The sequence below is a fragment of the Streptomyces sp. NPDC091387 genome (assembly GCF_044756945.1).
GTDB lineage: Bacteria > Actinomycetota > Actinomycetes > Streptomycetales > Streptomycetaceae > Streptomyces.
The window spans coordinates 95,476-210,818 of sequence record NZ_JBIVTZ010000007.1 but is presented as its reverse complement, the minus strand read 5'-3'; the positions used below and the strand labels follow the sequence as shown (position 1 = coordinate 210,818).

Genomic DNA, 115,343 nt, shown 5'->3' with positions numbered 1-115,343 from the left:
CGGTCGATCTCCATGCGTATCACCCGATCGAGGGAGAGTTGCGGATATCGGTGGTTCGCGCCCCCGGAACGGCCCGTTCCCGGGTACTGGTACGGGCGCCGCGTTAATTCGGTTGACGCTCCCCGGCGGCTCCGGGATATCGTTTGCGACGTTACGGACGGCGGACGAGACCGCTGCTCCAGGACCGTGCGTGAATCAGGAGGTGAGGACATTGATGACTGTCGTTGCGGTGGGCGCTGCCCACAAGCCGAAGTGCATCGTTCCCACCCCCGTGGCCGCCGGCTGACCTTCTTCGAGACTTCTGCGCCGCCGTGCGCAGTGCCGGGGCCACCCTGTGAAGGGTCTCCCTTGTCTTTCCCGTCCTCATCCTCTCTTTCCTCCCTCTCCTCCTCCGCTCCGCAGGACTCCTCGCCGTCGCACCCGCTGGCCGCGTACGGCTGGGACGACGGCTGGGCGGCCGAGTTCGCCCCGTACGCCGCACAGGGGCTGCTGCCCGGCCGCGTGGTGCGGGTGGACCGCGGGCAGTGCGACATCGTCACCCCGCGGGGCACCCTCCGCGCCGACACCGCGTTCGTCGTGCCCCGCGACCCGATGCGCATCGTCTGCACGGGCGACTGGGCCGCCGTCGACCCCGAGGGCGATCCGCAGTTCGTCCGTACGCTGCTGCCCCGGCGCACGGCATTCGTCCGCTCCACCTCGTCCAAGCGCTCCGAGGGCCAGGTGCTCGCCACCAACGTCGACCACATCGCCATCTGCGTCTCGCTGGCGGTGGAACTCGACCTGGGGCGGGTCGAACGGTTCCTGGCCCTCGCCATGTCCAGCACCGGCGGTGACGCACTGCTCCGTGACGGGGCGTCCGCCGGGGACGGGGCCGCCGAGACGATCGTCGTCCTGACCAAGGCCGACCTGGTCCCGGACGCCGCCACGCTGTCCCACCTCGCCCAGGACGTCGAGCGCCTCGCGCCCGGGGTGCAGGTGCTGCCCGTCAGCTCCGCGACCGGTGAGGGCGTCGACGTGTTCGCCGCGATCGTCTCCGGCGGTACGAGTGTGCTGCTCGGGGCCTCCGGCGCGGGCAAGTCCACCCTCGCCAACACCCTCCTCGGGCATGACGCGATGGAGGTGCAGGCCACCCGTGACATGGACGGCAAGGGCCGGCACACCACCACCACCCGCAACCTGCTGGTGCTGCCCTCCGGCGGGGTCCTGATCGACACCCCGGGGCTGCGCGGGGTCGGCCTGTGGGACGCGGAGACCGGCGTCGGCCAGGTCTTCTCCGAGATCGAGGCGCTGGCAGAGCGATGCCGGTTCCAGGACTGCGCCCACGAGTCCGAGCCGGGCTGCGCGGTGCTGGCGGCGCTCAAGGACGGATCGCTGCCCGAACGGCGCATGGACAGCTACCGCAAGCTGCTCCGCGAGAACCAGCGCATCGTCGCCAAGACCGATGCCCGGGTCCGCAACGAGCTCCGGCGCGACTGGAAGCGCAAGGGCGCCGAGGGCCGGGCCGCCATGGAGGCGAAGCGCGGCCGGGTCCGGTAGCCGGGGTGTCCTGGTCGGCGTCCGAAAACCGCGAGTGCGGTGGTGCGCGATGTCGCACACTGGACGGTGTGATGGACGAAGAGACCAGGTACGAGGCGGTGAGCAGCCGCGACGCGCGTTTCGACGGGGAGTTCTTCTTCGCCGTCGAGACGACCGGTATCTACTGCCGGCCGAGCTGCCCCGCCGTCACCCCCAAGCGGAAGAACGTCCGCTTCTACCCGACCGCGGCCGCCGCTCAGGGCAACGGCTTCCGGGCGTGCAGGCGCTGCCGCCCGGACGCCGTCCCCGGCTCCGCGGAGTGGAACGTCCGGGCCGATGTGGTCGGCCGTGCCATGCGGATGATCGGCGACGGTGTGGTGGACCGGGAGGGCGTTCCCGGTCTCGCCGGGCGGCTCGGCTACAGCTCACGGCAGGTGCGGCGGCAGCTCAACGCGGAGCTGGGCGCCGGTCCCGTCGCCCTGGCGCGCGCCCAGCGCGCGCACACCGCACGGGTGCTGCTCCAGACCACGGCGCTGCCCGTCACCGAGATCGCCTTCGCCGCCGGCTTCGCGAGCGTGCGCCAGTTCAACGACACCATCCGGCAGATCTACGCCCGCACCCCGAGCGAGCTGCGGACCGAGGCGGGCACCGGCCTCGGCGCGGCGGTCAAGGAGGCGCGCACCACCGGAATCCCGCTCCGGCTCGCGCACCGGGGACCGTACGCGGCCCGTGAGGTCTTCGACCTGCTCGCCGCCGGGACGGTCGCCCGCGTCGAGGAGGTCAGCGGCGAGCCCGGCAGCCGCACCTACCGGCGCACCCTGCGCCTTCCGTACGGCACCGCCCTCGCCGCCGTGGACGAGCGGTCCGCCGGGAACTGGCTGGAGGCCCGGATCCACCTCACCGACCTGCGCGACCTGACCACGGCGGTGCAGCGGCTGCGCCGGCTCTTCGACCTGGACGCCGATCCGTACGCCGTGGCTGAACTGCTCGCCGCCGATCCGCAGCTCGCTCCACGGGTGGCCGCCCGCCCCGGGCTGCGCTCGCCGGGCGCGGCGGACCCCGAGGAGTTCGCCGTGCGGGCCCTGGTCGGTCCGGCGGCGGCCGAGGAGCTCGTGGAGGCGTACGGGAAGCGCCTGGACGTGCCCTGCGGCGGGCTCACCCATGTGTTCCCCGAACCGGGCGTGCTGGCAGGCTCGGCGGCCGACCCGCGGCTGCGCGCGCTGGCGGCGGCGCTCTCCGACGGGGGCGTACGGCTCGACGCGGGCGCCGACCGGGACGAGGCGGAGCAGGCGCTGCTGCGGCTGCCGGGGATCGGCCCGGCGACGGCGGCGCTGATCCGGATGCGCGCGCTGGGTGACCCGGATGTCGATCCGTACGGGACGCCCGGCTCGCACCGGTGGCGGCCGTGGCGTTCCTACGGCGTACGCCACGCGGAGGTCGCGGGCCGGGCGTCCGGTTAGCGGCGGTCAGGCCGGCAGGCCCCAGCTGGGTGCCGGCTCGTTCGCGGTGACCGGGCGGACGGTCAGGTCCGGGCGGTCACCCGCCGCCGTGATCAGGGCCGAGTCGCCCTTGCGGAGCAGGACGCGGACCGAACCGTCGGCCAGTTCCTCGTGGCCCAGGGGGCGGCCGTGCCGGTCGCGGACCTCGATCGCGCCCTCGATGCCGTGCCGCACGACGCAGGGCGCGCCCGCCTCGCTCGTCAGGCGCACCCAGCGGGTCCGGCCCCCTTCCCGTACCGCGCTGAGCAGGAAGGCGCCCTGCGTGCGGAAGTCATGGACGGTCAGCTCCCGCCAGGCTGCGGGCAGCGCGGGGAAGACCCTGATGGTGCCGCCCCAGGACTGGCAGACCATGTCGTGCAGCGACTGGGCCGCCGACAGCGGGGTCTCGATGACCGGGCCGGACTCCTTGTACATGGTGTTGGCCTGGATGAACCGGCTCATCAGCTGGCCGAGGTACTTCAGCGCGTCCTCGCCCTTGCCGAGCAGCGCCGACATGGAGGCCGCGCCGGTGAAGGTGTAGCCCTGGAGCGCGCCCTCGAAGCCGACCCAGTGGGCGAGGGACTTCTCGATCAGGGCGCGCTCCGCTTCGGTGGAGCCGTTGATCTCGTACAGCGGGTAGACCGCGAGCATGTGCGAGTAGTGGCGGTGGGACATCGCGAACGGCACCCCGGCGCCGATCATGAACCCGTTCTCGTTCACCGGGTACGGGGCGAGCCGGGCCAGGACCTCTTCCCACCGGGCGGTCAGCGGGTCGCGGACGCCCAGTTCCCGGGCCGAGTCGAGCAGGGTGCGGCAGCCCCAGCGCAGCAGCATCAGGTCGTAATTGCAGTCGGGGGCGTTGACGCCGTACTCCGGGGAGAAGGTCGCCGGGAGGTGCAGCTTGCCGTCCGCGCCCGGGGCGAGGAAGTGCAGGTAGTAGTTGACGGCCTTGCGCAGCAGCGGGAACAGCGTGTCGCGCAGGATCGACCGGTCCATGGTGTGCCGGTAGGAGAGCCAGACGTTGTGCAGGGCCCAGGTCAGGTTGCCGACCTCGGGCGTGGGCGGGTCCTGGCCGGGGATGCCGACCCCGTATCCGCCGTCGGCGACGGCCGCGCCGTTGACCAGCTGCGGGTCGGTGGTCCGGGGGATGCCCGCCGAGTCCGCCCGGTAGGGGGCGGCGACCTCGCGGGAGAGCTGGTCGCGGAACTCGCTCAGGGCCCGGGTGACGGCGTCCAGCTCCAGGTGGTTGGAGCCGTGGATCAGCCAGTACTCCAGCTGGACGTTGAGGTTCCACCAGGTGTTGGGCCAGGGCGTGGGCTCCAGCCAGGGGCCCGAGGTGGCCATCACGGGTGCGTCCTTGCGCGCGGCCGACGCCGTTTTGTAGAGCTGGATCCAGTAGAACCGCTGGAGCCGGGCATCGGGCAGGGACAGGAAGCTCTTCCGGTAGAAGCGGTCCCACCAGAGGCGGTGCGGGGCGGCCAGCAGCGTGTACGGGAGTGCCGAGGCGACCGTGACGGTCCGCAGGGCGCGGTCGCGGGCGGTGTTCCTCGGGTGGGAGTGCGCGACGGTCGCGTACAGGGTGCGGCCGGCGCCGCGCGCCCGCTCGCGCCAGGCGGTGACGTGCTGTCCGCCGCCGAGCAGCGACTGCACGGCCGCGGAGGTGCCGCCGTGCCGCTCCACGACGGCCGGGGGATTTCCGGTGTAGCCGTCGGGCAGCGGCTTGAAGGCGGCCCGGGGGCTGATCGCCTCGGCCGGGTGGAAGACCCAGCGGAAGTCCTTCTCGCCCGCGCTCGGGGTCACCTCGACGGCCAGGACGTCGCCGGTGGACTGGATGAAGGCGCGGAGCGTGAGGGTGCCGGCGGAGGTGGTGACCGTGCCCTGGAGTTCGGCCGTGCGCAGCCGCATCCGCCAGTCGACGCCCGTGATGGTGCCGGCCGGCTCCAGGGTGAAGTGGCCGATCGGGAGCCGGGCCAGGCCGAAGAGCGAGCCGTACTCGGGGCGGTGGTCCTGGACCTCGGAGTGCTGGACGTTGAACCGGATCGCCGTGGTCTCGGCGCCGGGCTCCGCGTAGATGCCGGAGCCGAGCCGGCCGTTGCCCAGGTACGGGCCCTCGTACCAGGTCTTCGGCAGCTTCTGCCAGTGCAGATCGGCGTCGTCCAGGACGGTGTTCCAGCTGTCGGCGGGGGAGTGCACCGCGACCGGGGCCGTCGCGGCCGCTGCCGGGGCGGCCGCCTGGGCGGGGACGGCCGCCCCGCCCACCACGAGGGCGCCGCCGAGCGCGGTCCCGGTGGCGAGAACGGTTCTGCGGGAGGGCACGGGCGAGGGGGGATCGGTCCGGTGGGAGGAGGCGGGGTCCGGTGCTGTGGGCAAGGCATCTCCTGGCGACTCGTACGCAGTCGGGCGCAGCAATTCATCCGAGCTATGTCCTCACGGAAGGTAGGCTTGCACTATCCGAGCGTCAATAGGAGGCGAGAGATCCGATGTGTTTCTCTCCATGTGATCGGACTCCGTCTACGTGAAGTCATGTGCCGGAGGAGTGCCGGAACGGCGCGCCCCCGCGTCAGCGCAGGAGCAGTACGCCCAGCCATGCCCCTGCCACCAGCAGGCAGGCGAACAGTTCGACCAGCACGGAGTAGCCGGTGGCCCGCATCACCGAGCGGACCGAGGCCCACCCCGCCCCCCGGCTGCCCAGCCGCAGCCGCTCCGCCCCGTAGATCACGCCCATGTACCCGGCGATCGCGCCGACCACCGGGACGACGAAGAAGCCGGCGATCGCACCGATCCCGCCGAGCATCAGCGTTTTGCGCGGTACACCCGACTCACGCGGACGGCGCGGTGCGAGGAGCGGCTTCAGCGCCTGGTTCAGCAGCAGGAGGGCCGTGGCGCCGATCAGCACGGCCCAGGCGGCCGGGGTGTTGTCCGCCAGCGCCCACCACAGCACGGCGGCCCACACGATCGCCTGACCCGGCACACCGGGCACCAGCACGCCGATCAGGCCGAGCAGGATGACCAGGCCGACGGCGACGAGCTGCCACACACTCATCTGACCAGCGTGCCGGAACCCCGCTGGTCCCGCCCGTCGTCGATACCCGGAGGCCGATACCGGAACGGGCTCCGTCGGCGCAGCTCAGAGGGCGTACCGCCGGGGATTCCTCAGGCGCGCGGCTCGCGGGACACCCAGCCCCGTTCGTAGGCGTGCCAGCCCAGCTGCAGCCGGGTCGACACCCCGGTCAGCTCCATCAGGCCCTTGACCCGGCGCTGCACGGTCCGCAGCCCCAGTTCCAGCTGTTTCGCCACACTGGCGTCGGTCAGCCCGGCCAGCAGCAGCGAAAGAACCTCCAGATCCGTCGGATCGGGCCCGGTCGCGTCCTCCCGCAGCAGCCCGCTCTCGCCGAGCCGCAGCGGCATCGCCTCGCGCCACACCGCCTCGAAGAGCCCCATCAGCGACTCCAGCAGCCCGGACGCGTGCACGACCAGGGCCGCGGGCTCCGCGCCGCGGCCCGTCAGCGGAACCATCGCCAGCGACGCATCGGCGACGACCAGCTTCGTCGGCACCCGGTCCACGACCCGGCACCGCTCGTCACGGCTCAGCGCCGCCGACAGCTCCAGGATCCCCGACGGCAGCGCGAGCACCTCGCGCTCGACCACCACCCGGAACGTCACCCCACGCGTGGCGGCCTGCTCCTCGGACTCGTTGTCCAGACCGCTGACCGCGATCGGCTTCCCGGTGACCAGGGCGCACACCTCGCTCGTCGCACCCAGCTGGAGCTGATGGAACCGGTGCGCCACCGCGCTCGCACCGGTGACCACCTCGACCAGGTCGTGGACGGCGGGTTCGGCGGCGTCCACCCGGTACTCCTCGGCCAGCAGTACCGCCGCCAGCTCCGCCTGCTCCAGCTCGTGGCGCTGCTGCGTCAGCAGCGCACCCAGCGCGACCCCCGGCGGCGCCGCCACCCACCGCCCCGTGCGGGCCGACGACTGGGCGGCCAGACCGTGCTGCTCCAGCCGCCGCAGCGCCCGCTCGGTCTCCGGTTCCGGAAGCGCCAGCCGGTGCGCGAGATCGGAGAGTTCCGCGGCTCCCAGTGCCACGAGCGCGCGATAGGCCGATTCCTGTCTCTCGTCGAGACCTATGGCTCCCAGCATCCCCTGACCCCTCCCGGACGCAGTGCTTCCGTGTCATGTGGTGCTTCTCGGCCGAGCGGCCGTGGCGGAAAGCGGCCACGGCGTAAACCCGCCTCGGCACATCATCGCCGTACCGCCCGCCCCTCTGCCAATGTGGCGCCACCGCAGCACCAACAACCTCCGGAACATGGTGCTTTGTGCTGCCCGTGCCGGTTCCGCCTGAGGAGAGTGATGCGTCCGATATCGCGTACGGCACTGGGGGCGGCCGGCAGGCCGGCCCCCCTACGGGCCGAACTGGCGGACGCCGGGGGCGACTCCGTCGTCCGGACCGTGACCGACGCCTGCGCCGTGCGCTGACGCCGGATCACCCGACCGGTCCGCCGGGCGTCCTTCCCGTGGGGGGTGGGGCCGCCCGGCGGACCTCTTTCGCGGAGGGGCGCCCACCACATTTTGGGGATGATCCGTTTTGCGACGGCCCCCGCGGTGGACAATATGGGCATGAGTCAGCAGGGGGAGAGGCCCGCCGCCCACGAGGACGACTGGTGGCGCAGGCTGTACGACGAATCCGCCCCGGACACCGGGGCGAGCCAGGCGGCCGACAGTCTCGACGACCGCTTCGACTCGGCGTCGGACGCCGTGGGGCCCGACGGCCGTGACGCGTACGAGGCCGCCGCGCCCGTGCCCGAGCCGCGGGCCGCGCCGCCGGAGGCCGACGGGACAGCCCAGGCCCCGCCCCTTCCGCCGCCGACGCCACCGCCCTCGACGCCACCGCCGCCGCGCGAGGAGCCCGTACGCGCTCCCTGGGAGCCTCCGGCCGGCCCACCCGGGCCCCGCACCTTCACGGCGCCGGCACCCATACCCGTCCCGGCGCCCGAAGCCGTGGCGCCAGAGCTCCCCGCCGCGCCCGGACCCGCACGCGCCGATCCCCGCATCGCCCCGCCGCTGCCCAGGCGGCCGGTCGCCGAGCGGAACGAGAACGAGCGGCCGGACGGGACCGAGCGACCGGACGCGGAGGTCCCGGCGCCCACCGCCCCGGCGGCCACCGCCCCGGCGCCCACCGCCCCGGCGCCCACCGCTCCGGACCCCACCGCTCCGGACCCCACCGTCCCCACGACCGGGACGCAAGCACCGCGCCCCGCGTCCTACGTGGGTGCCAGGCCGCCCACGTACGACGCCGAGCCCACCGCGCTGCCCGCGACCGACCCGCGCGAGATCCACGCCCTCGTCGCCGACACCGTGCTCGACGGCGCCACCTACGGGACGTACACCCTGCGGGCCGCCTCCGTGCGCGGCGACTCCGCACGGTTCCGGGGCGAGCCCCGGCGCGACGCGCTGCTCACCGCCCGCTTCGGCGCCGCCGAGAGCGCCCTCGTCCTGGTCGCCGTCGCGGGCGGCGCCCGCACCGCCGAAGGTGTGCACCCGGCCGCCGCCGATGCGTGCCGCTGGATCGGCGAGGCCGTCGGACGCAGCCATGTCCGGCTCTCCGAGGACATACGGGCGGGCCGCCGCGGCGCACTCAAGTCGGGTCTGCACCGGCTCGCCGACCGCAGCTACGGCAGGCTCCGCGCCCGCGCCGCCGAACTCGGGCTCGAACCCCACGAATACACGTCGGGTCTGCGCTGCCTCCTGCTCTCCGCCGACCCCGACTGCCGCACCCGGGTCTTCTTCGGCGTCGGCGGCGGAGGGCTCTTCCGGCTGCGCGACGGCAGCTGGCAGGACCTCGAACCGGAGGTTCCGCACCCCGGCGGACTCACCGGGGAGGGCGTGGTCGGCTTCGGCTCCGCGTCCCCCGAGAGCGGGCCCGACGGCGAGCGGCTGACCATGGACCTGGGGATCACCACCGCCCCGCCCCCGTACATCGAGAGCCCGGTCCCGCCGCCCGCGGAACCGTTCCGGTTCCGGGCCTCTGTCGCCCGGCCGGGCGACACCCTGCTGCTGTGCAGCAACGGTCTGGCGGATCCGCTGCGCGACGAACCGGCGCTGGCCGACGAACTCGCCCGCCGCTGGTCACCCGGCCCGGCACCCGGCCTCACGGAGTTCCTCGCGGACACCCGGCTCAGGGTCAAGGGGTACGCCGACGACCGGACGGCGGTCGGCGTCTGGGAGGCGTAACCGCGCGCGCCGTGGGTTGATGGACTCCGGAGAACCGGTCCGGCCGAGGTTTCGCGCCGCGGAGTCCGGACAGCCGAACGTGCACGGAGCACAGGCAGAGGGAGTACGCACCCATGGCCAAGCAGAACGTGTCGGAGCAGTTCGTCGACATCCTCGCCCGCGCGGGCGTCAAGCGCCTGTACGGGGTCGTCGGCGACAGCCTCAACCCGGTCGTCGACGCCATCCGCCGGCACCAGGGCATGGACTGGATCCAGGTCAGACACGAGGAGACGGCCGCGTTCGCCGCCGGTGCGGAGGCACAGATCACCGGCACGCTGGCGGCCTGCGCCGGATCGTGCGGACCCGGCAACCTCCACCTCATCAACGGCCTCTACGACGCACACCGCTCCATGGCACCCGTGCTCGCGCTCGCCTCGCACATCCCGTCGAGCGAGATCGGCCTCGGGTACTTCCAGGAGACCCATCCGGAGCTGCTCTTCCAGGAGTGCAGCCACTACAACGAGATGATCTCCAACCCGCAGCAGATGCCGAGGCTGCTCCAGACGGCCATCCAGCACGCGATCGGCCGGGGCGGCGTCAGCGTCGTCTCGATGCCGGGCGACATCGCCTCGCAGGCCGCACCCGAGAAGTCGATCGAGCACGCCATGGTCACCTCACGGCCCTCCGTGCGGCCGGGCGACGCGGAGATCGAGAAGCTCTGCCGGATGGTCGACGAGGCCAAACGGGTGACGCTGTTCTGCGGCAGCGGGACGGCGGGCGCGCACGCCGAGGTGATGGAGTTCGCCGAGCGGGTGAAGTCCCCCGTCGGGCACGCGCTGCGCGGCAAGGAGTGGATCCAGTACGACAACCCGTACGACGTTGGCATGAGCGGCCTGCTCGGCTACGGCGCCGCCTACGAGGCCACCAACGAGTGCGATCTGCTGATCCTGCTCGGTACGGACTTCCCGTACAACGCCTTCCTCCCCAACGATGTGAAGATCGTCCAGGTCGATGTGCGGCCCGAGCACCTGGGCCGCCGCTCCAAGCTCGATCTGGCGGTCTGGGGCGATGTCCGCGAGACGCTGCGCTGCCTGACCCCGCGGGTGAAGGCGAAGACCGACCGCAAGTTCCTCGACCGGATGCTGAAGAAGCACGCCGACGCCCTGGAGGGCGTGATCAAGGCGTACACCCGCAAGGTCGACAAGCACGTGCCGATCCACCCGGAGTACGTGGCCTCGGTGCTGGACGAACTCGCCGACGAGGACGCGGTGTTCACGGTCGACACGGGCATGTGCAATGTCTGGGCGGCCCGCTACCTGTCACCCAACGGCAAGCGCCGGGTCATTGGATCCTTCACCCACGGCTCGATGGCCAACGCGCTGCCGCAGGCCATCGGCGCGCAGTTCACGGACCGGAACCGGCAGGTCGTCTCGATGTCCGGGGACGGCGGATTCACGATGCTGATGGGGGACTTCCTGACCCTCGTCCAGTACGACCTGCCGGTGAAGGTCGTACTGTTCAACAACTCCGCGCTGGGCATGGTCGAACTGGAGATGCTGGTGGCGGGACTCCCGTCGTTCGGGACGACCAACAAGAACCCGGACTTCGCGGCCATCGCCCGAGCCTCGGGCGCGTACGGCGTACGTGTCGAGAAGCCCAAGCAGCTCGAAGGCGCCCTCAAGGACGCCTTCAGGCACAAGGGCCCCGCCCTCGTCGATGTCGTCACCGACCCCAACGCGCTCTCCATCCCGCCGAAGATCAGCGCGGACATGGTGACCGGTTTCGCGCTCTCCGCCAGCAAGATCGTGCTGGACGGCGGAGTGGGCCGGATGGTCCAGATGGCCCGCTCCAACCTCCGTAACGTGCCCCGCCCCTGAGGCACCACGTCCGCGGCGGCCGGGGCCCGCGAGGCCCCGGCCGCTCCGGGGCCGCCACTCACGCCGGGGTCAGCCGCACCGTCAGGATCTGGAACGGCCGCAGCGCCAGGGAGAGGCCGTGCGCGTCGGTCGTCGCCGCGTGCAGCGGCCGTTCCAGCAGGTCGGTGATCTGCGCCGCGAGGACGGGGAACGAGACCCGCAGCGTCGCGTCCGCCCGGCCCCCGGCCGACTCGTAGAGCCGGACGACGACATCGCCGCTGCGGTCCTCGGCGAGCTTCACCGACTCCACGGTCACCGCCGGATGGCCGGTCGAGACGACCGACGGCACCGCCGGGGCGACCGCGGCGCGCAGCGGCAGATTGAGGGCCAGCCCCTCCCGTACGGCGTCGGTGATCTCCACGCCGGGCGCCAGCGCGTACCGGAACCGGTGCGTGCCGAGGTCGGTCTCCGGGTCGGGGCTGTGCGGGGCGCGCAGCAGCGTCAGCCGTACGGTCGTACCGAGGCCCGCCGCGTGCGGGGTACGGGTCACCTCGTGCCCGTACGTCGAGTCGTTGAGCAGCGCGATGCCGTACCCCGGCTCCGCGACCCGCAGCCAGCGATGGGCGCAGATCTCGAAACGGGCCGCGTCCCAGCCGGTGTTGGCGTGCGTGGGCCGGTGGACGTGACCGAACTGGATCTCGGCCGTGGACCGTTCGGCGTGCACATCGAGCGGGAACGCCGCCTTGAGGACCTTCTCCGACTCCTGCCAGTCCACCTCGGTCTCGATGTCGACCTGCCGGCTCCCCGCGGCGAGCCGGATCTCCTGCACGATCCGGGACGCGCCGAACGCGCGCACCACCCGCACGGCCGCCCGCAGCGGCCCCTCCTCCACCAGCTCGACCAGCTCGGCGTCGGTGAGATCGGTGCGTGAGCGGCGGTAGTGGGCGTCGATGTCCCAGGCGTCCCAGTTGTTCGGGTGGTCCGGGTGCAGCTGGAGGAGGTTGGCCCAGTGGCCGGGGGCCAGGACCTCGCGGCCCGCCGCCAGGTCGAGGACGGAGGTGATCAGCCCGTCCCGGTCGACGGTGACGCGCAGCAGCCCGTTGTCGAGGACGGTCCCGTCGTCCGCGTGGACAGCGGCCGAGACCGCCTGCTCCGGGACCGCCGCACCGTCCAGCAGCGCCGAGCCGAGGCCCGGCACCTCGGCGAGCACCGCGGTGCGCCCGTCGCCCAGCGACTGCACATGAGCCCCGGACGGCAGCACCGCACTCGCCGCGGCGTCCAGCTCGACGACCTGACCGCGCGGGTACGGGGAGGAGTTGAGCGCCACCAGTCCCTGCGCCGTACCGAGTGCCGTCACCGCCTCCGCCACCAGGTCCGCCAGCTCCACGCGCACCTGCTCATAGGTGTCACGGGCCTCGCGGTGGACCCAGGCGATCGACGAGCCCGGCAGGATGTCGTGGAACTGGTGGAGCAGGACCGTCTTCCAGATCCGGTCCAGCGCCTCGTACGGGTAGGCGTACGCGGGTGCCCGCAGGGCCGCCGCGGTCGCCCACAACTCGGCCTCGCGCAAGAGGTGTTCGCTGCGGCGGTTGCCCTGCTTGGTCTTGGCCTGAGTGGTGTACGTCGCCCGGTGCAGCTCCAGGTACAGCTCACCCGACCAGACCGGCGCCTGCGCCCCGTACTCCTCCTCGGCCGCGGCGAAGAACGCCGAGGGCTTCTCGATCTCGACCCGGGGGGAGCCCTCCAGATCGCTGAGCCTGCGGGCCTTCTCCATCATCTCCCGGGTCGGGCCGCCGCCGCCGTCGCCCCAGCCGAACGGCATGAGGGAGCGGGTGGCCCGGCCCTTGTCCGTGAAGTTCTTCTCGGCGTGGGCGAGTTCGAGGCCGTGGAAGTGGGCGTTGTAGGTGTCGACGGGCGGGAAGTGCGTGAAGACCCTGGTGCCGTCGATGCCCTCCCACCAGAAGGTGTGGTGCGGCATCTTGTTGGTCTGGTTCCACGACAGCTTCTGTGTCAGGAACCAGCGGATTCGCGCGAGTTGCGCCAGCTGGGGGAACGCGCCGGTGCAGCCGAAGGAGTCCGGCAGCCAGATCTCCTCGGTCTCCACCCCCAGCTCCTGCTCGAAGAACCGCTTCCCGTGCACGATCTGCCGGGCCAGCGCCTCGCCGCCGGGCAGATTGGCGTCGGACTCCACCCACATCGAACCGACGGGCTCCCACTGCCCGTCCGCCACCGCCCGTACGATCCGCTCCCAGATGTGCGGCTGGTGCTCCTTGACCCAGGCGTACTGCTGGGCCTGCGAGCAGGAGAAGACCAGCTCCGGGTAGTCCTTGGCGAGCGCGGTGACGTTGGCGAAGGTGCGGGAGGCCTTCCGTACCGTCTCGCGCAGCGGCCACAGCCATGCCGAGTCGATGTGCGCGTGCCCGGTGGCCGAGATCCGGTGCGCGCTCGCCGACGCGGGCCGGGACAGGACCTCGGCGAGCTCGGCCCGTCCGGCCGCCGCGGTGGCGGACACGTCGTGCAGATCGAGCGCGTCGAGCATCCGCTCCAGCGCCCGCAGGATCTCGTGCCGCCGCGACCGGTCGGCGGGCAGCTCCCGCATCAGCTCGGACAGCACCTCGATGTCCAGTACGAGGTGCCAGACGTCCTCGTCCAGCACGGCGAGGTCCGCCGACGCGAACCGGTAGAGCGGGTCGTCGCCCGCCGTGAGCACGTCCCCGAGCGGCGTCGGCTCGAAGCCGTGTTCCAGCACCGCCGGGTTGGCCGCCGCCTCCAGCAGCAGGGAGACCCGCTCGCCACCGTCGGCGGGTGCGCCGACGGTCAGATGCCGGTTGCGCGGGTGGACACCCTTCAGCGGGACGCCCTCGGTGTCGTAGAGCATCCCCTCGGCCTGGAAGCCGGGGGCCTGGCCGGAGAAGCCCGGATCGACCACCACCTCGACCCGGCGGCCGGCCCACTCCTGCGGCACCGCCCCGTCCAGCCGGAACCAGCTGGTGGTCCACGGGCTGCCCCACACCGTGCCGGCCGCGAACGGCTCGTAGCGCGCCTCGAGAGCCTCCGCCACCGGAACCGGCTCGCCCGGCGTATGCCACACCGCCAGCGTGAGCGGGGTCCGCGCCGCGTACTCGGCGGGGCGGATGAACTGGTGGAGGGCCCGCTCCAGCCGGCCCTCCACCAGTGTGCTGTCGTCGTGCATGCTGCTCCTCGTTGTCGGCACCCGCGCGCGGTCGAGGCTTGCATTCCCCAGTGGCGGAGATCCACCCCTCACCGGCGGCCGACCGCCCGCGCCGATGGCCGCGAGGTGGGTGCGAGCCATATGACGACACGTCAGGCAGAGGGCGACGAGGCCCTCTTGGCACCCCCTGAGCAATGTGACATATTACTGGCGTGTTCACGAGACAGCCTTTGGACGTCGTCGTTGTCGGGGCCGGAGTGGTCGGCGCCGCCTGCGCCTACTACGCGGCCCGGTCCGGACTCGCGGTCGCGGTGGTGGACCGTGGACCGGTCGCCGGTGGCACCACCGGGGCCGGCGAGGGGAATCTCCTGGTCTCGGACAAGCCGCCGGGTCCGGAGCTGGACCTCGCGCTGCTCTCCGCTTCCCTCTGGCTCGAACTCTCCCAAGTGCTGCCACCGGCCATCGAGTTCGAGCGCAAGGGGGGCCTGGTGGTCGCGGCCGGCGCGTCGTCGCTGGCCACCCTGACCGCGACGGCGGCCGGACAGGCCGGGGCGGGAGTGCGGACCTCCGTGATCGCCCCGCACGAGCTGCCGGAACTCGAACCGCACCTCGCGCCCGGCCTCGCGGGCGGAGTCCTCTATCCGCAGGACGCACAGGTGCAACCCGCCCTGGCCGCAGCGCACTTGATACGGGCCGCACGGGATGCCGGGGCCGACGTGCACCTGGGAGAAGCGGTCACAGCCGTGCTGACCGGGCCGACCGGAGCGGTACGCGGTGTACGGACCGGCCGCGGTGACCTGCTCGCTCCCGCGGTCGTCAACGCCACGGGCGTCCGGGGCGGCGAGCTGGCCGCACTGGCGGGGGTGGAACTGCCCGTACTGCCCCGGCGCGGCTTCGTCCTGGTCACCGAGCCGCTGCCGCGCCTGATCAGGCACAAGGTGTACGCGGCGGAGTACGTGGCCGACGTGTCCAGCGGGTCGGCCGCACTACAGACGTCCCCCGTCGTGGAGGGCACGCCGTCGGGGCCGGTCCTGATCGGCGCCAGCCGCGAACGGGTCGGCTTCGACCGCACGTTGTCCGTGCCGGTCATCAGCCGGCTGGCCGCGGCGGCGGCCGCGCTCTTCCCCGTACTCGGGACGGCCCGCGTGCTCCGCGCCTACCACGGGTTCCGCCCGTACCTGCCCGACCACCTCCCGGCCATCGGAGCCGACCGCCGGGTCCCGGGCCTCTTCCACGCCTGCGGCCACGAGGGCGCGGGGATCGGCCTGGCGCCCGCGACGGCGGCGCTCGTCATCGCGGCGATCCGCGGCGAGGAACCCGCCCTCGACCCCGAGCCGTTCCGGCCCGACCGGTTCGACGTGACGCCCGGATCCGGGCGGTGAACCGCCGTCCCCCGACCCCGTACACCCCCCCGACAGGCCCGCCGCCGGCCCGACCGCGGCCACCCGGGTCCCGTGACCTCCCGCTGCCGACCGACCGCCCGATCACCGAGACAGGAGCCCTGGTGATACGTATCCGCAAGCGCACCGCAGCCCGCACCCCGGCCGGCGTGGCCGGTGCCGAGTCCGGGCCGGGGTTCGAGATCACCTTCGACGGCCGCCCGGTCCGTGCCCAGCCCGGTCAGAGTGTCGCGGCAGCCCTCTGGGCGGCCTCCGTCCTCACCTGGCGCACCACCAGGGTGAACGGACGGCCACGGGGTGCCTTCTGCGGTATCGGCTCCTGCTTCGACTGCCTGGTCACCGTCAACGGCATTCCCGGCCGACGGGCCTGCCTGCTGCCCGCACGCCCCGGCGACGCGGTCACGACCCAGGAAGGGGACGGACATGCCGGTCTCCTCCACTGAACCCCCCGGCTCCGCGGCCACGCCGCCCCACACCGAACTCGCGGTGGTGGGCGCCGGACCGGCCGGACTGGCAGCGGCGGTCACCGCGGCCGACGGCGGACTCGACGTGGTCCTGCTCGACGCGGCGGACGCACCCGGCGGCCAGTACTACCGCGCCCCGGCCCCCGGCCTCGGCGCCACCCGGCCCGAGACGCTGCACCACGGCTGGGCACGGTTCGCCGCACTGAGGTCCCGCCTCGACCGGCACCGCGAGGCGGGGCGGATCCGCCACCTCGCCGGGCATCAGGTGTGGGCCGTCGAGAGGACCGGGGCGGACTGGACCCTGCACGCCGTCACCGGCCCCGACGCCGAAGGCTCCGCCACGCTGCGCGCCCGCCGGCTGCTCGTCGCGACCGGCTCCCACGAGCGCCAACTCCCCTTCCCCGGCTGGACGCTGCCTGGAGTAGTGGGCGCGGCCGGGGCGCAGGCCATGCTCAAGTCGGGGCTGGTGCTGCCGGGGCGGCGCATCGTCGTCGCGGGCAGCGGGCCGCTGCTGCAGGCCGTCGCGGTGTCCCTGACGCGGGCGGGCGCCCGGGTGCCCGCACTGGTGGAGGCCGCCGGATACGTGGCGTACGGACGTGCTCCCCGTGTGCTGGCCGCCGATCCCGGCCGGCTCCGGGAGGGGGTACGGCACGGCGCGGCACTGGCCCGCCACCGGGTACGGGTGCTGACGCACCGTGCGGTCACCGCCGTGCACGGCACCGACCGGGTCGAAGGGGTCACCGTCAGCCGCCTGGACCGCGACTGGCGTCCGCTGCCCGGGACCGGGCGCCGTATCGACTGCGACACCCTGGCCGTGGGCCACGGCCTCGTACCGCAGCTGGACCTCGCCGTCGGACTGGGGTGCGCTACCCGGTGCGGTGCGGACGGGGCGGCCGCCCTGGCGCTCGACGACGACCTCCGCACCACCGTGCCCGGTGTCTGGGCCGCGGGGGAGGCCGGTGGCATCGGCGGGGTTCACCTCGCTCTGGTCGAGGGGGAGTTGGCCGCTCTCTCCTTGATCGGGGACGCACGGGAGGGGATGCGGGGCCGGGACGCGCACCGGATGACGGTGCTGAGGCGGGCCCGGCGGCGGATGCGCGCGTTCGCCGAGCTCATGGGCGCCGTGCACCGCCCCGGACCCGGCTGGACCGAGTGGCTCGCCGCGGACACGGAGGTCTGCCGCTGCGAGGAGGTCACCGCCGGCGCGATCCGCACAGCGGTCGACGACCTCGGTGCCGGGGACAGCCGTACGGTCAAACTCCTCACCCGGGCCGGGATGGGCTGGTGCCAGGGCCGGATGTGCGGATTCGCGGTCCGGGGGCTGGCAGGCTGCGCCGCGGAGGCCGGAGCCCCCGACCGCCGACCGCTCGCCTGCCCCGTCCCGCTCTCCGTGCTCGCCCGCGCGGCCCGCCCCGAGGACGAGTGAGGCCCCGCGGCGGGCCCGTCTCACGGGCCCCGCCCGGGGCCAGGGCCTCTCCCTCTTCCCTCTCGTCGTTCATGTCATGTCACCCTTTGAAGGAGCCCAGATGTCGACGAACTCCGCTGCACGGAACAGTCCCTGGCGAGGCGTCATGGTCGCCACCCCGCTCACCCTGCGCGAGGACCGGTCCATCGACTTCGACGCGTACGCGGCCCATGTCCGCGACCTCGTGGACGCCGGCTGCGACGGGGTGGTGCCCAACGGCTCGCTGGGGGAGTACCAGACCCTCACGGACCAGGAGCGCGACCAGGTGGTGCGCGTCGCGGTCGAGGCGGCCGGGGACGGTGCCAGGGTCATGCCCGGGGTCTCCGCCTACGACAGCGCCCAGTCGCGCCGCAGGGCCGACCGGGCCGCGGAGGCGGGCGCCGGATCCGTCCTGCTGCTGCCGCCCAACGGCTACCCGTGCGAGGACGCCGCGGTCCGCGCGCACTACGCCGAGGTCGCGGCGGCGGGCGTGCCGGTCGTCGCGTACAACAATCCGTACGACACCAAGGTCGATCTGACCCCGAGGCTGCTCGCACAGCTCCACGCGGACGGGTCCATCGTGGCCGTCAAGGAGTTCAGCGGGGACGTCCGCAGGGCCTACGAGATCGCCGAGGAGGCCCCCGGGCTCGATCTGCTGGTCGGCGCCGACGACGTCCTGCTGGAACTCGCCCTGGCCGGTGCCGTCGGCTGGATCGCGGGCTGCCCCAACATGCTGCCCGCCGGCTGCGTCGCGCTGTACCGCGCAGCCGTCTCCGGGGACCTGGAGACGGCCCTGCCGCTCTACCGGCGGCTCCATCCGCTGCTGCGGTGGGACTCGAAGCCGGAGTTCGTCCAGGCGATCAAGGCGTCGATGGACATCGTCGGACGGCACGGCGGCCCCACCCGGCCGCCGAGGCTGCCGCTGGACGCCGAGTCCGTGGCCGCCGTGCGCGCCGCCACCGAGAAGGCGCTCGCCGAGGGGCTGGACTGACCGCGCCCCGGCACGCGGAACGAGCGAAGAACGCGTACCGCGCACCACGGACGACACACCGCACACCGCAACGGACCGGCAGGACGACCGAGGGGGAGACTTGCGCACGCGTCACATATTCCACGCCGTCGACTCGCACACCGAGGGCATGCCCACCCGCGTCATCACCGGCGGGATCGGCACCATCCCCGGCGCCACCATGGCCGAACGACGCAATCACTTCATGGCGCACCGCGACGCGGTGCGCACCCTGCTGATGTACGAGCCGCGCGGCCACGCCGCCATGAGCGGTGCCGTACTCCAGCCGCCGACCCGCCCCGACGCCGACTTCGGGGTCCTGTTCATGGAGGTCTCCGGCTGTCTGCCGATGTGCGGACACGGCACCATCGGGGTGGCCACCGTGCTGGTGGAGACCGGCATGGTGGAGGTCACCGAACCGGTCACCACGGTCCGGCTGGACACCCCTGCCGGGCTGGTCTCCGTCGACGTGCACGTCGAGGACGGAGCCGCCACCTCCGTGACGCTCACCAACGTCCCCGCCTTCTCCGCCGGACTGGGTCTCACGGCGAAGGTGCCCGGCCTCGGCACCGTCCCCTACGACCTCGCCTACGGCGGCAACTTCTACGCGATGGTGCAACTGGCCGACATCGGGCTCCCCTTCGACCGCTCGCGCAAGGACGAACTGCTGGAGGCCGGGCTCGCCCTGATGGACGCGGTCAACGACACCGACCGCCCGGTCCACCCGCTCGACCCCGACATCCACGGCCTCAAGCACGTCCAGTTGATCGCACCGGGCTCCGACGCCGCCCACTCCCGGCACGCCATGGCCATCCACCCCGGATGGTTCGACCGGTCACCGTGCGGCACCGGAACCTCCGCACGGATGGCCCAGCTCCACGCGCGGGGCGAACTCCCCCTGGACACCGACTTCGTCAACGAGTCCTTCATCGGTACGTCGTTCACCGGCCGGCTGGTGGCGGAGACCACCGTCGGAACGCTGCCCGCCGTGGTTCCCACCGTCACGGGCCGCGCCTGGATCACCGGAACCGCGCAGTACTTCCTCGATCCGGCCGACCCCTTCCCCGAAGGGTTCCTGCTGTGAATCCGTGACCCCGCGGACGCCCGCTGCCCCGGCCCCGTACTCCCCGCACCACGGGGCCGGGTGGCAAGACAACGTGACATTGTATTCTGGTGCTCCGCACGGTGCTGGAGGACAGACATGGCCCGCCTCACGTCGCTCAACGTGATCTCGGCGCAGGAACATCTGCGCGACCAGGTGGCGCACGCGCTGCGGGCGGCGCTGATCTCCGGGGAGCTGAGGCCGGGGACGATCTACTCCGCGCCCGCGCTCGCCTCGGAGTTCGGCGTCTCCGCGACGCCCGTCCGTGAGGCGATGCTCGATCTGGCCCGGGAGGGACTCGTCGAGGCCGTCCGTAACAAGGGCTTCCGGATCACCGAGCTGACCGACCAGGACCTCGACGACTTCACCGAACTCCGCGCCATGATCGAGGTTCCCACCGTCGGCCGGATCGCGCGCATGGGCCTGACGCGCGAGCTGGAGGAACTGCGCCCCGTCGCGCAGGAGATCGTCGAGGCCGCACGCCGTCACGACATCTTGGGCTACCTGGAGGCGGACCGCCGCTTCCACCTCGCCCTGCTCGGGCTGGCCGGGAACCGCCGACTCGTCGAGGAGGTCGGTGAACTGCGCAAGCGCTCCCGCCTCTACGGGCTGAACCGGCTCGCCGAATCAGGGCAGTTGACCGCCTCGGCCGAGGAGCACGTACAGCTGCTGGATCTGGTGGTCGCCGGTGACGCCGCGGGCGCCGAGGCCTGCATGCTCGCCCACATGTCCCATGTCAGGTCCCTGTGGGCCGACGGCAGGCGCGCGGACAAGGAGCGGGCGGACGGGGAGCAGGCCGGCGGGGAGCCCGAGGGCGTACCGGCCGCCAAGGCCTGAGGCCGCCGCACACCGGCCATCACCCCGGAGCCAACGGGGTGATGCGGGCCGTTCAGCCCCGGACCGGCCTCTCGTGGTTCTCCCCTGCCTCCCCTGCCTCCCCGGCCGAGCAGCTCCGGAGTGGCGGCGTGCTCAGCTCTCCAGCAGCCCCGCCATCCAGGCCTCGATACCGTCCGGCGTCCGGGGCAGCGCGGACGACATCAGCCGGGCGCCGTCCGCGGTGATCACGAGGTCGTCCTCGATCCGGATGCCGATCCCCCGGAGCTCCCGGGGGAGGGTCTCGTCGTCCGGCTGGAGGTACAGGCCCGGCTCCACGGTGAGTACCTGCCCCGGCTCCAGGACCCCGTCCAGGTACGCCCCGGCGCGTGCCTGCGCGCAGTCGTGCAGGTCCATGCCGAGCATGTGGCCGCTGCTGCACAGGGTGTAGCGGCGGTGGAATCCGTTCTCGGGGGCCAGCGCCTCGTCGGCCGGCATCGGCAGCACGCCCCAGTCGTGCAGGCCGTCGGCGATGACCCGCATCGCGGCCCGGTGGAAGTCGCGGAACCGGGCGCCGGGACGCAGCGCCGCGATGCCCGCGTCCTGGGCGGCCAGCACCAAGTCGTACACGGTGCGCTGGAGCGGGGTGAAGGTGCCGGACAGCGGGAGGGTGCGGGTGATGTCGGCGGTGTAGAGCGAATCGGTCTCCACGCCCGCGTCCAGCAGCATCAACTGCCCCCGCTCCAAAGGGCCGTCGTTGCGGGTCCAGCGCAGCACGCAGGCGTGCGCCCCGGCAGCGGCGATGGTCGCGTAGCCGGGACCGTTGCCGTCGAGCCGGGACCTGAGGCCGAACACGCCCTCGACCACGCGTTCGCCGCGCGGATGGGCCAGTGCCTTTGGCAATGACCGTACGACGTCCTCGAAGCCGGCGGTCGTCGCATCGACAGCGCGCTGCAACTCGCCCTGCTCCCAAGGGTCCTTGACCAGCCTCAGCTCGCTCAGGACGGTGTCGAGGCCGGCCGGGGCGGGCCGTGGCGCGGGGAACCGGCGCGCGTCACCCAGCCAGGCGTCGACCGCCGGGTCGATGCCCGCGACGACCCGGGTCGGGGGCTGGGCCCCGGTCATCAGCTTCTCCCACGCGTCCAGGTGCTCGCAGCGGATGCCGGTGAGCCCGGCGGCCTCCGCGAGCCCGGGTCTGCGGCCGACCCAGAACTCCCCGTACCCGCGGTCCCGGTAGAACTCGCCGCCGGTGCGCGACGACCGGGGTCTCAGGTAGAGCACCGCCTCGTGGCGTGCGTCCCCGTCGGGCTCCAGGACCAGCACGTGGCCGGCCTGGTCCTCCCCGGTGAGACCGGTGAGCCAGGCGTAGCCGGTGTGCGGTCTGAAGCGGTGGTCCGTGTCGTTGGACCGGACGGCGAGGGCGCCCGCCGGGACGACCAGCCGCTCGCCCGGAAATCGGGCGGCCACCCGCGCGCGGCGGGCCGGTGTCAGGTCGTGGGCCGGGACGTGGTCACCCGCCGGGAGCGGGGTGTCGGCCCAGGCGGCGCGCATGAAGGCGTCCAGGGCAGGCGACACCGGCAGGTCGTGGCTGCCGGTGTGCAGGGGGAGTCGGGGCTCGGTCACGGGGCGGAACTCCTCGGGCTGTGTCGACACCGGCCGCAAGCAGGTTGCCGCGGACGGGAGTTGGCGCGCCGATGAATGTGCGCGCAACGCCTTCCAAAGAACATGTGACATGTGCCATTGTACAGTCGGTCGCGATTGAGGTCGTGCTCATGTCAGACATTCATCCCCGTCACGCCTCGACCGCGCACCATCCCCCACGGCCGCGCACCGTCGCGCGGCCACCACTCCGCTGGGAGGCGGCACGTGAAGAACCGAACGGTTCGTCAGAGATTCACCGGGCTATCCACCGTGGCCCTGGCGGCCTGCCTGGGCGTCGGCATGCTCGCGGCACCGAGCCGGGCCGCCGAGGTCCGTCCCTCCACACCGGCCGCCGCAAGCGCGACGGCCGCCGCGCACAAGGCCGCCGACCCGGCCGCACCGGACCCGGGCGGCCCCGCCGCACAGTCCCTCACCGCGCCCCTCCAGGACGCCGCTCACATAGGTGACAAGGCGCTGAAGCCCGCGGACCGGGCGCCGCAGACCGCATCCAAGGACGCGCTGCGACGCGACTACGACGACCAGGGCGCCTCCGCACCGAGCCACCCCGCCCCCTCGATGAAGGCGAAGGCCCGCTCCGCCGCCAAGTCGGCCGGAACCGGCGCGGCCGCCGCCTGTTCGGTCGCCGACTTCACCAGCCGCACCGGGAGCGCCCTGGTCCAGCAGGTCAAGTCATCGACGACCGACTGCGTCAACACCCTGTTCAGCGTCAAGGGCAACGACGGCTACCTCGCCTTCCGCGAGGCCCAGATGGTCAGCGTCGCCAACGCGATGCGCGACGCGTCCGCCGCCTACCCGGGTAACAGCAGCACCGGCATGCCGCAGCTGGTGCTCTTCCTCCGGGCCGGCTACTACGTGCAGTACTACGACCCCGGCACCGTCGGCAGCTACGGCGCCCCGCTGCGTACCGCCATCCAGGGCGGCCTGGACGGCTTCTTCGCCTCCTCGCACTCCCGCGACGTCACGGACGCCAACGGCGAGACCCTGGCCGAGGCCGTCACCCTCATCGACAGCGCGGAGCAGAACGCCCGCTACCTGTACGTCGTCAAGCGGCTGCTCGCCGACTACAACTCCTCGTACAACAGCTCCTGGTACATGCTCAACGCGGTCAACAACGTCTACACCGTGACCTTCCGCGGCCACCAGGTGCCTGAGTTCGTCAGCGCCGTCGTGGCCGACCCGAGCCTGCTCGACTCGCTCGCCGGCTTCGCCCGTGACCACCTGAGCCTGCTGGGCACGGACCAGTCGTACCTGACCTCCAACGCGGGACGCGAACTGGCCCGCTTCCTCCAGGAGGCGCCGCTGCTGCCCAAGGTCCGCCCGCTCGTCACCGACCTGCTCGGCCGGAGCTCCCTGACCGGACCCACCGCGCCGCTCTGGGTCGGGCTCGCGGAGATGACCGACTACTACGACGCGGCCAACTGCTCCGCCTACAACACCTGCGACCTGTCGGCACGCCTCAAGAGCGCCGTGCTCCCGGTCAACTACACGTGCAGCACCAGCATTCGCATCCTGGCCCAGCAGATGTCCTCGACCGATCTCGCGACCGCCTGCACCAGCCTGCGCAACCAGGACGCCTACTTCCACGGCGTGGTGCGGGACAACGGCCCCGTCGCCAACGACCGCAACAGCACCATCGAGGTGGTGGTCTTCGATTCGAGCACCGACTACCAGACCTACGCCGGCGCCATCTACGGCATCGACACCAACAACGGCGGCATGTACCTGGAGGGCGACCCGGCCGCGGCCGGCAACCAGCCGCGGTTCATCGCCTACGAGGCCGAGTGGGTCCGGCCCGAGTTCCAGATCTGGAACCTGAACCACGAGTACACGCACTACCTCGACGGCCGGTTCGACATGGCCGGCGACTTCGACGCCGGCATCACGACGCCGACCATCTGGTGGATCGAGGGCTTCGCGGAGTACGTCTCCTACAGCTACCGCGACGTCGTCTACGACGACGCCATCACCCAGGCCGCCGCGCACACCTACACCCTGCGCAGCCTGTTCGACACCACGTACGACAACGCCGACCAGACCCGCATCTACAACTGGGGCTACCTGGCCGTCCGTTACATGCTCCAGTCGCACCGCGCCGATGTGGACAAGCTGCTGGGCCTCTACCGCAGCGGTGACTGGAACGGCGCCCGCACCCTGCTCACCTCCACCATCGGCAGCCGCTACGACGCCGACTGGAACACCTGGCTGACGTCCTGCGCGGCCGGCAGCTGCGGCACCACCACCAACCCGCCCACCGAGCCGGGCAACGAGTGCGCCACCGGCGACAGCCGCGAACTCGGCCAGAACTGCGCCCGCAGCGGGCAGCAGGCCACCAAGGGCAACTACTCCTACCTCTACGTCTACGTCCCCGCCGGCACCGCCCGGCTGAAGATCACCACGAGCGGTGGCACGGGCGACGCCGATCTCTACTACAACGCCAACGGCTGGGCCACCACGGGCGCCTACACCTCCCGGGCGACCGGCAGCGGGAACGCCCACACGCTGACCGTCGACCACCCGGCGGAAGGCGCCCACTACATCAGCCTCTACGCCGTGCAGGACTTCGGCGGAGTGAAGGTCTCCGCGCAGTACTGATCCAACCCGGGGTCACGGGTGCGGCCCACCGCACCCGTGACCCCTCAGAGCAGTCGCAGGGAGCCCGGAGCCGTCTCGTCCCGGATGATCTCCAGCAGTCGGTCGAAGAGTGTCGGTCCCCGGCCCTCCTCGGCCTGCGCCAGCTCCTGCCGCAGCCGCGGCAGGTTGCTCGGATGGGCGCGGCCGAGCAGGCCGCGCAGATGGCGCGCGGTCTCCTCGTGTCCCAGGGCGCGTGCCGAGAGGGCGTGGTCCCGCCACTCGATGACGAAGTCGCCGTCGTCCGGCGTGCCCATCCCGCCCCTCAGGCAGTCCGCGAAGGCGTCGAGACCGGTGCCGAAGTAGCCGCCGGGCCCGTTCACCGCCTCGCCGATCAGCTGCCAGAAGCGCTCCAGGCCGGTGACCTCGGAGCCGTTGATCACATAGGTCACGGTCATGGGGGGAGCGTACAAGTCCGGTTCACCGGTGATCCGCGCCGCAGGTGGGGGACTGCGGCGCGGATCCTTCCGGGGAGGTTTCAGCAAGTGAAGTCGACGAGGTCGAACGTCTCGTAGTGGTCGGAGGTGTAGTAGTCCTCCTGGGTCTCCTCACCGGTGACGATCCGGCGTGCGCCGCGGGTCGGGGCGCCGGGCGTGATCACGGTGTACTCGTGGTAGTAGCCGGTGCTCTGTCCGGGCAGGACGCCTTCGCGGTTCTGGAAGACGACGCCGTCCTGGTCGTACGGGAAGGGACCACCCGCGTCGATGAGATCGAGGGTGTCGTGAGCCTGGGAGGGAAGGGCGGAGGAGCAGATGCTGCCGACCGAGGTGGTGCCGGCTGTCGCGGCGGTCGCGACCGGGCCGCCGACGAAGAGGACGGACAGGAGGGCGGCGACGCCGCCGAGCGTGGTGATCCGTGGGGGGATTCGCATACCCACCATGATGACGCGCGTAGACGCGTTCCCGTCAACGCCAACTCCGGTGAAGGTTTTGGAAGTTAACCCGAACAGCGGCAACTCCGCGTCCGGACTGCCCGATCCGTACCGGATGGCGTGGTTCCGCACGCCGTGACACGTCGGCAAGCGTGACGGCCCGTGGGTGGGGCATGCATTGCGTAGAGCACGTTCGAGACGAGAAGGGGGCGATTCACTGTGCGGGCGGGGGAGACGATGGAGCGTCAGGAAATGGGCCGGCTGCATCGCAGACTGTGCAGCGAGGATCTGGCCGCGATTTCCGAAGTGCGGTGTGCCGTACGCGAATTACTGAGGTACCGGTGGAAGGAGGAGCCCGCGCAGGTGGCTGAGCTGCTGCTCAGCGAGCTGGTGACCAACGCGCTGGTCCACACGGACGACGGCGCGGTCGTCGCCGTCAGCGTGGCGCCGCGGAAGCTGCGGGTGGAGGTGAGGGACTTCGTCCCCGGGATGCCCGTGTCGCACGTACCGAACGCCGACGACGGTACGCACGGCAGAGGGCTGGTGCTGGTGGACAGCCTCGCGGACGCCTGGGGAGTCAGCCCGCAGGCGCTGGGGAAGATGGTCTGGTTCGAGCTGGACGGCGAACGGCCCTGACTGTCCGACGGACTGTCAGGGCCGTTCATCGCCAACTGCGTTGAGCGCCTGCTCGCCGACCGGTACGGGTCAGCCGAACTGCTGCTCCAGGTCCTTCAGCTTCTGCTCCAGCGAGTCGAGCCGGGGCAGGGCCTGGGTGTCGTCCTCGGCAGTGAGGTCGACCGCTCTCGGGTCAGTCGTGCTCAGGTCCGAGGCGTTCTTGGAGCTGGAGCCGTTGACGGCTTGCAGGGATGGCCGGGGTCGCAGAGGCAGCTGACCCGGCTCGGATATGGCGGGCTCCGCGACGGACTGCGCGGAGCCCGTCGCGGCGGTGAGAGCCTGGACATCCACCTGGGCGCCGCCCCGGCCGGCGCGGCCCCAGGCCCGGTTCTGCCGGTTCAGGGCCTTGATCTGCGCCCGGTCCAGCTTCTCCTGGTCCTTCCTGCGGAGACGGTTCTGCTCCTTCTCCCTGCGGTCCTCGCGTACCTCGTCGACCGCCTCGTCCAGCGTGCGTACGCCTTCGAGGAGCATCAGCGACCAGGCGCCGAAGGTCTCCCGGGGCGCGCGCAGCCACCGAACGATCCGGATCTGCGGCAGCGGGCGGGGCACCAGGCCCTGCTCGCGCAGCGCGGCGACACGGGTCTGCTTCAGTGCCCGGTCGAAGAGCACGGCCGCCGAGAGCGACATCCCCGCGAAGAAGTGCGGGGCGCCCGCGTGGGCCAGGCCGCGCGGTGCGTGCACCCAGTTGAACCAGGCGGCGGCACCGGCGAAGGTCCACACCAGCAGCCGGGAGCCGAGGGCCGCGTCGCCGTGGCTGGCCTCCCGGACGGCGAGCACGGAGCAGAACATCGCGGCCCCGTCGAGGCCGAACGGCACCAGGTACTCCCAGCCTCCGGAGAGGCTGAGGTTTTGCCGGCCGAAGCCGACGAGCCCGTGGAAGGAGAGCGCGGCGGCGACCGCCGCGCAGCAGAACAGCAGAACGTACGAAGCCGTGGCGTAGAGCGCTTCCTTGCGCCTGCGCCGGTCCTCGCTGCGTTCCCAGGTGTCGTCGGCCGCGGACGTGTCAGCGGCGCGCTTGCCGCGTGCGACCACCGCCACCGCCGCCATGACCCCCGCGAGCAGCACGGCGCCCGGAAGCAGCCAGTCGAGCGATATGTCGGTCAGTCTCATGCGCGGTCCCTTGCGTCGCGTAGGGCGTGTCGGGCGCAATCGTGGCGGACATTCCCTCAAGTCCAGACGGTTTCGGGGCAAGTGAACGCCAATGGGTTGGCTGAGACGCCGAATTCCCGCGATCTAGTCGAACGCCCCTCAGTGGCGCGCCAGTTGTGTTCGATTCACGTCACCCCTGCGGGTGGTGTGGATCAGGGAGCGGGCGTCAGCTTCCGCAGCCGGTCGGCATCGCAGGTGCGCGGGCAGGTGACACAGGTGTCCTCGGGCCGCAGCGTGTAGAAGAGGCAGCAGCTCGCCCGGTCGCGGGTGGGCAGCGACTCGCCGTTCGGTCCGGTCAGTTCACGGAAGCCCGCCGTGCCGACGTACGGCTTCGTGGTGCCCGGCAGGAGCGCCTCCAGCTCGGCCATCGCGCGCCGCTCCTCGCCCAGGAGGTGGGCGATGTACCAGAGGCCCTCGACGATCTCGTCCGTCGCCATGCCCCACAGGGCCCGCTTTCCGCGCCGCATCCGCGGTCCGAAGCCGTCGAGCACCGGTCCGAGGTGCTCGGCCACGGACGAGAGGACCTCGGCGCGCAGCGCGGCCTCGTCGGCCACCACCCGGGCGCCCGGCAGCGCCGCCGCGGGATCGTCGGGCAGGCAGGCGAACTCCCTTACCCGGAGGGTCAGATGGCCCAGTGCCCGCTGGAACGCGACGCCCTCGACCGGGATCCGCGGCACCCGCCGGTGCAGGAACCACGGCACCGTCACGAGCAGGCAGGCAGGCCAGGCGTAGCGGTGCAGGCCGAAGCTGGCGACGACATCGGGGCGGGCCTGCTGTCCGTAGTCCCGGAGCACCTGCGCGTTGTCCCAGGCGAGGAAGGTGTCCAGGGCGCCGCCGCCGGCCGCGAGCTCGTGCGCGCCGACCCAGCCGACGCCGCCCGGGGCGGTCTCGTCGTCCGCGAGCACTTCGGCGCGCAGGCCGGGGAAGACCTCGGCCAGACGCGCGTACGCCTCGGTCACGGCCGAGGCTGTCGCTGCGGGGAGCAGGGCGGGGAAGGTCATGCGGGGACCACCGTATCGCGATCGTTTAGAGGTAAGCCTTACCTTACCCGACCTGATCGATGTGTGAACTGCGGCCTCCTCCGCCTATCGTGCACACGGGGCACGGCGCACGCGAGCCGTGCCCGCGCCGGCCGAGGAGGTACCCGTGGAGCAGGGCAGAGCGTGCGAGGAGGTGCGGCCGCCGTACGCGTCCGTCGCGTCCGTGACCGCCCACTCGTCCGTCCGGGTGCCCGAACAGGCCCGCGGCGAGCACACCCACAGCGAGCCGTCCCCGCCCCGGGTCGTGGTGCAGCGGCACTCCGTGCGCGGCCAGATCCTGGAGGCCCTGCGCGCCGCCCTCGTCGACGGCGAGCTGGCCCCCGGGCAGGTCTACTCCGCCCCGGCCCTCGGCGCCCGCTTCGGGGTCTCCGCCACCCCGGTACGCGAGGCGATGCAGCAGCTGGCCGTCGAGGGGGCCGTCGAGGTCGTGCCGAACCGCGGCTTCCGGGTCGCCGAGCGCGGCCCGCGCGAGCTGGCCGAGCTGGCCGAGGTACGGGCGCTGATCGAGGTCCCCGTCATGCTGCGGCTCGCCCGCACCGTGCCGCCGGCGGGCTGGTGCGCCCTGCGCCCGCTGGCCGACGCCACCGTGGCGGCGGCAGCCGTCGGCGACCGGGCCAGTTACGCCGAGGCCGACCGGGCCTTCCACGGAGCGGTGCTCGCGCTCTCGGGCAACGCACAGCTCGTGGCGGTGGCCGACGAACTGCACCGCCGCTCCCAGTGGCCCCTGGAGACCAACCCCGTCACCCGCCGCGCCGACCTGCTGGCGGACGCCTCCGAGCACACCGCGCTCCTGGACGCGCTGATGGCCCAGGACGTGGTGGTCGTGCAGTCACTCGTGCGGGAGCACTTCGCCGGCTCCGGGGGCTGACTCCGACAGGTGCGGCAGGGCCCCCGGGCGCGGCGTCAGTTCGCCTCGGCCGTCCCGGGGACCGGCGGGTCGATGTGGGGGGCCAGCCAGGTCGGTACACCGCCGAGCAGCCGGAAGAGCCTGCCCGCCTCCGCGCGCAGCCGGGTCGCCGCCTCGGGCTCCGGTTCGGTGTCCGCCATGGCGATGAGCGCCGGGGCCGTGCCGACCAGGTATCCCAGCTCCTCCCTTATCCGCAGGGACTCCGCGAAACCGTGCCGGGCCTCGGCGAGTTCCCCCTCGCGCAGGGCGATCAGGGCGAGATGGCGCCAGGTGGAGGAGAGGAGCAGCTCATCGCCCTGGGCGGTGGCACCCGCATGGGCCCTGCGGTACGCGGCGCGTGCCGCCTGCGGCGAGTCCGCGATGTTCTGGGCGATCAGGCCCCGCCGGAAGTCGAGCAGCGGGCGGCCCGCGGCGGCCGGGGCGAGCAGCGCGGCGGCCCGGCTCAGCGCCACCCGGGCCTCGTCGGCCCGGTCCCGCACCCCGAGCAGCGTCGAGGCGTACGCGAGATGTCCGCGCTCGCAGGCGGCGGCCCCGCGCTCGGCGTCGTCGTGGGCCAGGGCCTCCGCGGTGCGCAGCGCGTCCTCGGCATCGGTCCAGCCCTGTCCCGTGTACAGGCACCGCTCGGTCAGCAGGGCCGTCCGCTGGAGCGCCGCGGCCGGATCGGTGGCGGCGTCGTGTTCCAGCAGTGCCGCGGCGTCCGTCCAACAGGCGCGTGACCGCAACCGCCATACCGCTGTCTGGAGCGGCGGATCGTCATCTGCTGTCGTTCCGGAACCAGACATGGCGGTATACGCCACATTGCCCTCCCCGAGCGCACCATTGAGCTGTGGAGAGTGTCCGGCCAACGAGGGGCGGCGTCGCGGGGCCGGTCACGCGCGTCTGCGGCGTTGTCGTCACTCACCATGGCTGCGCCATGGCTCACTCCTCCGCCTTGCAGCTGCGCGCATCCAGCCCCGGTCCTTCACCCACCCCCATGGCCGGACGCTCTGAGTCTGGCCGCATCACAGCACGGAATGGCACGCCGGGCCAAGAGGTGGAGACAATGTCAGGTGAAAGTTTTCACAATCGACGGAGGCCGCCGGGGGCCGCGGGGCCCCCGGGAATCAGCTCATACGCAGGGCGAGGAAGAAATCGAGCTTGTCCTCCAGCCGCGAAAGATCACGCCCCGTCAACTGCTCGATTCGCCCGATCCGGTAGCGCAGCGTGTTGACGTGCAGATGCAGCCGGGCCGCGCAGCGGGTCCATGAACCGTCGCAGTCCAGGAACGACTCCAGGGTCGGGATCAGCTCCGCGCGGTGCCGCCGGTCGTAGTCGCGCAACGGGTCGAGCAGACGTGCGGTGAACGCGCGGCGCACATCGTCCGGGACGAACGGCAGCAGCAGCACGTGCGAGGCCAGCTCGTGATGGCCGGCCGCGCAGACCCGCCCCGGACGGGCCGCCGCCACCCGGCGGGCGTGCCGGGCCTCCTCCAGTGCGCCGCGCAGCCCCTCGGGCGAGTGCACCGAGGCGCTGACGCCCAGTGTCAGGCGGCCGTCGTCGGCCAGACCCGCGGAGAGCGGGGCGCGCACGGCGGCCAGCAGGACATCGGCGTGCAGCGCGGGATCCTCCCCGGAGGGTTCCGCGCCGCCCGGGTCCTCGGTGTCGTCCGCGTCCCCGGCCGGTGCGGCGGCGGGCAGCGGCACCAGCGCGACGGCCTCGTCGCCGGAGTGCGCGACCGCGATCCGGTCCGCGGAGTCGGGGCCGGTCACGGCCGGGTCGACCAGGATCTCCTCCAGCAGCGCCTGGGCGGCCGGGCCGCCCGCGACACCGGATGCGGTGGAGCCGGGCGCGCCCTGCTCGTCCCAGTCGACCCGGGCCACCACCACCTGCCACTGCGGCGCGGTCCCGAGGCCGGGCAGCAGCACCGGCGCGGCCACCCGCAGCCTGGCCGCGATCTCGGCGGGCGGGGCGCCCGCCTGGACCAGTTCGAGAACCTCCTGGGCGAGCCTGCGGCGCACCGTACGGGCCGCGTCCCGGCGGTCCCGTTCGACCGCGATCAGCTGGGTGACGCCCTGGAGCAGGTCGAGCCGGGCCGCCGGCCAGTCGCTCGCGTCGGCCTCGACGGCGAGCAGCCAGTCGGAGAGCACCGACTCGCGCACATCACGGGAGGCCGGCCCGGCGACCCGGCCGTTGTTCCGGATCGGGAAGAGCGAATACGCCACCCCGCCGATCGTCGCCCGGTACGGCGCGCGGCGGCCGGAGCGGACCGCGGCCAGATGCAGACCGGCCAGCTCCGGGCCGACCGGTCCGGGCAGCGCCGCACCGGCGCCCGCGATCTGCCGGCCGGTGGGCGAGAGCACCCAGGCATGGAGGTCCAGGTCGGAGCCGAGGAGATCGAGGACCACCTCCGGCCCGCCGCCCGCCGGCCCCGAGGTCATCAGCCGGCGGTGCCGGTCGACGACCGCCGCCAGATCGCCGGCGCGCTCACCGGACACCTGGCGGACCACATGCTCGGTGATCGTTGCGAATGCGACGGTCTCGTTGACGGCGAAGAGCGGCAGCCGGTGCCGTCGGCACGCCTCGACCAGATCGGCCGGGATGTCGCCGAGCTCCGCCTCGCCCGCCGCGAGCCCGGCGACACCGGCTCCCGCGAGGATCCGTACGAAGGGTTCGGAGTCCTTCTCGTCCCGGCGCCAGGCCAGTCCGGTCAGGACCAGCTCGCCGCCCGTCAGATAGCGGCTGGGATCCCGCAGGTCGGTGGTCATCACGCCGCGGACCGACCGGTCCAGCTCGTCGTCGCCGCCGAGCAGCCGCAGGCCCAGCGCGTCGGTGTCCAGCAGTGCGCGCAGCCGCATCTCGTCGCCGCCGATCTCTTTCGTTGGTGCGGGGGAAAACTGGGTGTTGCGGTGAGGTCACAGGGACCCGTCATTCGTTCGAATCTACAAGACGAGGTCGAAGGCCAGCCAACTCCTTCATGGTTTCGGTGACTGCACCAGGTGGAGCAGGGCTTGTGTACTGGGCCACACAACGCGTTAACAACGTATGAACGACCAGTCGAGGGCCGGCCGTCCCCAGCCCCAGCGAACGACCCGATTGAGAAGAAGAGAGCCGCTCATGGACTTCCTTCGCCCCGCCAGCTGGGAAGAGGCGCTCGCCGCCAAGGCCGAGCACCCTACGGCCGTACCCATCGCGGGCGGCACCGATGTGATGGTCGAGATCAACTTCGACCACCGGCGGCCCGAGTACCTCCTGGACCTGAACCGCATCGGTGAGCTGTCCGAGTGGGAGGTGGGCCAGGAGAGCGTACGGCTCGGCGCCTCGGTCCCGTACAGCGCCGTCATGGAGCACCTGCGGGCCGAGCTGCCCGGTCTGGCGCTCGCCTCGCACACCGTCGCCTCGCCGCAGATCCGCAACCGCGGCGGCGTCGGCGGCAACCTGGGCACCGCCTCGCCCGCCGGGGACGCGCACCCGGCGCTGCTCGCCGCGGGCGCGGAGGTGGAGGCCGAGTCCGTCCGCGGAACGCGGCTGATCCCCATCGACGCCTTTTACACCGGCGTCAAGCGCAACGCACTCGCACCGGACGAGCTGATCCGGGCCGTGCACATCAACAAGGCCGACGGGCCGCAGCAGTACTCCAAGGTCGGCACCCGCAACGCGATGGTCATCGCCGTCTGCGCCTTCGGCCTGGCCCTGCACCCCGGGACCCGCACGGTCCGCACCGGCATCGGATCCGCCGCCCCGACACCCGTACGGGCCAAGGAGGCCGAGGCGTTCCTGAACGCGGCCCTCGAAGAGGGCGGGTTCTGGGAGAGCCGCACGGTCATCACACCGTCCGTCGCCAAGCAGTTCGCCACGCTCGCCGCGGCCGCCTGCAACCCGATCGACGACGTGCGCGGCACCGCGAGCTATCGCAGGCACGCGGTCGGGATCATGGCCCGCCGGACCCTCGGCTGGACCTGGGAGTCGTACCGCGGCAACGGCCGCGGCACCGAAGGAGCTGCCTGATCATGCGCGTCAATTTCACGGTCAACGGCCGCAGGCACGAAGCCGACGACGTCTGGGAGGGCGAGTCCCTCCTCTACGTGCTGCGCGAGCGGATGGGCCTGCCCGGTTCCAAGAACGCCTGCGAGCAGGGCGAGTGCGGTTCCTGCACCGTCCGCCTCGACGGCGTTCCGGTCTGCTCCTGCCTGGTCGCCGCCGGCCAGGTCGAGGGCCGCGAGGTCGTCACCGTAGAAGGCCTCGCCGACTTCGCCGCCCACCGCTCCGAGGTCCACCCCGGCACCGGCTGCGCCTCCGGAGCCTGCGGCACCACGGTCGACAAGGCCCGCCGCTGGGAGGCCAAGCCGTCCGGCGAGGAGACCCGCGACACCGGCGAACTCTCGCCGATCCAGCAGGCGTTCATCGACGCCGGAGCCGTCCAGTGCGGCTTCTGCACCCCCGGCCTGCTGGTCGCGGCCGACGAACTCCTGGAGCGCACCCCGGACCCGTCCGACGCGGACATCCGCGAGGCGCTCTCCGGCAACCTCTGCCGCTGCACCGGCTACGAGAAGATCCTCGACGCGGTCCGCCTGGCGGCCGCCCGAGCGGAAGAGACGGTCTAGACGATGGGCGTCACCGGTTCCCCCTCCAACATCAACCAGGCCACCCGCACCAAGGGCGGCATCGGCGAGTCCACGCTGCGCCCCGACGGGATCCTGAAGGTCACCGGCGAGTTCGCGTACTCCTCCGACATGTGGCACGAGGACATGCTCTGGGGCCACACGCTGCGCTCCACCGTCGCGCACGCCGAGATCGTCTCCATCGACACCTCGGAGGCCCTCGCCACCTCGGGCGTCTACGCCGTGCTCACCTACGACGACCTGCCGACCGAGGTGAAGAACTACGGCCTGGAGTTCCAGGACACCCCCGTTCTTGCCCACGGCAGGGTGCGCCACCACGGTGAGCCCGTCGCACTCGTCGCCGCCGACCACCCCGAGACGGCCCGCCGCGCCGCCGCGAAGATCAGGATCGACTACCGCGAGCTCCCGGTCATCACCGACGAGGCCTCCGCGACCGCCCCCGACGCGATCCTCATCCACGAGGGCCGCGACGATCACCACGCCGGGCACGTACCGCACCCCAACATCGTCCACCGGCAGCCCATCGTCCGCGGCGACGCGGAGGCGGCCAGGGCCCGCGCCGACGTGGTGGTCAGCGGCGAGTACGTCTTCGGCATGCAGGACCAGGCCTTCCTGGGCCCCGAGTCCGGCCTGGCCGTGCCGTCGGAGGACGGCGGTGTCGACCTGTACGTCGCCACCCAGTGGCTGCACTCCGACCTCCGCCAGATCGCCCCCGTCCTCGGCCTGCCCGAGGACAAGGTCCGCATGACGCTCTCCGGCGTCGGCGGCGCCTTCGGCGGCCGCGAGGACCTGTCGATGCAGATCCACGCCTGCCTGCTGGCGCTGCGCACCGGCAAGCCGGTGAAGATCGTCTACAACCGCTTCGAGTCCTTCTTCGGGCACGTCCACCGCCACCCCGCCAAGCTCTGGTACGAGCACGGCGCGACCCGTGACGGCAAGCTCACCCACATGAAGTGCCGCATCGTGCTGGACGGCGGCGCCTACGCCTCCGCCTCCCCGGCCGTCGTCGGAAACGCCTCCTCGCTGGCCGTCGGCCCGTACGTCATCGAGGACGTCGACATCGAGGCGCTGGCCCTCTACACCAACAACCCGCCGTGCGGCGCGATGCGCGGCTTCGGCGCCGTCCAGGCCTGCTTCGCCTACGAGGCGCAGATGGACAAGGTTGCCGCCGAACTCGGCATGGACCCGGTCGAGTTCAGGCAGCTGAACGCCATGGAGCAGGGCACCCTGCTGCCCACCGGGCAGCGGGTCGACTCGCCCGCACCCGTCGCCGAGCTGCTGCGCCGGGTCAAGGCCAGGCCGCTGCCGCCTGAGCGGCAGTGGGAGAGTGCCGGCGAGTACCCGGACGTACGGGCGCTGCCCGGCGGACTGTCCAACACCACCCACGGCGAAGGCGTCGTACGCGGTGTCGGCTACGCGGTCGGGCTGAAGAACGTCGGCTTCTCCGAGGGCTTCGACGACTACTCCACCGCGAGGGTGCGCATGGAGGTCGTCGGCGGCGTACCCGTCGCGACGGTGCACACCGCCATGGCGGAGGTCGGCCAGGGCGGCGTCACCGTGCACGCCCAGATCGCCCGGACCGAACTGGGCGTCTCACAGGTCACCATCCACCCGGCCGACACCCGGGTCGGTTCGGCCGGCTCCACCTCCGCGTCCCGCCAGACCTACGTCACCGGCGGGGCCGTGAAGAACTCCTGCGAGGCCGTACGGGAACAGGTCCTGGAGATCGGCCGCCGCAAGTTCGGTACCTACCACCCCGCCTGGGCCACCGCCGAACTCCTCCTGGAAGGCGGCAAGGTCGTCACCGACGGCGGCGAGGTGCTGGCCGATCTGGCCGATGTGCTGGAGGACGAGGCGGTCGACGTCGAGCTGGAGTGGCGCCACCGGCCCACCGAGGCCTTCGACCTGCGCACCGGACAGGGCAACGGCCACGTCCAGTACTCCTTCGCCGCCCACCGCGCGGTCGTCGAGGTCGACACCGAACTCGGCCTGGTCAAGGTCATCGAACTGGCCTGCGCCCAGGACGTCGGCAAGGCGCTCAACCCGCTGTCGGTCCTCGGGCAGATCCAGGGCGGCACCCTCCAGGGCATGGGCATCGCCGTCATGGAGGAGATCATCGTCGACCCGAAGACGGCGAAGGTGCGCAACCCGTCCTTCACGGACTACCTCCTGCCCACCATCCTCGACACGCCGACCATCCCGGTCGACGTGCTCGAACTCGCCGACGAACACGCCCCGTACGGGCTCCGCGGCATCGGCGAGGCCCCCACCCTCTCGTCCACCCCGGCCGTCCTCGCGGCGATCCGGAACGCGACGGGACTGGAGCTCAACCGGACGCCGGTGCGCCCCGAACACCTCACCGGCTGCTGACCCGGGCTCCTCCACAGCTCTCCGGGCGGCGCGCGCCACCAGGGAACGTCACACTTCCTCCGTCCGCACCGCCCGGAGAAACCGAGCTCCGCACCGCTCGCGGCTCTTGACCGGAACCACAGAAGGAACCGGAACCACAGAAGAAGGCAGTACCCGTACATCCACTCTGCATGAACAGTTCGCCTCGGGCCGTCCCCCGGGTCGTGCCGCCCGCGCAGTCATCCCAAATCCCGCATCTCGAATCTCCATCGCGGGTGCCCCTGTGAACCTTGGGAGTCAGGCATCATGACCCAGCAGTCAGTGGAGCCCACGACCACCGCGGAGGAAGCGGGCCCCGGCTCGCGCGTCCCCGCCGGCAGATCGTGGCTCGACCGGTACTTTCACATATCCGAGCGCGGATCGACCGTCGCACGCGAACTGCGCGGCGGTGTCACGACCTTCATGGCCATGGCGTACATCCTGCTGCTCAACCCACTCGTCCTCGGCGGCAAGGACGTGGACGGCAACCTCCTCAGCCAGCCGGGCCTGATCACCGCCACCGCGCTCGCGGCGGCGGCGACCACCCTGCTGATGGGGTTCGTCGGCAAGGTTCCCCTCGCGCTCGCCGCGGGGCTCAGCGTCTCCGGCGTCCTGTCCTCGCAGGTCGCCCCCGAAATGACCTGGCCGCAGGCCATGGGCATGTGCGTGATGTACGGCCTGGTGATCTGCCTCCTGGTGGTCACCGGTCTCCGTGAGCTGATCATGAACGCGATCCCGCTCGCGCTGAAGCACGGCATCACCATGGGCATCGGCCTGTTCATCGCGCTCATCGGCCTCTACAAGGCCGGATTCGTGGGCAAGGGCACCGGAACCCCGGTGACCCTCGGTCCGGCCGGTGAACTCGCCGGCTGGCCCGTCCTCATCTTCGCGGTGACGCTGCTGCTGATCTTCATGCTCCAGGCCCGCAACATCCCCGGCGCGATCCTGATCGGCATCGTCGTCGGCACCGTGGTCGCCATCGTGATCAACAAGCTCGCCGATGTCGACCCGAAGACCTGGAGCAGCGGCCCGCCCGAGCTCAAGGGTTCCGCGGTCTCCTCGCCGGACTTCTCGCTCTTCGGGGACGTCCAGTTCGGCGGCTGGGGCGACGTCGGCGCGATGACCGTCGGCTTCATCGTCTTCACCCTCGTGCTGGCCGGCTTCTTCGACGCGATGGCCACCATCATCGGCGTAGGTACGGAGGCCAAGCTGGCCGACGACAAGGGGCGGATGCCGGGCCTGTCCAAGGCGCTGTTCATCGACGGCGCCGGCGGTGCGATCGGCGGCGTCGCCGGCGGCTCCGGGCAGACGGTCTTCGTCGAGTCGGCGACCGGGGTCGGCGAGGGAGCCCGTACCGGACTCGCCTCCGTCGTCACCGGTCTCTTCTTCGCGGCCTGTCTCTTCTTCACCCCGCTCACGGCGATCGTGCCGGCCGAGGTGGCGTCCGCCGCGCTGGTCGTCATCGGCGCCATGATGATGCAGAACGCCCGCCACGTGGACTGGAGCGACCGCGCCGTCGCCATCCCGGTCTTCCTCACCGTGGTCCTGATGCCGTTCACGTACACCATCACCACCGGTGTGGCGGCGGGTGTCATCTCCTGGGTCGCGATCAAGGTCGCCCAGGGCCGGGCCCGCGAGGTCGGGGCCTTCATGTGGGGGCTGACGGTGATCTTCGTCGTCTACTTCGCGCTCCACCCGCTCGAGAGCTGGCTGGGCGTCAGCTGACGCCCTCCCTTCACACATCCGTCAAGGAGACCGAGATGCTGGACATCGCCGAGGAGCTCGACCGATGGGTCGGGCAGGGACGCGACTTCGCGGTGGCCACGGTCGTGGCCGTCGGGGGCAGCGCCCCCCGGCAGCCGGGCGCCGCACTGGCCGTCGACCGCGACGGCACCGTGATCGGATCGGTCTCCGGCGGGTGTGTGGAGGGCGCGGTGTACGCACTGTGCCAACAGGCCCTCGACGACGGAATCACCGTACGGGAGCGGTTCGGCTACAGCGACGAGGACGCCTTCGCGGTCGGTCTGACCTGCGGCGGCGTCATCGACGTCCTGGTGACACCGGTCCGGGCGCACGACCCCGCCCGCCCGGTGTACGCCGCCGCGCTCGCCACCGCCGCCCGGGGTGAGGCGGCGGCGGTCGCCCGGATCACCGACGGGCCCGCCGAACTCCTCGGCCGGCCCCTGCTGGTGCGGCCGGACGGCGGTCACGAGGGCGGCCTCGGGGGACACCCGGAGCTCGACCGCACCGCCGCCGCCGAGGCCCGCGCGATGCTGGACGCGGGCCGCACCGGCCCCCTCACCATCGGCGCGGAGGGCTCGCTCTGCGGGCAGCCCCTCACCCTGCTCGTCGAGTCCAGCGTCCCGCCGCCCCGGATGATCGTGTTCGGGGCCATCGACTTCGCCGCCGCGCTGGTGCGGGCCGGGAAGTTCCTCGGCTACCACGTCACGGTGTGCGACGCCCGCCCGGTCTTCGCCACGGAGGCCAGGTTCCCTGACGCGGACGAACTGGTCGTCGACTGGCCGCACCGCTATCTGGCCGGGACCTGTGTCGACACCCGCACCGTTCTGTGTGTGCTCACCCATGACGCCAAGTTCGATGTCCCGCTGCTGGAAGCCGCGTTGAGGCTGCCGGTCGCGTACGTCGGCGCGATGGGCTCGCGCCGCACGCATCTCCAGCGCAACGACCGGCTGCGCGAGGCAGGGGTCTCCGAACGCGAACTGGCCCGGCTCCGCTCGCCGATCGGCCTCGACCTGGGCGCCCGTACGCCCGAGGAGACGGCCCTGTCGATAGCCGCCGAGATCGTCGCGGACCGGCGTGGCGGCAGCGGCGTCCCGCTGACCGGCGCGCACACCCCGATCCACCACAGCGCCGCCGTGCCGCCCGCAGGGCGCATGATCTCCGTGGCCTGAACAGGTCCCTCGCCCGCACCCGCGCCGCCCGGCGGGTTGCCGCCACGGCGCATTCACGCCAGGGGTGAACCTCACCGCAGCCGCCGATTTACCGGTAGATCAGCTGCATGACATTCACCGCCTCCACTGTCTCCGGCCGGGCGAGACCCGCTCGTGCGGGGCGCAGGGCCCTCCTCATAGCGACCTCCGTCGCCCTGGTGAGCGGCGCACTGCTCCCCGCCACGGGCACCGCCTCCGCGGCCACCGGTCAACTCCCGCCCACCGGCCGCCAGGCCGCCCCCGTCGAGCAGTACGACATCACCCTGCTCACCGGTGACGTCGTCCACTACGCCGACGGGGCCGGAAAGCAGGACACCGTCACCGTGGACCGCCCCGACGGCGCGGCCGGCGGAGTGCACGTCCAGCAGGCGGGTGACGACATCTACGTCCTGCCCGACGAGGCGGCGGGCCTGATCGCCGCCGGCAAACTGGACCGCCGGCTCTTCAACGTCACCGCGCTCGCGAAGACGGGGTACGACGACAAGAAGTCCGGCGGCATCCCGCTGATCGCCACCTACCCGGCGAGCAAGGCCCGTTCGCTGCCCGCCGCGCCCCGGGGCAGCAAGACGGTCCGCAGGCTGGAGAGCATCCACGGCGCGGCGCTGAAGGCGGCGAAGGCCACCACCCGCGCCTTCTGGGACGACATCGCCGCCACGCCCAAGGCCCGTTCGCTCGACAACGGCATCACGAAGCTCTGGCTCGACGGCCAGGTCGAGGCCGCGCTGAAGGACTCCGTCCCGCAGGTCAACGCCCCGCAGGCCTGGGCCGCCGGCTACGACGGCAAGGGCTCCAAGGTCGCCGTCCTTGACACCGGCATCGACGCCACCCACCCGGACGTCAAGGACCGCGTCCTGGAGTCGAAGAGCTTCGTGCCCGGCGAGGAGGTCGACGACAAGCACGGCCACGGTACGCACGTCGCCTCCACGATCGCGGGCTCCGGTGCCGCGTCGGAGGGCGTCAACAAGGGCGTCGCGCCCGCCGCGGACCTGATCATCGGCAAGGTGCTGGACAACGAGGGCAACGGCGCGGACTCCGGCATCATCGAGGCGATGGAGTGGGCCAAGGCGGAGGGCGCCGACGTCGTCTCCATGAGCCTGGGCTCCAGCATCCCGGACGACGGCTCGGACCCGATGTCGCAGGCCGTCGACTCCCTCTCGGCCGACGGCGGTCCGCTCTTCGTGATCGCGGCGGGCAACGCGTACGGCGCGGGCACCATCGGCTCGCCCGGCTCGGCGGACAAGGCGCTCACCATCGCCGCCGTCGACAAGCAGGACAACCGCGCGGACTTCTCCTCCATGGGCCCGCTGGCCCGCAGCTACGGTCTGAAGCCCGACCTCTCCGCGCCGGGCGTCGACATCAACGCGGCCGCCTCGCAGTCGATCCCGGGCATCAGCGGCATGTACCAGTCGATGTCCGGCACGTCGATGGCGACGCCGCATGTCGCGGGCGCGGCCGCCATCATGAAGCAGCGTCACCCCGACTGGTCCGGCCAGCGCATCAAGGACGCGCTGATGACCTCGTCGAAGGAGCTGCCGGACTACACACCGTACGAGCAGGGCACCGGCCGGCTCGACGTGAAGGCGGCTATCGACACCACGATCGAGGCCACCGGCTCCGTCGCGGTCGCGTCCTACAACTGGCCGCACTCCGACGCCGAACCGGTCTCCGAGCGCACCATCACCTACCGCAACACCGGGAAGGCGGACGTCACGCTGGACCTGGCGACCGACACGGACGCCGACGCCTACACGCTGTCGGCGAAGCAGCTGACCGTGCCCGCCGGTTCGACCGCCGAGGCCGTGCTGTCGCTCGACCCGTCGAAGGTCGAGAACAACACCATCTTCTCCGGACAGGTGATCGCGAAGGACGCCTCGGGCGCCACCGTCGCGCACACGGGCTTCGCGCTCAACAAGGAGCAGGAGCTCTACGACCTGAAGATCGAGCTGCGCGACCGCGCGGGCAAGCCGATGGACGGGCAGGTCGTCTTCGCCGCCCTCGGTGACGAGAACATCGGGGTCGTCGGGGTGGCGGGCGACACCACGCTCCGGCTGCCGCCGGGCAACTACACCGCCTGGACCGCCGCCGACATCAAGGGCGACACCGCCGACTCGCAGGCCGTCGCCTTCCTGGCGGCCCCCGAGATCATTCTCGACAAGTCGAGGACGGTCTCCCTCGACGCCTCGAAGGCCCACAAGATCGCCGTGAGGACGCCGAAGGAGACCGAGACCCGGCAGTTGCGCTACGACATGGCGCGCACCGCACCGGACGGCACCGTCCAGCGCGACGCGTACCAGATCCCGATGACGTACGACCAGCTGTGGGCGAGCCCGACCAAGAAGGTCACCAAGGGCAGCTTCTCCTTCCTGACCCGCTGGCGGCAGGGCGAGAAGCTGATCGACCTGACGGCAGACGGCCGTGATGTGCCGGTGGCCGTGCAGGGCGGATCACCCGTCGCGGAGGACAGCGACAAGAAGCTCGGCAGCGTCTTCGCGGGCGACGGCGCCGCCGCCGACTACCGGGGGATCGACGCCAAGGGCAAGGCCGTCGTGATCCGCAGCAGCACCACGGTGGCCCCCGCCGACCGGCTCGCGGCCGCGGAAGCCGCCGGGGCCAAGGCGCTCTTCGTCGTCAACCAGGGCGACGGCGTGCTGATGGAGACGTACACCGACTACGGCACCACGGCGGCCATCCCCGTCGCCTCCGTGCAGCGCCTGGCCGGTGACCGGCTGATCAAGGCCGCCCAGCGCGGCAAGAAGGTGACCGTCGAACAGCGCAGGTTCGCGCGCTACGTCTACGACCTGGTCGACCGTCACGACGGCACCGTCCCGGACCGGTCGCTGGCCTTCGCCCCGACCACCCGCCAGCTGGCGAAGGTGGAGAACACCTTCTACGGCAACCGCGACGTCGTCGGCGGCGGCTTCCGCTACGACATCCCGGACTACGGCCCCGGCGTCGGCTTCCAGGAGTACGAGAAGTTCCCCGGCACCCGCACGGAGTGGGTCACCCCGCTGCCCGGCGACTCGTTCTGGTACGAGGACCACTCGGTCTTCAACGACGAGGCCACGGACATCGCGCTGGAGGAGCGCGGCGGAAGCATGGACTACCGGGGCGGCCAGAGCTACCGGGACACGTGGTTCGCACCGGTCAGCCGCCCGCGTCTGGGCACCGGCTACTGGGGTCCGTTCCGCTCCGCGTACAACGACATCCAGTTCAACATCTCCCCGTGGGGGGACTCGGGTGCCGGCCACTCCGGTTCCATGGAGAACGAGTACGACAACGGCACCATCGCCTTCTTCCAGGGCGACAAGCAGCTCGCCAAGTCGGCGGGCCGCGCGGGCTACGCCTTCGACCTCTCGCCCGAGAAGCTGCCGTACCGGCTGGCGCTCGACGCCTCGCGCGACGAGGGGGTCTGGAAGACCTCGATCCGTACGCACACCGAGTGGAACTTCCTCTCGGGCGCGCTCGACCCGTCCGGTCCCGAGCAGGCCGACATCCCGCTGCTCCAGCTGGACTACGACGTCGCGACCGACCCGGCCGGTGAGGTGAAGGCCGGGAAGACGACCGAGATCGGTCTCTCGTCCACCACGCAGGAGTGGCTGGACGGTGCCGTGAAGGCGACGAAGGCCTCGCTGTCGGTCAGCTACGACGACGGCGAGACCTGGAGCGCGGTGCAGCTGAAGAAGGACTCGGCCGGTTCCTGGACCGCCCGGTTCAAGACCCCGAAGAAGGGTGCCGCCGCGGTTTCGCTCAAGGCGCACGCCGAGGCGGGCAGCGGTTTCACCGTGGACCAGGAGATCATCCGGGCCTTCGGCCTGAAGTGACCTGCTGAGTGCCCCTCTTGAGGCGGCCGCGCACCCCTGGACCGGGGTGGGCGGCCGCCTCTCGCATGGTCCCGCGATGACCAAAATTTGTCTGCTTTGCCCGTATATAGTGGGTCATGATGCAAGAAAGGGACTTTTTGCGGTGTGGCGCAAGTTGCCACGGCCCCGCCCGGAGGCTTATAAGAGGAAGGTGGCCAAGGCGATTCCGGGAATTCCGGGAACTGCCGCCATGGAGGTTTCCCATGTTTCTCACTCCGTCCGACACGGAGAAATTGCTGCTGAGTGTTGCCGGAATGGTCGCCCGCGACCGGCGTGAGCGGGGCGTACTCCTCAACTACCCCGAGGCCGTTGCCCTGCTCGCCTGCTGGGCGATGGAACGAGCCCGGGAAGGGGCCGGGGTCGCCGACCTCATGACCCTGGGGCGGTCCGTTCTCACCCGTGCTGACGTGCTCGAAGGTGTTCCGGAGATGCTGCACGACGTCCAGGTCGAGGCGACCTTCCCCGACGGGCGCAAGCTCGTCACGATTACCTCGCCGATCCCGTGATCCCCGGCGAGATCCGCACCGGGGCCGGCGTGGTCCACGTGAATTCCGACCGCCGTAAATTGCGGCTCACCGTGGTCAACGACGGGGACCGCCCCATTCAGGTCGGATCGCATTTCCATTTCTTCGACGTGAATCCCGCGCTTTCCTTCGACCGGTCGCAGACCGAGGGATTCCGGCTCGATATCCCGTCCGGCACCTCGCTGCGCTTCGAGCCGGGCGTCGGCGCGGAGACCACCCTCGTCGAGCTCGGCGGACGCGGAACGGTACCCGGCATCGTCGTCCGCACCGCGCCCTGGTCCAGGGGCGCGCAGGACACCGCAACGGAGGGCGTGTGACATGGCACAGCTGACCCGCGCCGCCTACGCGGCGTTCTACGGCCCCACCACCGGCGACCGCATCCGGCTCGCCGACACCGACCTCTGGATCGAGGTCGAGGAGGACCGCTGCTTCGGCGGCGACGAGGCGGTCTTCGGCGGCGGCAAGTCCATCCGCGAATCGATGGGCCAGGCCACCACATCACGCGCCGAAGGAGCCCTCGACCTCGTCATCACCAACGTCGTGGTCCTGGACCACTGGGGCATCGTCAAGACCGACATCGGCATCCGGGCCGGCCGGATCGTCGCCCTCGGCCGCTCCGGCAACCCCGACATCGGCGACGGCATCCACCCCGAGCTGGTCATCGGCCCCGGCACCGACGTGGTCTCCGGCGAGGGGCGCATCCTGACCGCCGGAGCCGTCGACACCCACGTCCACTTCCTGATGCCGGAGACCCTCCACGAGGCCCTCGCCACCGGCACCACGACCGTCATCGGCGGCGGCACCGGAGCCACCGAGGGATCCAAGGCCACCACGGTCACCCCCGGCGCCTGGAACCTCGCGATGATGCACCGCTCCCTGGACCGCGTCCCGCTCAACATCATGCTGTTCGGCAAGGGATCCACCGTCGGCGAGGAGGCCCTGCGCGAGGCCGCGCTCGGCGGCGCGGGCGGCTACAAGGTCCACGAGGACTGGGGTGCCACTCCCGCGGCCATCGACGCCGCCCTCAAGGCCGCCGACGCCTACGGCCTCCAGGTCGCCCTGCACGGCGACAGCCTCAACGAGGCCGGCTACGTCGAGGGGACACTCGACGCCATCGCCGGCCGCGGCATCCACGTCTTCCACGCCGAGGGCGCCGGCGGCGGCCACGCGCCCGACATCATCACGGTCGCCTCGCACCCCAACATCCTCCCGGCGTCCACCAACCCGACGCTCCCGCACACCGTCAACACCGTCGACGAACACCTCGACATGCTGATGGTCTGCCACCACCTCAACCCGCGCGTCCCCGAGGACCTCGCCTTCGCCGAGTCCCGCATCCGCGCCTCCACCATCGCGGCCGAGGACATCCTGCACGACATAGGCGCCCTCTCCATCACCTCCTCCGACGCCCAGGCCATGGGCCGCATCGGTGAGGTCATCTGCCGCACCTGGCAGGTCGCCCACGTGATGAAGCAGCGCTTCGGCGACCGCGGCAGCGAGCTGCCCGCCGACAACGAACGGGCCCGCCGCTACGTCGCCAAGTACACGATCTGCCCGGCCGTCGCCCACGGCATCGACCACGTCATCGGCTCCGTCGAACCCGGCAAGCTCGCCGACCTGGTGCTCTGGGACCCCGCGTTCTTCGGCATCCGCCCCGCCGCCGTGATCAAGGGCGGCATGGTGGTGTACGCCCCCCTCGGCGACGCCAACGCGGCGATCCCCACCACCCAGCCCGTCCTGCTGCGCCCCACCGCCGCCGCCGGGGCCGCCCCGCACCTCTCGGTCAGCTTCGTCGCCCCGGCCGCCCTGGCCGACGGCCTCGCCGAACGCCTCGGACTCGAACGCGAACTCGTCGCCGTACGCCCCACCCGCCACCTCACCAAGGCGGACCTGCCGAACAACACCGCGCTCCCGGACATCGACGTGGACCCGGAGACCTTCGCCATCCATATCGACGGGGAGCTCGTCGAACCGTCACCCGCCACCGAACTGCCGCTGGCCCAGCGGTACTCCATGTTCTGATGGGCGCACTCGCACCCCTTCTGCTCGGCGACGGACGGCTCCCCGTCGGCGCGTACACCTACAGCGCCGGGCTCGAACCGGCCGTCGTCGCGGGCCTCACCCGCGACCGGATCCCCGCCCTGCTGAAGGCCCGGCTGCACACCACCGCCCTCACGGAGGCGGCCGCGGCCGTGCTCGCGCTGCGCGCCGCGGGGCGCGACCCGGTCGACTACGGGCCCGTACAGCAGGCCCTCGCGGCACGGACCCCGGCCGCACCCCAGCGCGAGACGTCGGCGGCGCTCGGCCGGGGCGTGCACCGGCTGGCCCGGCGCCTCGCCCCGGACCACCCGGCGGTCACCGCGCTGGCCGCCGTGCGCCCCCGGCCCCTTCGGCCGGTCGCGTTCGGCGCGCTGGGAGCCGTACTGAACGTCTCCGAGGAGGAGCTGGCGCACGCGGTCGTCTACGACGAGCTGCAGACCGTCGCGTCCGCCGCGCTGAAACTCCTGCCCGGCGACCCGCTCGACTCGGTCGCCTGGATCCTCGCCGCCGAACCCGACGCGGCAGCGGCGGTGGCCTCCGCCCTCGCCGTACGGACCCCGGACGGGCTGCCCGCCCGTACCGCCGCGCTCACCGAACAGTGGGCGCTCGAACACGCACGACGCGAACGGAGACTCTTCCTTGCCTGACGACGACACCACCCCCGAGCAGCAGCCCAACCCCCACTTCCACGAGCCGCTGAACCAGCCCCGGGCCCTGCGCCTGGGCGTCGCGGGACCGGTCGGCACCGGAAAGAGCTCGATCCTGGCCACCCTGTGCCGCGAGCTCGCCGGAGAGCTCTCCATGGCGGTGGTCACCAACGACATCTACACCGACGAGGACGCCCGCTTCCTGCGCTCGGCGGGCGTGCTGCCCACCGAACGCATCCGCGCGGTCGAGACCGGCGCCTGCCCGCACACCGCGATCCGCGACGACGTCAGCGCCAACCTCGACGCCGTCGAGGACCTGGAGGAGGCGTACGGCCCGCTGGACCTGGTGCTCATCGAGAGCGGCGGCGACAACCTCACCGCCACCTTCAGCCCGGCCCTCGCCGACGCGCAGCTCTTCTGCATCGACGTGGCGGGCGGCGGCGACGTCGCACGCAAGGGCGGCCCCGGCATCACCGGCGCCGACCTCCTGATCGTCAACAAGACCGATCTGGCCCCCTATGTGGAGGTCGACGTGCCCGCCATGGTCGCGGACGCGGAGGAGGCCCGGGGCGGGCTCCCCGTCCTCGCCCTCTCCAAGAAGGACCCGGACTCCATCGCCGCGCTCGCGGACTGGGTACGGTCCCTGCTGGTGCGCCACCGCTCGGGCACCCACATCCCCACCGACCCCGGCCCGATGGCGCCGCACAGCCACACCCACCCGTGACCGATCCGACCGTCGTCGCCGCGGAGCGCGACGGCTCGGGCCGCCATCTCGTCCGCGAACTGCGCCCCGGCGCCTTTCTCGCCCCCCGCCCGCTGCTGCCGTGCCCCGGCCGGACCCGGGTCGCCCTGGTCGGCGTCCGGGCCGGACTGCTCGCCGGTGACGAGCTGAACCTGAGGATCTCGGTCGGTCCGGGCGCACACCTGGAGCTGGTCGAGCCGGCCGGACTCGTCGCCTACGACCACCGGGGCGGCTCGGCCCGCTGGCGGGCCCGCGTCGATATCGCCGAGGGCGGCGAACTCACTTGGCACGGACTGCCGTTCGTGGTGTCCACCGGGGCGGACGTCGAACGCGTCATGGACGCCCGGCTCGCGTCCGGGGCCCGGATGCTGTGGCGCGACACCCTGGTCCTCGGCCGCTCCGGGGAGCGCGGCGGGCGGGTCCGGGCCATGACCCGGGTGACGTACGAGGGCCGGGACCTCCTGGTCGAGGACCTCGACCTCACCGACCCGGACCTGCGCGAGCTCCCCGGCATCCTGGGCCCGAACCGCGTCATCGGCTCGGTCGCCGCATTCGGCGCGGCGCCCCCGGGACCACCGCACCCCTACCGGATGGACCTGGCCGGGCCGGGGGCGCAGGTACGGCTGCTGGACACGGTGGCACCGGCCGTGGACGCGGAGCTGACCGCGGTCTGGGAGTCCTGGCTCACCCGTTGATATGCACCATACATACAAGATGTATGGTGCATAGACAGGGTGCGGGGCGGGGGCGCCGCGCCGGGCACAGCGAGTCGGAGGAACAGCGCAATGACACTTGAGAACAAGGTCGCCGTCGTCACCGGAGGAGCCTCGGGCATCGGCGAGGCCGTCACCCGGGTCTTCGTCGAGCGAGGCGCGCGGGTCGTGGTCGTCGACCTCCAGCAGGAGGCCGGGGACGCCCTCGTCGCCGACCTCGCGGACGCGGTGGTGTTCATCCGGGGCGACGTCTCCGACCGGGCGGTCGCCGATCTGGCGGTGGCCACGGCCGTCGAGCGCTTCGGCGCCCTGGACATTCTGGTGAACAACGCCAGCGCCTCACGGGTGCGCCCCTTCACCGAACAGACCGAGGACGACTGGAAGCTCGCCCTGGACACCGGCCTCTTCGCCACCCGCAACTTCATGCTCGCCGCGTACCCCGAGCTCCGCAGGAGCCAGGGCGCGGTGATCAACTTCGCCTCGGGCGCGGGCATCGACGGCCAGCCGAACCAGGCGTCGTACGCCGCGGGCAAGGAGGCCATCCGCGGACTGAGCCGGGTCGTCGCCAACGAGTGGGCCGCCGACCAGATCCGGGTCAACGTCGTCGCGCCGATGGCGAGGACCGCGGGCGTCGCCGCCTGGGCCGAGGCCAACCCCGAGCAGTACGCCCTCTCCGCCGCCAAGGTCCCGCTCGGCCGCTTCGGCGACCCGCGCACGGACGTCGCCCCCGTCATCGCGTTCCTGGCGAGCGACGACGCCCGATACATCACCGGTCAGACCCTGATGGCCGACGGCGGCGCGATCAAGCTCCGCTGACCCGGCCCTTCGCCTCCGCCCCCGCTCCCGCGTGCCGGGAGCGGGGGCGCGCCAACGCCGCCGCGCACAGCAGCGCGGGCGCCGCGGCCAGGGCGAAGCACAGGGCGAGCGGCAGCCGCCCGACGAGCAGCCCGACCGCCGCGGTGCCGCCCGAGGCCCCGGCGTTGAACGCGGTGTTGACCCAGGCGCCCGCCTGGGTGCGCCGGGCGGCGTCCACGGACTCGTCCGCGATCAGATACGCGGTCGTGAGGACCGGGGCGACGAACAGCCCGGCGACCGCGACGACGGCGACCAGCACGTACAGACGCGGCGAGAGACCGGCCGCCATCAGGGCCGCACCCATCCCCGCGGCCGCGGCCACCAGCCGCACCCGGCTCGACAGCTTCCACCGGACCGCCCCGTACGCCAGACCGCCGACGGCGCTCCCGGCGGAGAGGGCGGCCAGCACCCAGGACACCGCCGACGCCTGGCCGAGCTGCTCGGTGAACGCCACGACCAGCAGTTCGAGCGCCCCGAGGCAGAGCCCCACGGCGGCCGTCACCAGCACCGTGTGACGCAGCGCGGGGATGCCGTGCAGCCGAAGCCGGGGAGCGGCGGGAGCATCGGGGGAGCCGGTAGCGGGCGGTTCGGGGCTCGCGTGCTCACGGGGCACCGCCGGTGACGACACCAGCGCAAGCGCCCCCACGAACACCAGCAGGGCGCCGGCCAGCACACCGGCCGCGGGCCGCCCGGCCGCCACGATCAGGCCCACCAGCAACGGACCGGAGACGTAGAGCAGTTCCTCGGCGACACCGTCCAGGCTGTACGCGCGCTGCAACAGCTCCCGGTCCGGGACGAGCGCGCTCCACAGCGACCGCATGACCGGACCCAGCGGCGGAGTGCAGACACCCGCCGCCACGGCCAGCGCCCCCAGGGCGAGGGACGGGGTGCCCGGCCGCCAGGTGGCCAGGGCGAGTACGCCGAGCACCGCCGCGTACAGCCCCGCCATCGGCGGCAGGGCGCGGCGCGGCCCGTACCGGTCGATCAGCGCGGCACGGGCGGGGGAGAGGAAGACACTGGCGGCCCCGAACAGGGCCATGGCGCCGCCTGCGACGGAGTACGAACCGGTGGCGTCCTTGATCGCCAGCAGCAGGGCGAGCGGGACCACCCCGTACGAGAGCCGCCCGAGCAGCGCGGCGCCGAAAGTGCGTACGGCATGGGGGGTGCGCAGGACAGTGGCGTACGAAGGCGCGCGCGAGGGCGCGGAAGAAGAAGAGACGAGCACGATGACATTCCTCGTGAGGGCGGCGCGCGGACACAGCGCTGCGGGTATGCGGGGACACCGGAGTGCCGCACCCGGGGTCACGGGTGCGGTCAGTGCGGGGTCCTATACGCGAGGAGGAGTCATGCGGGCAAGCTAGCAGAGCGGGCGGCGCTCCGGCAGGGGGTTTTCGGTCTCGCCGGTCATGTCACGGGCGGCCGCCATGATGTCCTCGGCGGCCGCCCACAGCCGGGGCAGGAACCGGACGACCTCCTCCCGGCGGGCCAGGATGTCCGTGGTGCCGGTGATCCCGGTCAGCTCGGCGACGGCCGCCTCGAACGCGGGCAGCCGTGCGGCGTGCAGCGCGGGGGCGTCCACGGCCAGCACCGTGTGGCAGCGGGCGAGTGTCGCGACGATCCAGAAGACCGCCTCGCGGTGGTCGCCGCGGGCCAGGAGCTCCAGACTGCCGTCGACGGCGATGGGACGTGCCTGTGCGGTGAGGTCGCTGCTGAAGAAGAACGGGGTGCGCGCGACCGGGACCGTGGCGTCGAACGTCCGGGTCAGCTCGGCCACATGGTGCCGCACCCGCCGCTCGGAGACGTCCGCGCAGCCGAGGAGCCCCAGCAGCTCCGGGTAGAGCTCCGGCCGCCCGTACGCGGTCAGGACGTCGCGCGCGGCCGGATAGCGCAGCCGGACGGTGGGGTTGCGCAGCGCGGCGACCAGCAGGACGTGCGTGGTGACCCCGGTGGGGAACATCCAGGCCGTCACCTGCTCGTGGAAGGGTACGGAGGCGTCGAACGCGGCGAGGCGGGTCTCGACGCGGTGCCGGGCGTCCAGACACCGGCGGCGCACCCAGCTCCGCTCGGCGAAGCGGGGCGAGACCTCCGCCTGCAGGGCGCGCAGCCGGCCGGTGGGATCGTCGATGACCGTGTCACTGCGGAAGCTGCCCGCCAGGTGGTAGGAGGAGAGCACCGCCGCGGGGTCGCGGAGCTCGGCCCACGGGACGTACGTGATCTCCAACAAGGCTTCTTCGTAAAGAAGTTTGCCGGGCTTGGCGGGCGGGTCGTCCTCCTCCGTGACGACCACGACGTCGACGTCGGACGAGGGGGCCAACTCGGCGTCGTCCGGCCGGCCCACGGTCGACCCGCTGAAGTACGCCCCGCCGTAGCCGGGGGCGGAGCGGGCGTGTGCGGCCACCCAGCGGACCGCGGCGGCGCGTGCCGCTCCGACTCTCACGTGCGCAACTCCTCGGGGGCGGGGGCGGGGGCGGGGGCGGGGTGCCGTATCTTCCCCCGACTCCTACGGGGTGCGCCCACCGTGCGTCAAGCGGTGCCTACGGGGCCCGGGTCCGCGTGCCGCTGAGTACGGCGGCGGCACGCGGACCCGGCTGCGGTCTGATTCTCGTACGGTGAATACCGCTCTCAGCCGTTCGGGCGGCCGGCGGCGACCGTCAGCAGCCCCGACGTGTCCAGCACCTGGCGGATCGCCCGGCCCGACGCCAGCTCCTCCATCGCGTGGTTGACCTCGTCCAGCGGGAGGGTCCCGGTGTGCATCTCCTCCACCGGCATCAGCCCGGCCCGCCACAGGTCCAGGAAGCGCGGGATGTCGCGGCGGGGGACCGCGTCACCCATGTACGAGCCCAGCAGGGACTTGCCCTCGCCCGCGAAGGCCAGGGCCGGGACCTCCAGCACCCGGTCGGGGGCGGGCAGGCCCACCGAGACGACCTTGCCGCCGCGGGCCACGGCGGCCAGGCACTCGGCCATCACCTTCGGGCTGCCCACGGCCTCCACCGCGACCTCCGCGCCACCGGACGTCAGGTCGCGGACCGCTTCGAGCGCCTCGTCCGGCGCGTACGTGTGGGTCGCGCCCAGGCGCATCGCCAGTGCGCGCTTCTCCGCCACCGGGTCCACGGCGACGATCGGGTACGCGCCGGCCGCCCGCGCACCCAGCACCGCCGACAGGCCCACCCCGCCCAGCCCGTAGACCACCGCCGACTGGCCGGGGCGCAGGGCCGCCGTGTTGATGACCGCGCCGGCGCCCGTCAGGACCGCGCAGCCGAACATCGAGGCCACGGTGAACGGGATGTCCCGGTCGATCGGCACCACGGACTCCTGCGCCACCACCGCGTACGAGGAGAACGCGGAGACGCCCAGCTGGTGGTGGACCGTGGCGCCGGAGGCGTCCGTCAGCAGGGACGGGCCGTGCAGCAGGGCGCCCGAGCCGTTCGCCGCGGCGGCCTGCGCGCACAGGGCCGGGCGGCCCGCCGCGCAGTCGGCGCAGAACCCGCAGCTCGGCACGAAGACCAGGGCGACGTGGTCGCCGGGTGCGATCCGGTGGACGCCGGGGCCGGTCTCCTCGACCACTCCCACCGCCTCGTGCCCGAGGGCCATCGGGAGCGGCCGGACCCGGTCGCCGTTGACGACCGAGAGGTCCGAGTGGCACAGGGACGCGGCGGCGACCCGGACCAGCACCTCGCCCTCGCGCGGGGCGCCGAGGTCCAGTTCCTCCACCTCGGCCGGCCGGGTGTCCGCGTAGGGCCGGGCCGTCGATATCCCACGCAGCACCACGGCCCGGGTCTTCACGCGCCCACCTCGTCACGGGGCGCGCAGCGCAGCACGTCGCGGCTCTCCAGCAGCGGGACGACCTTGCCGAGCACGATCTCCCGGAAGTGCGGGGTCGCGCAGTGCGCGGTGAAGTCGGCCTCGGTCGCGTACTCCTCGTAGAGCACGATCGCCCGCGGGTCCTCGGTGCCCTGGTGGACCCGGTAGCCGAGGTTTCCGGGCTCCCGGCGGGAGGCGGCGGCCATGGTGTCGAGGAGCGGGAGGACGGTGTCCTGCTCGCCGGGCCTGGTGCGGTACCTGGCCACTACTACGTACGTCACGGGGTTACTCCTGAGGTGGTGCGGGCCTCTTGAGGGCGGCGGGCGGGACCGGCGGCAGCTGGTCGCGGCGCAGGTGCCAGAGGCGGGGGTCGGACGTGGCGGCCGCGGCGGACCCGAGGACCAGGGCGAGCGCCACGTCGGCGGCGGATTCCACGAAGCCCGCGGCCACCGACGGGGACATCGCGCGCTGGGCCTGCGCGGTCATCCGGGCGACGATCGGGGCGGGCATGATCTCGACCAGGTCCGGCGCCCCGCGCGAGATCGCGTCGGTGGAGCGGCGCAGGTTGGACCGGTCGGTGACGAACACCTTCATCATCGTCAGCAGGCCGAGCGGGCGGCCCTTCTCTATGAGCGAGAGCCGGGTGCTGACCACGCCGTGCGCGCCCATGTTCTTGATGAACTCCAGCGCGCCCCGGTCCTGTGCCAGACCGGGGCTGCTGTCGACGTTCACGAACACGGTCTTCCCCGCCCGGCCCAGCGCCGGTACGACCTGGGGCAGCTGCCCCACCGCGAACGAGGCGAGGATGCACACCTTGGCCGGCGCGGTGAGGAACTGCCGCAGCGGCTGGGTGCCGACGACCGATGCGACGACCGGCACCTCGGCGAACGCCGCGGTGAGCCGGGGGTCGAGCGGGGCGCCGGACCGGGACGGGGAGGGGGTCATGGCAGGGCCTGACTGGGAAGGGTTCGCGGCTGCTGGGTCAGTTCAGCGGAGACGTACCGAATCGGCTGGGAAGGCCCAGTTTGCCAGGGTTGAGAATGCCGGCCGGGTCCAGGGCCGCCTTCACCGCGACGAACGTCGCGAAGCCCGCACCCAGGGATTTCTCCAGGTAGGGGCCGCGCAGCAGTCCGCAGCCGTGGTGGTGGCTGAGGGCCGCCGCATGGCGGATCAGGACGGCGTTGGCGGCGTCCCACACCGAGCGGTACCAGTCGCGCCGCGACTCCGGAGCCACGTCGCCGCGCAGCGAGAAGTAGACACAGGCGCCGTCGGTGTAGGCGTGCGACTGGTGCGCCGAGGCGGCCAGGGTGCCGGGCACCGACTGGATCGCGGCGACCACCTCGTCGTAGATCACCGGGAGGTCGGTCCAGGACGCGGCCATCTCCAGGGTGTCGGCGACGAAGCCCGGACCCGGCGTGAAGCCGTCCGCGGACTTGCCGACGATCATCCGCTCGTCCAGCCAGCGCTCGAAGACCGCCTGGGAGTCCAGCTCGGGCCCGTACGCGGAGCAGACCTCGGCCGCCACCTTGATCGAGGCGTCCACGATCGCCGGGTCGCCCTCGTCGGCGATCAGCAGGAGGTTGGTCTCCGGGTGGCCGAAGTGCGTTCCCGACTCCAGGGTGTCGTACAGCCGCAGCACGGCCGGGGTCGCACCGCGCTGCATGATCTCGCGGCAGGCGTCCAGGCCCTCCGCGAAGCTCTTGAAGCCGAACGCGACGGCGTTCGCGAACGTAGGCAGCGGGTGGACGCGCAGCCGGGCCGAGACGATGACGCCGAGGGTGCCCTCGGAACCGATGAACAGCTGGCGCAGGTCGGGGCCGACCGCCGCGCGGGCGTAGTCGCCGTACGTGGCGCGGGTGCCGTCCGCGTGGATCACGTCCACACCGACGACCATGTCCTCGATCTTGCCGTAGCGCGTGGAGAGCTGACCGGCGCCGCGGCAGGCGATCCAGCCGCCGACCGTGGAGACGGCGAACGCGGAGGGCCAGTGGCCGGTCGTGACGCCGTACTCCTCCTGGAGCTGCTTCTCGAAGAGGTCGCCGAACATGCCGGCCTCGACGTCCACGACGTTCGACCCGGCGTCGAAGCCGGTGATCCGGTTCAGCCCGCACACGTCCAGGACGACACCGCCGAAGACCGGCAGCGCCGCGCCCGTGACGTTCGAGCGGCCCGCCGACGGGGTGACCGGGATGCCCGCCTCGTGGCAGATCCGCAGCACGGCAGCGATCTGGTCCGCGTCGGCGGCCTCGACGACCACGGCGTCCGGCGTCGCGGGACGGCCCTCGGTCTCGCCGATCATCGAACCGGCCCACCAGTCACGGGTCCGGGTGACGACCTCGTCGCGCTCCACGTGCACGGCGTGCGCGGCCTCGCGCAGCGCCTCGATCACGGTCTCGGGGACCTGCACCGGGTCGACCTGGAGCGCGGCCTCGCCGTCCCCGACGGGGGTGTTCTGCGCCCACTTGGCGAAGCTGGGGGCGCCGATCGTGTAGTTGCCCCGGTTGAACGGGTGGGTGATGGTCTGACGGCTGATCATGCTGCTGCCCCTTCGAGGAGTACGGACTTTTCGTGACGGACGGCTGCGAGGTACTCGGAGACCGAGCGGTCCACCTCTGCCTCCGTGAGGTTCAGTTCCCGGCCGAGGATCGCGCCGACCTCGCCCGCCGCCTCGGCGGAGGCGTCCCGGGCGAAGAGCCGGGCGCGCGTCCGGCGGGAGAGGACGTCGTCGACCGAGCGGGCCAGCTCGGCGCGGGCCGCGTACACGACCTCGGCCCTGGTGTACGGGAGTCCCTCGACGACCGGCCGGGCGAGCGTGGGGTCCTCCTGGATCAGGTCGCCGACGAAGCGGGCCTCGGTGCCGAAGCGCTCGCCCAGGTGGGCGGCGATGCCGCCGGAGGCGGCCACGGCCTCGGCGTCGTACCCGGAGCCGCCGAGCAGCGGGAGGTCGCTGGTACGGCTCCGGCCCTTGCGGCCCAGGACCGTCATCACCTTGTCGATGACGAGCTCGCCCATGTGCCGGCTGGTGGTGAGCTTGCCGCCGGTCACGGTCACCATGCCGGTGCGGCCGACGCTGATGTGGTGGTCGCGGCGCATGTCGAGCGTCGCGCCCTCCTTGCCGCCGACCAGCGGGCGCAGCCCGCCGATGGAGCCGGTCACGTCGTCCGGGGTGAGCTTCCCCTCGAAGGCGGTGTTGGCGCCCTCCAGCAGGAAGTCCATCTCCTGACGGGTGCAGTGCACGTCGTCGGGGGAGCCCTGGTAGTCCTCGTCCGTGGTGCCCAGGACGACGCTGTTGCCCCAGCGGGTGCAGGTCGCGCGGCGGGCGCGGCCCGGGATCGGCACGGTGACCGTGCAGTTGATCCGGACCTTGTCCCACGGCACCACGATGTGGACGCCCTTGGCGGGCCGTACCTGCGGCTTGTGGCCGTCGACGGCCTTCGCGTCCAGCTCGTCGGTCCACACCCCGGTGGCGTTGACGACGGCGTCCGCCCGGATGTCGACGCTGTCGCCGTCCACCTCGACCCTGGCTCCGGCGACCTTGCCGGACCGCATCAGCAGCCCCTCGGCCTTCGCGCCGTTGAGGACCGTGGCCCCCAGCGCGGCCGCGGTCCGCACGATCGTGAGGACGAGGCGGGCGTCGTCGGTGCGGGCGTCGAAGTACATCAGCCCGCCCTGGAGGTTCTCCGACCGCAGCGTCGGCGCCTGCGCGAGGACCTCCGGCACGGTGAGCCGCTGGTGGAGCTTGCCGATCCGCCAGCCGCCGACCAGGTCGTACGTCCACAGCAGTCCCTCGAAGCCCTTGGCGAGGCGGGCGTCGAAGATGCCCTCCTTCTCCAGGATCGGGAAGAGGAACGGCAGCCGGTGCACCAGGTGCGGGGCGTTCTTGCGGAAGCGGTGCCGCTCCAGCAGCGAGTGGCGTACGAGGTTGACGTTGCCCTGCTCGATGTAGCGCAGGCCGCCGTGGACCATCTTCGAGGACTTCGACGACGTGCCGGAGGCGAAGTCGTCCTTCTCCACCAGCGCCGCGCGCAGCCCGCGCGAGGCCGCGTCGAGCACGGCGTACGCGCCGGTGATACCGCCGCCGATGACGAGCACGTCGTACGTGTCGTCGGCCAGCCGGCGCTTGGCCGCCGCGCGGTCCAGCAGCAGGGGCGTCCGGCGGGTGGCCGCGGCACTGCGCCGCGGCTTCCGGGCGGGCATGGTGATCACAACATCAACTCCTGGTGTTTCGGTGCGGCGGCCGCATGGTCGGGTACCGGCCGCCGGCTGACGGTGAGGGGCCGTCAGTGGGGGGTGAGGGGGGTGAGTGCGGGGTCCTTGAGGTGGGCGATCAGCACGTCGCGCCAGGCGGCCCGCTGGGCGGTCCGTTCGTCCGCGCCGAGCGAAGGCTCGAAGATCCGGCCGTGCGGCTGCGCCTCGACGACCTCTTCGAGCGAGCCCCACAGGCCCTGGGCGACCCCGGCCAGATAGGCGGTGCCGCGCAGGCTCGCGGTGGCCGAGTCGGCGACCCGCTCCAGCGGCAGGCCGGTCAGGTCGGCCTGGATGCGCAGCAGCGGGTCGCTGCCCGCGACCCCGCCGCCGACCCGGAGCCGGGTGAACGGGGCGTTCATCGTGGCGGCGACCCCGTCGACGAGGTCGCACACCGAGTGCGCGATGCCGTCCAGGACGGCGCGGGCCAGATCGGCCCGGGTGGTGGCGAGGGTGAGCCCGGTGAGGGCGGCGGTGGCCTCCGGATGCCAGACCGGCGTACGGACCCCGGCGAGTGCCGGGACGAAACGCGGGGTGCGGCCCGGCCGGGTGGGGACCCGGCCGGCCTCCTCACCGAGCTCCTTCGGCGAGGCGAACAGGCCCAGGTCGTCGCAGAGCCAGCGCAGTGCCGAACCCGCCGTGGAGGTGTAGGCCTCCAGGCTGTAGTGGCTGATGTCGCCCTGCCGCCGGCCGGGCTGGGCGAGCACCCCGGAGATGTCCGGCCGGGGCAGGGCGGGTGTGGTGCCGGTCGCCGCGTCGACGAACGCGCCGGTCCCGTACATGCACATGCCCTGCCCGGCGGCCAGGCCGCCGAGCGCGATCAGTGCGGCGTGCTGGTCGCCCATCGAGGCGGCCAGCGGGACGGCGATGCCGAGGGCGGCCGGGTCGGTGGTGCCGAATCCGGCGTCGTCCGAGCGGAGTTCGGGAAGCAGGTCGAGGGGGAAGCCCAGGTGGCTGATCCACTCCTCGTCCCAGGCGTGCCGCTCCAGCAGGTAGCCCCCGCTGGAGGCGGCGTTGGTCGGGGTGGTGGCGTGCACCGCGCCGCCGGTGAGCCGCCAGATCAGCCAGGTGTCGACGGTGCCGAAGAGCAGCCGGCCCTCGCGGTGGGCGGCGGCCGCCTCCGGGTGCGCGGCGATCTGCCGGGCGGCCCAGAGGAACGGTGCGCGGGCGCCGACCGGCCGGCCCTGGCGGGCGGTGAGGGTGGCGTCCCACTCCGCCTCGTGAGCGGTGAGTTCGGCGGCGTACCGCCGGTCCTGCCACACCACGGCGGGCAGCAGCGGCCGCCCGGTGACCCGGTCCCAGAGCATCGCGGTGGCCCGCTGGGTGGAGAGCGCGACCGAGGTGATCGCGATGCCCTCCGCCCGTGCGGCGCCGATGGCCCGGCGCGCCACCTCCAGGGTGGCGGTCCAGATCTCCATCGGGTCCTGCTCGACCGAGAGGTCGTCCGGATGGCTGACCTTGATCGACCGGTAGAACACCTCGTGCGCGGCGCCGGAGTCGAGGACGACTCCGGCCCTGGTGCCGGTGGTGCCCTCGTCGATGGCCAGCACACCGCGCCGTGGGGCGGCGCCGGGGAGCGTCTGCGTCATTGCAGCCCTTTCATTGCGAGCATCGCGAGCTGTGCGGAGGGGGAGAGGGACCATCGTGTGGTGCGGCAGGCGCGGCGGACGGTCAGCGCGCGGTCGCGGACTCCGCGGATTCCGGCTCGTCCGCCGCGGCGGTGCGCGGCGACGCCGCCTCGTCGGGCGACGCGGCCTTCATCGGGTCCCACTTGATGGCCAGGCAGGTGATCATGCCGAGCAGCGGCACGACGGCGAGGACCAGGAAGGTGTCGGCCAGGCCGAGCGACTCCTTGATCTGCGGGAAGAGGTACAGCCCGGCGACACTGCCGAAGCTGCCGACCATCCCGGTGACACCGGTGCCGAGCGCACGCACGTCACTGCTGTACGAGAGCGCCGCGATGGACTTGCCGTTGGCGCCGGGTCCCGCGGAGTGGCACAGGATGAACAGCACCGGCAGCAGGAACGCCACCGCGGTCGGGACCTTCTCGAAGGTCAGCCCCATCGCGATCAGGGCGACGAAGACCCCGCCGAAACCGGCGGCGGAGCTGAGCCGCAGCCCGAGCCGGCGGCCGAAGTACGCGGACAGCAGCCCGCCCGCGATGCCGAAGGCGTTGAACACCATCGAGCCGATCGTGGCCTTCTCGAAGCTCTCGCCGAAGATCGTCAGGCTGATCAGCGGCAGGTACCAGCCGACCGCGAAGTACTGCATCGACTGCCCGAGCGAGATCACAGAGGAGAGGATGGTGCGCGGCAGGTACTCGCCCTTGAAGAGCAGCCCGGCCTGCCGGAAGCCGATGGCGGGACCGGCGGCCGCGGCACGGGTCGCCTCGTCCGGCTTCCCGGCGACGGCCTTGATCCCGTAGATCCGGTCCAGGTTCAGGACGGCCTCGTCCAGCCGGCCCTTGCTGGCGAGCCAGGTCGGACTCTCCCTGAGCATCAGCCACTGGCCCACCAGCAGCGCGAGCGCCACGACCGCGGCGGACCCCACCGACCAGCGCCAGATGTCCGCGCCGACGTCCATGTTGAAGAAGAACAGGGCCAGCGCGAGGTTGCTGGTGGTGGCGACGTACCAGACGGCCTGCCACAGGTTCAGCCGGCCGCCGAGCTTGGCGGGGGTGTACTCGGCGAGCAGCGCCATGGCGACGGCGAAGTCGATGCCGTACGCGACGCCCACCAGGACCCGGCCGAGCCAGACGACGGTGAAGTCACCGGCGAACGCGGCGAGCAGGGCGCCCGCGATGGCGAAGACCTTGGCGATGAGCAGCGGGGGGACCCGGCCGATCCGGGTGGCGAGCCAGCCGCCGATGGGGTTGAAGATGATCGCCAGGGCCGGAGCGGTGGCCGTGAGGATCGAGACCTGCGTACTGGTCAGCTCCATCTGGGACGTCATCGGTCCCAGACCGGCGCTCAGCGCCGCGTTCGAGTAGGCGTCGAGGAACAGCCCGCCGAACACGAGGAACCAGATGACCTGCGCCCGGCCGGTGATCTTTCCCAGCCCATCGATGAGCGCAACGACGTCGGCGACGCCTTTGACGCTCGGACGTTGTGCCATGAATCCGCCTTCGAGGAAGACCCATCGGCGGCACGGGGAGCACAAAAAAACAGGCATGACGAAACCACCGACAGGTGGTCTATGTCTGTGCCTGTCAAAACACTGCGGAAAGCGCCGCAGCACGTGAAGTGCGACTACACGAGGAGATTAGGAAGACGTCAGGAGAAACGTCAAGGGTTTCCGGCGGGTTACCCAAACGTGACGTTCTGACGTTCCCGCACGTCACGGGCGGGGGCGGCCCGCCCCCGCCCGTGACCGGGTCCGTCAGCGGCCCGCCTGCAGCGCCGCCCAGGTGTCCGGCCCGACGACGCCGTCGGCCGTCAGGCCCCGGCTCGTCTGGTAGCCGCGCACCGCCGTCGTCGTCGCCGGGCCGAAGCTCCCGTCGATGCCGACGGCCGAGCCGAGCGTCGCGGTCAGTGCCCGCTGGAGCCGCTTCACACCGTCGCCCGTCGCGCCCTCCCGGAGCGTCGCCGTGCTGCCCGCCGACAGCAGGGCGGTCCAGGTCCTGGCTCCCACGACGCCGTCCCGGTCCAGCCCGTGCGCCGCCTGGTAGGCCGCGACCGCAGCCGTAGTGGCCGGGCCGAAGGTGCCGTCGGCCGCGCCGGCCGCCTGGCCCTGCTCGTTCAGAAGTTGCTGGACGGCCTTGACCTGGGCACCCGTCGAGCCGCTGCGCTGGGTGGCGTACACGGTGAAGCTCAGGCCGTCGGGGGTGGTGCCGCCCCCGGTGCTCCCGCCCACCAGCTGCATGTAGCGCGTCCAGTCCCAGTTCGGGCCGGGGTCGGTGTGGTCGTTGCCCGGCGCCTCGCTGTGGCCGATGATGTGCGCCCGGTCCTTCGGGATCCCGTACCGGTCGCACAGGTACGCGGTCAGGGCCGCCGACGACCGGTACATCGCGTCCGTGAACCAGGACGGGTCGTCGATGAATCCCTCGTGCTCGATGCCGAGCGCGGAGGAGTTGGCGCTGCGCGCGTGGTACGCGGTGTCGCTGTCGCGGACCATCTGGGTGATCTGGCCGTCGGAGGAGCGCACCACGTAGTGCGAGCTCACCTCGGACGCCGGGTTCTGGAACCAGCTGATCGAGCCCGCGTACGAGCCCTGCGTGACGTGGATGATCACCTTGTCGATCGCTGCCGAGCGGCCCGCCGCGAAGTTGTTCGCATCGGCCGGGACCCAGAGCGCGGCCGGGTAGTCGGCGCTGCGGGTGCCCGGCTCCGCGCCGGCGAGCGAGCCCTTGTGCGGGGAGACCGGGCGGCCCGTCACCGAGACCCGCTCGCCGTCCGGGGCGACGGTGTCGAGCCCGTCCGCGAGGAAGGTGTAGACCGTGTCCGCGTAGAGGGCGGCGGCCGGACCCCCGCTGCCGCTGTACCGGGCGACGGCCGGGTACCAGGCGTCGATGTCCGCCCGGTCCCGGGCGTCCAGGCCCAGCTTGTCGGCGTATCCGCGCAGCACCGCCGCGCCGCCCAGGATGTTGGCCCCGGTGTCGGTGCGGAGGTCCGCCAGGGGCTCGCCGGTGAGGGCGGCGGCCCGCTCCAGGGTCCGGTTCCCGGGGTTGCCGGCGAGGTGCATCACGCCGTAGCCGTTGGCCTGGCTGGGTTGTCCGGAGTGGCCGTCGAGACGGGTCTCGCCGTATCCGACGGCGGCGAGCAGATCGCGCGGCACGCCGAACCGGCTCGCCGCCCGCTCGAAGGCCTGGTTCATCGGGTGGCCGGAGTCCGGGGCGGCGAGGGCCGGAGTGCCGGTGAGGGCCAGCACGGTGGCGGTGAGGGCGGCCAGCGCGGATGCGCGGGCCTTGGTGCGGGCTGCGGGGCGGCTGGGCATACCTGCTCCTGCTCTGTGGGGGGAGAAGAACGGCCCCGGGCCCTGGGAGGGGTGGGCCGGGGGGCCGCCAAGCCCACTCAGGCTATCGATCTGGCGAGTGCATGACAATCATCGGCTTGTATGTCGAACTCCCTTTCGCTCCAGCGGAGTTGACGTGCGGTTACAGGTGCTTACGCCGGGTGCCGCCGAGTGGCGGCCCGGACCCGGGGGGTGCCCGGATCCGGGCCGGTGGGCCTGCCTACCAGCGGTCGCGGTGGATGACGTCCGCCACCGGGCGGCGCCGGACCGGACCGAAGTTGCCCTGCGGCCACCCGACCGGAACAGCGGCGAAGGTCTGCATGTCCTCGGGGATGCCGAGGGCCTCCTTCCACTCCTGCTCCAGCATCAGGTGCCAGATGGTGACGTTCGCCGCGAGCCCCAGCGCGCGGGCCGCGAGCAGCAGGTTCTGCACCCCCGGGTAGACGCAGGAGCCCTCGGCGAGCGCCTGGAACCTCGTCTGCGTGCCCGTCATGTGCTCCACGCCCGCCGGGCCGAGCGCCTGCGCGTACGCGACCAGGCCCTCCTCCTCGATCCGGGGCTCCGGGAACTGGTAGCAGGGCACGACCAGCGCGGGCGTATCGGCGAAGTGGTCGCGCTGGTACTCGATCGCGGCGACCATCCGGCCGTAGGCCGCGTCGTCCATGCCCTTCGGCGCGTACTTCCCGGTCGTCGCCAGATACGCGTCCACACACCGCTTCCACAGCGGTGCCAGACGCGCCATCACCTCACGGTCCGTCACCACGACGTACTCGTAACACTGCATGTTGCCGCCGCTGGGACCCCAGACTGCGGCCTGTATGAGCTGCTCCAGCGTCTCGTCCGGCACGGGTTCCGGTCTCAGGCGGCGCATGGCGCGCATCGTGGACATGGTGGAGAACAGGGCGCGGGCGTCGGCGGAGAGCTCGGCGGACGGTGCCGATTCGGCCTGCACCGAGGCGGCCTGTGTGGATTCGGTGTTCATGATCGCGGAGCATACGGGTGAACCCCCTCCAGGGGGAGCCCTGTCGGCCGGTCCCTGACGGCGGGCGGCGCCGTTCCGCCCCCCGCCGATCCGGCCCGGCCCGCGGCCCGAGGATTCGTACACCTGCCCAACCCCCCACCGCACGGGGGAACGCGGGCCTGAGCCACCGCCGACAGGGCGTATAAAGGGTGCCTCCGGACCGGCCGGCGTCCCCCGATGGCAGTGACCTCTCACGCGGCAAGGCGTCACCGCGTACGACAGCGGAGGAGTGCCCATGAGCACGGCAGACGAGATCAGCACCTTGCTGGTGGCGAACTTCGGAACCGATCCCGTGGCGATCCGCCCCGAAGCGTCGCTCCGTCAGCTCAGGCTGGATTCCCTGGCCCTGGAAGAACTGCGGCTCCTCATCGAGGACCGGATGGGCATCGACCTGGACGACGTCCAGCTCACCTCGCGCGACACCGTCGCCCAGTTGGTCGACGCCGTGCAACGCAAGGCCGCGGCATGACCGCCCGGTACCGCCCCGAGCCCTTCGCCGCCGCCGTCACCGGCATCGGCCTCGTCACCGCGGCGGGCGTCGGCACCGAGGCCACCTGGCGCGGGGTGTCCGAGGCCGCCACCGCGCCCTCCGTCCCGCACCTGCCCGAACTCCAGGGCCTGCCCTGCGACTTCATGTACACCATCACCGGCCTCGACACGCGGGCCGTCCTCGGGGTGGCGACCCAGCGCCTCATGGACCGCTTCTCGCAGCTCGCCGTCATCGCCGCCCGTGAGGCCGTCGCGGACGCCGGGCTCGACCCCTCGGTCTGGGACAGCTCCCGCGTCGCCGTCGTCATCGGCTCCGCCCACGGCGGTCTGCCCTTCTACGACGCGCAGCACACCGCCCTCACCGAGCGCGGCGCCCGCCGGGTCTCGCCCAAACTCGCCCCGCTCACTGTCGTCAACGGCGCCGCCAGCAGCGTCGCCACCGATCTCGGCGCCCACGGCCCCAGCCAGGCGGTCTCCACCGCCTGCTCGTCCGGCACCGTCGCCCTCGGCACCGCGCACCAGATGCTGCGCACCGGGGCCTGCGACATCGTCGTGGCCGGCGGCGCCGAATCGGTCCGTTCCCGGCTGCTGATCGCCAGCGCCTGCCAGCTGAAGGCCGTCTCCACCCGCCGGGACGACCCCGAGTCGGCCTGCCGCCCGTTCGACACCCACCGCGACGGCTTCGTCGTCGGCGAGGGCGCCGGACTCCTCGTACTGGAACGCCCCGAACACGCCCGCGCCCGCGGCGCCACCGTCCGCGCACACCTTGCCGGGTACGGCGCGTCCAGCGACGCGTACTCCGCCGTCGCACCGGACCCCGAGGGCCTCGGCATCGAACGGGCCCTGCGCGCCGCCCTCGCGGACGCCGGAGTCGCCGCGGCGGACATCGGACACGTCAACGCCCACGGCACCTCGACCGTGGCGAACGACCTGATCGAGACGACGATGCTGCGCCGGGTGCTCGGCGAGCACCCCCTCGTCACGTCCACGAAGGCGATGACCGGACACACCCTCGGCGCCGCGGGCGGCATCGAGACCGCGCTGACCGTCCTCGCCCTCCAGCACCAACTGGTCCCGCCCACCGTCAACCTGGACGCCCCCGACCCGGAGATCCCGCTCGAAGTGGTGAGCAAGGAGGCCCGGCCCGGAGCGTTCGACGCGGCCGTCAAGACCTCGCTCGGCTTCGGCGGGCACAACGCCGCACTCGTCCTCACCAGGGCCTGACCACGCAGCGCACCCCCAACCGCCGGACCTTCTAAGGACGGTCACCATGCCCGACGAGATCATCCGGAACCTGTCGGTGCACGGGCTGCGCTACAGCTACCGGACCCTGAGACAGCCCTCGCCCCGCACCGAGCCGGTCATCGTCCTCGGCGGCGCGCTCCAGGGGATGTACGGCTGGCCGCAGATGGACGAGCACCTCGGACCGCGCGCCGACGTCGTCACCGCCGACCTGCCCGGCATGGGCGGCGCCGATCCGCTGCCGCCCGGCACCGGCGACGACATCCTGTACGCGGCCGTCACCGGCATCATCGACGACCTGGGCGCGGCCCGGGTCAACCTCTTCGGCTTCTCCTACGGCACGTCGATCGCGTTCGGCTGCGCCCGGCAGAACCCCGGCCGCATCGCCCGGCTGGTGCTCGGCGGCGTACCGGCCCACATCAGCGACGCCCAGCGGGCCCACTGGGGCCGGGCCGTCGACCGGCTGGCCACCGGCGACATGGAGGGGCTCGCCACCCTGACCGCCGAGGCCCTGATGTGCCTGGACCCGGAGCGCACCGTGCACCGCAGGGAGCTCGCCCGGCGCTACGTCCGGCGCTCGTTCCTGCACGCGCTCACCCACTCCCCGCACGCCGCGCAGTCGCTGCGCCGGGCGCTGGGCCACCGGCCGGACTACTCCGGCGGGCTGAGCGGCGTGCCCGCGCTGGTCTTCGCGGGCGAGCACGACACGGTGACCTCGCCCGAACGGCAGCGGGCCTTCGCGGCGACGATCGAGGGCAGCCGGTTCCTGACCATCGGCGACTCCGACCACTGGGTCGTGCTGGAACGCCCCGATGACGTCGCGGACCTGGTCGCCCGCTTCTTCACCGACCGCCCGCTGGAGGCGGCGCCCGCCCTGGGGCCCCTCACGATGCCGCGTCCGCGTACGGGCTCGGCGGGAGCGGCCCTGCCGCGGGCGGGCGGCTGAGCCGCCCGCCCGCGCGGGATCAGTGGTGCCCGTGGTGTCCGTGGCCGGGTCCGTCGGCCCGTACCCGCACGATCTGCGGGTCGTGGTCGCTCGCCTGGTCCGCGAACTCCGCGTTGATGTGCACCACGTCGTAGTCGAAGCGCCGGATGCCCGGGCTCGTCAGGATGTGGTCCAGCGTCTGCGAGTTGCCCTCGTACACATAGCTGTACCGTTCGTTCGCCGGCAGCGTGTTGATCAGCGGCTTGAGCGCCTTCCCCGCGGTCAGCGCGGACATCGTCGGCGAGAACGCGAAGTCGTTCAGGTCGCCGAGCGTGATGACCCGCGCCGACTTGTCCGCCGCCAGCAGTGACTTGACGAAGGTGTTGACCTCCGCCGCCTGCTTGACCCGCTTCGTCTCCGAGCTGCGGGCCGGTGCCTGGTAGCGGCCGTGCAGCGGCTGGTCGCCGCCCTTGGAGGTGAAGTGGTTGCCGATGACGAACACCGGCTCCCCGCGGAAGCGGAACTCACCGACCAGGGGCTTGCGGCTGTCGGACCAGGACTCGTCCAGCGGGCTGATCCGGGCGGGCGAGGCAGAGAGGGTGACGCCCTTCCTCGTCCGTACGGCCTTCACCGCGGTGGTCGCGTCGCCACCGGCACGGTCCACGAAGGAGACCCGGGCGGGGTTGAAGAGGAAGACGTTACGGATGTTGCCGCCGGGCTCGCCGCCGTCCTTGCCGTCCTGCGGAGCGACATAGCGCCAGGAGTACCGGGGGCCGCCCGCCGCGACGATCGCGTCGGTGAACCGCTTCAGGGTGGCCTCGGAGCCGACCGTGCCGTCGTTGACCGCACCGTTGTCGTCCTGGATCTCTTCCAGCGACACGATGTCGGGGGAGGCCAGGTTGACCGCGACGCCCTTGGCGAGGGTGTCGAACTTGCCCTGGTCGTCGAGCGCGTCGAGGTTCTCCACGTTGTACGTGGAGACGGCGAGTTCGTCGCGCTTCTGCTTCCGGGTGACCTCGCGCTTCAGGTGCCGGTCGGTGAGCGTGCCGAGCCGGGTGGCCTGGAGGCTGTAACCGCCGAAGGAGTCGTAGTCCAGCACCCCGGTGGTGGTGCCGGACAGCACGTCACCCACGTTCGCGACCGGGACGGGCCGGGTGCTGTCGAGCGACATCACCTTGATCCGGCCGGTGTTCTGGTCGGTGTACGAGGAGTACAGCGTGCCGCCGCGCCGGGTCGGGTTCTGCTTCGGCTCGACGGTCACCCAGACCTCGCCGTACGAGCTCGTGGCGCCCGTGACCCGGGTGTCGGCGGCCTCGACCCGGGTGCCTTCCAGCGACTCGTAGAGATCGAGGGCGTACTTCGCCGGTTCGAGGGGCAGCGCGTCGATCGAGCCGCCGCCCGCGGAGGGGAGGTAGCCGCCGGGCACCGCGGCCGCGTCGAGCACCACCGGTGCCGGCAGCGCGTTGCCCGAGGAGAGGACCGTGATCCTGGGGGCGGTGATCTCGGTGACGGACTGGGTGGTGGCCGACGGGTAGTACTCGTCCACCGTGCCGCTGACCAGCACCGAGTCGCCCACCGAGACCGTCGGGGCGGCGGAACCGGTGTAGACGAGGACGCCCTCGGAGGTACGGGGGTCCGCGTCCGGCGAGGGGTCCTGGATCCAGAAGCCGCGTGAACCCGTGGTGCGTACCGCCGTGACGATGCCGGGGACCCCGGTCACCGCCTGGCCGTCCAGCGGGGAGACCCGGGTGGTGCCCTGGATGTCGTGCACGCGCACGGTGCCGGGCTCGGTCGGGTTGTCCGGGCCGGGGTCCTCGCCGCCGCCCGACGTCTCACCGGCCGCGTTCACCGGCGTGGGTGCGCCCGCGGACAGGTCGGCGGCGTTGTCGTCGGTGTCCGCCAGCGAGGCGGCACGCGCCACGGAGGCGGTGGCGGAGGCGCCGGCCGCCGGTCCGCTGCCCTCCCGGACGACCGCGGAGCCGTAGCCCACCAGGTCGACGACACGGGTGTCGGAGGCGCAGTCGGCCGCCGTCTTGCAGGTCAGCGGCGCGGTGCCGGAGACCAGTGCGACCGTGCCGCTCGCGGCGGCCATCGCGACGGTGCCGGTGGCATCCGGTGCGGGCAGGCCGACGGTACCGCCGGTGCCCGCGGCCTGGGCCACCAGATAGCGGCCGCCGGGCGCGACGGCGCCGGTGAGCGGGGAGACCTGCCACTGCGAACCGGCGGACGGCGCCCCGGGAAGGTACTGGACGCTGAACCCGGACAGGTCGTACGCGGCGGAGCCGGCGTTGGCCAGCTCGACGAAGTCGCGGGTGAGCGTCGCCCCCGAGTTCCCGCCGCCCCCGTACACCTCGGAGATCACGGCGGTCGAGGACGGGGCCGCGAAGGCGGCGGGCAGCGCGGTCGCCGAGAGGGTCACGGCGACCGCGCCGGCCAGCAGGACGGAACGTGGTCTGGATATGCGCACGGAAACTGCCCCTCAGAGTGTGATGAGGCAGCACAAGCTATGCGCGTAGAACCGGCGATGACAAGGCATCAGAGGTTAATTCCAGAAATCGCTACGCCATCTGGCCCAACGCGGCCGCCGACCGGGATCCGGACCCGCCCGGCTGAGTCAGGCGGACGGTACCCGGTCCAGGAATCCGCTCACCGAGCTGATCCGCCCGTCGTCGGCGAGAGTGATCACGTCCGAACCGGCGACGGGCGCCGAGCCGTCCGCCGCGGCGACCAGCTCCCAGCTGAAGCGGACGAGGGCGTGGTGCCCGTCGACAGCCCCGGTCTGGCGGAAGGCGAAGCCGGGGAACTGCTGCTGGGCGCCGCTGATCGCGGCCGCCAGCTCGTCGTGTCCCCGTACGGCGGCCAGCGGGTCGGTGTAGGTGGCGTCCTCGGTGAACGCCGCGGCGACGGCCTTCTCCAGCTCCTCGGGGGTGGCGGCGTTCCAGGCGGCGAAGTAGCGCTGGACGGCGTCGTCGTACGCGGTCATCGTGGGGTCCTCTCGTCGGTCCCGGCGGGTGCTCCGGGCGGGTTGTGCTCGTGAGGAACACGATGTCCGACATCGTGGAACCGGTCGATTACCTCCGGGGTAAGCGCGGGCCGGGCGAGCGTGAGGGCACCGGACCGGTCAGCGCCGGTGTTCGTCCAGGAAGCCCATCAGCGCGGTGTTGAGCTCCTCGGCATGGGTCCAGCCGATGTTGTGCGGACCGCCCGCGATCTCCACGAGGCGGCTGTCGTGGATGAGGTCCGGCAGCCGCCGCCCGGTGGAGTCGATGGGCAGGATGCGGTCCTCGTCGCCCTGCACGACGAGCGTCGGCACGTCGTTCTTCGGCAGGTCGTCGCGGAAGTCCGTCAGCCAGGTCGGCACGCACGCCAGCGTGGCGTGCGCCGAGGCGTCCGCCGCCACGTTCCACTGCATCCGCAGGGCCTGTTCGCTGATCCGGGTGCCCCCGAGCTTGTCGGTGTTGTTGAAGGCGTCGAGGAACTCCGTCAGATACGCGGGCCGGTCCGCGGCGGCGGCGCTCATGATGCCGTCGAAAACGCTCTGGTCGACGCCTGCGGGGTTGTCGTCCGTCTTCAGCAGGAAGGGCGGCACGGGCGCCACCAGGACCGCCAGGCCGACCCGGCGCGAGCCGTGGTTGCCGAGGTAGCGGGTGACCTCGCCGGTACCCATGGAGAAACCGGTCAGCACCGCGTCCTGGAGGTCGAGCGTCTCCATCACGGTGTTCAGGTCCTCGGCGAACGTGTCGTAGTCGTACCCGGTGACGGGCCTGCTCGACCGGCCGAAACCACGCCGGTCGTAGGTGATGACCCGGTATCCGCCGCCGAGCAGGACCGGGAGCTGCTTCTCCCACGACGCGCCGCTCAGCGGGAACCCGTGGATCAGGACGACCGGCCTGCCCGCGCCGTGGTCCTCGTAGTACAGCTCGATGTCGGCGGAGTTCTCCCGGCCGACGGTGATGTACGGCATGTTGACTCTCCTTCGGTACGACGCTGCCGCTGCGGACGGGCGACGTGACGGGGGAGCGCGGCGGGTTCCCCGGCCTCGGCCGTCGTTACACCTGGCCGTCCGGGACGACATGCATGGCGGCCTCCTCGGCCGATGCCGCCGCGCCGTCGATCCCGACGTCCTCGCCCGCCGTGGTGTCCGGGTCGTTCCGGTCCAGCTCCCTGGTGAGGCGTCCGGCACGTGCGGTGCCGACCTCGTCGTCCCAGGGCTCGCCGTCCCCGTCCGCGAGGTCACCCACACCGTCACCGGGCTCGTCGCCGATCTCGGGCAGCTCCCGGGCCAGCCGGCCCGCCAAGGCCTCGCCGCTGTGCTGCTCGGACGCGGTGGTTCCCTGGTCCTCCACGGCCCATGGCCGCTCGGGCGGGGAGTACCCCTCGTCGAGGACGTCGGCGACACCGCGGTTGTCCAGGGTGTCGTCCGCGTCGAGCAGATCGGCGGGGTCGGAGGCCTCCGGCTGCTGGGGCTGATAGACCTCGTCGCCCCGGTCGGCATCCTTCATGATGAGTCCCTTCCCGATGTCGGGGATCCCGGTCATGCCCACCGTACGACGCGGGAGAAGGGGGCGGAGCGGCCCAATCGCCTTCGAGCTTCCCGTACCTCTTCAGGATAGGGGGCCCCGCGCCGGGCCCGCAGCCGTGCGGCCGCGAGTGGGCGGTGACGGCCGGAGTGAGGGACGATGGAGGGTGTGGGCCGAGCGCCCCAGCAGGGCGGGACCGGCGCCGAGAGCCGTGTGGAGAGGCCGTCCGCACACGCAGCCACGGAGAGGCCGTCATGGATTACCCGGAGAGCTACGAGCTGGTGTTTCAGTCGTCCGCCGTCGAGGACGACACGGTGACCGTCCGGCGGACCGCACAGTCCGGGGCCGGCGGATACCCGGTCTACGAGGACGAGACCGGGATCGTCCGGGCGGAGATCAGTGAGCGCGAGGAGGTGCGGATGCTCGCCAGCGGCGGGCACCAGCGCCTCGGGACGCCCCTGGTGGTGCGTACACCGGCCGAATGAGCCGGAGCCGGCCCGCAAGCCACCGCGGAGGCCGGCCCGGAGAGCGGATCCGCACCCGCTCCGGGGCGCACAGCGCCCCGGAGCGGGTGCGCGAGCGCCCGGGGAGTCCTGGACACCTGTGGACGCCTATCACGTGCCATGTCCGGTGACATCGTGCCGACGCAGGACAATCCGCTCCGAGGCGTCAAACACTTGGTCGAAATTTTGCCCCTGGTGGGCTGCGTGCGGGAGACACCAGGCACACTCAAGCTGTAGGAATCTCGCCACGAAGAGGATCACGCATGATCACGTTGAAGAAGGAAGACGGCCCCGCGGATCTGGACGGGGTGACCCACCTGTCCATCGGGGCGTCCTGGGATCCCACTGTCGGCAGCAGTGGCGGGCTGATGGGGAAGATCCGTCAGAAGAAGGGCACGGACCTCGACCTCATCGCCATCGCGATGCAGGGCGCGGAGCCGGTGCGGCTGGCCGGGCTCGACTCGCTGGACCCGCTGGGCAACGGCTCGCTGGCGCACAGCGGCGACAACCAGACCGGGCGTGGTGACGGCGACGACGAGACCGTGACCGTCGACTTCGCCAGGGTGCCGTCCAACATCACGTCCATCGTCTTCATCGCCGCGGCGTACAAGAAGCACAGCTCCTTCCAGAACGCGCGCAACATCAGCTTCAAGGTGTACGACGCGACGGGCGGCTCCACCCAGCAGGTCGCCGACATCTGGCCGAGCCTGCTCAGCAACGACAACGGCTGCGCCGTGGCCAAGGCGTTCCGCGTCGGCGGGAGCTGGAAGCTCGAGGTGATCAACGAGACCGGGAAGATCAAGCAGGGCGACGAGCAGGCCCTGATGCGCTTCGCCGTGAGCAAGTAGCCGGCAGACAGCCGGGGCGTGTTCCTGGAACACGGGGTCCCCGTTCCGCGACCGCGGTGGTGTTCAGTTCACCCGACGCGCGCGGGGCGGGGGCGTCGCGTTTCCGGAGGCCAGCGGCGACCTGGCCAGTTCGACGCAGCCCGCGGTGATCAGGCCCAGGGCCAGCAGCTCGGGGAACAGCCACCAGCCGGTGCGCAGTTCCTCGCCGAACAGGGTCACCCCGTACAGGACGCTGATCAGGGCGTCGCCCAGGGTCAGGCAGGGCTGGACCGCGACCAGGGTTCCCGCCTGGAGGGCGTTCTGGAGGAGGAACAGCGCGCCGACGCCCGCCGCGGCGGTGGCGTACAGCTGCCAGGACTCGAAGAGCGCCACCACCCCGTCGCCGTCGCTGAGCCGTGCCATGGCGTCCTTCATGAGGGCGGCGGTGAGCGCGTATCCGCAGGCGGCGGCCAGTCCGAGCAGGGCGGCCCGGGGGTTGCCGCGGGTGACCCGTGACCCGGCGATCAGGGCCGCCTCGAAGAGACCCGTCAGGATCAGCGCCGGAACCCACGCCGCCCCGTGCACCGACGTGCTCCCGCCGCCCGGAGCGGCCGACGCCATGCCGAGGGCCAGACCGGCCGTGACGGCGGCCGCCCCGAACCAGACGGGCCGGGGCACCCGCACCCGCATCACGAACCCCGCCAGCAGCAGGGTCGCCGGCAGCTCGATCACGAAGATCGGCTGGACCACAGCGATCGGCCCGGTGGCCAGCGCCACGGCCTGGCAGACGGCCGCGACGATCGTCAGCGAGATCCCCGCGAGCCACACCTTCTGGCGCAGCAGATGGCCGATCAGCGACACATGCATCGCCTCCCGGTCCGGGACATTCATGGCGGCTCGGCGCTGGAGAACGGAGGCGGACCCGTTGCTGAGCGAGGTCAGGACGGCGAAGAGGACACTGATCACCGGTCCATGATGCGGGCGGAAGGCGCCGAGACCCGGGTACCGCGCCCAACGGCACGGCGGAGTCATCAGGACGGGATCAGACCCGACGGCCGCGTACCGTGCCGCCCATGGCCGTGAAGAAGAAGACCTCCGCCTCCGCCCCCGCGGTGCTCTCGCCACGGGCACTGGGGCGCGCGACCCTGGAACGCCAACTGCTGCTCCGCCGCGCCCCGATGACGGCCGCGGAAGCGATCCGGCACCTCGTAGGCCTCCAGGCGCAGAACACCCGGCCGCCGTACTTCCAGCTCCTGGCCCGCATCGAGGGCTTCGACCCGGCCGAGCTCGCCGCCCTGATGGAGTCGCGCGAGGCCGTCCGCATCGTCACCCTGCGCTCCACCATCCACACCCACACCGCCGACGACGCCCTCACCCTGCGCCCCCTCGTCCAGGAGGCCCGCGACCGCGAGCTGAGGATCTTCCGGAAGCGGCTCGTGGGCGTGGACCTGGACCGGCTCCGCGACATCAGCCGGGAGTACGTCGAGGAGGCGCCCCGCACCCCGAAGGAGATCCGCGAGAGGCTGCTCACCGAGTGGCCCGACGCGGACCCGCAGGCACTGAGCACGGCGGCCCGCTGTGTGCTGCCGCTGGTCCAGGTGACCCCGCGTGGGGTGTGGGGGAAGAGCGGCCGGGTGGCGCTGACCACCGTCGAGCACTGGCTCGCCAGGCCCTCCGAGCCGGTGCCCGCGCCCGACACCACGGTGCTGCGTTACCTCGGCGCCTTCGGGCCGGCGTCGGTGCGGGACATGCAGACATGGGCCGGTCTGACCCGGCTGGGGGAGGTCTTCGACCGGCTCCGTCCGCGGCTCGTCACCTTCCGGGACGAGAACGGCGTCGAGCTCTTCGACCTGCCCGACGCCCCGCGCCCCGACGAGGACACCCCCGCCCCGCCACGATTCCTCCCCGAGTTCGACAACGTGCTGCTCGGCCACGCGGACCGCACCCGCGTCATCCCGCCACGGTTCAAGGGGCGCAACGGGGTGGGAAACCAGAGCTACGGAAGCGTCCTGGCCGACGGCTTCCTCGCGGCCCTCTGGCGGCTGGACGCCGGGCGGGGCGGCGCACCGGCCACCGTCACCGTGCAGGAGCTGCGGCGCCTAGACGCGGCCGGGCGCGACGCCGTCACGAAGGAGGCCGTCGCCCTGCTCTCCGTGATGACGGAGGCGACCAGGGACGGCAGCGGGTACGACATCAGGTTCGCCTCGTTCGTCGACTTCGACGGGTGACGGCGCCACCGTGCGGCCGGGGCGCCGGGCACGGAAACCAGCTCCGGCCCCGCGGCTACGGCAGCAGCCCCGCCCGCCGGGCCGCGACGACCGCCTCCAGCCGGGTGTGCGCGCCGAGCTTCCGCATCGCGGAGCGCAGATAGCCCTTCACCGTCTCCGGGCGCAGCCCGAGCCGGTCCGCCGCCACCGCGTTCGTCGCGCCCGCCGCGACACAGGACAGGACGTCGAGCTCGCGCGGCGCCAGCTGCACCTCCCGGGACCCCGGCACCCGGGTTCCGGCCGCGGAGGCGAGCCGCCCGCACACCGCGAGCAGCTCGTCGCGCAGCGCCGGATCGAGGACCTTCGGCACCAGGGCGCGCAGTTCCCGGTGCGCCTCCCGGACGCCCTCCCACGCCTCCGGGGCGGCCCGCGGGTCGGTCACCTCCTCGCGGGTCACGGCCAGCAGCAGCTGCACCTCGTCCCGGACGGCGAGCGCCTGCTCCACGTCGCGGGCCGCCGCCACCGCCGCGTCGAACGTCCGGTCCCCGAGCGTGAGGGGCTCGCGCAGCGCCCCGTACAGCACCCCCCGCACCTTGCGGCGTACGACGACGGGTACCGCGACCACCGAGCGCAGGCCCTCCGCGGCCACGGCCGTGTCGTACTCGTGGCTGATGTGGCGCGAGGAGTGGTAGTCGGTCACCGCGCACGGCCGGGACAGGGCGATGGCCTTGCCGCCCAGTCCGCTGCCGGCCGAGATCACCAGCCCGCGCAGCGCCGCGGTGTGCGCCCCGTTCAGCTCGGCGATCCTGGCATGGCGGGTGTCGGAGAGCAGCCCCCCGAACGCCACGGGCAGCCCGCTCGTCCGGCGCAGCCGCAGCAGCGCGGCCTGCATCTCCACCGCATCGACGGATTCCGGCACGATGACGCCTCTCTGCCCGGCCCCAGGGGTGAAGCCGCCTGTGCGGCACCCCCGTTCGGGGGTGGTGAGACCTGGGTCACTGTTTACATCATGTTAAGAGACCGGTCCGGTCCGCAATGAGGAGGGCACATGTCGGCAACCAGTGCGACGGAGACGTTCCGGGCCGCCCGGGACTTCCTGCTGGAGCACCGCGAGGACTACAACGCTGCCTACGAGGGCTTCCACTGGCCCCGGAGCGCCCACTTCAACTGGGCCCTGGACTGGTTCGACGTCATCGCCCGGAACAACGACCGCACCGCCCTGCACATCGTGGAGGAGGACGGCGGGCGCACCGAGATGTCCTTCGCCAGGATGTCCGCCCGCTCCAACCAGGCCGCGAACTGGCTGCGCGCCCAGGGCGTACGGGAGGGCGACCGCGTCCTCGTCATGCTCGGCAACCAGGTGGAGCTGTGGGAGACCGCCCTCGCCGCGATGAAGCTGCGCGCCGTCGTCATCCCCGCGACCCCGTTGCTGGGCCCGGCCGACCTGCGCGACCGGGTGGAGCGCGGCCGGGTCCGCCATGTGCTGGTCAGGGACGCCGACACCGGCAAGTTCGACGACGTGCCCGGCCGCTACACCCGGATCGCCGTCGGCGCGGACACCGAGGGCTGGCTCTCCTACAGCGGGGCCGACGAGCAGCCGGAGACGTTCACGGCGGACCGGGAGACCGACGCCGACGAACCGCTGATGCTCTACTTCACCTCGGGCACCACCGCCAGCCCCAAGCTGGTCGAGCACACCCATGTCTCGTACCCCGTGGGCCACTTGTCGACGATGTACTGGATCGGGCTGAAGCCGGGCGACGTGCACCTCAACATCTCCTCGCCCGGCTGGGCCAAGCACGCCTGGTCCAACCTCTTCGCCCCGTGGAGCGCCGAGGCGACCGTCTTCATCTTCAACTACACCCGCTTCGACGCGGGCCGGCTGATGGCCGAGATGGACCGCTCGGAGATCACCAGCTTCTGCGCCCCGCCCACCGTCTGGCGGATGCTCATCCAGGCCGACCTCTCCCAGCTGAAGACCCCGCCGCGTGAGGTCGTCGCGGCGGGCGAACCGCTCAACCCCGAGGTCATCGAGACGGTCCGGCGCGCGTGGGGCGTCACCATCCGGGACGGCTTCGGCCAGACGGAGACGGCCGTCCAGGTCGCCAACACCCCCGGCCAGACGCTGAAGGCCGGCTCGATGGGGCGCCCGAGCCCCGGCTTCAAGGTGGTGCTCCTGGACCCGGTCAGCGGGGAGCCCGGCGCCGACGAGGGCGAGATCTCCCTCGATCTGTCGGCCCAGCCGGTCGGTCTGATGACCGGCTACCACGGCGACCCGGACCGCACCGCTGAGGCCATGGCCGGCGGCTACTACCGCACCGGGGACATCGGCTCCCGCGACGAGGACGGCTACATCACCTACGTGGGCCGCGCGGACGACGTCTTCAAGGCCTCCGACTACAAGATCTCCCCGTTCGAGCTGGAGAGCGCCCTGCTGGAGCACGAGGCCGTCGCCGAGGCCGCGGTCGTACCGGCCCCCGACCCGGTGCGGCTCGCCGTCCCGAAGGCGTACGTCGTGCTGGCCGAGGGCTGGGAGCCCGGACCCGACACGGCCAAGGTGCTCTTCGCCCACTCCCGTGCGGTCCTCGCCCCGTACAAGCGGATCCGGCGGCTGGAGTTCGCCGAGCTGCCCAAGACCGTCTCCGGCAAGATCCGCCGGATCGAGCTGCGTGAGGCCACGGCCCGGGGCACCGGCGCCGAGTACGCGGAGGGGGACCTGACGTGACCGAGCTGTCCTACGCCCACGGCACCGGTACCACCGCCCTGCTCGGCGACACCATCGGACGCAATCTCGACCGGGCGATCGACGCGTTCGGCGCGCGCGAGGCGCTGGTCGACGTGGTCTCCGGGCGACGCTGGACGTACGCGGAGTTCGGCTCGGCCGTCGACGACCTGGCCCGTGCGCTGATGGCGTCCGGGGTGGCCAAGGGGGACCGGGTCGGCATCTGGGCACTCAACTGCCCCGAGTGGGTGCTCGTCCAGTACGCCACCGCCCGTATCGGCGCCGTCATGGTCAACATCAACCCCGCCTACCGGGCGCACGAGCTGGAGTACGTGCTGAGGCAGGCCGGGATCTCGCTCCTGGTCGCCACCCTCGCGCACCGCACCAGCGACTACCGGGCCCTGGTGGACGAGGTCCGCCCGAACTGCCCCGCGCTGCGCGCCGTGCACTACATCGGCGACCCCACCTGGGACGAGCTGCTGGCCGCCAGAGGGGCAGTGACCCCGGAACAACTCGCGGCTCGCGAGGCGGAGTTGTCCTGCGACGACCCGATCAACATCCAGTACACCTCGGGCACCACGGGCTTCCCCAAGGGGGCCACCCTCTCCCACCACAACATCCTCAACAACGGCTACTTCGTGGGGGAGCTGGTCGCCTACACCGAGGAGGACCGGGTCTGTCTGCCGGTCCCCTTCTACCACTGCTTCGGCATGGTCATGGGCAACCTCGGCATCACCTCGCACGGCGCCTGCATCGTGATCCCGGCCCCCGCCTTCGAGGCCGCCGCCGTGCTGGCCGCCGTCCAGCAGGAGCGCTGCACCTCGCTGTACGGCGTCCCCACCATGTTCATCGCCGAGCTGAACCTCCCCGGCTTCGCCTCGTACGACCTCTCCTCGCTGCGGACCGGCATCATGGCCGGATCGCCCTGCCCGGTCGAGGTGATGAAGCGGGTCGTCGCCGAGATGCACATGGACGAGGTGTCCATCTGCTACGGGATGACGGAGACCTCCCCGGTCTCCACCCAGACCCGCCGTGACGACGACCTGGAGCGCCGCACCGGCACCGTCGGGCGCGTGATGCCGCACGTCGAGGTCAAGGTCATCGACCCGGCGACGGGCGTGACGCTGGAGCGCGGCGCCTCGGGCGAACTCTGCACCCGCGGCTACAGCGTGATGCTCGGCTACTGGGAGCAGCCCGAGCGGACCGCCGAAGTGATCGACGCGGGGCGCTGGATGCACACCGGGGACCTCGCGGTGATGCGCGAGGACGGCTATGTGCAGATCGTCGGCCGGATCAAGGACATGATCATCCGCGGTGGTGAGAACGTGTATCCGCGCGAGATCGAGGAGTTCCTCTACGGCCACCCCAAGATCGCGGATGTGCAGGTCGTGGGGGTGCCGGACGAGCGGTACGGCGAGGAGATCCTGGCCTGCGTCATTCCCGGGGACCCGGCGGACCCGCCGACCCTGGAGGAGGTGGCGGCGTTCTGCCGCGGACAGCTGGCGCACTACAAGGTGCCGCGGCTGCTGGAGATTCTCGAAACCTTCCCGATGACGGTCAGTGGGAAGGTCCGGAAGATCGAACTGCGTGAGAACTACGGCCGGTAGAGCCCCGGCCGGGTCCGTGCGAGCGGCGGCCGGGGCGCTGTCAGGCGGCTTCGATGATGTCGCCCGCGGCGGCCCGGGTGGCGGCCGCCCATTCGATGAGGAGCACCTCGTACGCCGCGGACTCCACGGAGGACCAGTCCTGTCCTGCGCGTGCGTCCACGAGCGCGCGGATCGCCTCGTTCGCCTCGACAGCGGCGGGGTGGGCCGGCTGGGCGAGGTGTGCGGGCTGGGAGGCGTGCGCCGGCGCATTGGGTTGAGTGAGCCGTGGAGTTAAGACCATGCGCCCCACTGTAAGGCCCGCCACCGACAACGGACCGAACATCTGTTGCCCCTGGCTCGAACGTGACCGATAGCACTCACTGTGGCCGGTTGATTTCTGTGAGGTGCGGCACGTTCCGGCGCATACAGACCCTCGGCCACCGGTCCAGGCCGTGTTCCGCCTCCTCGGCGCGGATCTTCCGCAGCCCGTCGGTGAGTTCGGCCTCCGTCAGTACGCGGAAGCCGAGCCGGGCGTAGTACGGCGCGTTCCACGGAACGTGGGAGAACGTGGTGAGGGTGAGCGCGGTCAGCCCCTCGGCCGCCGCCCAGCCGTCCGTATGGCCGATGAGGCCGCCGCCCAGCCCGCGCCGGGCGGCCGAGGGATGGACCGAGACCTGCTCGATGTGGGCGGCGCCGTCGACCGGATCAGCGACGAGATAGCCCAGCGGCCGGTCGTCGGGGCCGACGGTCACCCAGGCGCGGCGGGCCCGGCGGTACTCGTCCAGAACGTCCAGGGACGGCGGCTCGTCGTCGGCCACGCGGGACATGCCGACGGCGCGGAACGGCTCTCCCGCGGCGCGCTCGATGTCCTGAAGCAGGGGAAGATCCGAGCGTCGGGCGGGGCGGATGCGCATACCCCAAGTATGGGGCGAGTCGCCCGCCCGGCGGTACGGGGAGGGGGCTCAGGCGCCCGTGCCGACGAGTTCGTCCGCCGGGCCGTTCACCGGCTGCGGGCTCCCGGTGAGGTCCATGACGAAGAGCGGGATGCCGAGCCCGTCCGCGCGCTCCCGGGCGTCCGGCGTGTATCCGGCGAGCGAGAACAGCACCGCGGAGACCGAGGTGCTCAGGGCGTTGAGCCACAGGCATTCGACCTCGCGCAGCGCGGTCGCCCTGGTGGTGGAGTCGACCTGGGCGATCAGGCCCGCCGCCCGCAGGTCGATCCGGGAGGCGGGGCGCCCGGCGGGCTGGACGACATCCCGGTAGCCGAGCCACTTCAGATACAGCGCGGCGGCGCCGACCGCGTCGCGCGCCGTACGGATCGTCAGCGGCCGGAACGCCGGCCTCGGGGCCGCGGCCGTACGCGGCAGTGGGATGTGCGACGGGCGCACCGGCCGCGACCCGGTCCCCGGCGGGCGGCCGGGGGACGCCACCGGGCGGACCGGGATCCGCAGCACCGCGCCGCACGGGCAGCACAGCTCGGGCTGCGGCCACTGGTCGTGCCGCCCGCAGGCGCGACAGCGCACCGTCACCCAGTCGTCGTTCCAGGTGCGGTGGGTGATCGTCGTGACGGGGGCGCCGCGCATCAGCGGCGGGGCGGTCGGGGAGCCGCACGGGCACGGGTAGGCGGGTGTGGCGTACGTGTGGTCGCGGCGGCAGGCCGGGCACCGTACCGGCACTGACTCCACCATGGCCTCCTTCGCCGCACGGACCGCGGGCGGCCCGGGTTCCGGGCCGGCTCCGCTCCGTACCCCCATGCTCCACCAAGAGCGAGGTCCGGGGGAGGGACTTGAGCGACTTCGCGCGACCGCCTCGGCTCGGGCCGCACTGAGCCGCCTCCCTTGACGGCTGTCCGGGCGCACTTTAGATTTGCTTCCGTATAGCAGAATCAAGTTTCCGTAATGCGGAATTGGTGCTCTCAGGTGGCGCGACAGAGCCCGACTCCACCCAGGTCCGAGCAGGAGCACTCAATGCCTCGAATGACCGCTGCCCGAGCGGCAGTTGAGATCCTCAAGCGCGAAGGCGTCAGCAACGCGTTCGGTGTGCCGGGCGCGGCGATCAACCCCTTCTACGCGGCTCTCAAGGCCTCCGGCGGGGTTCATCACACGCTCGCCCGCCACGTCGAGGGCGCCTCCCACATGGCGGAGGGCTACACCAGGGCCCGCCCGGGGAACATCGGTGTCTGCATCGGTACGTCGGGACCCGCCGGCACCGACATGATCACCGGCCTTTACTCCGCCATCGCCGACTCCGTCCCGATCCTGTGCATCACCGGCCAGGCCCCGACCGCGGTCCTGCACAAGGAGGACTTCCAGGCCGTCGACATCGCGTCGATCGCCAAGCCGGTCACCAAGGCGGCGACCACGGTCCTGGAGGCCGCGCAGGTCCCCGGCGTCTTCCAGCAGGCGTTCCACCTGATGCGCACGGGCCGTCCCGGCCCGGTCCTCATCGACCTGCCGATCGACGTGCAGCTCACCGAGATCGAGTTCGACCCCGACCTCTACGAGCCGCTGCCGGTGCACAAGCCCGCCGCGAGCCGCAAGCAGATCGAGCGCGCGCTGGAGATGCTGAACGCGTCCGAGCGGCCGCTGCTCGTCGCGGGCGGCGGCATCATCAACGCCGACGCGTCCGCACTCCTGGTGGAGTTCGCCGAACTGACCGGCGTCCCGGTCGTCCCGACCCTGATGGGCTGGGGCATCCTCGCCGACGACCACGAGCTGAACGCCGGCATGGTCGGCCTCCAGACCTCGCACCGCTACGGCAACGCGAACTTCCTGGAGTCCGACTTCGTCCTCGGTATCGGCAACCGCTGGGCCAACCGCCACACCGGCAAGCTGGACGTCTACACACAGGGCCGGAAGTTCGTCCACGTCGACATCGAGCCCACCCAGCTGGGCAGGATCTTCGCCCCCGACCTGGGTATCGCCTCCGACGCCAAGGCGGCGCTGGAGCTGTTCGTCGAGGTGGCGCGCGAGCTGAAGGCGGCCGGCAAGCTGAAGGACCGCTCGCGCTGGGCCGCGTCCACCCAGGAGCGCAGGGCGACCCTCCAGCGGCGCACGCACTTCGACAACGTGCCGCTGAAGCCGCAGCGGGTGTACGAGGAGATGAACCGGGCCTTCGGCCCCGAGACCCGGTACGTCACCACGATCGGCCTCTCCCAGATCGCGGGCGCGCAGATGCTGCACGTGTACCGGCCGCGCCACTGGATCAACTGCGGCCAGGCGGGCCCGCTCGGCTGGACCATCCCGGCCGCGCTGGGCGTCGCGACGGCCGACCCCGAGGCCTCCGTCGTCGCGCTCTCCGGCGACTACGACTTCCAGTTCATGCTGGAGGAGCTCGCGGTCGGCGCGCAGCACCACATCCCGTACGTGCACGTCCTGGTGAACAACTCCTACCTGGGGCTGATCAGGCAGGCGCAGCGCAACTTCGACATCGACTTCCAGGTCAACCTGGAGTTCGAGAACATCAACTCGCCGGAGCTGGGCGCCTACGGCGTGGACCACGTCAAGGTCGTCGAGGGCCTGGGCTGCAAGGCGATCCGGGTCACCGAGCCGGACCAGCTGCTGCCGGCCTTCGAGGAGGCCAAGAAGCTGGCGGCGGAGTTCCGGGTGCCGGTGGTCGTCGAGGCGATCCTTGAGCGGATCACGAACATCTCGATGAGCGGTACGGACATCGCGTCGGTGAACGAGTTCGAGGACGTCGCGTCGGAGCCGGGGCACGCGCCCACGGCGATCCGGCCGTACGTGACGGCCTGACGGCCGTAGGGCCCGCAAGCCCGTTCCGGAAGAGCGCCTACGGGGATCCGTAGGCGCTCTTCCGGCTTGCGCCCCGGCAGGAGTCGAACCTGCGACGCGGTCGGCTGGCTGGTTGGCACCGTCCTCGCTCGTCTGTGCCAGAATCCGGGGGTGCAGATGACCGACATCACGCGTGCGATCGCGGCGGCGACTTCGCTCGCCGCATCGCTGGATCTGCCGGCCGACGACGCGATCGTTCTCCACAACTCGAACAAGTTGGCACTGCGGCTGACACCGTGCGACGTCTTTGCCCGGGTCGCCTTCGTGGGGCAAGAGGTTGCACAGTTCGAAGTCGATCTCGCTCAGCGGCTCGCCGGGGCCGGATGCCCGGTGTGTCCCTTGGAGCCTCGGGTGGAGCCTCGTGTGTACACGCGGGATGGCTTCGCAGTGACGCTGTGGACCTACTACGAGCCCGTGACACCTGACACCCCACCAGCCGGCTACGCCAAGGCGCTGGAGCAGCTGCACGTCGGCATGCGCAGGGTCGCCGCGCCGAGCCCGCGGTTCACGGACCGGATCACCGAGGCGCAGCAAGTTGTCGCCGACCCGGCTCGCTCACCGGAGCTCGCCGACGCGGACCGCGTGTTCCTGGGCGGCAGGCTGGCAAGTCTGCGACGAGCGATCGAAGACCGCGGCGCCGCGGAGCAGCTGCTCCACGGCGAGCCGCATCCGGGCAATGTGCTCAGCACGAAGAGCGGCCCGTTGTTCATCGATCTTGAGACGTGCTGCCGCGGCCCCGTCGAGTTCGATCTCGCCCATGTTCCCGAGGCGGTCTGCGAGTACTACCCAGGCCTTGACCACGGGCTGCTGGATGAGTGCCGACAACTCGTTGTCGCGATGGTCGCCGCATGGCGTTGGGAGATCGGCGACCAGTTCCCGAATGGGAGGAGATTCGGAGAAGAACTCCTGCGCTTGTTGCGCGAGGGGCCTCCTTGGCCGACGCTCGACACATTGACCAGGCGACTGGAAGGTCCCTAGTCATCACCGCATGGCGGGACCGTGGCCGTTCGCTGAACCCGGAAGGCGGGTTGTCTTGACCTCGCTCGTGCGGTTGCGGAGCGCCGGTGGCCGAAGCGCCGTACTGAGCCTGGGGACGGAATGCGGACTGCTACCCCCATTGCCAGCGCGCATGAACAGCAGGCTTCCCCGCACTGCGGAAGGACCGGATGGACTTTCGGGCGGGTGCAGTAACGCGTCAGCGGGTCGATCACCAGCCCGGCCACCAGGAGCTGAGTGTGAACGGTGCCGCTGCCTCCCACTCTCAGCCCCTGGCCGTCGTACACGTCGCCCAGAGCATCGAGACTGGGGCCTGAGGTTCAATTTCGGCGGTGCCCGTCTCCTGGCTCAGCGGTGTCACGGATCATCACAGTGAGGACCGGTGAGGCCGGTGACGGCTGGCTATGTCCGATGTCCTTGTAGCCCCATGACTTGTAGAGCGCGCGGACCTTTCCGTCGCCTGCGGCCCCGTTGACCATGAGCGTCACGTACGGCTCGTCGCGGGTAGCGAGGAGGGCGTCGTGGATGCGGCGGGCGGTGCCGGTCTTGCGCCAGGCCGGGCGGACGCCGATCTCCTTCAGGGCCATGGCCGGGCGCCCGGTGTATTTCTCCGTCGGCGTCGGGCTGGTGCGTTGCCAGTAGCGGTCCCCGTGCTCGATGGTGTTGCTGTACGCGTAGCCGACCGGCTGGTTGTCCGCGTACGCGAGGACGGCTGTGAACCCCCGTTCGGTGGAGTGCCGGTCGATACGTTCGCCGAACGCGGTCACCGCGTAGTTCGGCAGGTGGAGCAGCGGGGCACGTACCTCGGCGTACACATCGAGGAGGTCGTCGCGGATGGTGTCCAAGCTGGTGAAGGTGCGCAGCTCGGTGGTGGGTGCGGTGGTCATGCGGCCGTCCTCCAGGTGATGGTGTGCTCGGTCCAGGCACGGGTGGTGGTGCTGCGCGGTGCGGTGGCGCGGAGGGCGGCCCCGAATTCTTGGAGCATGCGCGACACGCGGGCGTGGCGGGTGGCGGCGTCTGCGGGGACCCGCATGGCGGTGGCTGTTGCGGAGTCGGCGGCGCCCTGCGAGAGAAGGGCGTGGGCGAGACGAGTTGTGGTGATGGCGCGAGACCTGAGCATGTGGGGCCGGAGCGAGGCCAGGCAGCGGTGGGCGTGGTATTCAGCGGTGGAGTAGTCGCCGAGCGCCAGGTAGGCGGAGAGAGCCAGTGAGTCCAGTTCGGCCTGATCGTAGAAGGCGAGCAGCCAGACCGGCCGGTGGTCGGCGGGATCGGCGCGCAGCATTGCGTCCTGCGCCTGCTCGAACGCCCTCCGTGTCTCGGTCCGGTTCTGGGCCGTGCCGTGGATGGCTCCTTGGCGGGCCAGGCCGAGGGAGGCGAACAGTGGGTCCCGGCGGGTGAGATGCAGGTGGCGGGCGACATCGTTGGCGGCGATCGCGTCGGCAGGGCGGCCCATGTGGCGGTACATGGTGCCCGCATGACTCCAGATGCGGAACTTGATCGCCTGGTCACCCGACATCTCGGCGAGGGCCTGGGCCTCGCGCATGTGAGCCTTCGCTACGTCGTAGCGTCGGCCGTCGATGGCCGCCCACATCGCGGACGACCGGAATGCGGCTCCGGAGGCGTACAGACTGTTGCGTACCCGCTGCGTCGCACTGCCCGAGTTCTGGAGGTTGAGCGCCTCGTGGGCGAGCACGGCGGCCTGTTCCTCGATGCGGGGTTGTCCGCCGTGGCGGTGGTCGTTTGCGATGATCTCGGCGAAGCGCTTATTCAGCCGGTTGACGTCGCTCATGCCGATTCGGCGCGGTGACGCGGTCCCTGGGGCTGCTGCTGCGGCAGCTGCCGCAGCGATGCCGCCGACGAGGGTGCGGCGCTTCATGTCGGACTCCTCCTGCTGCGATGACACCGGGGTTGGCGAAGGTCGGCCCCGTGGCACGAACCCTAAGGCGACGGCGGGTAATCCGGTGACGCTCTCAAGCGCGGTACGGGTTGCTGACTTCGGCCAAGCAACTCGGCCCGCTTTCCACGCCCGGACCGATGACCCGTCGAGGCCGCCCGCACGTCCCGTCAGCTCTTCGACAGCGCTGTTAACAGCATCGGCAAGGCTGTTGGAGCTGTGGCCATGCTCGGTCATCCACGCCTCAAGGACGGTGTTGCGGATCGCGTCCATGGGGGCACGGTAGCCGCCGTGCTCCCGCCCCACCAGGTAAAGACCGGGTCAAAACGCCCTAGGTGAGTCCGCTGGGCGAGCGCATGAACGCCCTAACCAGCCGTCTGCGTACAGGAGTTACCTGGGTGTCAGTCGCACTTTGCGAGCGACTGGTCAGTCGTTCCACTCATTCATTGCTCAACTCAGGAGGCTTGCCATGCCCCACGAACGGTCCCGGAGAAACCGGCTCGGGTTGGCGGATGCGCCCAACGCCGTGCGGCACTTGGAGGAGGGCGCGGCGCCGACGCCTCTGTTCTCGTCGCAGAACAGCGTGCAGACCGTCGAGCTGTTACTGCAGTCCGTGTCCTGCGCTGTCAGGTTGTCGTCGGCCGACTGTCCGCCGCCCGCATCGATCGTTGTCCGTGGCTCTGTACGGAGCCCCGAGTCATTGACCAGCACGCATGCCGCACGCCAAGGACCTAAGGCATGCGAAACCGGCCGGATGAACCACACGCAGGTGTTCCACCTACCTCACGAGGACATCCGATGACGACCTCGCTGACGACTGCGGCGGACGACGCCGATACGACGACCTGGGCGGCCACGGTTCACGCGCTGAAACTGGTCCTAGAGTACGCCGGCCTCTGTTTCGAGCTGGAGGAAGCCCCCGCGCCGGGTGGTTGCCGACTGCGGTTGACTGCCTCGGCCGCCTGCCCTTGGACGTGCGGGGACGTGCGGGCCCACTTGCTCACCGAAGGCGTTGCCGCTGAGGTGGTACGCATCGAACAGCCCCTGCCGTGCCCTGGCCACGAGCTGATTCTCACCCTGACCTCGGAACAGGAAATCTGGTCCCTGATGCGGCTGTTCGAGACCCGTCTCACTGAGGTGCAGAATGCTGCGTTGCAGCTGCATCGCGCGCTTGCGCACATCGGCGTCGTTCGGCGCCTGGACATCCAGATCATGGGGGACCGGGCCCTCATCGACATCGGCATGTTCGATGCAGACGCGGCCACGCTCCTCTATCGCAGCCTCGGCGGCGACGAGTCGGTCTTGTGCGCCCTCGACCTTCCCGGCGACTGGCATGACCACGAGCGGTTCGCCCGGGAACTGGAGCGGTTGATCTCCGCGACAGGCCAGGCGCTGCTCGTCGAGTCGGTACCTAACTGCGGACATTGCCGGAGTCGGCACGGCGGCAACCGCATCCGCTTCGACTACCTGGATACCGATGACGCGCTGCTCCTTGCGGACACGCTGCACCGGGCCGCCGCATCGGCAGGCTCGGCCCGGCCCAGCAACTGATGCGCACGTGGGCAAGCCGCCCTGCACGGCCTCTCATGGCGGGGCAGGCAGGTGGCGCCCATGTGCCGGTTGACCCGGAAGAAGAGAGGACCCCGTGTTCCACCCCGCCACGAGCCCCTTGCGTTTCGACGTCGTACGACCACCCACGCCGGAAATGGTGGCCGGCTACGCGGCCGAGCACATCGCAACGGCGGCACGCGACCTATGGCCGACATCTCCTGTTCGGCTCGGCCCCGTCGTTCCGAGCGTCACCAGCCATGTGCAGCAGCTCACCGTCGACGGCGGCTCTCTGTACGCGAAGGTCGAGTTGCTCGGAATGTCGCTGGTTTCCGTCATTCGCGGGACGGGTGGTGACTGGCCCACTGTCGAGGCTGCTCAGCGTGCCTACCTCGCCAGGCCGGGCACCCTCCTCGAACGGGAGGCAAATCAGCTCCGAGCGCTCGCCGCCGCAGGGCTGCGCGTACCGAAGGTTGCCGGTTATCGGCCCGGGGTGTTGTTCACTGAGCGCGTTCACGGAGCGACCCTTGCCGAACTGGTCGCGGCGTCCCCAGAGAGCACAGTCGGCCTCCTGCATCTCGTGCACGAGGAACTCGCGCCGGTGCTGCGCGGACACGACCTCGTTGCGCTGGTCGACCGTGCGCCGATCGTTGAGAGGTCGATCCCCGGGACGTTTCTGCGGAAGTTCAACGGCACAAGTGGCGCCGCGTACTTGAGGAGGTCCCCGCACGGGGAAGTTCTTCGGGACATCGTCCTCCGTGTCCGTCGAGCCAACGCCGCTGCCGGATCTTCGTCGCCGCGGCTGGTCATCTTCGGGGACCTCAAGCCGGAGCACGTGCTGTTCCCGCCCGGAGGCGGCCGGCCTTCGTTCATCGACCCGGGCCTCATGCGAAACCCGCCATGCGCCGACCTTGCCAAGCTGCTGTCCCGCCTCGTCCTCGACATGGTCGCCCGCAGGCCGGGGGAAGACAGCGTGCGCGTGGTCCTGGACCAAATCACGGCCTATACGGACGCCGCAGCGGCTCATCTGGCCGCCGTGGACGAGAGTGCGCTTCTGCGGCAGCTCGTCATCCTGTGGCTGATGGACACCACCAACATCCTGACAACGTACCTCTCCCACCCGGCGGGTCTGCCGATGACCCGGAACGGAGCAGTTGTGGTCGCCAGGACCGGAGCTGTCTGCCGGATGCTCGACCTCTGCACCTCCGCGCTCGTTCCCCTACATGCCGGGCGTGACCTGTGGCGTCTGTGTCTTGCCTACGTCGCGCAGGCGGCGACCCGGTGACGGCCATCGGAATCATCGGTGCGGGAGCCGTCGGCCAGGGCGTAGGCACACTCCTGGTCCACGCCGGCTGGTGCGACACCGTGATGGTCTCCTCCCTCCACGGACGCAGCGCCGACGGCCTTGTCACCGACCTGGAGGACATGAGCGCCGTCAGTGCGTCATCCGTTCGAGCGCACCGGGTCGACCCTGCCCGGATGAAGTCGTGCGATGCCATCGTGCTCTGCCCCCGAGCTGCCTTCGCCAACGACCACACGACAGACATCCGCATGGCCGGCCTCATCGCCAATGGGGCGATGATCCGGCACCTCGCCCACGAACTGGCCGGGTTCACCGGACCGGTCGTCGTGGTGACCAACCCCGTGGACGTGATGACCCGTTTGTACGCGGAGGCGTCCGGCAGCACACGGGTGTGGGGGATCGGCTCAAGTACCGACACCGCCCGCTACAGACTCATCCTGGCCCGAACGATGGGGGTGCCGACCCAGTCTGTGCACGGGCATGTGATCGGCGAGCACGGAGACCTGGCGGTGATCTGCGCCTCCTCCACCACGGTCAACGGTCGGGCCGCCCGCATCCCCGTCCAGGCGATCCGGGCCGAGATGGCCGCCCGGCCCGGCCGCATCGCAGCCGGTATCGGCCGGGTCCGCTCCGGTCCTGCCGCCGCCACCGTGGCCGCCCTCGCCTGTGTTCTGGGCGTCACGGACGGCGTCATCGAACTGTCCGCCCCGAGGGACGGTACGTATCTCGGAATGCCGTTGCACTTCACCTCCGGGCACCCCACCGTGTGTCTCCCGCGTCTGGGCGCCGACGAGAGACGCGACCTCGCGGCGGCAGCAGCCAAGTTGCAGGCCGCCTACCACCACCTCTACTCGACACTCAAGGAGATGTCCCGTTCATGACCTTCGCGACCCGCATCACGACGGCCGACAACCAATCGGTCACCGTCATCAGCCGGACTTCGGCCATCACCGACTGGGTCAGTCGGTACCTGGGCCTGTGGTGGACGGCTGCGGATGTCGGCCCGGGTGGTGCGACCGGCCCGGTGATCCGCGCCGACGTCGACGAGGAACAGCACGCAGAGCTCGGAGCCCGCGTGTTGGCCGGGCGGCCGGAAGAGGTCACCTATGCCACCGCCTCGATGCTGGTCACCCGTGACGAGGCCGGCCTCGTCACGGCGACGCAGCAGGAGGACGGGCTGTCCTACGTATGGGAGCCGGCCGCCAGCCGTATGCGCATCGTTGGAGTCGATGAGACGGCCGTCGCCACCGCTACTGCCCGCCTCGCCAGGGAGGTCGTCCGAGGTCAGCTCCTCGCCGACGGCTGGCAGATCCTCCACGCATCGGCCGTCACCCTCCCCTCCGACGGCGCAACGCTCCTCACGCTGGGCAACAAGGGGGCCGGCAAGACGACCGCCGGATTCCTGCTCGCCCGTACCGGCCTCCATCTCCTGGCCAACGACAGGGTGTTCGCTCGCTTCGACGGCGAAGTCATCCGTGTCCTGCCCTGGCCGAGCGCGGCGGCAATCGGCTTCGGCCTGCTTGACGCCCTCGGCTGGTACGAGCCCGTACGTGCCCGTGTCCGGGCCGGTGAACTGATGCATCCCACCCAGAAGCAGCAGGTCACCGACGCGCTCCTCGCCGGTGACCGCACCCCGCTGTGGAAGATGTCGGGGGCCGAGATGAAGCCGCAGTTCTTCCCCGACCAGCTGGAATCCTTGCTCGGGCTGACGCTGGCCGCAAAAGGGTACGTTGTCGGAATCCTCTTCCCGGAAATCGCTCCGGACGCCGCCCCCGTACTGACTGCGGCAGCGCGAGGCGTGACCGATGCCGACTTCTTCAGCTCTGCCACAGAGGACCGGTACCCGGACGTCTTCGGACTCCTGCCACCCGAGGCGTCCAACCAGGACCTCGTCGGTCGCCTGACCCAGCTCCCCCATCAGGCGCTCACCATGAACCACGATCCCGAGGCAAGCACCGCCGTGCTGCTGGAGGCCACGAGGTCCGTCCGCTGAAACCGGAAAGGGCGTGGAGTACGGGACCGTAATCCGTACTCCACGCCCTGGTTCAGGGAGTGACAGGGGCCGCGGCGGGCGTGTGACGGGGGCGGGAGGTCCCGGCTCCTTCAGGTCAGGAGACGGGACCACCACCCGCACCACCGCACTGGCGTCGCACACCCGCCGCGGCCTCGTCCTGCCCGCGCCCCGCGCAACCCCTCATCCGGGCGGGCGCGGCGACGCGGGCAGGGCTTGGGGGCCCAACGAGAGGGTTCAGTCCTCGCGCAGGGCGCGGACGGCCTCCTCCACGCGCTTGCCGTACTCGGTGTCGGCGGCGTGGAAGTGGGCCAGGTTCCTCTCGATCACGTCGTCCCGGGTGACCTGGGACAGGCCGCCCGCGATGTTGGCGATCAGCCGGCCCTTCTCGTCGTCCGACATCAGCCGGTACAGCTCGCCCGCCTGGAAGAAGTCGTCGTCCTTGGTGTGGGCGGGCGCCTCGTGGGTGCCGGTCCAGCCCTGGACGGCCATCGGCGCGGAGAACGCGGAGTCCGTCTGGGCCGGGCCCGCGTACGAGTTGGGCTCGTAGTTCTTGTCGTGCCGCGCGCCGTGACGCGTGGCGTGCAGCCCGTCGCGGCCGTAGTTGTCGACGACGGCGGTGCGCGGGGCGTTCACCGGGAGCTGGGTGTGGTTGACGCCCAGGCGGTAGCGGTGCGCGTCCGCGTAGGCGAACAGGCGGCCCTGGAGCATCTTGTCCGGCGAGGGACCGATGCCGGGCACGAAGTTGTTCGGGGAGAACGCGGCCTGCTCGACCTCGGCGAAGACGTTGTCCGGGTTGCGGTCCAGAACGAGCCGGCCCACCCGCTGGAGCGGGTAGTCGCTGTGCGGCCACACCTTGGTCAGGTCGAACGGGTTGAACCGGTAGTCCGCCGCGTCGGCGGCCGGCATCACCTGCACGTGCAGGGTCCAGGACGGGTTCATGCCGCGCTCGATCGCCTGGAGCAGGTCCGTCTGGTGCGAGGAGGCGTCCTTGCCGACGAGCTCCGCGGCCTGCTCTGCGGAGAGCGAGCGCACGCCCTGGTTGGTCTTGAAGTGGTACTTGACGAAGAAGGCCTCGCCCGCCGCGTTCGTCCACTGGTAGGTGTGCGAGCCGTAGCCGTTCATGTGGCGGTACGAGGCGGGGATGCCGCGGTCGCCCATGAGCCAGGTCACCTGGTGCGTGGCCTCGGGGGCGTGGGCCCAGAAGTCCCAGACGTTGTCCGGCTCCTGACGGCCCGTGAACGGGTCGCGCTTCTGCGAGTGGATGAAGTCGGGGAACTTGATCGGGTCCTTGATGAAGAACACCGGGGTGTTGTTGCCGACCAGGTCGTAATTTCCCTCGTCCGTATAGAACTTGAGGGCGAAGCCGCGCGGGTCGCGTACCGCGTCCGCGCCGCCGAGCGAGTCGGCGACCGTGGAGAACCGTATGAAGGTCTCGGTGCGGCGGCCCACTTCGGAGAGGAAGTCGGCGCGGGTGAAGCCGGTGACGTCGTCGGTCACCTCGAAGTAGCCGTACGCGCCGGAGCCCCGGGCGTGCACCACGCGCTCCGGGATGCGCTCCCGGTTGAAGCGGGCGAGCTTCTCCAGGAGGTGACCGTCCTGGAGGAGGATCGGGCCACCGGCGCCGGCGGTGGCGGAGTTCTGGTTGTCGGCGACCGGGGCGCCTGACTCGGTCGTAAGCACACGCTGCGTCATGGTGTCGGGGCGACCTTCCGTACGGGGAGCTGCTGAACTGCGACGTCCTGGGGGCTCCAGGAGCGTAGGTACGCCCCGAACCCGACGTCAACAGTTTGTTGAAATCTTGCTGGAGAGGTGTTCCGGACGGCGCCGGCGCCTGGGCGCGACAGGACAGGTGTCAGCGCCGACGCCGCCCGGAAGTCTGTGGGCCGGGGGAGAAGGTCACCCGGCGGGGTGGTGCCGGCCGGACCCGCTCGGGGCCCGGCCGCATCGGATCAGTCCTGGACGGGCTGACCGGAGAGCCGCTCGACCGAGCGGAGCAGTGCCGAGTGGTCCAGGCCGCCGTCGCCCTGTGCGCGCAGCGAGGCGACGAGCTGGGCGACGACTCCGCCGACGGGCAGCGCGGCACCGACGGCGCGGGCCGCGTCCGTGACGATGCCCATGTCCTTGTGGTGCAGGTCGATCCGGAAGCCCGGGGCGAAGTCCCGGTTCAGGAAGTTGTCCTTCTTGCGGGTCAGCACGGTCGAGCCGGCCAGTCCGCCGTTGAGGACGTCGAGCGCGGCGGCGAGGTCGACCCCGGACTTCTCCAGGAAGACGACGGCCTCGGCGCAGGCCTGGATGTTGACCGCGACGATGAGCTGGTTGGCGGCCTTCACCGTCTGGCCGGAGCCGTGCGGACCGCAGAGCACGATGGTCTTGCCCAGCACCTCCAGTAGCGGCCGCGCGGCGTCGAAGTCCGCCTGCTCGCCGCCGACCATGATGGAGAGCACGGCCTCGATCGCACCGGCCTCGCCGCCGGAGACGGGGGCGTCCAGGACCCGGATGCCCTGCTCGGCGGCGTTCTTCGCGAGGTCCACGGAGGTCTGCGGGGTGATCGAGGACATGTCGACCAGCAGCGCGCCGCGCCTCGCGTTCTCCAGGATGCCGTCGGGGCCGTACGCGATGGCCTCGACCTGCGGGGAGGCGGGCACCATCGTGATGATCACGTCGGCGTCCCCGACCGCCTCGGCGATCGAGGAGGCGCCGGTGCCGCCGGCCGCGGCCAGCCGGTCGACCTTGTCCTGCTCCAGGGTGTGACCGGTGACGTCGTAACCGGCCTTGATCAGGTTCTCGGACATGGGCGAGCCCATGATCCCGAGGCCGATCCACGCGACCTTGGGGAGGTTGTTGCTCATGAGGGTGCCTTCCGGTAAGCGTGTGTACGAGGGGGAGTCCGCCGCTATCGGCGGGCGGCCCGCGCGGTGGCCGGGAGCCACTCGACGGACTCGGCACTCGGCCGGTCCCCGGGCTTGTACTCCAGGCCGACCCAGCCGTCGTAACCGGCCTTCGCCAGCTCGTCCAGGAGCCGCTCCAGGGGGAGCGTGCCGGTGCCGGGCGCGCCGCGCCCCGGGTTGTCGGCGATCTGGACGTGACCGGTCCGGTCGGCGTACGCGGTGATGACCTGGCTGAGGTCCTCACCGTTCATCGACAGGTGGTACAGGTCCATCAGGAACTTCGCGTTGCCGAGGCCGGTCGCCGCGTTGATCCGGTCGACGACCTCGATCCCGGCCGGTGCGCTGACGAGCGGATAGCGCGGTGACTCCGGCGCGTTCAGGGTCTCGATCAGCAGGACCGCCCCGATCCGGTCCGCCGCGCGGGCGGCCAGGGCCAGGTTCTCCAGGGCGAGTTCGTCCTGCACGTCGGGGTCCACGCCGTCGATCCGGTTGCCGTAGAGCGCGTTGAGCGCCTTGCAGCCGGTCGAGGCGGCGAAGTCGGCCGCCACCTCGATGTTGGCGCGGAAGCGGTCCGACTCCGTGCCGGGCACGGAGAGCGCGCCGCGGTCGGGGCCGGGCAGCTGTCCGGCGTAGAAGTTCAGCCCCACCAGTTCGGTGCCCGCGTCGTCGAGCGCCTTCTTGAGGGCGTCGAGTGCGGCCTGCGGAGGGGTGGGGGTCTCGATCCACGGCCACCACAGCTCGACCGCGGTGAAGCCCGCCGCGGCGGCTGCCGCGGGGCGCTCCAGGAGCGGGAGTTCCGTGAAGAGGATCGAAAGGTTCACATCGAAGCGCTGGTCCGGGTAGCCCATGAGGGTTTCGGCGCTCCTTCCGTATTGCGGAAGTTAGTTTCTGCTCAACGGAAGATTGCCCGGGGGGCGGGCGGGCTGTCAAGGGGGTGCCCGGAATTCGGGCCGGTCGGACCGGTGGCGCCGACTGCTGTTGCGTCCTGCGCAATGACCGGTGCACCTCTTGCGGCAGCTGTCGGGGCAGGCCACTGTGGCTGACACATCCGACGCAGCCGACCCCACGAGGTGCCTCGCATGACCACCCCCACAAGCCGCCGCACCCTTCTCGGAGCACTCCTGGCGGGCGGTGCCCTCGCCGCCGCCCCCTCGCTTCCCCGCTCCGGACATCAGGCACGGTCCCCGCGCACCGCCGGAGAGGGGGCGCGCGGGATCGCGACGCTCTTCCTCGGCACCTACACCTCGACCACCCCGGGAGGCACCGGAATCGGCGTCGCCGCCTACGACCCGGCCGCCGGCACCATCGCCGGCCGCACCGTCGTCACCGGCGTCGAGAACCCCTCGTTCCTCGCGCCGCACCCCACGGGCGCCACGCTCTACGCGGTCGACGAGCAGCAGCGGGGCGGTGTCACGGCGGTGGCGCTCGCCGCCGACGGGACCTTCCGGGTGCTGGCGACGCGGGACACCGGTGGCGCCGGACCCGCCCATCTCTCCGTCCACCCCGGCGGAAAGTGGCTCTTCAGCGCCAACTACACCTCCGGCAGCGTCGCCGTGCACCCCCTCGCCGCCGACGGCACACCGGGGGAGCGCACCGACCTGGTCGCCCACACCACCCCCGCGCCCGGACCGGGCCAGGACGGCCCGCACGCCCACCAGGTCATCACCGCTCCCGGCGGCCACATCCTCGCCGTCGACCTGGGCAACGACACGGTGTACACCTACCGGCTCGACGAGGACCGCGGCACCCTGGAGCAGCTCTCGTACGCCGCGCTGCGTCCCGGCGCCGGACCGCGTTCGCTCACCTTCCACCCCGGCGGCCGCTACGCGTACCTGGCCTGCGAGGTCGACAACACGGTCGTGGTCTGCGGCTACGACCCCGCGACCGGAGTGCTGACCCCGGGCGCCCCGCAGTCCACCGGAACGGGCAGCGGCACCAGCTACCCCGCCCAGCTCCTGGTCACCGGTGACGGCCGCTTCGCCTACCTCGCCAACCGCGGGCACAACAGCCTCACCAGGTACGCCGTCGAGGACGGCGGGGCCACGCTGCGACTGCTGGACACCGTGCCGGTGGGTGGCGACTTCCCCCGGCACATCGCCTTCTCCCCGGACGGCTCGCTGCTCCTGGCCGCCAACCAGAAGTCCGGCACGGTGACGGTGTTCCGGGTGGACGGGGAGAGCGGCACGCTGGAGTCGGTGGGGACGCCGTTCGCCGCCCCGGCGGCGGTCTGCGTGCTGCCGCTCTGAGGGCCGTGCGGTGGCGCCCGTCCGTTAGTGTCGTGCCCGAGCCGCGGGGTTTCCCGCCGCGGTGACACGCACCATGGAGGCACCGTGCGCTTGAGAGTGGAGTTCACCACCGAGCCCTTCGATCTCGACGAGGCGCCCGCCCACGCGGTCGTCGCCCGTGAGGTCGTCCAGTCCGCCGATCTGGACGCCGTGGACGTCGGCCCGTTCGGCAACACGGCCGAGGGCGGCGCCGACGAGGTGCTCGGCGCGGTGGACTCCCTCCTGCGCAAGGCCCTGGCATCGGGTGCCACCCGGGTCTCCCTCCAGGTCAACGTGATCGGGGAGGACTCCAAGTGACCGAATCCGCGGACCACCCCCTCGTCGCCGCGGTCAAGCCGCTCGTCGACGCCATGGGGGCCGAGCTGCTCGGCCCCGAGCAGGCGCAGCCCGACGATGTCGTGCTGGCCTGGGAGGGGCTGGACGTCATAGCGGTCCGGCTGCCGCAGCTCTCGGACTCGCTGGATCACATCCTGGCCGCCATGGAGCGCCGGCACGGGATGCCGCTCGCCGAGCTGGACCGCAGGACCAAGCAGACGGTCGTGCGGAGCCTGGAGGCACGCGGTGCCTTCTCCGTACGCCATGGGGTGGAGACGGTGGCGGGGGCCCTGGGGGTCAGCCGGTTCACCGTCTACAACTACCTGAACAGGGATATCGGGCCGAAGAGCGAGTAGTTGGGCCCGCGGACGGGTGCGGTCCGCGCAGCGTCACGGAAGGCCGTCGTCCGGATCATCGGGCGACGGCCTTTTACATGAACGTAATTTCAACAAAGTGTTGACGTGGTGTTGTGGAGGGCGTTAGCTATCCGCAGCCCGACCGACGCACAGCGAAAAACAGCCACGGAGGCTCCCGTGACTTCGAGCTCCACACCGGGCCCGGCCCGGTTCAACACCCTGGCGGACCACGAGGCGGCCGCCGCGCTGCACGAGGTCTGTGCCAGTGCGGCCTGGGGAAGAGCGATCCTCTCCGGGCGCCCCTACGCCACGGCCGAAGCCCTGTTCTCCGCGAGTGACGCCGCCACGGCGGCCCTCGACGCGCAGGACCTGGCCGAAGCCATGGCCGGCCACCCGCCCATCGGCCGCCCGAAGCCGGGGGACCCGACCTCCTCCCGCGAACAGCGGGGGATGGCCGGCGCCACCGAGGAACTCAAGGCCGAGATGCTCGAACTCAACCTGGCCTACCAGGAGCGGTTCGGACACGTCTTCCTGATCTGCGCCACCGGGGCCACCGGTGAGCAGATGCGCGACGCGGTGAAGGCCCGGTCCGGGAACTCGCCCGAGCAGGAGCGCGGACACGTGCGCACCGAACTGGGCAAGATCAACCGCATCAGGCTGACCCGTCTCGTCACAGAAGGAGAGTGAAGGCCTTGAGCACCTTCGCCACCGCATCGGTGTCCACCCACATCCTGGACACCAGCACCGGCCGCCCCGCCGCGGACGTTCCCGTCTCGCTCGCGGCCCGCACGGGCGGCGACGCGCGGTGGGTGGCGCTCGGCGGCTCGGCGACCGACGCGGACGGGCGCTGCAAGGACCTGCCGGCCCTGCCGGAGGGCACCACCCACGTACGGCTCGACTTCGACACCGAGTCGTACTTCACAGCCAAGAAGCAAGCCGAGGCGCAGCAGGACGCCCCCCGCGTAAGGGACAGCGGTGCGTTCTTCCCGGAGGTGGCGATCACTTTCGCCGTCACCCCGGGCGAGCACTATCACGTACCGCTGCTGCTCAACCCGTTCGGCTACTCCGTATACCGAGGGAGCTAGCAGACACATGCCCACGATTCTCGGCCAGAACCAGTACGGCAAAGCAGAGAACCGCGTCGTCAGGATCACGCGGGACGGCGACACCCACCACATCAAGGACCTGAACGTCTCCGTCGCCCTGTCCGGCGACATGGACGACGTCCACTACTCGGGCTCCAACGCGAACGTCCTGCCGACCGACACCACCAAGAACACGGTGTTCGCGTTCGCCAAGGAGTACGGCGTCGAGTCCGCCGAGCAGTTCGGCATCCACCTCGCCCGGCACTTCGTGTCGTCGCAGGAGCCGATCCAGACCGCCCGGATCCGGATCGAGGAGTACTCCTGGGAGCGCATCGAGACCTCCGGCGGCAACTCGCGGTTCATCGGCGCCGACGAGGTGAAGCACTCCTTCGTGCGCAAGGGCCAGGAGACGCGCACCTCCCAGATCACCTACGACGGTGAGAAGTGGGAGGTCATCTCCGGCCTCAAGGAACTCTCGGTGATGAACTCGACCAACTCCGAGTTCTGGGGCTACGTCAAGGACAAGTACACGACGCTCAAGGAGGCGTACGACCGCGTCCTGGCCACCGACGTGTCCGCCCGGTGGCGGTACAACTGGACCAGCGACGAGGCCCGCATGCCGAACTGGGAGAAGTCCTACGAGCAGGCACGCAAGCACATGCTCGAAGCCTTCGCGGAGACGTACTCCCTCTCCCTCCAGCAGACCCTCTACCAGATGGGTTCGCGCATCATCAACAGCCGCAGCGAGATCGACGAGATCCGCTTCTCGCTCCCGAACAACCACCACTTCCTGGTGGATCTGGAGCCGTTCGGACTGAAGAACGACACGGCCGACGGCGCAGTCTACTTCGCGGCCGACCGTCCGTACGGGCTCATCGAGGCCACCGTGCTGCGGGACGGCATCGAGCCGCAGATCCCGGTCGACATGACCAACCTCTGACGCGGCGCCGTGCCGGTTCCCGTCCGTCCACAGCGGACGGGAAGCGGCCGGGCCGGAGGGAACTCCCATGGCACAGCCTGCACGTGGGCCTGCAGAAGCGATAGGTCCATGTCCCACCCAGCCGGACGGCTCGATCCATCCGGTGGACGAAAAGCCTGCTCCGTCGCGGCTCCTGCCCGCCGCGCTCCAGCACATCGCCGCCATGTACGCGGGCGTCGTCACCCCACCGCTCATCATCGGACAGGCCGTCGGACTCGACCCGGCCGGCATGACCCGCCTGATCGCGGCGAGCCTCCTCATCGCCGGCTGCGCCACCGTCCTGCAGACCCTCGGCATCGGGGGCTTCGCCGGCAACCGGCTCCCGTTCGTCAACGCAGCCTCGTCCGCGGGGATCGCCCCGATGCTCGCCATCGCGGAGACCAGTGCGCCGGGCCACCAACTCCCGGCGATCTACGGGGCGGTGCTCGTCGCAGGCGTGTTCTGTCTGCTCATCGGTCCGTTCTTCGGCCGGCTGCTGCGGTTCTTCCCGCCGCTCGTCACCGGCGTCGTCATCACCCTCATCGGCGTCACCCTGATGCCGGTCCCGGTCTCCTGGGCACAGGGCGGCGACAGGACCGCGGCAGACTTCGGCGCGATGAAGTACCTCGCACTGGCCGCCTTCACCCTGGCCGTCATCCTGGTCATCCAGCGGTTCGGCCGCGGGTTCCTCAAGCAAGTGGCCTTGTTGATGGGGCTGTTGATCGGAACCCTGGCCGCCATCCCCTTCGGCCTCGCCGACCTCTCCGCCCTGCGCTCCGCACCGCTCGCCGCACTGCCCACCCCCTTCGCCTTCGGCGCACCGGAGTTCCGGCCCGCCGCGATCCTCTCCCTCTGCATGGTGATGCTCGTCCTGATGACCGAGTCGTCCGCCGGAATGCTGGCGCTCGGCGAGATCTGCGACCGGCGCACCGACGGCCGCACCATCACCCGCGGGCTGCGCACCGACGGCATCGCCACCCTGATCGGACCGGTCTTCGGCGGCTTCCCGACGAGCGCCTTCGCGCAGAACGTCGGCGTGGTCTCCCTCACGAAGGTACGGAGCCGCTACGTCGTCGCGGCAGCCGGCGGAGCCCTGCTGATCCTCGGCGTCTTCCCGGTGCTCGGCGCGGTCGTCTCGCTCGTCCCGATGCCCGTGCTCGGCGGCGCCGGCATCGTCCTGTTCGGCTCGATCGCGGTGAGCGGCATCCGTACGCTCTCCGAGGCCGGGCTCGACGACAGCTCCAACATCATCCTGGTCGCCGTGGCGCTCGGCGCGGGCATCATCCCGCTCGCCGCGCCCGGTTTCTACGCCGGATTCCCGTCCTGGGCGCAGACCGTACTGGGCTCCGGCATCAGCGCCGGGGCGCTCGTCGCGGTCCTGCTCAATCTCTTCTTCCACCATCTCGGCACCCACAGCCGCACGGCCGTGGCACTCAAATCCTCCTAGGGTCCTGCCGTGCCCACATCGCTGATGAGAGAAGGAAGCACCATGGCAGCACAGGCAGTGCCCGAGCGCGTGGACCGCATCGTCATCGAGAACTGTTCGATCGCCACCGTCGACGCCGACGACACCGAGTACGCCTCGGGCCATGTCGTCGTCGCGGGCAACCGCATCGAGTCCGTCGGCGCCGGCCGGGCACCGGAGGGTCTGGAGAACGTCGTACGCCGGATCGACGGCACCGGGCATCTCGTCACGCCCGGTCTGATCAACACGCACCACCACTTCTACCAGTGGATCACCCGCGGCCTGGCCACCGACCACAACCTCTTCGAGTGGCTGGTCGCGCTGTACCCGACCTGGGCGCGCATCGACGAGCAGATGGTCCGCGCCGCCGCGCGGGGCTCGCTCGCCATGATGGCCCGCGGCGGTGTCACCACCGCGATGGACCACCACTACGTGTACCCGCGGGGCTCCGGCGACCTGACCGGCGCGATCATCGGCGCCGCCCGCGAGACGGGCGTACGGTTCACCCTCGCCCGCGGCTCCATGGACCGCAGCGAGAAGGACGGCGGGCTGCCGCCGGACTTCGCCGTGGAGACCCTCGAAGGCGCTCTGGCCGGCACAGAGGCGGCCATCGACGCGCACCACGACGCCTCCTTCGACGCGATGACCCAGATCGCCGTCGCGCCCTGCTCCCCGTTCTCCGTGTCCACCGAACTGATGCGGCAGGGAGCCGAGTTGGCCCGCCGCCGCAGAGTGCGGCTGCACACCCACGGCTCGGAGACCGTGGAGGAGGAGAAGTTCTGCCACGAGCTGTTCGGCATGGGCCCGACCGACTACTTCGAGTCGACCGGCTGGCTCGGTGACGACGTGTGGATGGCGCACTGCGTCCACATGAACGACTCCGACATCGCCGCCTTCGCCCGCACCGGCACCGGCGTCGCCCACTGCCCGTCCTCCAACGCCCGGCTCGCCGCAGGCATCGCCCGGGTCCCGGACATGCTCGCCGCGGGCGTCCCGGTCGGCCTCGGCGTCGACGGCACCGCGTCCAACGAGTCCGGCGAGCTCCACACCGAACTGCGCAACGCCCTCCTCGTCAACCGCCTCGGCCCGCACCGCGAACGCGCCTTGAACGCCCGTCAGGCCCTGCGCCTGGGCACGTACGGCGGCGCCCAGGTCCTCGGCCGGGCCGAGCAGATCGGCTCCCTGGAGCCAGGCAAGCTCGCCGACCTGGTCCTGTGGAAGCTGGACACCCTCGCCCACGCCTCCATCGCCGACCCGGTGACCGCCCTGGTCCTCGGCGCCGCGGCCCCCGTCACCCTCTCCCTCGTCAACGGCAAGCCGGTCGTCGAGGGCAACCGCCTCATCACCGTGGACGAGGACGCCCTCGCCCGCGCCACCCGCGACGAGGCCCGCCGCCTCGCGCAGATCGCCGCCGGAGCCTGACGGCCCGGCGCCCCCCGAACCGGCCGGCCGAGGGGGACGGCCCTCGACCGGCCGCCGTGGACCCGAGCGGGGCCCACGGCAACCGGTACGGGGGCGCGTACCCAGACGTACGCGCCCCCGTACCGCTGAACCGAGCTGCCCGCACCAACTGCACGACCTGCACCAACGCACCACCTCCCTGATACCCACGTCGCCGCAGACGTGTACCCGACCGGAGGAACCGCCGTGGCAGCTACGCCCAGGTTTCGCAATGACGCAGACGCAGCACCCGACCCCGAAGACACCTCGGAGCCGGCCCGGTCCGACCGCACTCATCCGGTCGACGAGACGCTCCCCCCACTGAAGATGTTCACCAGCGGCCTCCAGCACGTGGCCGCGATGTACGCGGGTGTGGTGGCCCCGCCCATGATCGTGGGCCCCGCCGTGGGCCTCAGCCCGAAGGAGACGGCCTTCCTGATGGGGGCGAGCCTGTTCACCGCGGGCATCGCCACCCTGCTCCAGACCCTCGGCTTCTGGCGCATCGGCGCCCGGCTGCCGTTCGTCAACGGCGTCTCGTTCGCCGGGGTGACGCCCATGGTGGCGATCGGCAAGGACCGGGGACACGACGGCATCGCCGTCATCTTCGGCGCGATCATCGTCGCGAGCCTCCTCGGCTTCGTCCTCGCCCCCCACTTCTGCAAACTGGTCCGTTTCTTCCCGCCCGTCGTCACCGGCACGGTCATCACCCTGATCGGTGTCTCCCTGCTGCCGGTCGCCTTCAACTGGTCCCAGGGCGGCAACGCCACGGCCGACGACTACGGCTCCACCACCAACATCATCATGGCGGCGGTCACCCTGGTGATCGTCCTCGCGCTGAGGAAACTGCTCCGCGGCTTCCTCCAGCAGATCGCGATCCTGCTCGGACTCATCGCCGGCACACTCATCGCGATCCCGGTCGGCATCACCGACTTCGGCGCCATCAAGGACGCCGACGCGGTCGGCTTCCCCACCCCGTTCCACTTCGGGGCACCGCAGTTCGAGATCGCCGCGATCGTCTCGATGTGCATCGTCATGCTGGTCTGCATGACCGAGTCGACCGCGGACATGCTGGCCCTCGGAAAGATCGTCGACCGGCCGGCCGACGAGCGGACCATCGAGGGAGGTCTGCGCGCCGACACCCTGGGCAGCGCCATCAGCCCGCTGTTCAACGGCTTCATGTGCAGCGCCTTCGCCCAGAACATAGGACTGGTCGCGATGACCAAGGTCCGCAGCCGCTTCGTCGTCGCCGCGGGCGGCGGCATCCTCATCCTGCTCGGTCTGTTCCCGGTGGCCGCGTCCGTCATCGCGCTGGTACCGCTGCCGGTGCTCGGCGGCGCCGGAATCGTGCTCTTCGGGTCGGTCGCCGCGAGCGGCATCTAGACCCTGGCGAGCGCCGCACTGGAGAAGGGTGAGAACGCCCTGATCGTGGCCGCCGCCGTCGGCATAGGCCTGATACCGATCGCCGCGCCGGAGTTCTACCACGCGTTCCCCAAGGACCTGCTGGTCGTGCTCGACTCCGGGATATCCACCGGATGCGTCGTGGCGATCGTCCTCAATCTGGCCTTCAACCACCTGGGCCGGAAGCCGGACGCCGAGGCGGATGCGGGGGTGAAGGAGCTGGAGGCGGTGAACGCGCCTTCTGTCGGCGTCCACTGACGGACTGTCACAGCGCCGTGGCGCGTACGGTCCCACCCGTGAGGGGAACCGTACGCGCCACAGCCGTGCCCGGGTCCGTCAGCCGATGTGGAAGCTGTCGCCGTACACCTTCCAGTCGAGCGGCGGGTTCAGGTTCAGATTGCCTTTCTTCAGGAACACCCGCTGTGCGGTGTCCACCCGGCTGGTGTCCGAGTGTGCCTCCTCCTGCTGCATGGCCCAGACCCGCGCGTCCAGGAAGGCGTTGAGGTAGGTGACCTCGTTGCCGCCCTGGGCCGGCGGCTTCGCCTTCGCGAGGGCCCGCTTGCGGATGCTGCTGAAGCTCGTGCTGTCGCCGCCGTCGCCGTGCATGACGATGGCGTCGTAGTACGCGAACTGGCCGAGCGTGCCCAGTCCGTCGCTCTTGCCCCGGCTGACCGCCGGGTCGAAGTACACCCGGTCGCGCTCGTCGTTCTGCGCCTGCTGGAACGCCGAGTCGGCCGCGGCCTTCTTCCAGGCGGCCTGGAAGCCCGGGTCGAGTCCTTCGTGCGAGTCGCTGCCGTCCACCTCGCGCAGGGCGGGCAGGTACTGGGCGAGCGGGTTGCCCGGCTTGCGCTGCGTGTACAGCTCCACCAGGTCCAGCATGTCGCCGGTGCCGGAGCAGAAGCCGATGATGCCCGCGGTGTAGCCGCGGCCGTCGTCGATGTCCTCGATGTACTTGTACTGGGACTTCCAGTCCAGCGAGGAGTTCTCCGCGCTGGAGACCAGTTGCATGGCGATGTCCTTCTTCGCCGGATCGTCGAGCCCGGTCGCGGCGGCCTCCTGGTGGTGAGCGGCCGGCGGCGCGGGGGCGGTGCCGGCGAATGCGGTGGCGGGAACAGCCGTGAGTGTCAGCCCGAGTGCGACGAGCGCGACACGCAGGGTACGGGTGTTGCGACGTGCGGTGCGCTTGTGGGGAGCGTTCACCAGTCCTCCAAAGGAGTTCGTCGTTCCGATTCTTCTGTTAGGAAGCTTTCCTATCAGAGTGGAGCGACTGCCGTACACCCCTGTGACGCAGATGAGTTGGGAACGGCGCGGGGCCGGGGAACGGAGAGGCCGGCCGGCTACGGGCCCTCGATCCGGTAGCTGTCGCCGTACACCTTCCACCGCAGTGGTGTCTCCAGGCCGAGCCTGCCCTCGCGCACGAACACCCGCTGGGCCGTCTCGACCCTGCTGGTGTCGTGGTGCGAGGGCTCCTCGCGCATCGCCGCGACCCTGGCGTCCAGGAACGCGTCGAGATAGGCCACCTCTGCGCCGCCCCGCGAGGGCGCGCGGGCCTTCGCGAGGGCGTGCCGGTGCATCGTGCGGAAGCCGACCGTGCCGTCCGCGTCGCCGGACCCGTGCATCACATAGGCGTCGTAGTAGATGAACTGGCCCAGCGCGCCGAGCCCGTCCGCCTTGGCCTGCGCCACCGCGGGGCCGAAGTACGAGGCGTCCCGCTCGGCGTCCTGCGCCGACCGGAAGGCCGCGTCGCCGGCCGCGTGTGCCCACGCTTCGGTGAACCGGCGGCCGAGCCCGGTGTGCGCGTCGGTGCCCTCCACCGCCCGCAGCGCCGGCCGGAACCGCGCCAGCGGATTCCCGGGCCGGGCCTTCGCGTACCGCTCGACGACGCGTCGCATGTCGCCGGTGCCGGAGCAGAAGCCGATGATGCCCGCGGTGTAGCCGCGGCCGTCGTCGATGTCCTCGATGTACTTGTACTGGGACTTCCAGTCCAGCGAGGAGTTCTCCGCGCTGGAGACCAGTTGCATCGCGATGTCCTTCTTCGCCGGATCCTCCAGACCGGCCGCCGCGGACCCCTTGCCGTAGGCGGTGTCCGGTCCGGCCGCCGAGCATCCGGAGAGCACGGCCGCGGCCATGACGAGGGCGGCGGCCGAGGCGATCAGGGAACACGTGCTGAGCTTCACCGCTCCAGCCTGCCAGGTCGCGGGAGGGATCCTCGCCCGTACACGGCGTTCTTCGTCCGCTGGTCAGACGGCCGCCCGCCGCCGCGGCCGGCCCTTCAGCCGCCGGGCCGCCAGTCGGGGCGCCGGCCGCTCCGGGCCACCGCCCGGTCCAGCAGCGGCGCGTCGTCCGGCACCGGGACCGGCGGGCCGAACGGCGAGCCGGCCGGCGGGCTGTCACCCAGGGCGGCCAGCAGTGCCAGCGTGGACTGCAGATACGCCTCCTCGGCCCGGAACGGCTGCCCGGTCGACCGCGCCAGGTCCCAGCCGTGCAGCACCAGCTCGTTGAGCGCGACCATGCCCGCCACCTCGCCCGGCAGGTCCACGCTGCCCGCCCGGCTCATGCCCTGCCAGGCGTCGGGGGAGCGCCAGGCGGTGACCATGGCATCCAGCGCCTCGGGCAGTGTGCCGCGCCAGTCGTCCTCCAGCACCATCTCCGCCACCGAGGGCGCCGTGTCGGTCGTGGGTCCCGGCTCCTTGCGCGCGGCATCGCGGAAGGCCACGGCGAGCCCGCCGATGTGGGCGAGCAGGGCGCTCACCGTGACACCGGGGCACGGGGTCGGCGCGGACAGCCAGGTGTCGTCGACCGCGTCGAGCAGCGCGGTCATTTGCCGGGCCGCGGGTTCCAGATCCTGCGGGGGAGCGGTGTCCGTCTCGTCGTCCGTCTTCGTCTTGTCGTCCATACAGTGCAGACTCCCCGCGCGCCCCGAACTCATCGCCCGGCGACGCGCCGGGTGCCCCGGACTCCTCGCTCCGGGCGCGGTGCACACCGGCACATTGCGGAACGTTCCGCTCCGTCCTCTTGTCGGCGACCCCCACGCCGTGCGATACAGGTCTGGACCATTGCTGCCGGACGGAAGGCAAGACCGTGCAACGCCCCCACGCACCCGCCGCGTTGGCCTGCTCAGCCGCCCTGCTCCTCGCCGCGCTCACCGCCTGCGGCGGCTCCGGCGCCGAGGCCGACACCAGTAGTCCCACAGCGCCACGCGGGGTGACCGTGCAGGCCGGCAGCGCCACCTCCGCGCATGTGATGTGGGAGGCGGCCTCCGACGACAAGGCCGTCACCGCGTACGAGATCTACCGCAAGGGCAAGAAGGTCAAGACCGTCCCGGCGACCAGGTTGATGATCGACGTCGACGGCCTGACCGCCTCGACCGCGTACACCTTCACCGTCCGCGCCCGCGACGCGGCCGGGAACCTCTCCGCGCCGAGCGCCGCCGCCTCCGTCACCACGCCCGCCCCGACCCCGGCCGACCATGAGGCACCGACCCGGCCGGTGAAGCTGCGCGGCAAGGCCGACGGCAGCCGGGCGGCCACGCTGTCCTGGGGCGGCTCCACGGACGACGTCGGCGTCACCTCGTACGACATCTACCAGGAGGGCTCGCGCATTCACAGCGTGTCCGGCACGCAGACCACCGCCCGGCTGACCGGGCTGCGGCCCGGCACGATATACACCTTCACCGTCCGCGCCCGCGACGCCGCCGACACCTCCTCGAAGGACAGCAACGCCTTCGACCTCACCACCGCGTCCGCCCCCGGCGCGCCCGCCGCCACCGCCCCCACCGACCTGCGGATCACCAGCACCGCCCACGGCGAGGAGTACGCCGTCGACCTGGACTGGAAGCAGCCCGTGACCGGTGGCGAGATCCCGGCCTACCAGCTCTACCTGGACGGCCGGCTGACCACCACGATCGTCTGGGGAGGCAAGCCGCCCACGGGCCGGGCGCACTACCGGCTCACCGTCAGCGATCCGCGCGGCACCCGCTACGCCATGAAGATCCGCGCCAAGCTCCCGGACGGCAAGTGGGGGGACTTCTCCGCCTCGCGGACGGTGGTGCTGGGCGGCTGACCGGCCCTCAGGCGTGCGAGCGGCCGCCCCCTATTCTCGCCCGCGCTGGTCATCGTGCTGGCCCGCGGGGTCACCGTCATCATGAACAGCTCCCGGATCACCGACACCGTCCTGCACTCCATCGAGGGCCTGCTGTCCGGCACCTCCTCCGCGGTGTTCGCCGTCGTCGTGTTCGTCGTCAACCCCCCCGCTGGCCTTCCTCATCCCGTCCACCTCCGGTGGGTGCCCGCGACGGCGGTCACGATCGGCGGGGTGGCGCTGGCCAAGGTGGGATACGACAGATACCTGCGTTTCGTGTGGCCGCTGCTCGCCGTCCTGGCCGTGCTGATCTGCGGGTTCGTCGCGCTGGGTGCGGTGTGGACGTGACCGCGGGGCCGGCGTGCGGACGGCCGGCCGACGGTAAGTGGTCTGTACCTCTTGACGAGTTGGTCCAGACCAATTAGTTTCCCGTGTGCTCCATGGAACGAAGGACACCCGCTCCCCCCTCAGGACCCCCTCACGGGTCCCTGCCACAAGGGAGAACCATGTTCGAGCACATGCCCCTCAGACGGAGAACGGCGACCGCACTGGTCGCCGCCCTCGCCCTCCTGCTCGCCCTGCTGTCCCTCCAGGCCACCCCCGCCCACGCGGCGGGCAAGCTGACGGCCACCTTCACCTCGGCCGACAACGGCCCCTGGTGGAAGGGGACATACATCCTGCACAACGACACCGACGCGGCCGTCACCGGATGGAGCCTCGAATTCGACCTGCCGTCCGGAGTCGCGATCAGCAGTTCCTACAACGGCACCGTCACCACCCAGGGCAGCCACATCACCGCAGTCAACGCCCACTACAACGGCACGGTCGCCGCACACAGCACCACCGAGCCGTACAGCTTCTGGTTCGTCGCCACCGGACCGATCACCGCGCCCACCGGCTGCCGGATCAACGGCGACAAGTGCGACGGCTCCGCGGACGCCCCGCCGGGCGCGCCCGCCGGGCTGAAGAAGACCGACGTCACCGCCCGCACCGCCTCGCTGTCCTGGACGGCCGCCACGGCGGGGGACTTCCCCGTGGCCTCGTACGACATCCTGGCGGGCGGCAAGGTGGTGGGTTCGGCCACCGCGACGACCTCCGCCACGGTCACCGGTCTGACGCCCGCCACCACCTACTCCTTCACCGTCCGGGCCAAGGACACCCGGGGCAACGCCTCCGCCGAGAGCGCCCCGCTGGCCGTCACCACCGTCGACCCGGCCACCGACACCTCCCCGCCGACGGCCCCCGGCGCCCTGCACTCCACCGCGGCCGACTCCTCGTCCGTCACTCTGGCCTGGACCGCCTCCGCGGACAACCAGCGGGTCGCCGCGTACGACATCTACCGGGGCACCACCCTGGCCACCACGGTCTCCGGCACCACGACCACCGCGACCATCGGCGGGCTGTCCCCCTCGACCTCGTACACCTTCACGGTCAAGGCCCGCGACCCGGCGGACAACTCCTCGCCGGCCAGTAACACGCTCACGGTGAAGACCGACGACATCGTCGGCGCCGGCAACTACGCGAAGGTCGGCTACTTCGTCCAGTGGGGCATCTACGGCCGCCAGTACTTCGTGAAGAACCTCCAGGACTCCGGGGCCGCCGGCAAGCTCGACGTCGTCAACTACGCCTTCGCCAACATCGATCCCAACAACCTCACCTGCCTGAACGGCGTCACCAAGGGCACCACCGCCGACCCCGAGGACCCCGAGCAGGGCACCGGCGCCGGTGACGCCGACGCCGACTACACCCGCCCCTTCAGCGCCGCCCAGTCGGTGGACGGTGTCGCGGACGACGGCTGGGGCAAACTGCGCGGAAACTTCAACCAGTTGAAGAAGCTGAAGAAGCTCCACCCGAACCTGAAGATCGTGGTCTCGCTCGGCGGCTGGACGTACTCGAAGTACTTCTCCGACGTGGCGGCCACCGACGCGGCCCGCAAGAAGTTCGTCTCCTCCTGCATCGACATGTACATCAAGGGCAACCTGCCCGAGTACGGCGGCGCGGGCGGCCCCGGCACCGCGGCCGGCATCTTCGACGGCTTCGACATCGACTGGGAGTGGCCGGGCACCGGCACCGGACACCCCGGCAACCACTACTCGCCGAACGACAGGAACAACCTCACCCTGCTGCTCGCGGAGTTCCGCAAGCAGCTGGACGCGCTCGGCGGCGGCCACCGCCTCCTCACCGCCTTCACCCCCGCCGACCCGCAGAAGATCGGTGACGGCTGGGACCTGGGCAAGGTCTTCGACTCCCTCGACGTGGCCAACGTCCAGGGCTACGACTTCCACGGCTCCGGCAGCGACAACTCCTGGGAACCGAACCGCACCGGCCACCAGGCCAACCTCTACGCCGACGACCAGGACCCGTACGACTTCCACTTCAGCGCGGACGCCGCGATCAAGGCGTACACGGACGCGGGCGTAGAACCCCGCAAACTGACCCTGGGCATCCCGTTCTACGGCCGCGGCTGGCAGAACGTCACCGACGGGGGCGCGGCGGGCGAATGGCAGTCCGCCGGCGGAGCCGCCCCGGGCCAGTTCGCCGAGGAGGCCGGCACCCGCGGATACTCCAACCTCATCGGCGCCTACCCGACGATGACGGTCCGTCACGACGAGCAGTCCGTGTCCACGTACGGCTACACCGGGAACCAGTGGTGGTCCTTCGACGACACCTGGTCCATCGGCAAGAAGACGGCCTACGTGAAGAACAAGGGCCTGCTGGGCGTCATGGTCTGGGAGATGTCGGGGGACACCCCGCAGGGGACGCTGCTGGGCGCGCTCGACACCGGGCTGAAGTAGGGCCCGCCAGGACATGGCTCCGCCCCCGGTGCCGTGCGGTACCGGGGGCGGAGGTGTACGCGGGAGCCGGGCTCAGCGCAGCTGCTCGTACGCCGGCAGCGTCAGGAAGTCCGCGTAGTCCTGGTCCAGGGAGACCTGGAGCAGCAGGTCGTGGGCCTGCTGCCACTTGCCGGCGGCGAAGGCCTCGTCGCCGGTCTCGGCGCGGATCGCGGCCAGTTCCTCGGCCGCGACCTTGCGGGCGAGGTCCGCCGTGGCGTGCTCGCCGTTCTCGAAGACGACGTCCGCGTTGATCCACTGCCAGATCTGCGAGCGCGAGATCTCGGCGGTGGCCGCGTCCTCCATCAGGTTGAAGATGGCGACCGCGCCCATGCCGCGCAGCCAGGCCTCGATGTAGCGGATGCCGACCGCGACGGCGTTGCGCAGGCCGTCGTAGGTGGGCTTGGCGTGCAGGGTGTCGATGGCGATCAGATCGCCCGCGGCCACCGAGACGTCCTCGCGCAGGCGTTCCTTCTGGTTCGGCTTCTCGCCGAGGACCGCGTCGAAGGAGGCCATGGCGATCGGGACCAGGTCGGGGTGGGCGACCCAGGAGCCGTCGAAGCCGTCGTGCGCCTCGCGGTCCTTGTCGGCCTTGACCTTCTCGAACGCGACCTTGTTGACCTCGGCGTCGCGGCGGGACGGGATGAAGGCCGCCATGCCGCCGATCGCGTGGGCGCCGCGCTTGTGGCAGGTGCGGACGAGAAGTTCGGTGTACGCCCGCATGAACGGGGCCGTCATCGTCACCGCGTTGCGGTCCGGCAGGACGAACTTGGCGCCGCCGTCACGGAAGTTCTTGACGATGGAGAAGAGGTAGTCCCAGCGGCCCGCGTTCAGCCCGGAGGCGTGGTCGCGCAGCTCGTAGAGGATCTCCTCCATCTCGTACGCGGCGGTGATCGTCTCGATCAGGACCGTCGCGCGGACGGTGCCCTGCGGGATGCCGGTGTAGTCCTGGGCGAAGACGAAGATGTCGTTCCAGAGGCGGGCCTCCAGGTGCGACTCCGTCTTCGGCAGGTAGAAGTACGGGCCCTTGCCGAGGTCGATGAGGCGCTGCGCGTTGTGGAAGAAGTAGAGGCCGAAGTCGACCAGCGCGCCGGGCACCGGGGTGCCGTCGAGCTGGAGGTGGCGCTCGTTCAGGTGCCAGCCGCGGGGGCGGGTGACGACGGTCGCGAGCTCGTCGGCGGGCTTCAGGGCGTACGACTTGCCGGACTTCGGGTCCGTGAAGTCGATCGCGCGGTCGTAGGCGTCGATCAGGTTGAGCTGGCCGAGGATGACGTTCTCCCACGTGGGGGCGGACGCGTCCTCGAAGTCGGCGAGCCAGACCTTGGCGCCCGAGTTCAGGGCGTTGATGGTCATCTTGCGGTCGGTCGGGCCGGTGATCTCCACCCGGCGGTCGTTCAGCGCGGCGGGGGCCGGTGCGACCTTCCAGGAGTCGTCCGCGCGGACCGCCGCGGTCTCCGGCAGGAAGTCCAGCGTGGAGGTGCGGGCGATCTCGGCACGGCGCTCGCCGCGGCGGGCGAGCAGCTCGTCACGGCGCGGGGTGAACCGGCGGTGCAGCTCGGCCACGAACGCGAGAGCCGCGGGGGTGAGGACCTCGTCCTGCCGGGGCAGGGGCTCGGCATCGACGATGGCCAGCGAGGACGGCGCTGGTGCGGACATGAGCTGTCACTCCTTCAGCGGGCGGTGCGGGCGGCGTCTCACGGCCGCCGGGTCGCCTGAGACGGCACGGCGTGCCATGGCTCCGGGATACGGCCGTGGCCGCCGTCTGAGGTGCAGAGGGCTTCTGACCAGTGGATAGTAGTTTCCTCATGGTGGAAGTTCAATGGTTTGTTGATGTCGAGATTCTCCGGGTCGACAGAAGTCGCCCCCTGCTGGCGCAGCGTGCCAGTGTGTTCACTCCAGGTGGGACAGATCCTCGGCCGTGTCGATGTCGTACGCCTGAGCCACATCGGAACACTCGACGAGCGTGATCGCACCGCGGTGCGCCCGCAGATAGGCGCGCGCCCCCTGGTCGCCCTCCGCGCCCGCCGCGATGTCCGCCCAGAGATCGGCCCCGAACAGCACCGGATGGCCGCGTTCCCCCGCGTACGAGGCCGCCGCGAGGCTCGTCCGGGAGCGGTACGCCGACCGCACCCGCGCCACCGCCTCCGCGCCGATGCCGGGCTGGTCGACCAGCAGGACGACGACCGCGTCCGCCCCCGTGCCGGCGAGGGCGCCGAGGCCCGCGCGCAGCGAGGAGCCCATGCCCCCGGTCCACTCGGGGTTGACGGTCACGGTGCAGCCGACCAGCTCCGTCCTGGCCCGCACCTCGTCGGCCGCGGCGCCGAGCACCACGTGGACCGGGCCGCAGCCGCCGTCCCGCAGGGTGCGTACCGCGTGGTCGGCGAGGAGGCGGCCGCGGTGTTCGAGGAGCGCCTTGGGACGGCCGCCCAGCCGGCGGCCGCCGCCCGCGGCGAGGAGCAGCCCGGCGACGACCGGGGCGGCGGACGGGGTGGAGGGAAGCGGAATGCTTGTCATGCGGACTGGATACCGCAGACGGGCGGTTCCCGCACCGGGCGGACCGTTTCTGCAACCGCCTGTGATCGCCAGGGACACACCGAGTTCCGTCCGTGGAGTGGCGCCCGGCACCTTTCATGGCGTTAACTTGCCCGCACCCCCGGACACTTGACCACGGTTCGGGACCCGGTCGGTACACCGGCACAAGGATGTGTGAGGGGGAGTGCTTTGTTGAAAAGCGTGGGGCAGGCTCGGGTGACCAGCAGCAATGAGGACCCGAGGGTGACGGAGTTGCGTACGGCCGTCTCCCGGCTCCGGAGGGAGCTGGCCGGACATCCCGCGGAGTTCCCGGACCGTGCGATCGCCGAGGACGAGCTCGCGGCGCTGGACACGATGGCGGTCAGCGGCGCGCCCGAGATCCCGCGGCTCCGCCGGTCGCTGCTGCTGATCGCGGGGGCGATCGGCTCGGTCAGCGCCCTGGCGTCGGCGCTCAGGGACGTACGGGTCGCCGTGGACCTCTTCGGAGAGCCGCCGCGCCGCTGAACCCGGGCGGCCGGTAAGCGGCTCGGTGCGGGCCGCGGTTCAGCGGCGGATGAGCCTTCGGGCCGTCGCCGCCGCGACCGCGGCCGTACGCGAGTCGACGCCCAGCTTGGCGTAGATGTGCACCAGATGGGACTTCACCGTCGCCTGGCTCAGGAACAGCTTCTTGCTGATCTGCAGGTTGGACAGGCCCTCGCCCACCAGCTGGAGAACCTCCAGCTCGCGCTTGGTGAGGGCCTCCGCGGGAGTCCTCATCCGGTCCATCAGCCGGTGCGCGACGGCCGGGGCGAGAGCGGACCGGCCGGCCGCCGCCGTACGGACCGCGGCGGCCAGTTCCTCGGGTGGGGCGTCCTTCAGCAGATAGCCGGCGGCGCCCGCCTCGACCGCGGCGAGGATGTCGGCGTCCGTGTCGTACGTGGTCAGGATCAGCACCCGGGGCGCGTCCGGCACCGCGGTGATCGCGGCGGTGGCCTCCGAACCGTGCAGACCCGCGCCGAACTGCAGGTCCATCAGGACGACGTCGAACTCGCCGGTCGCGGCCAGGGCGACGGCCTGCTCGGCGGTGGCGGCCTCGGCGGCGACATGGAAGTCCGGCTCGGTGTCCAGGACGGCCCGCAGCCCCGCCCGGACCACCGGGTGGTCGTCGGCGAGCAGCAGCCTGATCGGTGCGGTCATGCGGAGTCCTGTCCGTTCGGGGCGACGGGGAGCGGCAGGGTGAGGGCGACGGCCGTGCCCTGGCCGGGCGCCGACTCGACGCTCAGCGTGCCGCCCAGGGAGCGGGCCCGCGACCGCATGGCGGGCAGCCCGAAGCCGCCGGTGCCGCTGCCGCCGGCCGGGACGGTGTCCGGTGCGAAGCCGTGGCCGTCGTCGACCACGTCCAGCGACACCGAGGTGTCCATGAAGCTCAGCGTGATCTCGGCCCGCCGCGCCTCGGCGTGCCGCACGGTGTTGGCCAGCGCCGACTGCGCGGTACGCAACAGCGCCACCTCGTACGGTGTGGGCAGCTCGACGGGGGTGCCGCTGACGGCGAACTGCACCGTGAGGGCGGAGTCCGTGGTGCGGGCCGAGAGCCGTTCCAGGGCGGCCGTGAGGGAGCCGTTCTCCAGGTCGGGCGGGGTCAGGGCGCGGACGAAGCGGCGGGCCTCGGCGAGATTGTCCTGGGCGGCCTCGCGGGCCTGGCGGACATGGGGGGCGGCGGGGGCGTCCGGCTCCAGGGTGCGTTCGGCCGCGCGCAGCAGCAGCTGAATGCTGGACAGGCCCTGCGCGAGCGTGTCGTGGATCTCCCGTGCCAGCCGTTCGCGTTCGGCGAGCGTGCCGGCGGTGCGTTCGGCGGCCGCCAGCTCCGCCCGGGTCGAGACGAGCTCCTCGATGAGTTCGCGGCGCCGCTCGCTCTCCCGGAACAGCGCGTCGTAGCCCAGCACCGTGGCGACGGCCACCGCCGCGCCGAGCAGCGGGCCGATGAAGGTGCCGGGCGTGACCGCCTGCCCGTGCACCAGGAAACTGGTGATGGCGGCGGCCGCGGTCACCACGACGGCGGGCAGGCCCCAGCGCATCGGCAGCAGATGCAGCTGGAGGAAGTACAGCGGGAAGGCCACCCACAGCCCGTCCGGCGAGAGGGCCAGCAGCACCAGCCAGAGCGCCCCGAGCACGGCGAGCCAGCACGCCCCCGCCAGGGTCCCCGGCTGCACGGCAGGGGCGAGCGCACCCGCCGCGTACACCGCGGCCAGCACGCAGGAGACCACGACGACGGCGGTGGCGTGCGGATCCCCGGCACTCACGGCCTTGACGGCCGCCAGCGCCAGCAGCCCCAGCAGCAGGGCGTGCAGACACAGCCGCAGCGCGGCGGCGACCGGGGGGTGGACACGTGATTCCATGATTCGTCCAGCGTAGGCGCGGGGTGCCCGGCGCCGGTCAATCGAAAGGTTGATGTCGGGCCCAGCCGGCGGCCGATGTTTCTCCGGCCGCGCGGACCGACGCTGGAGTCATGTTCGTTGCATGGAGAGATCTTCGGTTCGCCAAGGGCCGGTTCGCGCTCATGGGCACGGTCGTGGTGCTGATCACGCTGCTCGTGGGCCTGCTGTCCGGTCTCACGGCCGGACTGGCCCGGGAGAACACCTCGGCCGTCACGGGGCTGAGCGCCGACCACCTGGCGTTCGCCGCCCCGCCCGACGGCCAGTCGGTGTCCTTCACCAATTCCACCGTCAAGGAGACCGCCTGGCAGAGCTGGGCACGGCAGCCCGGCGTCGAGAAGGCCCAGCCGCTCGGCATCCGCACGCTCAACGCCGCCGCGGTGGCGGGGGAGCGGACGGCGGCCGTCTCGGCGTTCGGCGTCGAGCCCGACGGCGGACTGGCGCCCTCCGGCACACCGGTGGCACCGGGAAAGGTCGTGCTCTCCGAGCAGGCCGCCGAGGACCTCTCCGCCCGCACCGGTGACCGGCTGCGCCTCGGCGGCGGCGAGGTCACCGTCGCCGCGGTCGCCGGCGACGCCTCGTACAGCCACACGCCGGTCGTGTGGACCGCGCTGGCCGACTGGCAGCGGCTCGGGGCCGACGGCTCGGGCGGTACGTCCCACGCCACCGTGGTCGCCCTGACCACCACCGACGGCGCCGACCTGGCGGCGGGCGACCGCGCGGCCGGCACCAGCACGCTCACCCTGGACGGCTCGCTCACCGCCATCGGCTCCTACCAGGCCGAGAACGGTTCGCTCCAGCTGATGCGCGGCTTCCTCTTCGCCATCTCCGCCCTGGTCATCGGCGCCTTCTTCACCGTCTGGACGATCCAGCGCAGCGGCGATGTCGCCGTCCTCAAGGCGCTCGGCGCCTCCACGCCCTATCTGCTCCGGGACGCACTCGGGCAGGCCGTGGTGATGCTCGCCATCGGTACGGGGATCGGCACCGCCCTCGCGTCCGGCATCGGCGCCCTGGTCAGCGGCGGGGCAGTGCCCTTCGCCCTGGAGGCGTCGACCGTCCTCGTCCCGGCGGCCGTCATGATCGTCCTCGGTGCCGTCGGGGCGGCCCTGTCCATCCGGCGGATCACCGCCGTAGACCCGCTCACCGCACTCGGGAGTGCCCGATGACCCTCACGCTCACCGATGTCACGCTCACCTACCCCGACGGCGACGGGCGGCTCACCGCCCTGGACCGGGTCTGCCTCGACGTGCCCGCGGGCACCCTCACCGCGGTCGTCGGCCCCTCCGGCTCCGGCAAGTCGAGCCTGCTGGCCGTGGCCGCCACGCTGGTCACCCCGGACGAGGGCGCCGTCGCCGTCGCCGGGACGGACACCGTGGGACTCAGCCGCGCCGACAAGGCGCAGCTGCGCCGCGAACGGATCGGCATCGTCTTCCAGCATCCCAACCTGCTGCCGTCCCTGACCGCGGCCGAGCAGCTCCAGGTCATGGCGCACCTGTCGGGCGGCGCGGCCCGGACCGCCCGGACCCGGGCGCTGGAACTGCTCGACGCGGTCGGTCTCGCCGACAAGGCCGACCGCAGGCCGCACCAGCTCTCGGGCGGCCAGCGCCAGCGGATCAACATCGCGCGGGCCCTGATGAACGACCCGGCGGTGCTCCTGGTCGACGAACCGACCAGCGCACTGGACCACGAACGGGGTGCGGCCGTGCTGGATCTGCTCGTCTCGCTGACCCGGGAGCGGTCGACGGCGACCGTCATGGTCACCCACGACCGGACCCATCTGGACCGGATGGACATGACGGTCTCGATGCAGGACGGCCGGCTGACCGCCCCGGCACTCACCTGAGCCGGCGGTGCGCCGCTACGGCGGAGGGGTGGGGGGGGGGGGTGGGGGGGCGCCCCCCCCCCCCCCCCCCGGCGGGGGCCCCCCCACCCCCCCCCCCCCCACGAAGGCCCAGGCCCCGGCAACGCCAATTGGGCCAACAGGCAACACCGGCCCATA

Annotated in this window: 97 protein-coding genes and 2 pseudogenes; 56 read left to right on the top strand and 43 right to left on the bottom strand. The window is 71.7% G+C overall.

Annotated features, from left to right (window positions below; genetic code table 11):
• Positions 1-348: 348 nt before the first annotated feature.
• Together rsgA and ACIQM0_RS16555 are read left to right on the top strand one after the other, a co-directional pair.
• The gene (gene rsgA / locus ACIQM0_RS16560) at positions 349-1,536 is read left to right on the top strand and encodes a ribosome small subunit-dependent GTPase A (RefSeq protein WP_401286810.1); all 1,188 of its coding nucleotides are present in this window, start codon (positions 349-351) and stop codon (positions 1,534-1,536) included.
• Between the two features lie 71 nt (positions 1,537-1,607).
• Positions 1,608-2,975, top strand: coding sequence for a DNA-3-methyladenine glycosylase 2 family protein (locus ACIQM0_RS16555; RefSeq protein ID WP_401287210.1), 1,368 nt, complete (start codon positions 1,608-1,610; stop codon positions 2,973-2,975).
• 6 nt (positions 2,976-2,981) lie between these two features.
• On the opposite strand, the gene ACIQM0_RS16550 is transcribed toward ACIQM0_RS16555, so the two are convergent.
• The 3 genes from ACIQM0_RS16550 to ACIQM0_RS16540 form a co-directional block, all read right to left on the bottom strand.
• Positions 2,982-5,363, bottom strand: coding sequence for a glycosyl hydrolase family 95 catalytic domain-containing protein (locus ACIQM0_RS16550; RefSeq protein ID WP_401286807.1), 2,382 nt, complete (start codon positions 5,361-5,363; stop codon positions 2,982-2,984).
• Positions 5,364-5,553: 190 nt separating this feature from the next.
• Positions 5,554-6,036, bottom strand: a complete 483-nt coding sequence (locus tag ACIQM0_RS16545) for a DUF456 domain-containing protein (protein ID WP_401286805.1) — start codon at positions 6,034-6,036, stop codon at positions 5,554-5,556.
• A 110-nt stretch (positions 6,037-6,146) separates the two neighbouring features.
• A complete protein-coding gene (locus tag ACIQM0_RS16540) occupies positions 6,147-7,136 on the bottom strand; it encodes a helix-turn-helix domain-containing protein (protein WP_401286802.1) in 990 nt (329 codons plus the stop codon).
• 210 nt (positions 7,137-7,346) lie between these two features.
• Here ACIQM0_RS16540 and ACIQM0_RS16535 point away from each other — a divergent pair, with 210 nt between their 5' ends.
• From ACIQM0_RS16535 to ACIQM0_RS16525, 3 genes are all read left to right on the top strand, one after another.
• Complete coding sequence (locus tag ACIQM0_RS16535; protein ID WP_401286799.1) at positions 7,347-7,472, top strand: hypothetical protein; 126 nt, start codon at positions 7,347-7,349, stop codon at positions 7,470-7,472.
• Between the two features lie 141 nt (positions 7,473-7,613).
• Positions 7,614-9,227, top strand: a complete 1,614-nt coding sequence (locus tag ACIQM0_RS16530; RefSeq protein WP_401286796.1) for a protein phosphatase 2C domain-containing protein — start codon at positions 7,614-7,616, stop codon at positions 9,225-9,227.
• A gap of 113 nt (positions 9,228-9,340) precedes the next feature.
• Complete coding sequence (locus ACIQM0_RS16525) at positions 9,341-11,083, top strand: pyruvate dehydrogenase (protein ID WP_401286793.1); 1,743 nt, start codon at positions 9,341-9,343, stop codon at positions 11,081-11,083.
• A gap of 58 nt (positions 11,084-11,141) precedes the next feature.
• Here the strand turns inward: ACIQM0_RS16525 and ACIQM0_RS16520 are convergent, their stop codons facing one another.
• Positions 11,142-14,255 (bottom strand): alpha-mannosidase, encoded by a 3,114-nt coding sequence (locus ACIQM0_RS16520; RefSeq protein WP_401286791.1) that lies wholly within the window; start codon positions 14,253-14,255, stop codon positions 11,142-11,144.
• Between the two features lie 191 nt (positions 14,256-14,446).
• On the opposite strand from ACIQM0_RS16520, the gene ACIQM0_RS16515 reads away from it, so the two are divergent.
• The 6 genes from ACIQM0_RS16515 (at position 14,447) to ACIQM0_RS16490 (ending at position 20,490) form a co-directional block, all read left to right on the top strand.
• Complete coding sequence (locus ACIQM0_RS16515) at positions 14,447-15,616, top strand: NAD(P)/FAD-dependent oxidoreductase (RefSeq protein ID WP_401286788.1); 1,170 nt, start codon at positions 14,447-14,449, stop codon at positions 15,614-15,616.
• Between the two features lie 122 nt (positions 15,617-15,738).
• On the top strand, positions 15,739-16,077 hold the full coding sequence (locus tag ACIQM0_RS16510) for a (2Fe-2S)-binding protein (RefSeq protein ID WP_363020931.1): 339 nt from the start codon (positions 15,739-15,741) through the stop codon (positions 16,075-16,077).
• On the top strand, positions 16,058-17,524 hold the full coding sequence (locus ACIQM0_RS16505; RefSeq protein ID WP_401286785.1) for an NAD(P)/FAD-dependent oxidoreductase: 1,467 nt from the start codon (positions 16,058-16,060) through the stop codon (positions 17,522-17,524). The genes ACIQM0_RS16510 and ACIQM0_RS16505 overlap by 20 nt, the downstream gene beginning before the upstream one ends.
• Before the next feature lie 100 nt (positions 17,525-17,624).
• Complete coding sequence (locus ACIQM0_RS16500) at positions 17,625-18,533, top strand: dihydrodipicolinate synthase family protein (protein WP_401286782.1); 909 nt, start codon at positions 17,625-17,627, stop codon at positions 18,531-18,533.
• A gap of 100 nt (positions 18,534-18,633) precedes the next feature.
• Positions 18,634-19,635 carry a proline racemase family protein gene (locus tag ACIQM0_RS16495; RefSeq protein ID WP_385346965.1) on the top strand — a complete coding sequence of 334 codons (1,002 nt, stop codon included), beginning with the start codon at positions 18,634-18,636 and terminating at the stop codon, positions 19,633-19,635.
• Between the two features lie 117 nt (positions 19,636-19,752).
• Positions 19,753-20,490, top strand: coding sequence for a GntR family transcriptional regulator (locus tag ACIQM0_RS16490; RefSeq protein WP_401286779.1), 738 nt, complete (start codon positions 19,753-19,755; stop codon positions 20,488-20,490).
• Positions 20,491-20,622: 132 nt separating this feature from the next.
• Here the strand turns inward: ACIQM0_RS16490 and ACIQM0_RS16485 are convergent, their stop codons facing one another.
• Positions 20,623-22,089 (bottom strand): aminopeptidase P family protein, encoded by a 1,467-nt coding sequence (locus ACIQM0_RS16485; RefSeq protein ID WP_401286776.1) that lies wholly within the window; start codon positions 22,087-22,089, stop codon positions 20,623-20,625.
• A 243-nt stretch (positions 22,090-22,332) separates the two neighbouring features.
• On the opposite strand from ACIQM0_RS16485, the gene ACIQM0_RS16480 reads away from it, so the two are divergent.
• A complete protein-coding gene (locus tag ACIQM0_RS16480) occupies positions 22,333-24,720 on the top strand; it encodes a M9 family metallopeptidase (RefSeq protein WP_401286773.1) in 2,388 nt (795 codons plus the stop codon).
• A 44-nt stretch (positions 24,721-24,764) separates the two neighbouring features.
• Here the strand turns inward: ACIQM0_RS16480 and ACIQM0_RS16475 are convergent, their stop codons facing one another.
• Together ACIQM0_RS16475 and ACIQM0_RS16470 are read right to left on the bottom strand one after the other, a co-directional pair.
• Entirely contained in the window at positions 24,765-25,154 is a 390-nt protein-coding gene (locus tag ACIQM0_RS16475) for a barstar family protein (RefSeq protein ID WP_401286771.1), read from the bottom strand.
• Between the two features lie 80 nt (positions 25,155-25,234).
• Positions 25,235-25,627 carry a ribonuclease domain-containing protein gene (locus ACIQM0_RS16470; RefSeq protein WP_363020923.1) on the bottom strand — a complete coding sequence of 131 codons (393 nt, stop codon included), beginning with the start codon at positions 25,625-25,627 and terminating at the stop codon, positions 25,235-25,237.
• A 252-nt stretch (positions 25,628-25,879) separates the two neighbouring features.
• Here ACIQM0_RS16470 and ACIQM0_RS16465 point away from each other — a divergent pair, with 252 nt between their 5' ends.
• Positions 25,880-26,263: an ATP-binding protein gene (locus ACIQM0_RS16465; protein ID WP_401287207.1), complete on the top strand. Its 384-nt coding sequence runs from the start codon at positions 25,880-25,882 to the stop codon at positions 26,261-26,263.
• Positions 26,264-26,332: 69 nt separating this feature from the next.
• Here ACIQM0_RS16465 and ACIQM0_RS16460 read toward each other — a convergent pair whose 3' ends face one another.
• Positions 26,333-27,412, bottom strand: a complete 1,080-nt coding sequence (locus tag ACIQM0_RS16460) for a DUF2637 domain-containing protein (protein ID WP_401286767.1) — start codon at positions 27,410-27,412, stop codon at positions 26,333-26,335.
• Positions 27,413-27,603: 191 nt separating this feature from the next.
• The gene (locus ACIQM0_RS16455) at positions 27,604-28,452 is read right to left on the bottom strand and encodes a (2Fe-2S)-binding protein (RefSeq protein WP_401286764.1); all 849 of its coding nucleotides are present in this window, start codon (positions 28,450-28,452) and stop codon (positions 27,604-27,606) included.
• A 145-nt stretch (positions 28,453-28,597) separates the two neighbouring features.
• Here ACIQM0_RS16455 and ACIQM0_RS16450 point away from each other — a divergent pair, with 145 nt between their 5' ends.
• On the top strand, positions 28,598-29,359 hold the full coding sequence (locus ACIQM0_RS16450; RefSeq protein ID WP_401286761.1) for a GntR family transcriptional regulator: 762 nt from the start codon (positions 28,598-28,600) through the stop codon (positions 29,357-29,359).
• Positions 29,360-29,394: 35 nt separating this feature from the next.
• On the opposite strand, the gene ACIQM0_RS16445 is transcribed toward ACIQM0_RS16450, so the two are convergent.
• Together ACIQM0_RS16445 and ACIQM0_RS16440 are read right to left on the bottom strand one after the other, a co-directional pair.
• Entirely contained in the window at positions 29,395-30,180 is a 786-nt protein-coding gene (locus tag ACIQM0_RS16445) for a hypothetical protein (protein ID WP_363020919.1), read from the bottom strand.
• A gap of 321 nt (positions 30,181-30,501) precedes the next feature.
• Complete coding sequence (locus ACIQM0_RS16440) at positions 30,502-32,232, bottom strand: PucR family transcriptional regulator (protein WP_401286758.1); 1,731 nt, start codon at positions 32,230-32,232, stop codon at positions 30,502-30,504.
• Positions 32,233-32,491: 259 nt separating this feature from the next.
• Here ACIQM0_RS16440 and ACIQM0_RS16435 point away from each other — a divergent pair, with 259 nt between their 5' ends.
• From ACIQM0_RS16435 to ACIQM0_RS16375, 13 genes are all read left to right on the top strand, one after another.
• Entirely contained in the window at positions 32,492-33,382 is an 891-nt protein-coding gene (locus ACIQM0_RS16435) for an FAD binding domain-containing protein (protein ID WP_401286755.1), read from the top strand.
• Between the two features lie 2 nt (positions 33,383-33,384).
• On the top strand, positions 33,385-33,978 hold the full coding sequence (locus tag ACIQM0_RS16430; protein WP_401286753.1) for a (2Fe-2S)-binding protein: 594 nt from the start codon (positions 33,385-33,387) through the stop codon (positions 33,976-33,978).
• Positions 33,979-33,981: 3 nt separating this feature from the next.
• Entirely contained in the window at positions 33,982-36,366 is a 2,385-nt protein-coding gene (locus tag ACIQM0_RS16425) for a xanthine dehydrogenase family protein molybdopterin-binding subunit (protein ID WP_401286750.1), read from the top strand.
• 285 nt (positions 36,367-36,651) lie between these two features.
• Positions 36,652-38,109 (top strand): NCS2 family permease, encoded by a 1,458-nt coding sequence (locus tag ACIQM0_RS16420; RefSeq protein ID WP_401286747.1) that lies wholly within the window; start codon positions 36,652-36,654, stop codon positions 38,107-38,109.
• A gap of 35 nt (positions 38,110-38,144) precedes the next feature.
• Positions 38,145-39,296: an XdhC family protein gene (locus tag ACIQM0_RS16415; protein ID WP_401286744.1), complete on the top strand. Its 1,152-nt coding sequence runs from the start codon at positions 38,145-38,147 to the stop codon at positions 39,294-39,296.
• Positions 39,297-39,403: 107 nt separating this feature from the next.
• Positions 39,404-43,156 carry a S8 family serine peptidase gene (locus tag ACIQM0_RS16410; protein ID WP_401286742.1) on the top strand — a complete coding sequence of 1,251 codons (3,753 nt, stop codon included), beginning with the start codon at positions 39,404-39,406 and terminating at the stop codon, positions 43,154-43,156.
• Between the two features lie 242 nt (positions 43,157-43,398).
• The gene (locus ACIQM0_RS16405) at positions 43,399-43,701 is read left to right on the top strand and encodes an urease subunit gamma (protein ID WP_363020911.1); all 303 of its coding nucleotides are present in this window, start codon (positions 43,399-43,401) and stop codon (positions 43,699-43,701) included.
• Positions 43,698-44,036 (top strand): urease subunit beta, encoded by a 339-nt coding sequence (gene ureB, locus ACIQM0_RS16400; protein ID WP_363020910.1) that lies wholly within the window; start codon positions 43,698-43,700, stop codon positions 44,034-44,036. The genes ACIQM0_RS16405 and ureB overlap by 4 nt, the downstream gene beginning before the upstream one ends.
• 1 nt (position 44,037) lies before the next feature.
• The gene (locus ACIQM0_RS16395; protein ID WP_401286738.1) at positions 44,038-45,741 is read left to right on the top strand and encodes an urease subunit alpha; all 1,704 of its coding nucleotides are present in this window, start codon (positions 44,038-44,040) and stop codon (positions 45,739-45,741) included.
• Positions 45,741-46,406 carry an urease accessory protein UreF gene (locus ACIQM0_RS16390; RefSeq protein WP_401286735.1) on the top strand — a complete coding sequence of 222 codons (666 nt, stop codon included), beginning with the start codon at positions 45,741-45,743 and terminating at the stop codon, positions 46,404-46,406. Before ACIQM0_RS16395 ends, ACIQM0_RS16390 begins: the two co-directional genes overlap by 1 nt.
• 49 nt (positions 46,407-46,455) lie before the next feature.
• A complete protein-coding gene (gene ureG, locus ACIQM0_RS16385) occupies positions 46,456-47,130 on the top strand; it encodes an urease accessory protein UreG (protein WP_401287205.1) in 675 nt (224 codons plus the stop codon).
• Positions 47,127-47,843, top strand: a complete 717-nt coding sequence (locus ACIQM0_RS16380) for an urease accessory protein UreD (RefSeq protein ID WP_401286732.1) — start codon at positions 47,127-47,129, stop codon at positions 47,841-47,843. The genes ureG and ACIQM0_RS16380 overlap by 4 nt, the downstream gene beginning before the upstream one ends.
• A gap of 90 nt (positions 47,844-47,933) precedes the next feature.
• Positions 47,934-48,677: an SDR family NAD(P)-dependent oxidoreductase gene (locus ACIQM0_RS16375; protein WP_401286730.1), complete on the top strand. Its 744-nt coding sequence runs from the start codon at positions 47,934-47,936 to the stop codon at positions 48,675-48,677.
• On the opposite strand, the gene ACIQM0_RS16370 is transcribed toward ACIQM0_RS16375, so the two are convergent.
• From ACIQM0_RS16370 to ACIQM0_RS16320, 11 genes are all read right to left on the bottom strand, one after another.
• A complete protein-coding gene (locus tag ACIQM0_RS16370) occupies positions 48,664-49,941 on the bottom strand; it encodes an MFS transporter (protein WP_401286727.1) in 1,278 nt (425 codons plus the stop codon). The genes ACIQM0_RS16375 and ACIQM0_RS16370 overlap by 14 nt on opposite strands.
• A 132-nt stretch (positions 49,942-50,073) precedes the next feature.
• Positions 50,074-51,153: a hypothetical protein gene (locus ACIQM0_RS16365; RefSeq protein WP_401286725.1), complete on the bottom strand. Its 1,080-nt coding sequence runs from the start codon at positions 51,151-51,153 to the stop codon at positions 50,074-50,076.
• 185 nt (positions 51,154-51,338) lie between these two features.
• Positions 51,339-52,499 carry a zinc-binding dehydrogenase gene (locus ACIQM0_RS16360; RefSeq protein WP_401286722.1) on the bottom strand — a complete coding sequence of 387 codons (1,161 nt, stop codon included), beginning with the start codon at positions 52,497-52,499 and terminating at the stop codon, positions 51,339-51,341.
• Entirely contained in the window at positions 52,496-52,798 is a 303-nt protein-coding gene (locus ACIQM0_RS16355; protein WP_363020902.1) for an antibiotic biosynthesis monooxygenase family protein, read from the bottom strand. Before ACIQM0_RS16355 ends, ACIQM0_RS16360 begins: the two co-directional genes overlap by 4 nt.
• Positions 52,799-52,802: 4 nt before the next feature.
• A complete protein-coding gene (locus ACIQM0_RS16350) occupies positions 52,803-53,462 on the bottom strand; it encodes a glycerol-3-phosphate responsive antiterminator (RefSeq protein ID WP_401286719.1) in 660 nt (219 codons plus the stop codon).
• Between the two features lie 37 nt (positions 53,463-53,499).
• Entirely contained in the window at positions 53,500-55,053 is a 1,554-nt protein-coding gene (locus ACIQM0_RS16345; RefSeq protein WP_401286716.1) for an FAD-binding oxidoreductase, read from the bottom strand.
• Positions 55,050-56,723, bottom strand: coding sequence for an FAD-dependent oxidoreductase (locus ACIQM0_RS16340; RefSeq protein ID WP_401286713.1), 1,674 nt, complete (start codon positions 56,721-56,723; stop codon positions 55,050-55,052). The genes ACIQM0_RS16345 and ACIQM0_RS16340 overlap by 4 nt, the downstream gene beginning before the upstream one ends.
• Positions 56,724-56,797: 74 nt before the next feature.
• Positions 56,798-58,351: an FGGY family carbohydrate kinase gene (locus ACIQM0_RS16335; protein ID WP_385036385.1), complete on the bottom strand. Its 1,554-nt coding sequence runs from the start codon at positions 58,349-58,351 to the stop codon at positions 56,798-56,800.
• 82 nt (positions 58,352-58,433) lie between these two features.
• Positions 58,434-59,876: an MFS transporter gene (locus ACIQM0_RS16330; protein ID WP_401286710.1), complete on the bottom strand. Its 1,443-nt coding sequence runs from the start codon at positions 59,874-59,876 to the stop codon at positions 58,434-58,436.
• Positions 59,877-60,140: 264 nt separating this feature from the next.
• Positions 60,141-61,694: an N-acetylmuramoyl-L-alanine amidase gene (locus ACIQM0_RS16325; RefSeq protein ID WP_401286707.1), complete on the bottom strand. Its 1,554-nt coding sequence runs from the start codon at positions 61,692-61,694 to the stop codon at positions 60,141-60,143.
• A gap of 238 nt (positions 61,695-61,932) precedes the next feature.
• Positions 61,933-62,694 (bottom strand): nitroreductase family protein, encoded by a 762-nt coding sequence (locus ACIQM0_RS16320; RefSeq protein WP_401286704.1) that lies wholly within the window; start codon positions 62,692-62,694, stop codon positions 61,933-61,935.
• Between the two features lie 274 nt (positions 62,695-62,968).
• On the opposite strand from ACIQM0_RS16320, the gene ACIQM0_RS16315 reads away from it, so the two are divergent.
• The 3 genes from ACIQM0_RS16315 to ACIQM0_RS16305 are packed head-to-tail and all read left to right on the top strand — an operon-like array spanning position 62,969 to position 65,410.
• Entirely contained in the window at positions 62,969-63,202 is a 234-nt protein-coding gene (locus ACIQM0_RS16315; RefSeq protein ID WP_401286701.1) for an acyl carrier protein, read from the top strand.
• Entirely contained in the window at positions 63,199-64,446 is a 1,248-nt protein-coding gene (locus ACIQM0_RS16310) for a beta-ketoacyl-[acyl-carrier-protein] synthase family protein (RefSeq protein ID WP_401286698.1), read from the top strand. Before ACIQM0_RS16315 ends, ACIQM0_RS16310 begins: the two co-directional genes overlap by 4 nt.
• A gap of 46 nt (positions 64,447-64,492) precedes the next feature.
• On the top strand, positions 64,493-65,410 hold the full coding sequence (locus tag ACIQM0_RS16305; protein WP_401286695.1) for an alpha/beta fold hydrolase: 918 nt from the start codon (positions 64,493-64,495) through the stop codon (positions 65,408-65,410).
• Positions 65,411-65,429: 19 nt separating this feature from the next.
• Here ACIQM0_RS16305 and ACIQM0_RS16300 read toward each other — a convergent pair whose 3' ends face one another.
• The 4 genes from ACIQM0_RS16300 to ACIQM0_RS16285 form a co-directional block, all read right to left on the bottom strand.
• Positions 65,430-67,856 carry an endonuclease/exonuclease/phosphatase family protein gene (locus tag ACIQM0_RS16300; RefSeq protein ID WP_401286693.1) on the bottom strand — a complete coding sequence of 809 codons (2,427 nt, stop codon included), beginning with the start codon at positions 67,854-67,856 and terminating at the stop codon, positions 65,430-65,432.
• 147 nt (positions 67,857-68,003) lie between these two features.
• Positions 68,004-68,372, bottom strand: a complete 369-nt coding sequence (locus ACIQM0_RS16295) for a nuclear transport factor 2 family protein (protein WP_401286691.1) — start codon at positions 68,370-68,372, stop codon at positions 68,004-68,006.
• Positions 68,373-68,510: 138 nt separating this feature from the next.
• A complete protein-coding gene (locus ACIQM0_RS16290) occupies positions 68,511-69,353 on the bottom strand; it encodes an alpha/beta fold hydrolase (protein WP_401286689.1) in 843 nt (280 codons plus the stop codon).
• 85 nt (positions 69,354-69,438) lie between these two features.
• Positions 69,439-69,891: a DUF5709 domain-containing protein gene (locus tag ACIQM0_RS16285; RefSeq protein ID WP_401287202.1), complete on the bottom strand. Its 453-nt coding sequence runs from the start codon at positions 69,889-69,891 to the stop codon at positions 69,439-69,441.
• A 272-nt stretch (positions 69,892-70,163) separates the two neighbouring features.
• Here ACIQM0_RS16285 and ACIQM0_RS16280 point away from each other — a divergent pair, with 272 nt between their 5' ends.
• On the top strand, positions 70,164-70,394 hold the full coding sequence (locus ACIQM0_RS16280; RefSeq protein ID WP_401286687.1) for a DUF6296 family protein: 231 nt from the start codon (positions 70,164-70,166) through the stop codon (positions 70,392-70,394).
• Between the two features lie 281 nt (positions 70,395-70,675).
• On the top strand, positions 70,676-71,260 hold the full coding sequence (locus tag ACIQM0_RS16275; RefSeq protein WP_385039079.1) for a TerD family protein: 585 nt from the start codon (positions 70,676-70,678) through the stop codon (positions 71,258-71,260).
• Positions 71,261-71,323: 63 nt separating this feature from the next.
• Here the strand turns inward: ACIQM0_RS16275 and ACIQM0_RS16270 are convergent, their stop codons facing one another.
• The gene (locus ACIQM0_RS16270; RefSeq protein ID WP_401286684.1) at positions 71,324-72,205 is read right to left on the bottom strand and encodes a DMT family transporter; all 882 of its coding nucleotides are present in this window, start codon (positions 72,203-72,205) and stop codon (positions 71,324-71,326) included.
• A 107-nt stretch (positions 72,206-72,312) separates the two neighbouring features.
• Between ACIQM0_RS16270 and ACIQM0_RS16265 the strand changes: the two genes are divergently transcribed.
• Entirely contained in the window at positions 72,313-73,467 is a 1,155-nt protein-coding gene (locus tag ACIQM0_RS16265; RefSeq protein WP_401286681.1) for a winged helix DNA-binding domain-containing protein, read from the top strand.
• Positions 73,468-73,522: 55 nt separating this feature from the next.
• Here the strand turns inward: ACIQM0_RS16265 and ACIQM0_RS16260 are convergent, their stop codons facing one another.
• Positions 73,523-74,365 carry a helix-turn-helix transcriptional regulator gene (locus ACIQM0_RS16260; RefSeq protein ID WP_363020878.1) on the bottom strand — a complete coding sequence of 281 codons (843 nt, stop codon included), beginning with the start codon at positions 74,363-74,365 and terminating at the stop codon, positions 73,523-73,525.
• Positions 74,366-74,494: 129 nt separating this feature from the next.
• Here ACIQM0_RS16260 and ACIQM0_RS16255 point away from each other — a divergent pair, with 129 nt between their 5' ends.
• Both ACIQM0_RS16255 and ACIQM0_RS16250 read left to right on the top strand, forming a co-directional pair.
• Positions 74,495-76,171, top strand: a complete 1,677-nt coding sequence (locus tag ACIQM0_RS16255) for an AMP-binding protein (protein WP_401286678.1) — start codon at positions 74,495-74,497, stop codon at positions 76,169-76,171.
• Entirely contained in the window at positions 76,168-77,775 is a 1,608-nt protein-coding gene (locus ACIQM0_RS16250; protein ID WP_401286676.1) for an AMP-binding protein, read from the top strand. Before ACIQM0_RS16255 ends, ACIQM0_RS16250 begins: the two co-directional genes overlap by 4 nt.
• Positions 77,776-77,815: 40 nt before the next feature.
• On the opposite strand, the gene ACIQM0_RS16245 is transcribed toward ACIQM0_RS16250, so the two are convergent.
• The 3 genes from ACIQM0_RS16245 to ACIQM0_RS16235 all read right to left on the bottom strand — a co-directional run bounded on the left by ACIQM0_RS16245 (position 77,816) and on the right by ACIQM0_RS16235 (position 79,439).
• Entirely contained in the window at positions 77,816-78,055 is a 240-nt protein-coding gene (locus ACIQM0_RS16245) for a hypothetical protein (RefSeq protein ID WP_401286673.1), read from the bottom strand.
• A 76-nt stretch (positions 78,056-78,131) separates the two neighbouring features.
• On the bottom strand, positions 78,132-78,668 hold the full coding sequence (locus tag ACIQM0_RS16240; RefSeq protein ID WP_401286671.1) for a GNAT family N-acetyltransferase: 537 nt from the start codon (positions 78,666-78,668) through the stop codon (positions 78,132-78,134).
• Positions 78,669-78,716: 48 nt separating this feature from the next.
• Positions 78,717-79,439 (bottom strand): hypothetical protein, encoded by a 723-nt coding sequence (locus tag ACIQM0_RS16235; RefSeq protein WP_401287200.1) that lies wholly within the window; start codon positions 79,437-79,439, stop codon positions 78,717-78,719.
• A 291-nt stretch (positions 79,440-79,730) separates the two neighbouring features.
• Between ACIQM0_RS16235 and gcl the strand changes: the two genes are divergently transcribed.
• Together gcl and ACIQM0_RS16225 are read left to right on the top strand one after the other, a co-directional pair.
• Positions 79,731-81,506: a glyoxylate carboligase gene (gene gcl, locus ACIQM0_RS16230; protein ID WP_401286668.1), complete on the top strand. Its 1,776-nt coding sequence runs from the start codon at positions 79,731-79,733 to the stop codon at positions 81,504-81,506.
• Positions 81,507-81,662: 156 nt separating this feature from the next.
• Positions 81,663-82,523, top strand: a complete 861-nt coding sequence (locus tag ACIQM0_RS16225) for a phosphotransferase (RefSeq protein ID WP_401287197.1) — start codon at positions 81,663-81,665, stop codon at positions 82,521-82,523.
• 338 nt (positions 82,524-82,861) lie between these two features.
• Here ACIQM0_RS16225 and ACIQM0_RS16220 read toward each other — a convergent pair whose 3' ends face one another.
• Both ACIQM0_RS16220 and ACIQM0_RS16215 read right to left on the bottom strand, forming a co-directional pair.
• The gene (locus ACIQM0_RS16220; RefSeq protein WP_401286665.1) at positions 82,862-83,428 is read right to left on the bottom strand and encodes a GNAT family N-acetyltransferase; all 567 of its coding nucleotides are present in this window, start codon (positions 83,426-83,428) and stop codon (positions 82,862-82,864) included.
• Positions 83,425-84,330 carry a hypothetical protein gene (locus ACIQM0_RS16215; protein ID WP_371777625.1) on the bottom strand — a complete coding sequence of 302 codons (906 nt, stop codon included), beginning with the start codon at positions 84,328-84,330 and terminating at the stop codon, positions 83,425-83,427. Before ACIQM0_RS16215 ends, ACIQM0_RS16220 begins: the two co-directional genes overlap by 4 nt.
• A gap of 903 nt (positions 84,331-85,233) precedes the next feature.
• On the opposite strand from ACIQM0_RS16215, the gene ACIQM0_RS16210 reads away from it, so the two are divergent.
• From ACIQM0_RS16210 to ACIQM0_RS16195, 4 genes are all read left to right on the top strand, one after another.
• On the top strand, positions 85,234-85,986 hold the full coding sequence (locus tag ACIQM0_RS16210) for a hypothetical protein (protein WP_393331377.1): 753 nt from the start codon (positions 85,234-85,236) through the stop codon (positions 85,984-85,986).
• A gap of 94 nt (positions 85,987-86,080) precedes the next feature.
• Entirely contained in the window at positions 86,081-87,268 is a 1,188-nt protein-coding gene (locus ACIQM0_RS16205; RefSeq protein ID WP_401286661.1) for a phosphotransferase, read from the top strand.
• Positions 87,265-88,167: a lactate/malate family dehydrogenase gene (locus ACIQM0_RS16200; protein ID WP_393331371.1), complete on the top strand. Its 903-nt coding sequence runs from the start codon at positions 87,265-87,267 to the stop codon at positions 88,165-88,167. Before ACIQM0_RS16205 ends, ACIQM0_RS16200 begins: the two co-directional genes overlap by 4 nt.
• Positions 88,164-89,279: a hypothetical protein gene (locus ACIQM0_RS16195; protein ID WP_401286658.1), complete on the top strand. Its 1,116-nt coding sequence runs from the start codon at positions 88,164-88,166 to the stop codon at positions 89,277-89,279. Before ACIQM0_RS16200 ends, ACIQM0_RS16195 begins: the two co-directional genes overlap by 4 nt.
• Before the next feature lie 255 nt (positions 89,280-89,534).
• Here the strand turns inward: ACIQM0_RS16195 and ACIQM0_RS16190 are convergent, their stop codons facing one another.
• The 3 genes from ACIQM0_RS16190 to ACIQM0_RS16180 form a co-directional block, all read right to left on the bottom strand.
• Positions 89,535-90,992, bottom strand: coding sequence for a catalase (locus ACIQM0_RS16190; protein WP_401286657.1), 1,458 nt, complete (start codon positions 90,990-90,992; stop codon positions 89,535-89,537).
• Positions 90,993-91,249: 257 nt separating this feature from the next.
• Positions 91,250-92,149, bottom strand: coding sequence for a 2-hydroxy-3-oxopropionate reductase (locus tag ACIQM0_RS16185; RefSeq protein WP_401286654.1), 900 nt, complete (start codon positions 92,147-92,149; stop codon positions 91,250-91,252).
• A gap of 44 nt (positions 92,150-92,193) precedes the next feature.
• A complete protein-coding gene (locus tag ACIQM0_RS16180) occupies positions 92,194-93,036 on the bottom strand; it encodes a TIM barrel protein (RefSeq protein WP_401286651.1) in 843 nt (280 codons plus the stop codon).
• 231 nt (positions 93,037-93,267) lie between these two features.
• Here ACIQM0_RS16180 and ACIQM0_RS16175 point away from each other — a divergent pair, with 231 nt between their 5' ends.
• The 9 genes and pseudogenes from ACIQM0_RS16175 to ACIQM0_RS16135 all read left to right on the top strand — a co-directional run bounded on the left by ACIQM0_RS16175 (position 93,268) and on the right by ACIQM0_RS16135 (position 101,748).
• Positions 93,268-94,434, top strand: a complete 1,167-nt coding sequence (locus ACIQM0_RS16175; protein WP_401286649.1) for a lactonase family protein — start codon at positions 93,268-93,270, stop codon at positions 94,432-94,434.
• Between the two features lie 84 nt (positions 94,435-94,518).
• Entirely contained in the window at positions 94,519-94,770 is a 252-nt protein-coding gene (locus ACIQM0_RS16170) for a hypothetical protein (RefSeq protein ID WP_363020865.1), read from the top strand.
• Positions 94,767-95,144: a helix-turn-helix domain-containing protein gene (locus ACIQM0_RS16165; protein WP_363020864.1), complete on the top strand. Its 378-nt coding sequence runs from the start codon at positions 94,767-94,769 to the stop codon at positions 95,142-95,144. Before ACIQM0_RS16170 ends, ACIQM0_RS16165 begins: the two co-directional genes overlap by 4 nt.
• A 177-nt stretch (positions 95,145-95,321) precedes the next feature.
• Positions 95,322-95,831 (top strand): 2-oxo-4-hydroxy-4-carboxy-5-ureidoimidazoline decarboxylase, encoded by a 510-nt coding sequence (gene uraD, locus ACIQM0_RS16160; protein ID WP_401286645.1) that lies wholly within the window; start codon positions 95,322-95,324, stop codon positions 95,829-95,831.
• Between the two features lie 5 nt (positions 95,832-95,836).
• Complete coding sequence (uraH, locus tag ACIQM0_RS16155) at positions 95,837-96,229, top strand: hydroxyisourate hydrolase (RefSeq protein ID WP_401286642.1); 393 nt, start codon at positions 95,837-95,839, stop codon at positions 96,227-96,229.
• Positions 96,230-96,236: 7 nt separating this feature from the next.
• Entirely contained in the window at positions 96,237-97,169 is a 933-nt protein-coding gene (pucL, locus tag ACIQM0_RS16150; RefSeq protein WP_401286640.1) for a factor-independent urate hydroxylase, read from the top strand.
• Positions 97,170-97,236: 67 nt separating this feature from the next.
• The gene (locus ACIQM0_RS16145; RefSeq protein ID WP_401286636.1) at positions 97,237-98,634 is read left to right on the top strand and encodes a nucleobase:cation symporter-2 family protein; all 1,398 of its coding nucleotides are present in this window, start codon (positions 97,237-97,239) and stop codon (positions 98,632-98,634) included.
• Positions 98,635-98,676: 42 nt separating this feature from the next.
• Positions 98,677-100,074, top strand: a complete 1,398-nt coding sequence (locus tag ACIQM0_RS16140) for an 8-oxoguanine deaminase (RefSeq protein ID WP_401286633.1) — start codon at positions 98,677-98,679, stop codon at positions 100,072-100,074.
• Positions 100,075-100,299: 225 nt separating this feature from the next.
• Positions 100,300-101,748: pseudogene (locus tag ACIQM0_RS16135) on the top strand (nucleobase:cation symporter-2 family protein).
• A gap of 78 nt (positions 101,749-101,826) precedes the next feature.
• Here ACIQM0_RS16135 and ACIQM0_RS16130 read toward each other — a convergent pair.
• From ACIQM0_RS16130 to ACIQM0_RS16120, 3 genes are all read right to left on the bottom strand, one after another.
• Complete coding sequence (locus ACIQM0_RS16130) at positions 101,827-102,690, bottom strand: chitosanase (RefSeq protein ID WP_401286630.1); 864 nt, start codon at positions 102,688-102,690, stop codon at positions 101,827-101,829.
• A gap of 137 nt (positions 102,691-102,827) precedes the next feature.
• On the bottom strand, positions 102,828-103,619 hold the full coding sequence (locus tag ACIQM0_RS16125; RefSeq protein WP_401287195.1) for a chitosanase: 792 nt from the start codon (positions 103,617-103,619) through the stop codon (positions 102,828-102,830).
• 143 nt (positions 103,620-103,762) lie between these two features.
• Positions 103,763-104,386, bottom strand: coding sequence for a TIGR03086 family metal-binding protein (locus tag ACIQM0_RS16120; protein WP_401286627.1), 624 nt, complete (start codon positions 104,384-104,386; stop codon positions 103,763-103,765).
• A 185-nt stretch (positions 104,387-104,571) separates the two neighbouring features.
• Between ACIQM0_RS16120 and ACIQM0_RS16115 the strand changes: the two genes are divergently transcribed.
• The 3 genes and pseudogenes from ACIQM0_RS16115 to ACIQM0_RS16105 all read left to right on the top strand — a co-directional run bounded on the left by ACIQM0_RS16115 (position 104,572) and on the right by ACIQM0_RS16105 (position 108,365).
• Positions 104,572-105,552 (top strand): fibronectin type III domain-containing protein, encoded by a 981-nt coding sequence (locus tag ACIQM0_RS16115; RefSeq protein ID WP_401286624.1) that lies wholly within the window; start codon positions 104,572-104,574, stop codon positions 105,550-105,552.
• Positions 105,553-105,588: 36 nt separating this feature from the next.
• Positions 105,589-105,918 (top strand): annotated as a pseudogene (locus ACIQM0_RS16110) (YfcC family protein); the annotation flags it as partial.
• Between the two features lie 158 nt (positions 105,919-106,076).
• Complete coding sequence (locus tag ACIQM0_RS16105) at positions 106,077-108,365, top strand: glycosyl hydrolase family 18 protein (RefSeq protein ID WP_401286621.1); 2,289 nt, start codon at positions 106,077-106,079, stop codon at positions 108,363-108,365.
• Between the two features lie 72 nt (positions 108,366-108,437).
• Here ACIQM0_RS16105 and aceB read toward each other — a convergent pair whose 3' ends face one another.
• Positions 108,438-110,057, bottom strand: coding sequence for a malate synthase A (aceB, locus tag ACIQM0_RS16100; protein ID WP_401286618.1), 1,620 nt, complete (start codon positions 110,055-110,057; stop codon positions 108,438-108,440).
• A 234-nt stretch (positions 110,058-110,291) separates the two neighbouring features.
• The gene (locus tag ACIQM0_RS16095; RefSeq protein ID WP_401286616.1) at positions 110,292-110,915 is read right to left on the bottom strand and encodes an NTP transferase domain-containing protein; all 624 of its coding nucleotides are present in this window, start codon (positions 110,913-110,915) and stop codon (positions 110,292-110,294) included.
• 219 nt (positions 110,916-111,134) lie between these two features.
• Between ACIQM0_RS16095 and ACIQM0_RS16090 the strand changes: the two genes are divergently transcribed.
• On the top strand, positions 111,135-111,437 hold the full coding sequence (locus ACIQM0_RS16090) for a DUF5955 family protein (protein WP_401286613.1): 303 nt from the start codon (positions 111,135-111,137) through the stop codon (positions 111,435-111,437).
• A 39-nt stretch (positions 111,438-111,476) separates the two neighbouring features.
• Here the strand turns inward: ACIQM0_RS16090 and ACIQM0_RS16085 are convergent, their stop codons facing one another.
• Positions 111,477-112,109, bottom strand: a complete 633-nt coding sequence (locus ACIQM0_RS16085) for a response regulator (protein ID WP_401286610.1) — start codon at positions 112,107-112,109, stop codon at positions 111,477-111,479.
• Positions 112,106-113,308: a sensor histidine kinase gene (locus tag ACIQM0_RS16080; RefSeq protein WP_401286607.1), complete on the bottom strand. Its 1,203-nt coding sequence runs from the start codon at positions 113,306-113,308 to the stop codon at positions 112,106-112,108. The genes ACIQM0_RS16085 and ACIQM0_RS16080 overlap by 4 nt, the downstream gene beginning before the upstream one ends.
• Positions 113,309-113,418: 110 nt before the next feature.
• Between ACIQM0_RS16080 and ACIQM0_RS16075 the strand changes: the two genes are divergently transcribed.
• Positions 113,419-114,510, top strand: a complete 1,092-nt coding sequence (locus ACIQM0_RS16075; protein WP_401286604.1) for an ABC transporter permease — start codon at positions 113,419-113,421, stop codon at positions 114,508-114,510.
• Entirely contained in the window at positions 114,507-115,187 is a 681-nt protein-coding gene (locus ACIQM0_RS16070) for an ABC transporter ATP-binding protein (RefSeq protein WP_401286601.1), read from the top strand. Before ACIQM0_RS16075 ends, ACIQM0_RS16070 begins: the two co-directional genes overlap by 4 nt.
• The last annotated feature ends 156 nt before the right edge of the window (positions 115,188-115,343 follow it).

Coding starts and splice junctions, on each gene's coding strand:
- ACIQM0_RS16555 (WP_401287210.1), top strand. CDS start 1,608: ATGGACGAAGAGACCAGGTACGAGGCGGTGAGCAGCCGCGACGCGCGT.
- ACIQM0_RS16545 (WP_401286805.1), bottom strand. CDS start 6,036: ATGAGTGTGTGGCAGCTCGTCGCCGTCGGCCTGGTCATCCTGCTCGGC.
- ACIQM0_RS16540 (WP_401286802.1), bottom strand. CDS start 7,136: ATGCTGGGAGCCATAGGTCTCGACGAGAGACAGGAATCGGCCTATCGC.
- ACIQM0_RS16535 (WP_401286799.1), top strand. CDS start 7,347: ATGCGTCCGATATCGCGTACGGCACTGGGGGCGGCCGGCAGGCCGGCC.
- ACIQM0_RS16530 (WP_401286796.1), top strand. CDS start 7,614: ATGAGTCAGCAGGGGGAGAGGCCCGCCGCCCACGAGGACGACTGGTGG.
- ACIQM0_RS16525 (WP_401286793.1), top strand. CDS start 9,341: ATGGCCAAGCAGAACGTGTCGGAGCAGTTCGTCGACATCCTCGCCCGC.
- ACIQM0_RS16520 (WP_401286791.1), bottom strand. CDS start 14,255: ATGCACGACGACAGCACACTGGTGGAGGGCCGGCTGGAGCGGGCCCTC.
- ACIQM0_RS16505 (WP_401286785.1), top strand. CDS start 16,058: ATGCCGGTCTCCTCCACTGAACCCCCCGGCTCCGCGGCCACGCCGCCC.
- ACIQM0_RS16500 (WP_401286782.1), top strand. CDS start 17,625: ATGTCGACGAACTCCGCTGCACGGAACAGTCCCTGGCGAGGCGTCATG.
- ACIQM0_RS16490 (WP_401286779.1), top strand. CDS start 19,753: ATGGCCCGCCTCACGTCGCTCAACGTGATCTCGGCGCAGGAACATCTG.
- ACIQM0_RS16475 (WP_401286771.1), bottom strand. CDS start 25,154: ATGACCGTGACCTATGTGATCAACGGCTCCGAGGTCACCGGCCTGGAG.
- ACIQM0_RS16470 (WP_363020923.1), bottom strand. CDS start 25,627: ATGCGAATCCCCCCACGGATCACCACGCTCGGCGGCGTCGCCGCCCTC.
- ACIQM0_RS16465 (WP_401287207.1), top strand. CDS start 25,880: ATGGGCCGGCTGCATCGCAGACTGTGCAGCGAGGATCTGGCCGCGATT.
- ACIQM0_RS16460 (WP_401286767.1), bottom strand. CDS start 27,412: ATGAGACTGACCGACATATCGCTCGACTGGCTGCTTCCGGGCGCCGTG.
- ACIQM0_RS16455 (WP_401286764.1), bottom strand. CDS start 28,452: ATGACCTTCCCCGCCCTGCTCCCCGCAGCGACAGCCTCGGCCGTGACC.
- ACIQM0_RS16445 (WP_363020919.1), bottom strand. CDS start 30,180: ATGTCTGGTTCCGGAACGACAGCAGATGACGATCCGCCGCTCCAGACA.
- ACIQM0_RS16440 (WP_401286758.1), bottom strand. CDS start 32,232: ATGCGGCTGCGCGCACTGCTGGACACCGACGCGCTGGGCCTGCGGCTG.
- ACIQM0_RS16435 (WP_401286755.1), top strand. CDS start 32,492: ATGGACTTCCTTCGCCCCGCCAGCTGGGAAGAGGCGCTCGCCGCCAAG.
- ACIQM0_RS16430 (WP_401286753.1), top strand. CDS start 33,385: ATGCGCGTCAATTTCACGGTCAACGGCCGCAGGCACGAAGCCGACGAC.
- ACIQM0_RS16425 (WP_401286750.1), top strand. CDS start 33,982: ATGGGCGTCACCGGTTCCCCCTCCAACATCAACCAGGCCACCCGCACC.
- ACIQM0_RS16420 (WP_401286747.1), top strand. CDS start 36,652: ATGACCCAGCAGTCAGTGGAGCCCACGACCACCGCGGAGGAAGCGGGC.
- ACIQM0_RS16415 (WP_401286744.1), top strand. CDS start 38,145: ATGCTGGACATCGCCGAGGAGCTCGACCGATGGGTCGGGCAGGGACGC.
- ACIQM0_RS16410 (WP_401286742.1), top strand. CDS start 39,404: ATGACATTCACCGCCTCCACTGTCTCCGGCCGGGCGAGACCCGCTCGT.
- ACIQM0_RS16405 (WP_363020911.1), top strand. CDS start 43,399: ATGTTTCTCACTCCGTCCGACACGGAGAAATTGCTGCTGAGTGTTGCC.
- ACIQM0_RS16395 (WP_401286738.1), top strand. CDS start 44,038: ATGGCACAGCTGACCCGCGCCGCCTACGCGGCGTTCTACGGCCCCACC.
- ACIQM0_RS16390 (WP_401286735.1), top strand. CDS start 45,741: ATGGGCGCACTCGCACCCCTTCTGCTCGGCGACGGACGGCTCCCCGTC.
- ACIQM0_RS16375 (WP_401286730.1), top strand. CDS start 47,934: ATGACACTTGAGAACAAGGTCGCCGTCGTCACCGGAGGAGCCTCGGGC.
- ACIQM0_RS16350 (WP_401286719.1), bottom strand. CDS start 53,462: ATGACCCCCTCCCCGTCCCGGTCCGGCGCCCCGCTCGACCCCCGGCTC.
- ACIQM0_RS16345 (WP_401286716.1), bottom strand. CDS start 55,053: ATGATCAGCCGTCAGACCATCACCCACCCGTTCAACCGGGGCAACTAC.
- ACIQM0_RS16335 (WP_385036385.1), bottom strand. CDS start 58,351: ATGACGCAGACGCTCCCCGGCGCCGCCCCACGGCGCGGTGTGCTGGCC.
- ACIQM0_RS16330 (WP_401286710.1), bottom strand. CDS start 59,876: ATGGCACAACGTCCGAGCGTCAAAGGCGTCGCCGACGTCGTTGCGCTC.
- ACIQM0_RS16325 (WP_401286707.1), bottom strand. CDS start 61,694: ATGCCCAGCCGCCCCGCAGCCCGCACCAAGGCCCGCGCATCCGCGCTG.
- ACIQM0_RS16320 (WP_401286704.1), bottom strand. CDS start 62,694: ATGAACACCGAATCCACACAGGCCGCCTCGGTGCAGGCCGAATCGGCA.
- ACIQM0_RS16315 (WP_401286701.1), top strand. CDS start 62,969: ATGAGCACGGCAGACGAGATCAGCACCTTGCTGGTGGCGAACTTCGGA.
- ACIQM0_RS16310 (WP_401286698.1), top strand. CDS start 63,199: ATGACCGCCCGGTACCGCCCCGAGCCCTTCGCCGCCGCCGTCACCGGC.
- ACIQM0_RS16305 (WP_401286695.1), top strand. CDS start 64,493: ATGCCCGACGAGATCATCCGGAACCTGTCGGTGCACGGGCTGCGCTAC.
- ACIQM0_RS16295 (WP_401286691.1), bottom strand. CDS start 68,372: ATGACCGCGTACGACGACGCCGTCCAGCGCTACTTCGCCGCCTGGAAC.
- ACIQM0_RS16290 (WP_401286689.1), bottom strand. CDS start 69,353: ATGCCGTACATCACCGTCGGCCGGGAGAACTCCGCCGACATCGAGCTG.
- ACIQM0_RS16285 (WP_401287202.1), bottom strand. CDS start 69,891: ATGAAGGATGCCGACCGGGGCGACGAGGTCTATCAGCCCCAGCAGCCG.
- ACIQM0_RS16280 (WP_401286687.1), top strand. CDS start 70,164: ATGGATTACCCGGAGAGCTACGAGCTGGTGTTTCAGTCGTCCGCCGTC.
- ACIQM0_RS16275 (WP_385039079.1), top strand. CDS start 70,676: ATGATCACGTTGAAGAAGGAAGACGGCCCCGCGGATCTGGACGGGGTG.
- ACIQM0_RS16265 (WP_401286681.1), top strand. CDS start 72,313: ATGGCCGTGAAGAAGAAGACCTCCGCCTCCGCCCCCGCGGTGCTCTCG.
- ACIQM0_RS16255 (WP_401286678.1), top strand. CDS start 74,495: ATGTCGGCAACCAGTGCGACGGAGACGTTCCGGGCCGCCCGGGACTTC.
- ACIQM0_RS16245 (WP_401286673.1), bottom strand. CDS start 78,055: ATGGTCTTAACTCCACGGCTCACTCAACCCAATGCGCCGGCGCACGCC.
- ACIQM0_RS16240 (WP_401286671.1), bottom strand. CDS start 78,668: ATGCGCATCCGCCCCGCCCGACGCTCGGATCTTCCCCTGCTTCAGGAC.
- gcl (WP_401286668.1), top strand. CDS start 79,731: ATGACCGCTGCCCGAGCGGCAGTTGAGATCCTCAAGCGCGAAGGCGTC.
- ACIQM0_RS16225 (WP_401287197.1), top strand. CDS start 81,663: ATGACCGACATCACGCGTGCGATCGCGGCGGCGACTTCGCTCGCCGCA.
- ACIQM0_RS16220 (WP_401286665.1), bottom strand. CDS start 83,428: ATGACCACCGCACCCACCACCGAGCTGCGCACCTTCACCAGCTTGGAC.
- ACIQM0_RS16215 (WP_371777625.1), bottom strand. CDS start 84,330: ATGAGCGACGTCAACCGGCTGAATAAGCGCTTCGCCGAGATCATCGCA.
- ACIQM0_RS16210 (WP_393331377.1), top strand. CDS start 85,234: ATGACGACCTCGCTGACGACTGCGGCGGACGACGCCGATACGACGACC.
- ACIQM0_RS16195 (WP_401286658.1), top strand. CDS start 88,164: ATGACCTTCGCGACCCGCATCACGACGGCCGACAACCAATCGGTCACC.
- ACIQM0_RS16190 (WP_401286657.1), bottom strand. CDS start 90,992: ATGACGCAGCGTGTGCTTACGACCGAGTCAGGCGCCCCGGTCGCCGAC.
- ACIQM0_RS16185 (WP_401286654.1), bottom strand. CDS start 92,149: ATGAGCAACAACCTCCCCAAGGTCGCGTGGATCGGCCTCGGGATCATG.
- ACIQM0_RS16180 (WP_401286651.1), bottom strand. CDS start 93,036: ATGGGCTACCCGGACCAGCGCTTCGATGTGAACCTTTCGATCCTCTTC.
- ACIQM0_RS16175 (WP_401286649.1), top strand. CDS start 93,268: ATGACCACCCCCACAAGCCGCCGCACCCTTCTCGGAGCACTCCTGGCG.
- pucL (WP_401286640.1), top strand. CDS start 96,237: ATGCCCACGATTCTCGGCCAGAACCAGTACGGCAAAGCAGAGAACCGC.
- ACIQM0_RS16145 (WP_401286636.1), top strand. CDS start 97,237: ATGGCACAGCCTGCACGTGGGCCTGCAGAAGCGATAGGTCCATGTCCC.
- ACIQM0_RS16140 (WP_401286633.1), top strand. CDS start 98,677: ATGGCAGCACAGGCAGTGCCCGAGCGCGTGGACCGCATCGTCATCGAG.
- ACIQM0_RS16125 (WP_401287195.1), bottom strand. CDS start 103,619: ATGGCCGCGGCCGTGCTCTCCGGATGCTCGGCGGCCGGACCGGACACC.
- ACIQM0_RS16120 (WP_401286627.1), bottom strand. CDS start 104,386: ATGGACGACAAGACGAAGACGGACGACGAGACGGACACCGCTCCCCCG.
- ACIQM0_RS16105 (WP_401286621.1), top strand. CDS start 106,077: ATGTTCGAGCACATGCCCCTCAGACGGAGAACGGCGACCGCACTGGTC.
- aceB (WP_401286618.1), bottom strand. CDS start 110,057: ATGTCCGCACCAGCGCCGTCCTCGCTGGCCATCGTCGATGCCGAGCCC.
- ACIQM0_RS16095 (WP_401286616.1), bottom strand. CDS start 110,915: ATGACAAGCATTCCGCTTCCCTCCACCCCGTCCGCCGCCCCGGTCGTC.
- ACIQM0_RS16085 (WP_401286610.1), bottom strand. CDS start 112,109: ATGACCGCACCGATCAGGCTGCTGCTCGCCGACGACCACCCGGTGGTC.
- ACIQM0_RS16080 (WP_401286607.1), bottom strand. CDS start 113,308: ATGGAATCACGTGTCCACCCCCCGGTCGCCGCCGCGCTGCGGCTGTGT.
- ACIQM0_RS16075 (WP_401286604.1), top strand. CDS start 113,419: ATGTTCGTTGCATGGAGAGATCTTCGGTTCGCCAAGGGCCGGTTCGCG.
- ACIQM0_RS16070 (WP_401286601.1), top strand. CDS start 114,507: ATGACCCTCACGCTCACCGATGTCACGCTCACCTACCCCGACGGCGAC.